We start from the raw sequence: 110,852 nt of genomic DNA on the forward strand, positions 1-110,852 counted from the left end.
GCTGGTGGCCTTTCGTGCCTTCGTACGTCTCGCCGTCGACCGTCAGGCCGGCGCCGTCGGAGACGGTGCCGATGTTGGTCCAGCCCTCCGGCAGTGTCGCCTGTGAGCTGAACGTCGCGACGAGCGCGTAGTCGTCGCCGCCGGTCAGCATGAACGAGAGCGCATCGGTGCCGAGCGCCTCGCTGACGGTCGCGACGGGTTCGGGCACCACGAACCTCGACGAGTCGAGATCGATCGCGACGCCGCTGGACTCGGCGATGTGGCCGAGGTCGGCCAGCAAGCCGTCGCTGACGTCGGTCATGGCGGTCGCCCCGGCACCGGCTGCCTGCGGCCCCGCTGCGTACGGCGGGTGCGGCACACGGTGCGCGTCGACGGCGGCCTTGGGCGACCGGAAGCCACGGCTGAGCGCCGCGAACCCGGCCCCGGCCAGGCCGAGCTGCCCGGCGTACGCCACCACGTCGCCGGGAAGCGCGCCGGAGCGCAGCACGGGTCGTACGGCATCGCCCATGGCGGTGACCGCGATGACGATCTTGTCGGATGCCGTGACGTCGCCACCGACGATGTGCGCGCCGACATGGGCGCACTCGACCTCGAACCCGCGGGTCATCTCCAACACCCACGACACGGGCAGCTCGGCGGGTGCCCCGAACCCGAGCGTCAAGGCGGTGGCGACCCCACCCATCGCGTTGATGTCGGACAGGTTGCACGCCGCAGCCTTGCGGCCGATGTCGTGCGGCGACGACCAGTCGCGGCGGAAATGGCGGCCCTCGACGAGCAGATCGGTCGACACCACGAAGGTGCCGTCCTTGGTCGAGACATGGGCCGCGTCGTCCCCCGGGCCGACCAGGACGTGGTTGTTGGCACCGATCTGGGCGCGCACCTGGTCGATCAGGCCGAACTCGCCGATGTCGCCGATCGTGGGTTCGTCCGGAGCGCTGGTGGCCATACGCGCCATTGTGTCGCAGGTGGCGGCGCACGTGACGAGCCGCATCGGGTAGCGTGGCACAGTCCGGTCAACTGAAGGAGTTCCACGATGGCTGTGCAGGCATACATCCTCGTCCAGACCGAGGTCGGCAAGGCCGCCGAGGTCGCGACCGCGATCGCCGCCATCGACGGCGTGACCCTCGCCGAGGACGTCACCGGACCCTACGACGTGATCGTGCGCGCCGAGGGCCCCAGCGTCGACGAGCTGGGCGCCCTGGTCGTCACGACGATCCAGAACGTCCCCGGCATCACCCGCACGCTCACCTGCCCGATCGTCCGCATCTAGCGGTGACACGGCGCCTTCTCCTCGCCGCTGCATTGTGCGCCGCGCTCCTCACGGCAGGCTGCGGGTCAGACCTGTCGGTCGACGAGTACCCGACGGTGTCCGGCACCGAGGTCAACTGCAAGGGGCTGTTCGCCGACCGCCCGCTGAACGTCGCCGGCCAGAAGAATCGCCTGGTCAAGGACGAGAACGCGTCGGGCTGGGGTGATCCGCCGATCATCCTGCGGTGCGGCGTAGAGAAGCCCGCAGACCTCGGCCCGGCCTCGCGCTGCGACATGGTCGACGGCGTCGGCTGGTTCTCCGAGGAGACGTCCGACGGCTACCTGTTCACGACGATCGGCCGCGACTACTTCGTCAGCGTCGAGGTGCCGCACGACTACGCGCCCGAGGCCGACGCGCTCGCGGACCTCTCCGACTCCGTCGACCGCCACGATCCCGTCAAGAAGCCCTGCGTCTAGGACGGTTGCTAGCGGAGGCCGGTCTCCCGGCTCAGCGCGAGCTGGATCAGCCGCTCGACCAGCTCGGGGTATGACATCCCGCTCGCCTGCCACAAGACGGGGAACATCGAGTAGGGCGTGAATCCCGGCATCGTGTTGATCTCGTTGATGACCAGGCCGTCGTCGGTGAGGAAGAAGTCGACGCGGGCGAGCCCCTCGCAGCCGACCGCCTCGAAGGCCTGCACGGCGTACGTGCGGATGCGCTCGCTCAGCGTCACGGGGATGTCCGCCGGGACGACGTTGAGGCTCGTGCCGTCGAGGTACTTGGCCTCGAAGTCGTAGAACTCGTGCGCCGACTCCTCGTCGACCGTGATCTCGCCGACGAGGCTCGCGACCGGCTTGCCGTCGAGTCCCTGGATGACGGCGCATTCGAGCTCGCGCTTGCCCTTGGCGCCGGCCTCGACAATGACCTTGGGGTCGAAGTCGCGGGCCTTGCTGACCGCGCCGTCGAGCTCCTCCCAGGTGTCGACCATCGTGACGCCGGAGCTCGAGCCGGCGCGGGCGGGCTTGACGAAGACCGGCAGGCCAAGGGCCCGGATGCGGGCCTCCACGCGGTCGCGGTCACCCTTCCACTCCCAGGGCAGCACCGTGACGTAGGGGATCTGCGGCAGGCCGGCGGCGGAGAAGACCGTCTTGGTGAACGGCTTGTCCATGCTGACCGCGCTCGACAGCACCCCGGCGCCGACGTAGCGGACGTCAGCCATCTCGAGCAGGCCCTGGATCGTGCCGTCCTCGCCCCACGGGCCGTGCAGCAGCGGGAACACCGCGTCGAACCCCCGCAGGTCCTCCCACACGAAGGCCGGGCGGTCGGCGCGTACCTCTGGGAGCTGCCCGGGCACCAGCTCGGGCCAGTCGGCAGACTCCTCGACCCAGGTCCCGTCGCGGGTGATGCCGACGGGCTGCACGTCGTAGCGTTCGGTGTCGATCGCCGCGATGACCTCGCGGGCGGTCAGGCACGAAACTCCGTGCTCGCTGGAACGGCCGCCAAAAATGACAGCTAGTCTTGGTCTAGCGACAGGGGTGTTCACCGAGAGGCTCATTGCGGAGCACGATACCGGTCAGGGCATGATGTCCTCATGCCCGGACACGAACTTTCGCCCTCCACCATCGCTGTCGGGGCGGGGCGGCCGAATCGCGTGCCCGGAGGGCCGCTCAACGCGCCGATCACCCTCGCCAGCGCCCTCGTGCCCGGCGGCGCCTCGGAGTACGGCCGGCAGGGCAACCCGACCTGGGACTCGTTCGAGACCGTGCTCGGTGCGCTCGAAGGCGGCCGCGCGCTGGCATTCGCCTCCGGGGCGGCCGCGAGCAGCGCCCTGTTCGACCTGGTGCCTGCCAAGGCCACCGTCGTGGCTCCGCGGCACGCCTACTACGGCACCCTGGCCCAGCTGCACGAGCGCGCCCGCCGCGGCCAGATCGAGCTCAAGCTCGTCGACATCGACAACACCCAGCTGGTCATCAACGCGGCCGACGATGCCGCGCTGGTGTGGATCGAGTCGCCGACCAACCCGTCGCTCGAGATCGCCGACATCGCCGCGATCTCGCAGGCCGCATCCCGGTCCGGCGCGGCCGTGGCGGTCGACAACACGTTCGCCACTCCCCTGCGCCAGAAGCCGCTCGAGCTGGGCGCCGACTTCGTGGTGCACTCGGCGTCCAAGCTGCTGTCGGGCCACAGCGACGTGATCCTGGGCGCCGTGGTGACCAACAGCGACCGCGCCCACGCGGCGATCGAGAAGCGCCGCACGGTGCTCGGCGCGATCCCCGGCGCGATGGAGACGTGGCTCGCCGTCCGCGGCATGCGTACGCTCCACGTGCGGCTCGACCGGGCCGAGGCCAACGCCAAGGAGCTGCACAAGCGGCTGTCGGCGTCCAACCGCATCGTCTACTCCCGTTATCCCGGCTTCGGCACGATCATCGCGTTCGAGGTCGCCGGCGGAGCCGAGGTCGCGCAGAAGATGACCGAGCAGAGCGACGTCATCACGTACGCCACGAGCCTCGGCGGGGTCGAGTCGACGTGGGAGCGCCGGCGACGCCACCCCGGCGAGCCGGAGTCCGTGCCCGAGGGCCTGATCAGGTTCTCGGTGGGCATCGAGGACGTCGAGGACCTCTGGATCGACATCCAGAACGTCCTCGCAGCGTTCAGCTGAACCGGTCCTTGAGCTTGTCGAAAGGACGTACTGGCGTCCCTTCGACAAGCTCAAGGGGCCAAAAACGCGCTAGTCCGTCTCGGGCTTGGCCTGACGCGAGATCAGCCTGGCGACGAGCTCGTCGGGGCTCATCTCGCCGGCGATCAGCGCCGCGACGTGCTCGACGATCGGCATCTCGACGTCATGGAGCTTGGCGAGCTCGCTGACCGACACGCACGACTTCACGCCCTCGGCGACCTGGCTGGTCTGGGCCGTGACCTCTTCGACGCTCATGCCCTGGCCGAGCTTCTCGCCGAACGTACGGTTGCGTGACAGCGGCGACGAGCACGTGGCGACGAGGTCGCCCATGCCGGCGAGGCCCATGAAGGTGACGGGGTCGGCGCCGATCACGGCACCGAGCCGGGCCGTCTCGGCGAGGCCGCGGGTGATGACCGACGCCTTGGTGTTGTCGCCGTAGCCGAGGCCGACGCACACCCCGACCGCGAGGCCGATGATGTTCTTGGCCGTGCCGGCGAGCTCGCAGCCGATGACGTCCGTCATCGAGTAGGGGCGGAACGACGCCGAGTGGCACAGCTTCTGCAGCCGTTCTGCGACGCCCTGGTCCTCGCATGCCACGACGCTGGCGGCGGGCTCGCGGTTGGCGATCTCGCGCGCCAGGTTGGGGCCGGAGACGACCGCGATGCGCTCAGGGCCGGCGCCGGTGATCTCGGCGATGACCTCGCTCATGCGCTTGTGGGTGCCGAGCTCGACGCCCTTCATGAGGCTCACCATGACGGCGCCGGCGGGGACGTGCTCGCTCCAGGACTTGAGGTTGTCGCGCAGCTGCTGCGACGGCACGGCGAGCACGACGATCTCCGCGTCGGCCATCGCCTCGGCAGGATCGTGCGTCGCGGTGATCTCGTGCGGGAGCGCGATCCCGGGCAGGTAGTCGGAGTTCTCGTGCTTGCTGTTGATCGCCTCGCACAGCACAGGCCGCCGCCCCCACAGGCGTACGTCGTTGCCGGCGTCGGCCAGCACCATGGCGAAGGCCGTGCCCCACGACCCTGCGCCCATCACGGCTGTCTGCGCCATTCACGAATCCTGTCTCTTGGGTGGTACTGCGGCTTTGTAGTTGGTCCTCGGCTTGCTCAAGGTATGCACATCGATGCGAGGTGTCGAGGCCAGCTCGCCCCTCACCTCGGCCATCATGGCAGTCAAGGCGTCCATCAGCCGGTCGGTTGCCGCGTGGAGGACCTCTTCGGTGAGGTCCTTGCCCTCGAAGTCGGACAGGTCGACGGGCTTGCCGATGCGGATGTGGATCGTCTTGCGCGGGAACAGGCGAAGCTTCTTGGCGTACGGCCAGAGGATCTCCTGCGGCCCCCACTGCATCAGCGGGACAAGCGGCTTGCCGGTGCTCAGCGCGACGCGTACCGCGCCCGTACGCCCGCTCATGGGCCATGCGGCAGGGTCACGGGTGATCGTGCCCTCGGGATAGATCGTGACGACGTGCCCGGCCTCGACGGCGGCCGATGCGGCACGCAGCGACTCGGCGGCACCCTCGGTGCTGCGGTAGACGGGGATCTGCTCGGCCTTGCGGAGGATCCACCCGTAGCCCTTGGCGCCCACCAGCGTGTCCTTCGCGAGGAACCGCGGGGAGATGTTGTTGTCGAGCATGAAGTGGCCGATCAGGAACGGGTCGGCGTGCGAGATGTGGTTGGGCGCGAGGACGAATCCGCCGTCGGGCAGGTTCTCCATGCCGCGCCAGTCCCGCTTGGTCGTCAGCATCAGGATCGGCCGGATGAAGAACTTGATGACCTTGATCGTGAGCGGAACGGGGCGTTTCACCATGAGGGCGAGCCTAATCGCTCCGGTCCCGACTAGGGTGACTGCCATGCAGGGCACCGTTGCGACCTTCGACCAGTCCACGCGTGGCGGCAGCCTCCTGACCGACGACGGCATGCCACTGGAGTTCCCGGCCGAGGCCCTCGCCGAGCACATCCGTCACCTGAGGATCGGCCAACGCGTGTTCGTCGACACCGACGACTCCGGGCGCATCACGTCCGTCGCCATCTGGCGCTGACGCCCCGCTGACGGGTCAGTTTTGGCCCAGTGACGGGTCGGTTATGGCCCCGTGACGGGTCAGTTTTGGCGCAGCTCGCGTACGAGAAGTGACCCGTCATTGGGCCAAAACTGGCCCCCTACTCGCAGAGCTCGTGGGGGGACCCCCACCGTCAGCGAGGGTGTGTCAGAGGGTGGCGGGCTTGAAGCTGGGGCGCGACTTCTCGTAGGTGACGATGTCGTCCTCGTGGCTCAGCGTGATGCCGACGTCGTCGAGGCCCTCGAGCAGGCGCCAGCGGGTGTAGTCGTCGATCGTGAACGAGTCCTCGATCGCGTCGACTCCGTCGCCGGCCTTGACCGTGCGCGACTCGAGGTCGACCGTGATCGTCGCGCCGGGGTTGGCGTCGAGGTAGTCCCAGAGCCGCTGCACGACCTTGTCGTCGACCTGCGCGGCGAGCAGTCCGGCCTTGCCGGAGTTGCCGCGGAAGATGTCACCGAAGCGCGGCGAGATGACGACCTTGAAACCGTAGTTCTGCAGCGCCCAGACCGCGTGCTCACGCGAAGAGCCGGTGCCGAAGTCGGGTCCGGCCACCAGGACCGTGGCGTTCTTGTAGGCGTCCTGGTTGAGCACGAACGACGGGTCGCTGCGCCAGGCCGAGAACAGGCCCTCCTCGAACCCGTCGCGCGTAACCTTCTTGAGCCACACGGCGGGGATGATCTGGTCGGTGTCGACGTTGCTGCGTCGCAGCGGAGCGCCAACCCCAGTGTGACTCGAGAACTTTTCCATGATCAGCGACCCTTTCTGACGATGTGAACGACGTCGAGCAGCACGGTGTCGCCCTGACGAAGAAGTCGATGAGCAGGCATTCGGAGCGCCATGACTAGGCTCCTGCCTTCTCGAGCTCGGCGAGGTCGGCAGGCCCGGCCAGGTGGCCCAGGATGCCGGTCGCGACAGCGACGTCGGGCGAGACGAGGTGCGTACGCCCGCCCTTGCCCTGCCGGCCCTCGAAGTTGCGGTTGGACGTCGAAGCGCTGCGCTCCCCCGGCGTGAGCTGGTCGGGGTTCATGCCGAGGCACATCGAGCAGCCCGCGCCGCGCCACTCGGCGCCGGCGTCCTTGAAGATCACGTCGAGGCCCTCCTGCTCGGCCTGCAGGCGTACGCGCACCGATCCCGGCACCACCAGGATGCGCGTGTCAGCCGCGACCTTGTGGCCCTCGATGAGGTTGGCGGCGACGCGCAGGTCCTCGATGCGACCGTTGGTGCAGGAGCCGATGAAGACCGTGTCGACCTTGATGTCGCGCATCGGCGTGCCGGCCTCGAGGCCCATGTAGCGCAGGGCGTTCTCGGCGGCGATCCGCTCGTTGTCGTCCTCGAACGACGCGGGATCCGGCACGTTGCCCGACAGGGGCACGCCCTGGCCGGGGTTGGTGCCCCACGTGACGAACGGCGTGATGGTCGACGCGTCGATCGTGATGACCTTGTCGAACTCGGCGTCGTCATCGGTCACGAGGCTGTCCCAGTACGCCACCGCGGCATCCCAGTCGGCACCCTGCGGCGCGTTGGGGCGACCCTGGAGGTAGTCGTACGTCGTCTGGTCCGGCGCGATGAGCCCGGCTTTGGCGCCCCACTCGATCGACATGTTGCAGATCGTCATGCGGGCTTCCATCGACAGCTTGCGGATGGCGTCGCCGCGGTACTCGACGATGTAGCCCTGGCCGCCGCCGGTGGTCTCCTGCGTGATGAGCGACAGGATCAGGTCCTTGGCGGTCGAGCCGACCGGCAGCTCGCCGACGACCTCGACGGCCATCATCTTGGGCTTGGCCTGTGACAGCGACTGCGTCGCGAGCACGTGCTCGACCTCGGACGTGCCGATGCCGAACGCGATCGAGCCGAATGCGCCGTGCGTCGAGGTGTGCGAGTCGCCGCACACGATCGTCATGCCGGGCTGCGTCAGGCCGAGCTGCGGGCCGACGACGTGGACGATGCCCTGGTCGATGTCGCCCATGGGGTGCAGACGGACGCCGAACTCCGCGCAGTTGCGGCGCAGCGTCTCGACCTGCGTGCGCGACACGAGGTCGGCGATCGGCTTGTCGAGGTCGGTCGTCGGGATGTTGTGGTCCTCGGTCGCGAGCGTGAGGTCGGGGCGGCGCACGGTGCGCCCGGCGATGCGGAGTCCGTCGAACGCCTGAGGACTCGTCACCTCGTGGATCAGGTGGAGGTCGATGTAGAGCAGGTCGGGCTCGCCCTCGTGGCTGCGTACGACGTGCTCGTCCCAGATCTTCTCGGCAAGGGTCTTGCCCATGGTGCTCTCCTCAGCTGCGTTCTGTGCCCCTCGGCACACCCAACCAGTATGAACTTGCGTCTCACAATGCGATACGGCAGTATCAAGACATGGACAACTCTAGCGGAGTCGGCGTTCTCGACAAAGCCGCTCTCGTGCTCGCCGCGCTCGAGCCGGGACCCGCCACACTGGCCGGCCTCGTCGCCAGCACGGGGCTTGCCCGGCCGACCGCTCATCGCCTCGCGGTGGCCCTCGAGCATCATCGGCTCGTCGCCCGCGACATGCAAGGACGCTTCATCCTCGGCCCACGCCTCGGCGAGCTCGCCGCAGCAGCCGGTGAGGATCGCCTGCTCGCCGCCGCCGGCCCGGTCCTGGCCCGCCTGCGCGACATCACCGGCGAGTCGGCCCAGCTGTTCCGCCGTCAGGGCGACTTCCGTGTGTGCGTCGCGGCCGCCGACCGGCCCACCGGTCTGCGCGACTCGATCCCCGTCGGTGGTCAGCTGACGATGAGTGCGGGCTCCGCCGCGCAGGTCTTGCTGTCGTGGGAGGATCCCGAGCGCATGAACAAGGGGCTGCTCAAGGCCACGTTCTCGGCCGCCGAGCTGTCAGCCGTACGCCGTCGCGGTTGGGCGCAGAGCGTCGGTGAGCGCGAGACCGGTGTCGGTTCGGTCTCCGCACCGGTCCGCTCCCCTTCTGGCAAGGTCGTTGCCGCCGTGTCGGTGTCAGGACCGCTCGAGCGTCTGACGCGTCAGCCCGGCCGTATGCACGCGCCGGCCGTCGTCGCCGCGGCAGAGCGCCTCTCGCAGAGCCTGCGCCGGTCCAACTGAAGCCTGCGAGCTAGGCGGCGAGGTCGTCCGGCGACATCACCCGCAGGACGGAGTCGTCCGCGGTGTGGATCGGCCACTCGCCGAGCGAGTGCGCCTGCACGACGGCCGTGATCGCGCGTACCCACTGGATGTCGGACGTACGCGTGCCGGCGTGGGTCGGACGCGCCCACAGGAGCGCGAGCGAGCCGTCAGGGTCGGCCTCGTCGAGGACGCCGCGCAGGGAGCGGGCCAGGCTCACCAGCATCTGTCCGTCGGGCGCCGCCGGGCAGTCCGTCACGTTGACGATCGACGGATGGACCCGCCCGTCGCGGTCCAGCATGATCGCGAAGATCTGGCGACTGTCGAACCCCAGGGGCTCGATGAGGAGGCGCCAGACCCGCTCGAGGTCGGCAGGTGCATGGACATCGGGAAGAGGAGAAGAGCTCATGCCCCACGATCTGCGGGAAACCCGCGCACCGTCGAACCGGCCGTCCACAGGTGCCGCCTAGATCAGCTGCGCGAGGAGCTGGTCCTTGCGCATGCGCGAGTAGCCCGGGATGCCCTGATCGCGCGCGGCCTCGCGCAGCTGCGCCACGGTCCAGGTGGGCTCCGGCGCCTTGGGCGCGTCCCTGAGCGCGAGTGGCTCGGCTCGCGGGTGGTCAGCGATCACCTGGCGGGCTCGCGCCTTGGCCTTCTTGCGCTTCGCGTTGGCCTCGGCGATCGCCTGCTCGGCCTTGGCACGCACCTTCTGGACGCGCGATCGCTGCTTCTCGGCCCGTTTCTTCCAGGTCTCGGACTCGACCTCGAGAGTCTTGACCCGGGCTCGGAGCGTCGTGAGCTCCGCGGTCAGCTCCTCGATCGTCGCGGTCGCCGCAGCGAGCTTCTTCTCGGTCTTGCCGGGTCGCGCCTTCTTGCCGGGCTTGGCAGCCATCATCACCTCCGGTTCGGATGACCTGCACGATGGCCGACCGCGGTGAACGGACGGCCAACGTGCAGGTCAGAGCCCAACCGGCTCGCCGGGAATCAGGCCTTGAGTGCCGAGACGAGCTGAGCCTTGGTCATCCGCGAGTAGCCCGCGACCCCCTGCGTACGAGCTGCGGCCTTCAGCTGCGCGACCGTCAGCTCGGACTTCGGCGCATTCTGCACCGGGACGACCTCGACCTTCTCTGCCGCAGCAGGCTTGGCCGCAGCAGGCTTGGGAGCGGCAGGCTTGGCCGCAGCAGGCTTGGCCGCAGCAGGCTTGGCCGCAGCAGGCTTGGCCGCAGCAGGCTTGGGCGCGGCGACGTTGCGTGCGCTCTTGCCGGCGTCCTTGGCCGACTTCGCAGCAGACTTGCCGACGTCCTTGGCTGTCTTGACCGCCGACTTGCCGGCGCGCTCGGCCGAGCTGCGCAGCTTCTTGGCGTCGCGCTGGAGCTCGGCGACCCGCTTCTCCAGCTTGTTCTCGAGCTTGCCGACGCTCTTCTCGAGCTTGGCGACGGTGGCCCGAAGATTCTTGATCGCCTCCTGGGCGGCGGCGAGCTCGGAGTTCGGTGAGCCCGTCTTGCCCTTGCCCGACTTCTTCGACGACTTGGACTGTGCGGCCATGGACTGCTCCTTGTGCTCGAATGACGCTGGCTCGACATCGTGCCATGCCCGGGTGAACAGCCGGCCACATTCTCAAAAGAGGCCAGGCACCTCGAGATCGAGCAGCGTCTTCTTGCGCTCGAGCCCACCGGCATATCCGGTCAACGAGCCGTCAGAGCCGATCACCCGGTGGCACGGCACGATGATCGGGATCGGGTTGGCACCGTTGGCGGCACCCACGGCCCGGGAGATCACCGGCTCGTAGCCCAGCCGCCGCGCGATGTCGCCATAGCTGGCCGTCTCGCCGTAGGGGATGCGCTGCAGCTCGGCCCACACCTTCTTCTGGAACTCCGAGCCCTCGCTCGCAAGCGGCAGCTCGAAGGTGGTGCGCTCCCCCGCGAAGTATTCGGCGAGCTGCTGCTCGGCCCGGTCGAGCAGCGGGTCGCTTGCTCGGGCCTTGCGTGGCTTGGACGCTCCGAAGTCGATCGCGGTGATGAGACCGGCGGAGGCGTGGATCCGGAGTCCACCGATCGGTGACTCCATCCAGCGGGTCAGGTGTGAGGTGCTCATGCGGGGGTCCTTTCAGGTGCGGAAGCGCGCCACAGGTGCATGCCTGCGTAGGAGCGCCAGGGACGCCACCGTTCGGTGGCGTCCACGGTGATGCCACGGCTGTCGAGCTCGCGGCGCAGCACGAGGTCGGTCGTGAGGAGGATGTCTGGATGGGCCAGTGCCCGCATGACGATGTAGTCAGCGGTCCATGGCCCGATGCCACGCATCGCGACGAGCTGCTCGCGCACCGCCTCGCGATCAACACCCGGATCGAGGTCGAGCTTGCCGTCGGCGACGGCCTGCGAGAGGTCGATGATCGTACGCGCCCGGGACTGGGGCATGCCGAGCTCGGTCGGCTCGCTCTCGGCGAGGGACTCGGGCGCGGGGAACGCGTGGGTCAGCCCGAACGCGGCCGCCAGGGAGAAGTCGACCCGCGTGCCGTGAACCGGGACCTGGCGGCCGAGGACCGTGTTGGCCCCTGCGACGGACACCTGCTGCCCGACGATCGTGCGGATCGCCAGCTCGTAGCCGTCGACGTGCGACGGCACGCGCAGGCCCGGCGCCGCCGACACGAGGTCGCGCATCGCCGGATCCGCGCCCAGCACGCCGTCGATGGCAACCGGATCGGCATCGAGGTCGAGCATCCTGCGAGCCCGGCCGATGGCGACGGCGGTGTCGCGGAGGTCTGCCAGCTCCAGCTCGCAGTCCACCCGGTCCTCGAGGAGCGTCAGCGCCACGACTCCCAACCCGTGCGGAAGCCGGACCACCCGGGCGTAGGTGCGGTCGCGTACGGTCTCGACACCCGGGAGCACGTGCGCCGCCAGGAACTCGAGCAACGCCTCGGCGTGGAACGGCTGCCGCACCGCGAGACGCAGCGTGACGCGGCCGGTCGGCGTGCCGCGGCGGCGACCCCGCATCTCAGTCGGTGACAGGGCATAGACGTGGCGCACCGAGTCGTTGAACTGCCGGATCGAGGCGAACCCGGCCGCGAACGCGATGTCGGACATCGGCATGTCGGTGGTCTCGATGAGGACCCGAGCGGCGTGAGCACGGTTGCTGCGAGCCAGCGCCAAGGGACCGGCGCCGAGCTCCTGCGTCAGCATGCGCGTCACATGCCGGTGGCTGTAGCCGAGCCGGCTCGCCAGCCCTTCGACACCTTCGCGCTCGACGACGCCGTCGGCGATCAGCCGCATCGCGCGACCGACCGCGTCGGCTCGGACATTCCACTCCGGTGACCCGGGGGTCGTGTCGGGCCGGCAGCGCCGGCAGGCGCGGAACCCGGCGTCCTGCGCCGCCGCAGCGGACGCGTAGAACAGGACATTCTCTCGCTTGGGGGTCACCGCCGGGCAGGACGGCCGGCAGTAGATGCCGGTCGTCTTGACGCCGACGTAGAAGACGCCGTCGAAGCGCGCGTCGCGCGACGATGCGGCTCGGTAGCAGCGTTCGTGGTCGGTGTGCATACGTCCATCATGACGGCAACGACCGACACTTACCGGCGGGTTTCAGACATGGACGCGGGCGGCCCTCACGGCGTCTGGAAGCCTCCGACGATCGCACCCATCAGGGTGAGTCCGACCACGACGTATCCGGCGTTGATCAGGAAGAACCTGAAGGATCTCGACTCGTACACGTAGTTCTGCGCCAGGATCGCGGCGCCGATTCCGACTCCGACCCCAGCACCGACCTTGAGGCCGTACTCCGTGCCGCACGCGCCGACGAGCTTGGCGAGCGTTCCCGCGATGACGAGCGCCACCAGGATCGACCAGACGAACATCAGCGGGTCGGGGCTCTTGCCGGCGGCCTCTTCCTCGGAGATGCCCATCTCGGCGCGCCATGCCTTGCCGAACAGGACCGTGTACCAGACGCCACCGAGGGCGAAGAACGCCAACGCGGCAATCACGAGGCCGACGATCGAGATGTCATCCATGACGCTGAACGTACTCCCGCAGAGACCCCAGCAGGGCAGATTTCAGCACGAAGGAGAGCGGCGCGCCGCACCACTCCCCTTCGCACGTGCCTGGTTCAGGCGGCGTCCTTGACCTCGTCGAGGGCGTCCTTGAGCGAGTCGAGGTCGCCTCCGGTCGGCGCGTTCTCCACACCGGTCCAGTCGGGCGACGGCAGGACCTGTTCGGTCGCCTCGCCTGACTGCACGGCGCGGATCGCAGCGACGATCTCGTCCAGGTTGTTGGGCACCGCGCGGCCGCACTTCTCCAGCTCAGAGCCGAGCTTCAGCGTGAGCCGCGGCTTGCCCTCCTCGACTGCCTTCGCCGTCGTGCCGGACGTGACGTTGCTGCCCGAGAGGTCCGAGACGGTGCCGCAGACGTGGTAGACCTCGCCGCCGCCGGCCCAGTAGACCTGGTCCTCGCCGAGGAGCTGGATCACGGCCTGCTTCTCCGCCGTGTACTTCTCCACCGAGGCCGGGTTGAAGTCGATGCCCAGAGCGACCGCGGCCAGCGCCACGACAACGCCGACAGCCCCGGCCACGCCCTTCTGCGTCTTGCCCATGTCCTTGTTGAGGAAGATCAACACGATGATCGGCAGGAACGCGATGATCGGGATGAACGCGCCGAGTTGGTTCTGGATGAAGAACCTGAACGGCTCCTTCTCAGATGCGGGGTCGAACTGGTTGGCCTTCTTCCACATCATCGAGCCGATGACGACCGCGATGCCGTCGAGGACCAGCAACACGATCAGCAGCACGAACGCCCAGGTCGGGAATGCGTTGTCGGTGATCAACTCGCCCTTGGCGTTGACGGTGGCCTTCTCCGTGAGGATCGACTTGTTGAGGAGCAGACCGAAGATCGCCCCGATCTCGATCGCAATGCCGAGGACCCACAGCGCCACTGCATAGAGGCGGAGCTTCTTGGCCTTTGACTTCGACTCCGCGGAGGCCTTCCACGTCGAGTCGCTGGCGGAGCTTTCGGTGGCGTCCTTGCCCGAGCTGGTCATGGAATCTCCTGGAGTCGAGGATCGGCGAGTCGAATGCTATCGCCACCGACGCGTCTCCCGCCTCAATCGCAGGTCATGATCTGCGACGGAGTGTCGCCAGGTCACGTGACACCTCGACGGGCCGGCGCCCTCGGACGGTCCGGGTCTCCCCTCCGGAGGATCGCGTCTACCTTGGTAGGCCTGATGACGGAGACGAAGAAGCACCTGACCTGGTCGCCGTGGCGGACGATCGTCGCGTTCGGCGTCGTCAGCCTGCTCGCCGACCTGGTGTACGAGGGCGCCCGCTCGATCACCGGCCCCTTGCTCGCGAGCTTGGGGGCTTCCGCCTTCGTCGTCGGAGTGGTGACCGGCGCCGGCGAAGCCGCAGCCCTGGTGCTGCGACTGTTCTTCGGAACCCTGGCTGACCGCACCGGCCGCTACTGGAGCCTCACCATCATCGGGTACGGGCTCACCGCCGTGTCCGTACCGCTGTTGGCGATCACGCCGTTCATCGGTGCCGCTGGACTGGCTGTCGCGTGCTCCCTGATTCTGGTCGAGCGGACCGGCAAGGCAGTCCGCAGTCCGTCGAAGTCCGCATTGCTGGCTGTCGCGGCTCGAGAGGTGGGGCGCGGCCGCGGGTTCGGCGTGCACAAGGCGTTGGACCAGGTCGGGTCGTTCGCAGGACCCTTGATCGTGGCCGCCGCGGTCGCCGTCACGGCATCGATCTGGCCGGCTTTGGCCATTCTGGCCATCCCCGGCGCCGCAGCGATGGTCGTGCTCGTCATCGTCCGGGCGCACCTCACCCTCCCCTCGGAGGCCACGACGGAACAGACAGCCATCCCCCGACCGGCCACGATCCCGGTCGACCCGTCAGGCCTGCCTCGATCGTTCTACCGGTTCGCGGGCGCCACGGGGCTGGCCACGGCCGGCTTGGTGAGCTTCGGGCTCATCGGCTTTCACCTCGTCGACGACGACCTCACCTCGACCGGCACGGTTCCGGTCATCTACGCGCTCGCGATGGCCTCGGGCGCTGTCGCCGCGCTCGCCACCGGTTGGGTGTATGACCGGTTGGGCGGGCGAGTGCTGCTGGCGCTCCCGGCACTGGTGTCCGTGGTGCCGGCCCTGGTGTTCGCGGTCCACATCTGGATGGTGCTGGTCGGGGTGGCGGTCTGGGGCGTCGCAGTCGGGTTGCAGGACTCCACCGTCAAGGCCCTCGTTGCCGACCTGGTCCCGTCAACCCGGCTGGCTGGAGCCTACGGAACGTTCGCCGCCGTGCAAGGCGGTGCCGCGATCCTCGGCGGCGCCGCGGCCGGCTACCTGTACTCACGATCTCTGCCCTTGCTGGTCGCAGCGGTCGCAGTAGCTCAGGTCGCCTCGCTGGCCCTGCTGCTGTCGGTCCGACGCGACGCGCCAGTGGAGTGAGCCGCGAAGGCCGGCTCTCAACCGTCCCGGCGTGCCTCGAAGGGTCAGCACCTGCGTCTCGCCGTCATCGGCTTATCCCTGCGGGCCGGGCGATTCCTCATCCTTGGGCTCTTGCAGGGCTCGAGGGTGTCGGCGGGCCACGAACACCGCCGCGATCGCGACAGCAATCGTCAGGATGAGCCAGCTGAGCCCGTAAGGCCGGTGCAGCACGGTGTCGTTGTCGGGCTTGCCGCCCTGACCCGACAGCACGTTGGCGACTGCCACCGTCAGGGTCGCCCAGACGAGGAACGCGATCGCCGCCACGGACCGGGTGCCTCCTGGCAGCAGTCGTGCGGCGACGACGCCCAGCAGCACGGTCACGGGGGCGATGATCGCGTCGTGGAGGATCACGCCGCCGGCGAGCCAGGTGCCCATCGAGATCAGCTGCTCGGACGTGAAGTCCCGCATGAGCCACACGCCCCAGAGCCCGAAGCCGACGCCGGTGAGCAGGAGCAGACCCCGTGCCAGCCTCATGTCCTGACCTCGAGCTCTCGGACCCATTTCGTCTGGAGCACCCCGGGTCGGTTCGGTGCGATGATCCGGCACGGGTAGCCGTGGTCGAGGCTCAGCGGCTCGCCGTTGAGCTCAAGAGCCAGCAGCGTTCGCGGGTCGTCCACGAAGTTGCCCGGCAGCTCCGAGGTGCGAAAGGCGCCCCGCGTCTGCATCGACCGTACGGTGACCGTCGACCCGGACGGTGCCCCGACGAGGGCGAGGAGGTCCTGGATGGCGACCCCGGTCCACACCGCGTTGCGGCTCCATCCCTCCACGCACGCGATCGGCAACCGGTGCGTACGTTGTGGCAGCTTCGCGAGTTCATCGCGGGTGAGTGACACGATGCGATCGCCGGCCTTGAGCTGCAGGACGAAGGCAGGATCCGTGGCGGCACGGGTGGCACCGGCCGCTCGCGCGGTCCGGTTGATCGGCAGGTCCTGCGGCCCGTCGCCGTCGCGTACGCCGAACACGGAGATCCTGCGGAGGAACGGCACCGTCTGGCCGACGGTCAGCACCAGGGCCAGGCCTGAAGCGACTGTCACGCCACGCAGCACCGCGCGACGGCTCGGCCCCTCGGACTCGACCGGCGACTCGTGCCCGACCGGCGCGCCCAGACCTTCGCGGATGACGGGCAGCTTGACCGCGATGTGCACGAGCAGTGCCCCGATCGCCACCCACGCGACGGCCTCGTGCGTACGTCGGAAGCTGAACTCCCACGGATACCACTGGACGATGTTGAGCAGGCCGCTGGTGAGCTGGAAGATCGCTGCTGCGACGAGCACGCCGATCGAGGCTCGTTCGAGCACGTCGATGAGCTGGTCGCGGCGCGCCTTGGGCGGACGGATGAAGAATCGTGGATAGACCGACCACAGCTTGACCAGCAGCAGCGGGACCGAGGCGATGCCAGTTGCCACGTGCGTGCCTTGCGTGACTCGGTAGAGCCATGACGGGTTGGGGCCGATCGGCAGCCAGCCCGGCGACGTGTACTGAACGTGGCTCCACAAGCCGGTCAGGAAGCAGATGCCGAACGCGATGCCCAGTGCCGTGCCCACGCGGGCCGTGGTGGCAGGTCCTCGCGACCTCGCGCTGAAGTCCTCAGGCCGCGGGATCCGCTTCTCGATGTCCTCGACGCGGGGAAGTCTCATGCTCGTTCCATGTGTGCAGCGTGCCTGCCACCCGCGGAGTGAGTCGCGACGACTCGCAGGCCGGCCCGCTGCGCGGCCCCCTCGATCGCGTCGATGCCGACGACCGCCCACTCGAAGTGGGCGGACAACCGGCCGTCGACCCGCAGCCGGCGGTGCTCGCGAACGAGTCCCGTCCCCGCGGGAGCGACCTCGGCGATGACCGTCCCGTCGTCGGTCAGCACCTCACGCAGGCGCCGGAGCAGGCGGACAGGGTCTCCGCCGATGCCGAGATTGCCGTCAGCCAGCAGCGCGTACGCCCACCGGCCCTCGCCGGGAATCGAGCCGAAGACGTCGCGCCGCAGTGCGAGGGCACCGCGTACGCGGGTCTGGCGGATCGCTTCGCTGGAGACGTCGATGCCCATCGCCGGGATCCGGTGGGCGGCGAGCTCGGCCACCAGGCGTCCGGGGCCGCACCCGATGTCGATCGTGGCGTCGTCGCACGGGTCGATGAACAGCTCGCGGTCGACCCAGTCGGGAGCCGACGACCACTGTGCGACCTCGAACGGCTGCGTACGCCCGACGTGGTCGACGACGTGCGCAGGCTTGCCTGCGAAGGCCTCGTCGTAGGCCGAGACGGCGTCGAACGTGATGCTCATGCCGTCACGCGAAGGTTCTCGACGACGGCGGCGACGCGGGAGCGCGGGATGCCGTCAGCGATGTCGATGGCGTCGTCCCACGTGTCCATGTCGCGCACGGTTCGCAGCCGCACAACTCCGCCCAAGGCCTGCTCGGTCTTCGCTGCGGTGTCATCGACCGACATCTCGACATCCGTGAGCACGACTGCATCGCCCGGGTCGGGCAGCCCCAGGAGCCACCAGCCTCCGTCGGCTGCCGGACCCATGACGCGCGATCCTTCCCGGACTTCAGCACCGGCATCGAGGTAGTCCCGCACGGACAGCTGGGGGGTGTCCATGCCGACCTGCACGACCCCGTGCCCGCCATCCGCGTCCTCATGCGCGTGAGCCAGCCGCTCCCCGAGGCCGTCGCCACGCTGCGGAACCACTCGCACACCCGAGAGTGCGCGCGTGATCTCGTCGGCGCGAACCGCCACACCGAGGTCACCGGTCATCGCGACGACGACGGGCCATCCCACGGCAACTATGGTCTCGAGCGTGTCGAGCAGCGCCGCAGCGGCCAGCTGGGCCGCTGCGTCGTCGCCGACCGTGGCCGCGACCCGCGTCTTCGCGAGCCCGGGCACAGGCGCCTTGGCCACCAGGAGGACGGTCGGATCGCTCATCGCAGCACCTTGGCGAAGTCCTGCACGACCAGTGCCGTGCCGCGGACAGAACCGGAGACCTTGGACCTCGTGCCGGCAGCCCGCCGGTCGTAGTCGACGTCGATCTCCTGAACCGTCCAGCCAGCCTCAGCGGCGCGCAGCATGAGCTCGAGCGGATAGCCGAAGCGCCGGTCCTGCACGCCCAGGGCCAGCAGGTCGGTCCGACGGCAGACACGCATCGGCGCGAGGTCATGGATCGGGAACGCCGAGCGGCGGCGGATCCAGGTCGCCAGCACCTGCGTGCCCAGACGCGCGTGCCAAGGCCACACCCCGCGGCTGGTGGGTCGACGTCGGCCGACCGCCATCGTCACCGCTCCTGAACGTACGAGCTCCAGCATCGGCTCAAGGTCCGCCAGCCCCATAGAGGCGTCGCCGTCCATGACCGCGACGTACTCGGCCTCAGCGGCGAGCATCCCCGCGTGAACGGCGGCACCGTAGCCCGGTCGAGGCTCGGCGACGACGTACGCACCGAGCGATCGCGCCACGTCCGCGGTGCCGTCGGTCGACCCGTTGTCGACGACGATGACCCGCCACCCGGGCGGGACGTCGGCAAGGGCGATCGGCAGGGCGGCAGCCTCGTCCCGGCAAGGGATCACCACATCGCACACGCTCATGTCCATGATTCGACGCTAGGGGCGCGCGGGCTTGGTCCACCAGACATCGGGCGATGACGGACCCGTGACGTCGGCCCGCTCGAACAGCCCGCGGGGCGGGGTGCGCACCTAGGCTGGCGACGTGCCTCCCACCGTGTCCTCCGCGCGCGCAGCGATCGCGTCCGCGACCGTCGGACTCGTCCTGGTGGCGGCGGCGATCGCGGTCCCGCGCTTGACCGATGAGGACGTCCGCGTGCACTGGCCGCCGCTGCATGCCGACTGGGATCCACGATTCGGGTTGCTGACCCTGCCGGCGATCGCCATCGGCCTGCTCCTGTGGGTTGCGCTCCCCCGGCTGGCCGCCACCGCGTCGTGGCGCGGGCTCCTCGCGTACGCCTTCGCCGGCACATGGCTGTGGACCATGGCGCTCGCGATGACCGAGGGCACCGACGGCCTCGCGCGCGTCTTCGAACGACCGGGTGAGTATGTCCACGACGCGCAGCGGGTCGACTCGATCGGCACGATGCTGAGGACGTTCGTCGACCGCATCCCGATGGACTCGCCGGACCACTGGCACACCCATGTTGCCGGGCACCCACCCGGAGCCCTGCTGTTCTTCGTGCTGCTCGATCGCCTCGGGATCACCGACCCGTTCTGGATCGGCGTCGTCGTCGTCACGGTCGGGAGCACCGCGGTCGTCGCCGTTCTCGTGGCCCTCAAGGCTCTCGGCTCGGCGCACATGGCGCGGCAGGCCATGCCGTGGCTCGTCCTCGCACCGACCGCGGTGTGGATGGGGGTCAATGGCGATGCGTTGTTCACCGCCGTCGCCGCGTGGGGTCTCGCGCTGCTGGCGATCGCCGCCGCCCACCGCCGCCCGGCAGCAGCCCTGGCGGCCGGCCTGCTGCTCGGCGCTTGCGTCTATCTGTCGTACGGTCTGGTGCTCCTCGGCATCCTCGCCGTCGCGGTCATGCTGGTCGGTCGAACCTGGCGGCCGCTGCCTTGGGCTCTTGCCGGCGCGGCCGCCGTCGCCGCGGCGTTCACCGTGGCGGGCTTCGAGTGGTGGAAGGCGTACCCCGTGCTGCACGACCGCTATTACGCCGGGATCGCGTCCGAGCGCCCCTACTCGTACTGGGTCTGGGCCGATGTCGCCGCCTGGACATTCACGGTCGGACTCGTCGTGTGGGCCGCCTTCCCCCGGGCGATCCGGGCCTTCAGGGACGGCGATGTCCTGGCACGGCTCGCGGGAGCCGCGGTGCTGGCGATCCTCGTCGCGACTCTCTCGGGCATGAGCAAGGCCGAGGTCGAACGCATCTGGCTGCCGTTCACGATCTGGGTCGTCGCGCTCCCGGCGCTGCTCCCCGAGCGATGGCATCGCCCTGCCCTGCTGTCCCAGGTCGTCCTCGCCCTGTGTGTCCAACAACTGGTGCTGACAAGGTGGTGACCATGACGAGCATCGACCGGCCTCACATCCTGGTGGTCGAGGACGACCACGCGGTGGGTGACGTGCTCCGGCGCTACCTCGAGCAGTCGTACGAGGTCACCGTCGTCACCGACGGGGTGACCGGGCTGGCGGCCGCGCGTGACCTGACGCCGGACCTGATCGTGCTGGACGTGATGCTGCCGCGGCTCAACGGCCTGGAGATCTGCCGGGAGCTCCGCGAGACCGACGGCTCGGCCGTGCCGATCATCATGCTGACCGCACTCGGCGAGACCGACGACCGCATTGCGGGGCTCACCAACGGTGCCGACGACTACGTGACCAAACCGTTCAGCGTCAAGGAGCTCACGCTGCGGGTGGGTTCCGTCCTGCGGCGCAGCCTGGTGCCCGCCGGGACGCGGCCCGTCGCAGGGCTGCTGATCGACGGCGACCTGACGGTGCACCCGGTGGCCCGCGAGACCCTCCGCTCCGGCACGACCCTGCCGCTGACGACGCGCGAGTTCGACCTCCTCCACTTCTTCCTGCGACACCCGCACGAGGTGTTCAGCCGCGAGGAGCTGCTCAGGCAGGTGTGGGGGTGGGAGTACGGCGACCACTCGACCGTGACGGTGCACGTCAAACGCCTGCGCCACAAGATCGAGGCCGACCCGGCCGATCCGGCCAGGATCGTCACCGTCTACGGACTCGGCTACCGCTGGGACCCGCAATCATGAGCACCGACACGCTGCATGCACTGGTCATCGGGCTGCTGGGCTCCCTCGGCGTCGTCGGGCTCGGCGCCCTCGTGCTCTACCTGCTGCGGGGTCGCGCGCTGACGACGTCGATCGTCCTGCTGACCCTGGTGCCGCTCGTCGCGATCATCGTCGGAGTCGTCGGCACCAGTCAGTTCATGTTCACCGCCGAGCTCCGGCGCACAGCCATCGTCTGGCTCGTTGTCACCGCCGTCAGCGTGCCGAGCGCGATAGTCCTCGGCAGCTCGTTGGCCCGCAAGATCGTGTGGGAGCGCGAGGCCCTCGAGCGCGAGCGCAGTGCTGAGCGGTCACGCAGGGAGCTGCTTGCCTGGCTGAGTCACGACCTGCGGACGCCCATCGCCGGCGTGCAGGCGATGACCGAGGCGCTGGAGGACGGCGTCGTGTCCTCGCCCGAGGACGTCAAGCAGTACGCCCACCTGATCCGGGGCGAGACGCGGCGACTGGCCTCGATGATCGACGACCTGTTCGAGATGTCGCAGATCAACGCCGGCACGCTGGCCCTCGACGTCGGGCCGATCACGGTGGACGATGTCGTGCGCTCTGCCGTCGAGGCCGCCCGGCCCGCCGGTGAGCGGCATGGCGTACGCCTGGACGTTGAAGGCCGCCCGCACGGGACGCTCGCGGTCGGCGCCGCTCCCGAGCTCATGCGGGTGCTCCGCAACCTGCTCGGCAACGCGATCCGACACACCCCCGAGGGCGGCACCGTGACGGTGTCGACCGGCTCGGACCGCTCTGAGGTGTGGCTGCGGGTCGACGACTCGTGCGGCGGCATCCCCGACCACGACCTCGCGAAGGTCTTCGACATGGGCTATCGCGGGTCGGAGGCCCGGGAGTCCGACGGCCAGGGTGCCGGCATGGGTCTGGCAATCGCCCGCGGCCTGCTCGACGCGCAGTCCGGCTCGATCGACGTCCGCAACCACGACACCGGCTGCCAGTTCGAGATCCGCCTGCCGGCCGCCTGAGCCGAGCGAGCTCTGCGAGCGAGCGCTCAGGCGCGCTAGCGAAGCGGGAGCGTTCCGCGGCGAAGCCGCCATCCGGCGAAGCGTGGCGAGGTGACTCCCCAGCCTGCTCACCGCGGGCGCAAGGGGTCGGTCGCCAGCTGGGCCAGCCCGACCTGGGGAGTGATCTCCGCGGTGAAGCCGAGCCCCTCGGTCGCGGCCCTCGGCGAGGCCACCACGTGGCGTACGTCGAACCGGCGGTAGTCGCCGGTCAGCTCCGGCGGCGCACCGTCGGCAGCCGCCGAAAGCGTCGTCGCCATCTCCCCGATGGTGAAGGGGTGCCCCGACGCGATGTTGTAGGCCGTCAGGCCCGACGGATGCGCCCCGACCTGCTCGATCGCCAGCACGTTGGCCCGTGCGACATCTGTGACGTGCACGAAGTCACGGACCTGCCGGCCGTCCTCGAACACCTGCGGAGCCTCGCCGCGCGCGATTGCCGAGCGGAAGATCGCCGCCACACCGGCGTACGGCGTGTCCGCGGGCATGCCCGGACCGTAGACGTTGTGATAGCGCAGCGCGATCGTCCGCGCGTCGTCGAGCGTGCACCATGCGCCGGCGTACTGCTCCTGCGCCACCTTCGAGGCGGCATAGCTGGTGCGCGGCAGGAACGGCGTGTCCTCGCCGATCTCCCGCCACGTGATCTCGCCTCCACACACGGGGCAGCGTGGGTCGAACCGCCCGGCAGCGAGATCATCCTCGCGGCGCACGGCCGGGGGCACGTCACCGTCGACGGGGCACGTGTAGCGGCCGTCGCCGTAGACCACCATCGATGACGCGAGCACCAGGTCACGCAGACCTGCCCGCGACATAGCGGCGAGCAGCCGGGCGGTGCCTGCGTCATTGTGCTCGGCGTAGTCGGGCAGGTCCTGGGCGTCCACGCCGTTGCCGACCATCGCGGCCTGGTGGCACACCACGTCGATCCCCTCGAGCACCTCGTCGAGCGGGTCCCTGCGCAGGTCGATGCGGTGGATGCTCGAGTCGTACGCCACGTCGGGGCCGTGCGCCTGCGGCAGGTACGCGTCGAGCGCCACCACCTCATGCCCTCGCGCGAGCGCTTGGCTCCGGATGTGTCCTCCGATGAAGCCGGCCGCACCCGTCAGCAGGATCCTCACGGCAGCTCGATCGGCAGGTCCATGCCGTCCACCGCGTGCGAGCAGCTGCAGTCGCGGTCCGTCCCCAGGCCAGCGACAACGGACGTGAGCGCCGCCTTGAGGGTCTCGGTGTGGGCCGAGAAGACCGCGAACACCTCGTCCATGCTGACCGCGCTCGCCTCGTCGACACCGGCGTCGTGGTCGGTGACCAGCGCGACCGTGGCGTAGCAGAGTGCCAGCTCGCGGGCCAGGACTGCTTCGGGGTGGCCCGTCATGTTGATGACCGCCCAGCCCTGATCGGCGTACCACCTCGACTCGGCGCGGGTCGAGAACCGGGGACCCTCGATCACGACCATCGCGCCGCCGTCCGCAGGATTCTGGTCGGCAAGCCCGTCGAGCAGGTGGGTCCGCAGTCTCGCGCAGTAGGGGTCCGCGAACGACACGTGGCACGCACCGGAGTCGAAGTACGTCTGGTGGCGCCCCGCCGTAAGGTCCACGAGCTGATCGGGCACGACGAAGGTGCCGGGCCCGTGCTCCACCTGCAACCCACCGACCGCGCACGGCGCGAGCACCTGACGCACCCCGAGGCTGCGCAGGGCCCACATGTTGGCGCGGTACGGGACGCGGTGGGCCGGGAAGTCGTGGTGCGGCCCATGACGCGGGAGGAACGCGACCGACCGACCCTCGACCGTACCGATGGAGATGGGCGCGGACGGCTTCCCGTACGGCGTCTCGACCTCGACCTGCCGTGGCTCGTCGAGGAACGTGTAGAACCCGGATCCGCCGATCACGGCGACGTCTGGGCGCTGGGTCTCAGTCATGTCGTCGAGCATGTCATCCCGCAGGCCAGGACGGGGGGCGAGGCGAGTGACGGTCACCAGGTCGTCACGGGTCAAAGCAGAAGCTTGCGGGCCAGACCAATCATCGCCACCCCACCGTGGCGAACCACGGGTGTCAGCAGATGACCCCAGGACATACACACAAGGATGTGGACCACATGAGCTCCATCAGCTCTCGCAAGAAGAAGATCGCCGGCCTCGCCATCGTCGCCATCGCAGCCCTGCCGCTCGCGGCGTGCGGTTCGTCAGGCTCCGACTCGTCGTCGTCCGACTCCAAGGTCTCGGTCGCCAAGCCCGTCGCCCGCCTCAACGACCTCAGCACCGGCGGCACGACCGCCATCAAGCTCGACCAGGGCTTCGTCGACGCTCTGACGTCGCTCAAGCTCACCCCCGGAGTCGTCGACGGCGCAAAGCTCGAGGACGGGTCGCTGATCTTCCCGATCACCGGCGGCAACGTCACCTACTTCAAGCCCGGCACCGCCAAGCCGTACGTCATCGGACAGATCCAGCACGAGGCCTCAGGCCTCTCGCTGACCGCCGGGGACATCAAGGTCGAGCTGACCAACTTCAACGTCGACCCCGGCATCTCACGGGTCTACGGCGACGTCACGGTCAACGGCAAGGTGGCCGCCACCAGCGCGTTCTTGTTCCAGCTGCGCGGCGCGACCCTGAAGCCGCTGCAGACCGAGGGCGACACCGCGATCCTCGAAGGCACCAAGGTCTTCATCAGCCCGGTCGCAGCCGGACTCTTGAACAAGACCTTCGGCACCGACGCGGTGACCAAGGACCTCCTGGTCGGCGTCGCGAAGATCACCGTCAACACCAAGTAGTCGACGGCACCTCTCTCCCTTGGGTGAGAAGCACAGTGGGCGCGTTTCCTTCGGGACGCGCCCACTGTGCTGTCCAACTGTTGGCCCGGGATGAAGAAGACCCCCTGACCGGCATCTCTGCTGGTCAGGGGGTCTTTTTCCATGGTAGCCCCGACGGGATTCGAACCCGCGCTACCGCCTTGAGAGTTGAAACCAAGCCTGATGGGACAGTGGTGGTCACTGCTGTTTTTCGCTGATTTCTCAGGTGATTCTCTGCTCGCCGTGATTGGACGTTGGGGACAGATATCGGCGGCTTTTGACTCTCGTGTTGCCCCAGTGTTGCCCGACGCGAGTCACGCTGACGTGACCCCAGCGAAGGCGTGATCCGCCGTCGGGTGCGACCAGCTGATCGGAACGTCGGGGAGGCCCAAGGACTTCAGTCCGGCTCCGACAGGACGTTGGCTCCTTCACATTCCCTCAGGGTTAAGGGACGCTGCCACGTGTGAGACTTCGACAACGGCCCGGCGCATGGGTCACGGCCTCGACAGCCACAGACCACCGAGCAGATGGGAATCACCCATGAGTCGGATCTCCTGTCCCGTGCTCACCGAGCGAATCACGGACGCCGCGACAGCAGCCGCGCTCATATGCCACGGCGATCATGTCGGGTTCAGCGGCTTCACCGGCGCCGGCTATCCCAAGGCACTGCCTCGCGCACTCGCGCGACGTATGTCTGACGCCCACGATCGGGGTGACGAGTTCCGCATCGGACTCTGGACCGGCGCGTCGACTGCCCCCGACGCGGACGGCGCGCTGGCCCAGGTCAACGGCATCTCGTCGCGGTTGCCCTACAACTCCGACCCGACGTTGCGACGGCTCATCAACTCCGGCGACGTGGAGTACATCGACGAGCACCTCAGCCACTCGGCCCAGCACATGTGGTTCGGCTTCTACGGCCGCCTCGACATCGCGGTCGTCGAGGTGACGGCGATCCTGCCCGGTGGGGTCCTGGTCCCGAGCACCTCCGTCGGCAACAACAAGACCTGGCTCGACCGCGCGGACCGCGTCATCCTCGAGGTCAACCACTGGCAGCCCCGCGAGCTTGAGGGGTTCCACGACATTTACGAAGGCACCGCACTGCCGCCGCACCGCAGACCGATCCAGCTGACGGAGCCCCTGCAACGGATCGGCGACCCCTATCTGCACGTCGATCCTGACAAGGTCGTCGCTGTCGTCGAGACCGACCATCCGGATCGCAATTCTCCCTTTTCTCCTCCGAACGAGACATCAAGGGCGATCGCGGACCACGTCCTGGACTTTCTGCGCCACGAAGTCTCCGCGGGACGCATGCCACCTGGGTTGCTCCCGCTCCAGTCGGGCGTAGGGAACGTGGCGAACGCCGTGCTGGCCGGCCTCGACGGGAGCGAATTCACCGGCCTCGTGGCGTTCACCGAGGTCATTCAGGACGCCATGCTCGACCTGCTGGACAGCGGGACCCTTCGGGCGGCATCGGCCACGTCGTTCGGCCTCTCGGAGCTCGGCGCGAAGCGGTTCATGGCGAACATCGAGGCATACAAGGGCCGCATCCTGCTGCGCAGCGAGGAGATCTCCAACCACCCCGAGCTCGTACGACGCCTCGGCGTGATGGCCATGAACGGGATGATCGAGGCCGACATCTACGGCAACGTCAACTCCACGCACGTCATGGGCAGCTCGATCATGAACGGCATCGGCGGCAGCGGCGACTTCGCGCGCAACGCGTTCCTCAGCTTCTTCTTGACACCCTCGACCGCCAAGAATGGTGCGATCTCGACGATCGTCCCCATGGTGAGCCACGTCGACCACACCGAGCACGACGTTCACGTCATCGTCACCGAGCACGGGTTGGCGGACCTGCGGGGCAAGTCCCCACGTGCCAGAGCGCAGCAAGTCATCAGGAACTGTGCCCACCCGAGTTTCCGCGACGCCCTTCACAGCTACACCGAACGAGCATGGGCAGCGCACCCACACGGCCGTCACACGCCACACCTCCTCGCTGAGGCGCTGAGCTGGCACGAGCGATACATCGAGAGCGGTGAGATGTGACGGGCTGGCTGGTCACGACACTCGGCGCCGCCGTCGTGCTGGCGGTGCTGCTCGACATCTTCCACACCCTGGCCAACCCGGGACGGCAGGGGCTTGTGAGCCGGTGGGTCCACGTGGGGTTGTGGCGCGTTTCGGGTCGCAGCTCATGGTCTGGACCGGTCGCGATGCTCACCGTGATCGGGGTCTGGGGCCTCGTCGCCGTTCTGGGCTGGGCGCTGATCTATTGGCCACACGTCGATGGCGGCTTCACGTTCCCGGCAGAATCGTCCGCCGACCACGGACCGGCGTTCCTCGACGCGGTCTACATCTCGCTCGTGACGATCTCGACCTTGGGGTTCGGTGACGTCTTCCCCGCCACCGGCTGGCTCCGGATCGTCAATCCCCTCGAGGCCATCTTCGGCTTCGCACTCCTCACCGTCGCGGTCTCGTGGGTCCTGCAGGCCTACCCCGCGGTGTCTCGCCGGCGCGTCCTGTCGCTGCGCCTGAGCGGCTTGGGCCGGGCGGGCGCTGTCGACGCTCTGCCTGGCCTCGCCCCCGCCGCCGCCTCCACCCTGCTCCACGGCCTCGCCGCCGACATCGTCATCGCGCGAGTCGATCTCGGCGACTACGCCGAGACCTACTTCTTCCGCGAGAACGACGAGGAGTCGGCGCTGCCCGCCACCCTCGGCATCGCCGGGCAGCTGGGTGCTGCAGCCGGCGAGTCACCGCACCCGGAAGTCCAGCTCGCCGGCCGTGCCCTGCTGATCGCGGTCAGCGACCTGCTGGATGTCGTGCAGGACAGGTTCCTTCGCGAGTCCGGCACGCCCAACCCGATGGCGGCGTACGTACGGGATCACCGGCATCTCCCGGATTGACTCTGCGCACGAAGACCCGGCGCCGCTCCCTGAGGAGACGGCGCCGGGCCAAGTGCCTGCGGTGCTCCCTCTCACCGCAAGTACGGGTTCTTCCTCACGACAGGCAGCTTCTCCCACACCGAGCCGAGACCGAACGTCCGGCCGGCGTCGCTCAGCGCCAGGACCACGAGAAGCAGTGCGTAGATCAGGTGATCGTCGAGGAAGATGTTGTTCTCCGGAGGCAGGACGGCTGTCCACATCAGAACCAGCAGCAGCGCTCCGGCGGCTGCAGCGACACGCATTGCGACGCCGGCGATGAGAGCCACGCCGATGCCGAGCAGACCCAGCATGAACAACCAGTCGGCCCAGGCCTGTCCCGCCATCCCTTGGTAGAAGTCCGAGAACGGGCCCTTCGTGGCGTGACCGAGGAAGCCGCTCGTGGGACTGCCACCGTTGACCCAGGCATCAGCTGACGCCGTCTCGTGCCCGAGGCCGAAGGTCTTGTCGAGGAACGGCCACAGGAAGGTCCACCCCATCGCGAGGCGGGTGACGCCGAGGACGTACGGGAGAGCGCCCCTTCGTACGGTCGTGCCGGCTGCGGCTGCCGCGTGCGGGGTTCCGAGGATGGCGGTCATGGTGACTCCTTCATGTTGTCTTCGTTGAGTCCAACCTCGCGGAGCCAGCGCTGGGCGGTCAGGGCACACAGTCGCGCCTTCGTAGGTCATAGGTCCCGGACGGCATTGGCTCACCGCGCTCGGGACCAAGGTCCCTTCGGGGCGTGCTGAATGGCCGTGGCTGCACGACCGGCTCAAGCCCGAGAGTGAAGACGCGAGCCGCCGGGTGAACTCCTCTTCGATTCTCCCGATCCCGAACTCCCGGTCCCCGGCGGCTCGCCCTCCACCCGCTGACATCGGACAACAGGACAGACATGGAAGCCCTCGACCTCGCCAGATGGCAGTTCGGCATCACGACCGTCTACCACTTCTTCTTCGTGCCGATCACGATCGGCCTGTCCTTCCTGGTCGCCGGCCTGCAGACGGCTTGGTGGCGCACAGCCAACGAGAAGTACCTGCGACTGACCAAGTTCTTCGGCAAGCTGTTCCTCATCAACTTCGCCCTCGGCGTCGCGACCGGCATCGTGCAGGAGTTCCAGTTCGGGATGAACTGGAGCGACTACTCCCGCTTCGTCGGCGACATCTTCGGCGCACCCCTCGCGATCGAAGGGCTCCTCGCATTCTTCCTCGAGTCGACGTTCCTGGGACTGTGGATCTTCGGCTGGGACAAGCTGAAGCCGGGCGTCCACCTGGCAACCATCTGGATCGCCGCCATCGGGACCTTGCTCTCGTCGTACTTCATCCTCGCAGCCAACTCGTTCATGCAGAACCCGGTCGGCTTCCGCTTCAACTCCGACAAGGGACGGGCAGAGCTCACCGACTTCGGGGCTGTGCTGACCAACAAGGTCGCACTCGTCACGGTCCCGCACACGATCTTCGCGTGCTTCATGGTCGGCGGCGCCTTCATGGCCGGTATCGCCATGTGGCACGTGGTTCGCCATCCTGACCGCGACCGCGATGCATTCCGCACCGCCGTACGCCTCGGGGCCGTGACGCTGTTCGTTGCGGGTCTGGGCGTCGTCGTCACAGGCGACATCCAAGGCAAGATCATGACCGACGTCCAGCCCATGAAGATGGCGGCAGCCGAGGGCCTGTACGAGACACAACAACCGGCCGGATTCTCGTTGTTCGAGGTCGGCACGCTCGACGGCAGCAAGTCCGTCTACAAGCTCGAGGTTCCCAAGCTGCTGTCGTACCTCGGCACGGGTGACGTCAACGGCCAGGTCAAGGGCATCAACGACCTGCAGGCCGAGTATGAGAAGGCGTACGGGCCCGGTGACTACTCCCCCAACATCCCGGTCACCTATTGGACGTTCCGCGCGATGATCACGGTCGGCGGTCTCGCGATGCTCGCCGCTGCGGCCATGCTGTGGGCGACGCGCGGTGGCCGCGTCCCGACATCGCGCTGGATGCTGCGCACCGCGATCGTGCTGCCTTTCCTGCCACTGATCGGCAACTCGTTCGGCTGGATCTTCACCGAGATGGGCCGGCAGCCATGGGTCGTGTTCGGTGTGATGCCGACATCGGCGGGCGTGTCACCGGGTACCACGACCGCAGAGGTCCTCCTCTCCCTGATCGCCTTCACGGTCGTGTACGGCGTGCTCGCGATCGTCGAGTTCAAGCTCCTGCTCACCTACATCCGGGCCGGCCTTCCGGTCATCGAACCCGTCGGTGATGACGCCGACGACGACCGCGATGCGCCGCTGGCGTTCGCCTACTGATCGGACCCCGAAATGGATCTCACGACCTTCTGGTTCATCCTGATCGCCGTCTTGTGGGTCGGCTACCTCGTCCTCGAGGGATTCGACTTCGGTGTCGGGATGCTCGTCGGCGCCCTCGCGCAGGACGACGACGAGCGCCGCGTGCTCATCAACACCATCGGCCCGCTCTGGGACGGCAACGAGGTGTGGCTGCTGGTCGCCGGCGGTGCCACATTCGCCGCGTTCCCCGAGTGGTACGCCACGCTCTTCAGCGGGTTCTACCTGCCGTTGCTCCTGATCCTGATGGCCCTGATCGTGCGCGGAGTGGCGTTCGAGTACCGCGGCAAGCGCAGCGACCCCACGTGGCGTCGCAACTGGGACCTCGCGATCATCTCGGCGTCAGCCGTGCCCGCCCTCCTGTGGGGCGTCGCCCTGGCCAACATCGTCCACGGCGTCCCGATCACCGCCGACAAGGAGTACGCCGGATCGTTCTTCGACCTGCTGAACCCGTACGCCCTGCTGGGCGGACTCGTCACGTTGACTGTCTTCTTCGTCCACGGCGCGATCTTCGTCGCGCTCAAGACGGTCGGTGACATACGGGTCCGCGCCAAGTCGCTCGCTCTGAGGTCAGGTCTGGTCGCCGCGGTCCTGGCAGTCACCTTCATCGTCTGGACCGGCTTCGACCAGGGCGAGCTGCTGGTGTGGCTGCTTGGCCTCGCCGGCGCGGTGACCTTCGTCCTGGCCTTCGGCGCCACGGTGGGCGATCGGGACGGGTGGGCGTTCGCATTCACGTCCGCGACGATCGCTCTCGTCGCGATCATGCTCTTCGTGGGCCTGTTCCCCGACGTCATGCCCTCGTCGTTGAACCCCGCCTGGAACCTCACCACATCCAACGCCTCGTCGACGCACTACACGCTCGTCATCATGTCCTGGGTCGCCGTCGTCTTCACGCCGATCGTCCTGATGTACCAAGCCTGGTCCTACTGGGTGTTCCGCCAGCGAATCGGCGTCCAGCACATCCCAGCCCAGACCTCGGTGCAGTGAAGCCCCTCGACCCGCGACTGGTACGGCGGTCGCGCACCGTCCGGCACTATCTCCTCGCCGGTGTCGCGCTGGGAATCCTGACTGCTCTTCTCGTCGTCACCCAGGCGTACGCCATCGCGGCGACGGTGGCCCGGCTGTTCGACGGCCGTCCCGTCGCCTCGGTGGCCGCGCTGGTCGGCCTGTGCCTCGGGGCCCGCGCCGTCGTCGAGTGGTGCCACTCGATCGTCGCGACGCGGGCGGCGGGCGCCCTCAAGTCCGAGCTGAGATGCGAGATCCTCAACGACCTCGTCGATCCCCGACGGCTGGGTCCCGCTCCCCGGAGCTCGCGAGTCATCGTGCTGCTGGGTCGCGGGCTCGACGCGTTCGACGGGTACGTCGGGCGCTACCTCCCCCAGACGATCCTCGCCACGGTCGTCCCGGTGATCGTGGTCATCGCGGTCATGTCGGTCGATCCGCTGTCGGCCGTCATTATCGGCCTGAGCCTGCCGCTGAGCATCGTGTTCATGGTGCTGGTGGGCCTCGCGACCCGTGACAAGCTCGATCGGCGCTGGGCTGCCTTGCAACGTCTCGGTCAGCACTTTGCCAACGTCCTTGACGGGCTCGTCATCCTCAAGGTGTTCGGCCGCGACCAGACGGCTGGGCTGCGGGCCGTCGGCGAGCGCCACCGCAAGGAGACGATCCGTTCGCTGCGCGTCGCGTTCCTGTCCTCCCTCGTCCTGGAGCTGGTCGCGACGCTCTCGGTCGCCCTCATCGCGGTGAGCGTCGGCCTGCGCGTCGTGGACGACCGCATGAGCCTGCAGGACGCACTGACCGTGCTGCTGCTCGCCCCCGAGGCGTACCTACCGATCCGGCGACTCGGCGCCATGTTCCACGACAGCAAGCAGGGCGTCGAGGCGGCGTCCGAAGCCCTGGACCTGCTCGACCACGACCGCCACACCGGCCACCTGAAGGCACCCGACCCGGGAACCTCGACGATCCGCTTGCATCACGTCACGGTCGAGTTCCCCGGACGTACGACGCCCGCGCTGCACCTGGCCGACGAGACCATCCGGCCCGGGGAGTTCGTCGCCCTGGCCGGTCCCAGCGGGAGCGGCAAGTCGACCCTTCTCGACGTCCTGATGTCGTTCCTCGTGCCCACGTCAGGGCATGTGACCGTCGGCGGCATCGACCTCGCCGAGATCGATCCGGACGACTGGAGGCGCCACATCGCCTGGGTCCCCCAGATCCCCGGCATCATCGACGGCACCGTGGCGGACAACGTCCGCATGTCGAACGTCATTGCCACCGAGCTCGACGTCGCGCGCGCTCTGGCCGACGCAGGCGCAGCCGACCTCTCGCCCACACGCCGGATCAGCGAGACCGCGGACGACATCTCCGCGGGCGAGCGACGGCGCATCGCAATCGCTCGGGCCCTTCTTCGCGTACGCGTCGGAGGCGCGCGGCTCGTGCTGCTCGACGAGCCGACGGCCGGCCTCGACGCAACCCGCGAAGCCACGATCCTCACATCTCTTCGCGCCCTGGAGGTCACCGTCCTGGTTGTGGCGCACCGCCCGGAGACGATCGCCGCCGCTGACCGCGTGATCCAGGTCGAGACCTGCGAGCTGATGCCGGTATGAAGCGCCTTCTCGGTGGCGTGACGCTCGGGATCGCCGCACAGTTGTCGTCGATCGGACTCCTGCTGACGTCCGCCTGGCTCATCGTCCGGGCAGCCGAACACCCGCCCGTGCTCTACCTGATGGTGGCGATCGTGTCGGTCCGGTTCTTCGGCGTCGGCCGCGCCGCCTTCCACTACGGCGAGCGCCTGCTGACGCACGATGTCGCACTGCGCGGCACTGTCCTTGAACGCCTCCGGGTCTATCGGCTGCTCGACCGCGCGGCGCCTTGGGGCCTGGCACGGCACCGTCGCGGCGACCTGGTCGACAGAATCGTCGGCGACGTCGAATCTGCGCAGGACCGGCTGCTCCGTCTCCGGCTCCCATGGCTCTACGCCATCGTGTCGAGCTCAGCGGTGGTCGCGCTCCTCTCCTTCATCGCCCCCGCGATCGCAATGACGCTGGCCGTGCACGTGACCGTGTGCGCCGCGTTCGCCCGCTTGGTCGTAGCGCGCCTGTCGCACGCTGCACGCTCGCGATCGAACTCGCTGCGGGGAGCGATGTCCGCAGACGCATCAGCGCTGGTGCTGACCTCGCGTGACCTGGTGGCGCACGGATTGGCGGTCGACGTCGCCACGCGCGCCACCCGCAGCGCGGACGACCTTGCAGCCACCCAGCGGACCGACGCCCGCGCCGCCGGTGCCGGCACCGCGTTCGTGCTCGCGTCGACCGGAGCCACCATCCTGGTCCTCAGCACGTTGGCAGGCGGCATTGCTCCCGTTCTCGTCGGTGTCGTGCTGCTGGCACCGGTCGCGCTCATCGAACCGTTGCAGTCACTGGTCGACGCTGAGCGCCTCCGCCCGGAGATCGTCGCCGCGCACGAACGGCTGGCCGACCTGGCGAGCCTGCCCGCGCCCATCGAGGATCCGGTCGTGCTGGGCCCCCTTCCGGCGGGTGGCGACCTCGTGGTCGACGAGCTGGTCGTCGGCTGGGATCGACCCGCCGCTGCACCCGTCTCGTTCGCCGTCCGCACCGGTGAGCTCGTCGGGCTCACCGGGCCCAGCGGCGTCGGCAAAAGCACGCTCGCCATGACCCTCCTGCGCCTGATTGCGCCGCAGTCCGGCTCCGTGACGTTGGGAGGCGTCGACTTCTCACACCTCGCGGGCTCAGATGTCCGTACGCGTGTCGGCATGACGGGACAGGACGACATCGTGTTCGACACGACGATTCGCGAGAACCTCAAGGTGGCCGACCCGGAAGCTGCTGTCGGCGCAATGCACGATGCGCTTCGACGAGCCGGCCTGGAGCGCTTCGTCGCAGCCCTGCCGAAGGGACTCGACACCCCCGTCGGCGAGAACGGCAACGAGCTCAGCGGCGGGGAGCGTCAACGGCTGGGCATTGCGCGACTGCTCCTGGCCCGCCACGACATCCTCGTCCTCGACGAGCCGACCGAGCACCTCGACGAAGCCACGGCTACCGACGTCATGCGTGACATCGTGCAGTTGAGCACCGATCACGGCGTGCTGCTGATCTCCCACTCCCCTGCCGCTCTGGCCCGCTGCACCCGGATCGTCCTGCTGCAGCCGCCTGTCGAGACTCGGAGTGCCACGCATGTCGCGGCGTAGCTCAGCTGGGCCGCGTGCCGTCGTCGATGATGATCCGACGGTGCAGCTCAGTCGTCAGTGTGTGGATGGCACGGGTGATCTCCGTGTTGGTCTTGAGCTCGAGCTCCTGCTCGACGAAATCGTGCTCGGCCTTGGCCTTCTGGAACGCGGCCTGCCGGTTCTGACCGATCATGACGAACGTCGACAGGAAGATCGCCTCGAGCGAGACGACCAGCGTCAAGGTCGGCCACGGACTGCCTTCGGCGAACACCATCCATGCCGCGAAGACCACCGCGTGGATGTAGACGAACGGCATCGAACCCGCGAACGCCGTGATCGCGTCAGCGATGCGGAGCTGCGCATCGTCGAGTCTCGTCTGGTGGAAGGCGATCACGGCAGGATGACGAGGTCTGGACACGGTCGGCTCGACTGGTTCACTCATGAGGAAACTCCTGGTTCGCGGGACTACTGGAAGTATGGGCTCAACTCGACACGAGGACGGACAGCGCCATGACCACACCCGATGATCGCTCGCACGGCTCGATCGTCGAGCTGCCTGAAAATGAGTGCCTCGCGCTTCTGGAGACCACGACGGTCGGCCGGATCGCCTTCGTCGACGGCCAGGGCCAGCAGCTCGTTCCAGTGAACTTCGCGGTGATGAACGGCGCCATCTACTTCCGCACGTTGCCAGGCGGCTTCCTCGCGCAGCTCGCTCGCGGCCACGACGATGTCGCGTTCGGCGTCGACCACCAGGACGTGTTCCGACACGGCTGGAACGTCACGGTTCGCGGAAGCGCGCGAGAGGTCGAGGATCGGGCGACGATCAATCAGGTCCTGTCCAACCACAGATTGGAGCCGTGGGCGGGAGGAGTGCGACCTCTGGTGATCAAGGTCAGCCCCACGTCGATCGCCGGCCGGAAGGTGTCTGTTCGCTGAGGCCGACCTACCGCGCGACGGGATCCACCGTCCGGGTCCAGTGGCAGTCCATGCCCTCACGCGAACGCGAGACGGTGGTGCCGGCTCGACCGGCCAGCATGGCGTCGATGTCCTGGAGCGACCCGATGACGGCCGTTCCGGACGTCTCGTGGGCGAACTGCACGGCAGCGCGGACCTTCGGTCCCATCGATCCGGCCGGGAAAGCATCGGGATCGAGCGCATCGGGGTGCGCCCGCACGATCCGACGTTCGTCGTCACCGTGCCAGTCGAGGTAGACGCCGTCGACGTCCGTGGCGATGATCAGCAGGTCGGCGTGGAGGTCACGAGCCAAGACGGCACTGGCGAGGTCCTTGTCGATGACGGCCTCCACTCCCATCAGCACGTCTCCAGGAGCGTTCGGCAGGTCGGGAGGTGTACGCAGAGTCGGCACTCCCCCGCCACCGGCACAGATAACCACAGCCCGTTTCTCCAGCAACCATTGGATCGGCTGCAGCTCGACGATCCGATGTGGACGCGGAGACGGGACCACCCGTCGCATCCACGTGCCGTCGCGCTTCATCGTCCAACCGTTCTGCTCTGCGGCGGCCGCGGCGGCCTCGTCGGCGTATCCGGGGCCCACGAACTTGGTCGGATCATGAAAAGCCGGGTCGCGCGCGTCGACCTCCGTCCTGGTCACCAGCGTTGTCACCACGCGATGGTTGCCGAGCTGGTTGCCGAGCTCCTGCTCGATGAGGTAACCGATCATGCCTTCGGTCGAGGCGCCGAGCACGTCGAACGGGTACTCGCTGACATGGTCGTACGCCGCCGCCTGCAGCGCCAACAACCCGATCTGGGGGCCATTGCCATGCGACACGATCAGCTCGTGCTCCGCCGCGATGCGGGCAAGCGGCCCACAGGCCGCTGCGATCGACGCGCGCTGGTTGGCGACGGTCATCTGCTGATCACGGCGAAGGATCGCGTTTCCCCCCAGTGCGACCACGACGCGCATCAGCTCTCCAACGTGGCGACCAAGATCGCCTTGATCGTGTGCATCCGGTTCTCCGCTTGATCGAAGACGATCGACTGCGGCGACTCGAACACCTCGTCGGTGACCTCGAGCGCCTCACGACCCGTCTCGGTGAAGATCTTGTGGCCGATCTCGGTGCGCCGGTCGTGGAACGCCGGCAGACAGTGCATGAAGGCCGTGTCAGGGCGGCCGGTCAGAGCCATGAGTGACGCGTTGACCTGATAGTCGTTCAGCAGCTCGAGGCGACTGGTCCACACCGACTCGGGCTCGCCCATCGAGACCCACACGTCGGTGTAGACGAAGTCGACACCGGCCAGGGCCTGCGCGGGGTCGCTCGTCTGGAGCAACGATGCGCCCGTCGTCTGGGCGATCGCAGCAGCCGCCGACATGACCTCCGTCGAGTTCCACAGCGACTCCGGACCGACCATCCGCACGTCCATCCCCGACATGGCTCCGGCGATGAGCAACGAGTTGCCCACGTTGTTGCGGGCATCCCCGACGTATGCGAACGAGATCTCATCGGCCGGCTTGCCGCTGTGCTCCAGCATCGTGAAGACGTCGCACAGCGACTGGGTGGGGTGCCACGTGTCGCTCAGCCCGTTCCAGACCGGGACGCCGGACGACCGCGCGAGCTCCTCGATATTGGCGTGCGCGAAGCCGCGGTACTCGATGCCGTCGAACATCCGGCCGAGAACACGTCCGGTGTCCTTGACCGACTCCTTGTGGCCCAGCTGCGAGCCGGTCGGATCCAGATACGTGACGTGGGCACCTTGGTCGTGGGCCGCGACCTCGAACGCGCACCGCGTCCGGGTTGAGTTCTTGGCGAACACGAGGGCGATGTTGCGACCTCGGAGCCGCTGGACCTCGCGGCGGTGCCGCTTGTCTTCCTTGAGCTCCTGCGTCAGCTGCAGCAGACCGGCCCACTGGTCGATCGTGAGGTCCTGTTCCTTGGTGATGCTCTTGCCGGCAAGACCCAGGTGGGCCTTCGGGACCTCGTAGCCGAGGTTGGGATCCAGGAGTGTCATGACGACACCGCCTCTCGTGAGATGGGACAGGTCATGCACCGCGGCCCGCCCCGGCCGCGACCGAGCTCCGAGCCGACGACGGGGATCACCTCGATGCCGTTCTCCGTCAGATAGCGATTCGTGAAGGTGTTGCGCTCGTAGCCCATGACGACGCCAGGAGCGATCGCCAGGAAGTTGTTGCCGTCGTCCCACTGCTCGCGGGCTGCGGTCATCCGGTTGGTTGGCACCTGGAGCACCCTGACCTTGTCGATCTCGAGCGCCTCGCCGATCGCCGCGAACAGCTCGCGGTTCTCGCGGACCTCGTAGTGACCGACTCGTCCGACGGGTGTCAGCGTGAACGACCTGAGCTCGTCGGGCAGGTAGGGATAGACGCAGAAGGCGTCCCTGTCGACCATCGTCATCGCGGTGTCGAGGTGCATGAAGGCACGTTCCTTGGGCAGCTCGACGACGATGACCCGGTCGGCGGTCCCCGTCTCGAACAGGCGTCGGGCCAGGACTTCCACGCCTTGCGGGGTGGTGCGCTCCCCCATCCCGATCATCACGGTCTGGTTGCCCAGCACCGTGATGTCGCCGCCCTCGATCGTCGCCGGTCGATGCGGGATCGAGTCGTTGCCGTAGAGCATCGTCATGCCGGCGTCGCGGAACGTGGGATGGAAGTTGTAGATCACCCGGGAGTTGATGGTCTCTCTCTCCCGGGCCGCCTTGGCCATCGGGTTGATCGAGAGGCCACCGTAGATCCACGCGGAGTTGTCACGCTGGAACAGGTGATTCGGAAGGGGCCGCAGGACGAAGTCCTCGTCGTCGAGGTACTCCATCAGCAGGCTCGACGCGTGCAGGAGCGGTGCCACCTCACGCTTGAGCAATCCTCCGATCAGCATGTCGGCCAGGTCTGCCGCCGGCGTACCGGCGATGAGGGCGTCCAGCGGCGCGTCGAGCGCCGGGCCGAACTGGGTGGCCGTCGTGAGCCGATCCTGCAGGAACTCGCGGGCTCCCGGTTGGTCCAGAGCCTCGGCCAGCAGGGTGGCGAAGTGGTGGACCACGATGCCGCGGCCCTCCATCTGGGCGACGAAGGCATCGTGCTCCTCCCGTGCGCGCTCGGCCCACATGACGTCGTCGAAGAGCAGATCGTCCACGTTGTCCGGTGTCAGTCTGGAGAGCTCACTGCCGGGACGGTGCACGATGACCTCGTGCAGCGTGCCGACTTCTGAGTTGACGCCGAGCATGTCAGGCCACCGATCCGTCGTACGCGGGGACTGCTGCGGGCTCTGTCATGTGCCTGCGCTGAGACAGGTAGACCGGGACGCCGACCAGGAGTGCGCCACCGGTCATCAGGAACGGTCCCCACACGACGTACCAGGAGGCATCGACGTTGCGGGAGTAGTAGATGAACCCGATCGACGCAGCCACGGAGGCAACGGCGACGACCATGTCACGGGTGAAGTGCGCGGCGTTGCCCACCTCGCGATCCTTGAGGCGCCAGACGATCTGCGCCAGGGCGGAGAACCCGAACGGGATCGCTGCGGTGATGCCGGTCATCAGCACCAGCGTCGTGAACACCGTCGAGCCGTTGGTGCCCCAGAAGCTGATGAGCACCGCGATCGACGCGAACAGGGTCGAGGAGACGATGCCGAACACCGGAGCACCGCGCGACGAGAGCTCGGCGAACTGCTTGGGGAAGAGTCCGTCCTTCGCGGCCGCCCTGGGCATCTCCGCGCAGATCATGGTCCAGCCGTTGAGGGCGCCAATGCCCGAGATGATGACGGCGATCGCCACCAGGTCCCCGGACCACGTGCCGCCGAAGATCGAGTTGGTGGCGACGGCGTACGACGCCTTGTTCTCGTCCAGCGCGAGCGCAGCCGTGGGCAGGATGCCGAAGACCGCTATCAGCGACAACATGTAGACCACGGCGCTGGCTAGCGTCCCGAAGACGGTCGCGCGAGGGATGTTGTGCTTCGGGTCGCGTACGTTGGCCGCGGCCACGGCTGCGGTCTCGACGCCGAGGTACGCGAACAGGCAGATCGCCATCGCGCCCCCGATGGCCGACATGTTGGTGTCGCCACTGGTGTTCCAAGGCGTGAAGTTGCCCGCGCTGATGTAGAACAAGCCGATCGTCGCGAGGAACGCCAGGGGAAGGAACTTGAGCACGGTCGTGACGACCTGGAACGCGCCGACGTTACGGAGCCCACTGATGTTGACCGCCGCGGGGATCCAGAGCCCGGCGAACGCGATCAGGATGCTGACCGCGGTGCTGCCGCCCTTGTTGATGAAGTGCTCCACGTAGTAGACCCAGCCGACCGCGATGGCAGCATTGCCCGCCCACGCCGTGATCCAGTACGACCAGGCGTTGCCGAAGCCGACCCCGTTGCCGAATGCGGTACGGCTGTAGGCGTACGGGCCACCGTCAGCGGGGATGCGCCGGCTGAGCGCTGCGAACAGCAGTGCGAAGGCGATGGCGGCAACGCTCGCGATGGCCATGGCCAACAGGCTGATGGGGCCATAGGAGGCGAGCGAGTACGGCAGGCTGAAGATGCCGACGCCGATGATGCTGCCGACGATGAGAGCCGTTGACTGCGACAGTCCCATCTTGTGATCGGTGCCGGCAGCTGAGTCGCTCGCCGGTCGATGGATCAAGCTGACCATGATGTTCTCCTGGGTGTGATGTCTGACCTCCACAGTTGCGTCTGAGGAGGGTGTGGTCTCAGGGCAGTGCGTCCTCGTTCGAGGTGCCTTTGGTCCCGTCGGAAGGAGCCGGCACGACGGACAGCTGCTTGGCGATGTGATGTGCCCAGGCGTCGACCTCGTCCCAGTCGCGGTGGTCTCCAGGGATCGCGTGGACAGCCTTGACCACGGCACGTTCGACCCAGCTCAATCGCGACGTGTCGAGCCTGCCGCCAAAGACCTTGTGCTCGATGGCCTGTCCGGCCTGGACCATCGAGTCGGCAGAGATGATCTGCGCGTTCTCGGTCTCGACCTCCGAGACCGGACCCGTGCTGAACAGCCAGAGATCGAACAGCGGAGCGTCCTTGAGGTAGGCGAGGGCGTGAGCCGCGGCCCGCATCCAGTGTCCGTAGTAGATCGCGCTGCCGAGGACGACGGCGTCGGCGTCGTCGAGAGCCCGGAGGTCCGAGAGCTCGGGCCGGATGACACGCCAGCCCAGCGGGAGGTCGTTGCCCAAGGTCCACGCCAGACGGTCCGCGATCTCGCAGGTCCCGCCATGCCGGCTGGCCGCGGCCACGACCAGCGTCCTGCAGGGGGCGACTGTGTCCATGTCAGGCGCCCCTGTAGTCGTCCGGGATCACAGCCACGGGGCAATGGGCCCGCTTCAGGACCTCGGCGGCCAGCGGGCGCGCCAGCGCGAAGGGCAGACCGTGACGGTGCGGACGGCCGACCACGACGAGCTCAGAGCGCTCGGTCGCCCGGATGCACGCGTCGTCTGCCTCGTCGATCGGGAAGCTCAGCAGCACACGGACATCGGGATACTGCTCTGACCAGCCGGCGAGGATCTCCCCGACGTTGGCGCGTACGGCCTCGGAGTCCTCGCGCGTCGTGGCGGGCGGGATCGCGTGCAACACGTGCAGGACGTTGCCGAACGCGCCTGCCTGCTCGAACGCGAACTGCAACGCGCCCTTGGCCGGGGTGTCGCCGTCGAGCGCGATCACCACGCCGCCGGTCAGTGGGGTGGGATAGGCGCGTTCCGCCACGACCACGACGGGGCAGCTTGCGTGGAGGGCGATGTGCGACGCAATGGCACCTCCGAGAAGACGGTCTGGCCACGAGACATGGTCCGCACCGATGACCAAGACGTTCGCATCGGCCGACGCCGCTTCGAGCGCCTCGATGGGTGCGGTGGTCGTCAGCTCATACGTCACCGGGACCGGCGTGACTTCCTGCTCGACGAAATGCCGCGCGTCGTCCAGCACCTGCTGGCCGACTTCACGGATCTCCGTCTCGAACTCGGGGCTGACGTAGAACGCGTCGGCCGGCAAGCCGGCCGAGTGGAGGACGCGCACACCAGAACCCCGACGGTGTGCCTCCCTCAAGGCAAAGCGGAGGGCGGTCGGCTGCTTGTCGCCGACGCCCACGACGACAGACGTGCCGTTGGTGTCCATGATTCCTCCTGGCTGTTCGCTGTCCTCCCAGCATTCGTCGGCCGCCACCGAAGAGACACGGGCTGCCGTCCCCATGTGCGGGGACCAAGGTCCCCCGGTCTGACCCGGCGCACGTGACGCGCATTCCGGCGTAACCTGTGGCCGGGGAGCACACACGGAGGGAAACCTGCCTGCGATGGCTGAACCTGGATCCACCGGACCGAAGCTGGAGTTCGAGTCAGTCCTGACTCATTTCGTCGAGCGTGCCGAGGAGATGATGAACTCGCAGTCACGCATGCGAGACCTCATCCGCATCAACAACGAGCTCACGAGCAACCTCGACCTCCCCAACGTCCTTCGGAGGATCGTGGAGATCGGCAAGGAGCTGCTCAACGCCCGGTATGCCGCGATGGGTGTGATCGGCGACGAACGCCGACTGGAGCAGTTCATCCACGTCGGAATGGCGCCCGAGGTGTACCAGCAGATCGATCACCTGCCAGAAGGCAAGGGGTTGCTGGGCGCACTCATCGACGATCCTCAGCCGGTTCGGCTCAAGACCATCGCCTCCGACGCGCGCTCCAGTGGCTTCCCGGCGAACCACCCGCCCATGGACAGCTTCCTGGGCGTTCCCATCCGCGTCAGAGACGAGGTCTACGGCAATCTCTACCTGACCGACAGTCTCAAAGGCGCCTTCACCCCCGACGACGAGGAGCTGGCGGAGGCTCTGGCCGCAACGGCCGGTATCGCGATCGAGAACGCACGGCTCTTCGATGACTCCTCGTATCGGGCGAGGTGGTCATCGGCGCTCGCCGAGACCGCCCGAAGGCTCATGAAGGACGATGACGAGGACCAGTTGGGTGTCATCGCGGAAGAGGTGCGCACCCTGGCGGACGCTGACCTGGTCGTGATCGCGCTGATCACGGACGACCGCGACCATATCGTCGTCGAACGCGCGGCCGGTGAGAGCACCGATGAGCTCATCCAACGGTCATTTCCCCTGGCCGACACGTTTGCAGGCCGCGCAATCGCGGAGGGCGCACCCATCCTCGTCGGGGAGGAGAGCAGCTTCGCGCCGTACGGCCTCGCGCACGAGGCCCTGCTCGGCAACTCGATGGTGATCCCCTTCGGTCGGCACGACCACCCCCGCGGCGTGCTCGCCGTGACCCGGGCGAAGGGGCGGGCTCCGTTCAGCTCGCGGGACATCGACCTGGGCGCGTCCTTCGCCAGCCACATCAGCGTGGCGCTGGATCGTGAGGACTCCCAACGTGCCCGTCGTCGGGTTGCGCTGCTCGAGGACCGGAGCCGTATCGCTCGAGACCTTCACGACCACGTGATCCAACGACTCTTCGCCACCGGCCTGAACCTGCAGGGCACCGCAGCGGTCCTGGGTGGCGAAGCGGCCGACCAGATCGCAGCCCAGGTCGACGAGATCGACGGCGCCATTGCTCAGATCAGACAGAGCATCTTCGCGATGCGGCGAGACCCCGAGTCGACGGCCGTGAGCGTTCGCGCACGTATCCTGGAGATTGTCGACCGAATCAGCGACCAGATGCCCAGCAAGCCTCGGGTGACGTTCTCCGGACCCGTCGACCTGATGGCGTCGGGGACGCTGACGGATGACATCGCCGCTGTCGTCACAGAATCGCTCGCGAACGTGGCCCGGCACGCTCAGGCCACCAAGATCGACATCAGCGTGACAGCCGCGGCCGGTCTGGTCACCGTCGAGGTGACCGACAACGGGGTCGGGCCGGGCAGCTCACCACGGCTCAGCGGCCTCGACAACTTGCGTCAACGTGCAGAGTCGCAAGGAGGAACATTCGCGATCCACGAGGCACCTGGTGGCGGCAGCCGACTCGCGTGGTCCGTCCCGACCTGACCTCGGCCTGCGGTCGGAAGGTACGGCGGATCCTTCGGCGGTTCAGGTGTCGTCGAGCAGCCGGCTGGCGAACACCGCTGCCTGGGTGCGCCGCTCGAGCCCGAGCTTAGACAGCACGTTCGACATGTAGTTCTTGATCGTCTTCTCGGCCAGGAACAGCCGCTCGCCGATCTGCCGGTTGGTCAGACCCTCCGCGACGAGCTCGAGGATGCGTCGCTCCTGAGGAGTCAGGCTCTTGAGCTCCTCCGGCTCTCCGGGTGCGCCCTCACGTAAGCGCTCCATGACCTTCGCCGTCACGCTCGGATCGAGCAGCGAACCGCCCTCGGCGACGTGCTTGACCGCCGTGACTAGGTCCTGGCCCTTGACCTGCTTGAGCACGTAGCCCGCCGCGCCGGCCATGATCGCGGAGAAGAGTGCCTCGTCATCGTCGTACGACGTCAGGATGATGGCCTTGGTCTCCGGGCGACTGGACCGGATCTCGCGGCAGACGTCGATGCCACTGCCGTCGGGGAGCCGCGCATCCAGCACTGCGACGTCGGGCATCAGGGCCGGGATGCGGGCCAGTGCTGCCGCGACCGTGCCGGCCTCACCCACGACCTCGATGTCTCCGCTGCTCTCGAGTAGTTGCTTGAGGCCCCCACGTACGATCTCGTGGTCATCGAGCAGGAAGACGCGGATCGTCATGAGGCTCCTTCGGTGGACGGGTGCCGTCCCAGTATCGAGTGTGCACCAGAAGGTGTCAGGATGGTGAGCGCCGGCGCCGCCGGGCGCGTACGAGCTCGTCGACGCCCCACACCACGACGGGGAACGTCAATAGCGGTGCCACGTCCCGGACCGAGAGGGCCGAGGTGCCGAAGGGGCCTTGCAAGGGCGGCGCGTAGATGACAGCCGCTGCTACGGCGAGCTCGAAACCGATCCCCCACAGCAGGGGCCGGTTGCTGAAGACCCCGATGTCTCGCAGCGACGCACGTTCTGTGCGTGCGGCAAAGGCCGTTCCCACCTGGCAGAGCACGATCCCGAGAAACGTGATGGAAGTGGCTTCCAGGTACGTCGTGTGGAGTTCGGAGCCCGGCCCGGTGCCGTCGCCCGGCGACCATCCGCCCAGCTTCAGATGAAGCAAGAAGGCCGAGCTGGTCAGGACCGCTGATACGAGACCAAGGAGCCCCCAGGACCGCAGCAGGAGGCCTCGCGTGATGATGTGCTCGGCCTTCGGCCTGGGCGGGCGCCGCATAGTGCCGGGCTCGGCGTTCTCACGACCCAGCGCCAGAGCCGGGAGAGTTTCGGTGCCGAGGTCGACCGCGAGGATCTGCATGCCGGTGATGCCCAGCGGGATTGCGCCTCCCGCGAGCGCGAACATCAGGAACGGGACGATCTCGGGCACGGCATGCGCAAAGACGTACACGATGAACTTGCGGATGTTCGCGTACACCTGCCGGCCCGACTCGATGGCGCGGACGATCGTGGCGAAGTCGTCGTCTGTCAGCACCATGCTCGCCGCTTCGCGCGCCACGTCGGTACCCCCGCGACCCATGGCGATGCCGATGTCGGCGTACCGGAGAGCGGGGGCGTCGTTGACCCCGTCCCCCGTCATCGCGAACACCTCGCCGACGGCTCGGACGCAGGTCGCGATCCGCAGCTTGTCTCGCGGTGAGGCACGCGCGAACACCACCTCGCCCGCGGCGACGAGCCCAGTGAGCTCGGCGTCGCTCATGCGGGCCAACGCCTCACCGTCGACGACCGTGTGGACCTCGATGCCGACCTCGCGCGCGACTGCCGCAGCGGTGACCGGGCTGTCTCCCGTGATCACGTGGACACGTATGCCGGCCGCGTGGCAACGGGCGACCGCGTCGGCGGCGTTCGGCCGCGGCGGGTCGATCAGGCCCACGAGCCCGACGAACCGCAGCCCGGCCTCGTCCTCGTCACGCGAGCGTCCAATGCTCTGCCCAGCTTTGTCCGCTAGCGCCAGAACACGGTAGCCGAGCCGCTCCATCCGCTCCGCCGCGTCCACGATGGAACGTCGTTCCGCCCCGTCGATGGCCCGACCGGCGTCTCCCGTTGTCGTGCAGAGGCCGAGCAGGGACTCGAGTGCACCCTTGCACAGCACCTCGTACCCGTCTTCCGTGCGAATCGTCACGGACATGCGGCGGAGGGCGGCGTCGAACCGCTGTCTCGCCTCGACGCGTTCAGCCTGCTGCTCGATGTCGAATGGCCCGCCATGGACGCGGACGTGCTCGACCAGCGCCATCTCGGTCGGATCGCCCTCCACATCGCCGCCGTGGACGTGCAGGGAATGGCACCAGATCATGACGTGGAGTGCAGGATCGACGCCGGTGTCGTCGGGCGTCCAGACCTCGCGGACGGTCATGCGGTTCTGGGTCAACGTGCCGGTCTTGTCGGTGCAGATGGTCGATGTCGAGCCCAGAGTCTCCACCGCCGAGAGCCTCTTGACGATCGCGCCGTGGCGGGCGAGTCTGCGCACCCCGCCGGCAAGCGCGAGGGTGATCGTCGGCAGGAGGCCTTCCGGCACGTTGGCGATCAGGAGCCCGATCGCGAAGATCATGGCCGCCTTCCACGAGAGCCCGGCGGCGATCCCGACAGGCAGGAAGATCAGGCCTATCCCGACCGCGATCATCGAGACGACCCAGGCAACACGTTTGACCTGCACCTCCAAGGGACTCGGCTCGGTGCTGACCGAGGCGGTGAGGTCGGCCACGATCCCGATCTGGGTGCGGACACCGGTGGCGAACACCACGGCGCGCACCTCGCCGGCCACGACGGAGGTGCCGCGGAGGATGACCTGCGGTGCGTGCAGCAGAGCTCCGCGCTCGGGCCGGGCCACGGGGATCCGCTCGACGGCGACCGACTCCCCCGTCAGCATCGAAGCGTCGACACTGGCGGAGCCCGCGACGATGCGAGCGTCGGCGGGTGCCTTGTCGCCTTCGCCGACAATGATGACGTCGCCGGGCACCAGCTCGGTGGCAGCCAGGCTGACGAGCGTGCCGTCCCGCAGTGCCTGCGCCATGGGCGGCAGTGCGTCGTTGATGGCCTCGACGGCGTGCTCGGCCTGCCGCTCCTGGGTGAAGGCGAACGCCGCGTTGATCGTGAGGACCACGAGGATGGCACTGCCGAGAGTCAGCGACTCGGTGGCGAACGAGAGCACTGCGGCGCCCCAGAGCAGGATCGCCAAAGGGTGGATGAGCTGCTTGACGAGTGCATTGACCCATGACGGCCGCCGACTGCCCGGCAGGGTGTTGCTGCCGTACGTCGCGCGCGCCGTCGTCACGTCACGACCCGAAAGCCCCGGTTGTGGACCGGCAAGATCCAGCGGCGCGTCGGCCAGTCGCATCGGATCGCCCATCACAACGGTCGCTTCGGACGTCACCGTCTCCTGAGGCATGGACTCGAGCCTGATCGTTGCAAGGCCCCGACCGTAGGGCCCAACGTCCCTACAGCTTGGGAAGCTCGGCCCTCGTTCAGAGCCGACACGCGCGGGACGCTGGACGCCAACGTCGCACCACCCAGGAGACAACATGCTTGCACAACCCATCGTCGTCGGGATCGACGGCGGACCCGCCTCAGTCGCAGCCCTTCAGGTCGCCATCCGGGAGGCCGAGCTCCGCCATTCTGAGGTCCACGCGATCATCTGTTGGCCGGCCGACGCCCGCAACGACGACTCCAGCTCCACGCGGTGCGACAGCCATGAGCGCGCCACCCAGATCCTGGAGCACGTCATCGGCGAGGCCACCCACCACAAGGCCGACCACGTCACGATCGTCCGTGAGGTCAGCCAGAGCTACGCCGGACCGACGCTCGTCGCAGCCGCACGCTCCGCCGACCTTCTCGTCGTGGGCTCGACCGACCGGGGACCGGGCACCCGCCACAGCACCCATCACACGGTCGAGCACTGCCTGCGGTACGCGGTCGCCCCCATCCTCGTCGTGCCGTGGACGCTCGCTGTCCTCGACGAGCGCGACATCGAGATGGACCTGCCGCAGGCTGCCGTCGCGCGTTGACTCCGTACTGACGGAGCCGCGACAGCCAGGGAGTCGTGAATGCCGCGAACTCCTACGTCATCGCCGAGCGAGCACCGGCGGCGATCTCGAGGTCCTCACGAGAGGTGACCACGACAGTGTGCACAGCTGCTCCCTGCTCGGAGACGTCGAGGTCAGGGACCGCGTGCAGGTTGCGTTCGTGGTCCACCGCGACGCCGAGATAGCCGAGGCGATCGGCCGCAAGGGCGCGGACCGTGGCGGAGTTCTCACCCACCCCACCGGTGAAGACCAGCACGTCGAGCCCCGCGGTGGCAGCGGTCATCGCGGCGATGCCGCTGACGAGACTGTGGATGTAGACATCGAGGGCGAGCTGTGCGCGCTCGTCACCAAGGGCGACCTGCTTCTCAATGACCCGCTGATCGGCCGTTCCAGCCAGTCCCAAGAGGCCGGAGCGATGCTCCAGTGCATCGGCGATCTCGCCGGGCGTCAGCCGCTCGTGATCCTCGAGCCAGAGCAAGAGCCCCGGGTCGATGCTTCCCGACCGCGTCGCCATGACCAGACCTTCCAGCGGGGTGAAGCCCATCGTCGTGTCCACACTGCGACCGTTCTTCACGGCGCACAACGATGCACCGGCACCGAGATGACAGGTCACGATCCTGAGCTCGTCGACGGGTTCACCCACGAGCTGGGCCGCGGTGCGGGCGGCATACCCGTGCGACAGCCCGTGGAATCCGTAGCGGCGGATCGCGTACCGCTCCCGCCACGCCAGTGGCACGGCGTAAGTCGCTGCCTCCGCCGGCAGCGTTGCGTGGAACGCAGTGTCGAAGCACGCCACCACGGGGACGCCCGGTAGAGCTCGCGTCACGGCGTCGAGCGCCGCGAGCGACTTGGGCAGGTGCAAGGGCGCGAGCGAGGTCAGGTCGTTGAGTGCTGACCGCACCAGGGGACCCACACGGACGGGTGACGTGAAGTAGGCGCCTCCGTGGACGATTCGGTGGCCCACCACTCCGGGTGCTGGCCAGTCGGAGATCGCGTTGCGCAGCTCGTCGACGTCGATCGCGTGCGTGGCGGCGACCAGATCTGCCGACCGCTCCACCTCGTCGTGATCACCCAGAAGCCGCAGCTTCAGGCTCGACGAGCCTGCATTGACCACGAGCACTCGCACGTTCAGTCCTCCGCCGGCCAGGTCCACCCGGAGATGGCCGGGTCGTCCTCGCCGTGCTCACGTGTGTACGCCCGCGCGGCCAGCCTCGCGTCCGACATCTCCTGCCTCAGTAACGCTGCTCGCGACCCCAGAGACGGGACCCGGTCGATGACATCCATCACGAGATGGAACCGGTCCAGATCGTTCAGCATGACCATGTCGAACGGCGTCGTCGTCGTGCCTTCCTCCTTGTAGCCACGCACGTGGATGTTGTGGTGGTTCGTACGCCGATACGTCAGCCGATGGATCAGCGACGGGTAGCCGTGGAAGGCGAAGATGACGGGCCTGTCGACCGTGAAGAGTGAGTCGAAGTCGTGGTCCGAGAGACCGTGGGGATGCTCAGTGTCCGGCTCGAGCCGCATCAGGTCAACGACGTTGATGACGCGCACCTTGAGGTGGGGCACGTGCCGCCGCAGCAGGTCGGCGGCCGCCAGGGTCTCCAGCGTCGGGATGTCACCGGAGCAGGCAAGCACGACATCGGGCTCGCCGCCGTCGTTGCTGGCCCATGGCCAGATGCCGAGACCGCGCGTGCAGTGCGCGACCGCTTCATCGATCGTCAGGTAGGTCAGTGCCGGTTGCTTGCCGGCGACGATGACGTTGACGTAGTCGCGGCTACGGAGGCAGTGGTCGGCGACGGACAGCAGCGTGTTGGTGTCCGGCGGCAGGTAGACGCGGACGATCTCGGACTTCTTGTCGACGACGTGGTCGAGGAATCCGGGGTCCTGGTGCGAGAAGCCGTTGTTGTCCTGACGCCAGACGTGCGAGGTCAAGAGGTAGTTGAGCGAGGCGATCTCGGCACGCCAGGGAATGCGCCTTGTCGTCTTGAGCCACTTGGCGTGTTGGTTGAACATCGAGTCGACGATGTGGATGAAGGCCTCGTAGCAGTTGAACAGCCCGTGGCGACCGGTCAGCAGATAGCCCTCGAGCCAGCCTTGGCACAGATGCTCCGAAAGCACCTCCATGACGCGGCCGTCCGGCGACAAGGAGTCGTCGCCGGGAACCATGAGCGCGTCCCAGGCCCGGTCGGTCCGCTCGAACACGGCTCCGAGGCGGTTGGATGCGGTCTCGTCGGGCCCCATCAATCGGAAGCGATCGGGATTCTCCTCGATGACGGACGCGAGCATGCTGCCGAGCGCCCGGGTGGCCTCGCTCAGCTCCGTGCCCGGTTGGTCGACGTCGACCGCGAAGGCACGAAAGTCCGGCATCACGAGGTCTCGCAGCAGCAGTCCCCCGTTGGCGTGAGGGTTGGCGCTCATGCGCCGGTCGCCGTGCGGCACGAGCGCTCGCAGAGCCGGCACCAACCGGCCGCTGCCGTCGAACAGCTCCTCCGGACGGTAGCTGCGCATCCATGCCTCGAGAAGCTCGCGGTGCCCAGAATTCGTACGGGTCTCCGCCAGCGGGACCTGATGGGAGCGCCAGGTGCCTTCGACGTCGTGTCCGTCGACCGTGTCGGGGCCGGTCCAGCCCTTTGGCGTGCGCAGCACGATCATGGGCCACCGCGGACGTCGGGTCATAGAGCCCTCGCGGGCGTCTCGCTGAATCGCCGCGATGCCGTCGATCGCCCGGTCGAGCGCGCCCGCGAGCTGTTGATGCACATCAACCGGATCATTGCCGGAAACCAGGATCGGGTCGTGTCCGTATCCGCGCATCAGCTCGAGCAGCTCGGCTTCGGGGATGCGGGCCAGCACGGTCGGGTTCGCGATCTTGTAGCCGTTGAGGTGCAGGACCGGCAGCACCGCCCCGTCGGTGACCGGGTTGAGGAACTTGTTGGAGTGCCAGCTCGCCGCCAGCGGACCCGTCTCGGCCTCGCCGTCACCGACCACGCACATGGCGACCAGGTCAGGGTTGTCGAACACCGCGCCGTACGCGTGGACGAGCGCATAGCCGAGCTCACCACCTTCGTGGATCGAGCCGGGCGTCTCGGGTGCAACGTGGCTCGGGATCCCGCCCGGGAACGAGAACTGCCGGAAGAGGGCGCGCATACCGTCCTCGTCCTCCGAAATCGAGGGATAGACCTCCGAGTACGTGCCATCCAGGTAGGCGTTGGCAACGAGTCCGGGACCACCGTGTCCCGGACCCGTCACGTACAGGACCGAGAGGTCGCGCGCACGGATGACGCGGTTCATGTGCGCGTAGAGGAGGTTCAGGCCCGGCGTCGTGCCCCAGTGCCCCAGCAGGCGCGGTTTCACGTGCTCGGGCAGGAGGGGCTCGCGGAGGAGCGGGTTGTCCATCAGGTAGATCTGGCCGACGGACAGGTAGTTGGCGGCCCGCCAGTAGGCGTCGATCAGCTCGAGCTGCTCCGGGGCCAGGGTCACGGCTGGACCGAGTTTCTGGGCGGTCACGGCTGGTACTCCGCCGGCACGACCACGACCGGGCATTGTGCCCGGCGGACGATCTCCTCAGCGACATGCAGGCCGAACAGCTGTCCGTGATGGGGTTCGTTGGGTCGTCCCACGATCATGACCTGCGCGGACGTCGAGGCGATCACGGCTTCGTCATCGGCGTCACCACACACCATGGAAGGGCTGACCGCGACGTGCGGATACCGGGGGTGCCAGGTCTCGACAAGCTGTGTCAGACGTACACCGTGCTCGACCGGATCGGCGAGATACGCCGTCCGCGGTACGACGTGCATCACCCGGAGCCGGGCCCCTGACCGGGCCGCGGTGTCGAAGGCGAAACGGATGGGTCCGTCGGCGATGTTGTTCTCGTCGATCTCGAGGACGACGTCCCTGATCTCCTTGACCCGGGCGCCGTGGGGCACGACGAACACGGGTGCGAACGAGTGCAGAGCCACGTGGCGCGCGACCCCGGCGCCGACGAGTCGTCGCAGGGTGGTGACGTCATCAGAGCCGACGATCACGGCCGAAGCATGTTTGCTCTCCATCTCTAGCACCGCCGTTGCGGGGCCGTCGTTGATGCTGAACTCCAACGGGACCGACCCAAGCTCCGCCAGATAGTTCCGGGCATCGTCGATGACGTCCTGCGCCCGGTCCCGGACACTGGCGCCGTCGTCCGCGGTCGAGTAGAGCTCGGAAGCGACATCGAGGAAGCTGTTGGAGTGGACCACGCGCAAGGGCGCGTTCCAGCGCTCGGCCCACGAATGGGCATAGCGCAGGAGGGCGGGCTGTTCGTGCTGGATGCCAACGACGATCGGCGGCACCTGGTCGGGCAGGTTCATGAGGGTTCCTTCGATCGGCAACCCCTCCACCGTCCCCGGTGCCCGACCACACCAACACAGTCCAAGGTCCCACGCGCGCGGGACTCTCGCACCTGACGTGCTCCGCGGTCTGTCTCGCACGATCGCGGTATGACGATTCTTGACTCCTCGGCGCCGCACCGGCCCTATCCGGTGCGGGTGACAGCCGAGCTCGACGACAATCTCAGCCGCTGGCTCTGGCTGGTGAAGTGGTTCCTCGCGATCCCTCACTACCTTGTGCTCTGCGTGCTGTGGCTGGCGTTCGTCGTGTCCAGCATCATGGCGTTCTTCGCGATCGTGTTCACGGGTCGGTTCCCGCGAGCGCTGTTCGACTTCAATCTGGGCGTCATGCGGTGGACATGGCGGGTCACCTTCTACGCGTACGGAGCGTTGGGCACGGACCGCTATCCGCCGTTCACGTTGTCGGACGTGGCGGGCTATCCCGCGCATCTCGAGGTCGACTACCCGGAGCGACTGTCCCGGGGGCTCGTCCTGGTGAAGTGGTGGTTGCTGGCGCTGCCGCACTACCTGGTGGTCGCGTTCTTCGTCAGCGGCGGGATCTTCGCTGCCGGGGCTGCCACCGATCATCCTCAGCCGTTCCTCTTCAGCGGCGGCTTGGTGGGCCTGCTCGTGTTCATCGCGAGGCTGGCGCTGCTGTTCACCGGCAGCTATCCCAGGTCGATCTTCGACCTGGTCATCGGGTTGCAGCGTTGGGCGCTGAGAGTCGCCGCGTATGCCGCCCTGATGACCGACGCCTACCCGCCGTTCCGCCTCGACCTGGGCGGCTCGGCGGACGGCACGGGACCCGCCGCGACGCCAAGAGGGCCGGCTCACGACCCGACGTCTCAGGCGCACCTACCGGCGGCACCCAGAGCACTCAGACGCGTCAGCGTCGTGACGGTCGTCGGCATCGTTTCGGGCGCGCTCGGCGCGATGGCACTCGCGGCGGCGGGTGCCCTGTGGGCGGCCAAGAGTACGCTCCCCGATGACGACGGCTTCTTCTCGGCGCCCACCGCGACGTGCCAGGTCGACACCTACGCCATCACGTCCGAACCGATCCGTCTGCACTTCTCTGGTGTCGGCGGGTTGACCCCGTCCGCGCTGCTCGGCGATGGAAAGGTCACCGTCAGGTCACACGACGGCGCCCCGATCTTCGTGGGAATCGCGAACAGCCGATCGGTCGACACGTACCTCGCGGGGGTCGCCCGGAGCACGATGGTCCCGGAACGTCGATTCGGTGACGGGTCGCCCGCGATCTGCGACAGCGTCGACGGCGTGGCACCGGGGCCGGCACCCGCCTCCCTCCCGATCTGGATGAAGTTCGCGCAAGGCAACGGATCCCAGACCATCACCTGGCCGTTCAGGGAGGGCGACTGGACCGTGGTCGTCATGAACCCGGAGCGCTCCCAGGGCCTCGATGTCGAGGTCGACGCCGGGGCGACGCTACCGGGTATCAAGGTCGTCATCTCGGTCCTGATGTTCATGGCCGCGGCGCTCCTGATGCTTGGTCTTGCCGTGGGCCTCGGCTCGGCAGCGGCCTCCCGGTCGGAGCGGCGTTCGGAGTCGACTGCCGACAGCAACACGGCGTGAGGTCGGCGCGTTAAGCGCCCGCGAAGGTCCGACGCTCTCGGAAGGCATCGATGGTCCCGCGACTTGAGGACCTTGGTCACTACAGCCACACGTGTGAATCGGCGAGATTGGAGGTGGAACGAGGGAGCGTTGCACCGGCCGACAGGACACACGGCCACCTCAGTGGCTGGGGCCGGAGAGCGTCACGCACGCCAGCGCCCCTCGCGCCAACGATCGCTCCGCGGTTCGGTCCCCCGCAATCGCGGAGCGGTCGCTTGTCCGCTCGCAAGCACCTCAGCCGGGACTGCTGCCCTCCGACTGCGGGACCTTCGGCCCCGGACATCGGACGAGGCCGTCCCTAGCGTGAGACGTACGCCCCTACCCATCGAGGAGACCCATGTCCACGCATCACGGCCGGCCGGACAGCATCGCCGCGCGCACAGTGGACCTGACGAAGGTCTACGGCATCGGAGACGCAGAAGTGCACGCCCTCGACGGAGTCACCGTCGAGATCCACGCCGGAGAGTTCACGGCCGTGATGGGGCCCTCGGGGTCCGGCAAGTCCACTCTGGTGCACTGCATGGCCGCTCTCGACACACCAACATCGGGATCGGTCTTCCTCGGTGAGACCGAGTTGGCGCACCTGAAGGACAAGGAGCTGACCGAGCTGCGACGCGACCGGATCGGGTTCGTCTTCCAGGCATACAACCTCGTCCCGACGCTGACGGCGGAGGAGAACGTCCTGCTGCCACTCGCCATCGCCGGCCGCAAGCCCGATCCCGACTGGTACGACACCGTCATCGACGCAGTAGGGCTGCGCGATCGCCTGGGTCACCGGCCGAACGAGATGTCGGGTGGCCAGCAACAGCGTGTCGCGTGCGCCCGCGCGCTGATGAGCCGTCCCACGATCGTGTTCGCCGACGAACCGACCGGCAACCTCGACTCGACGGCGAGTGCCGAGATCCTGGCGTTCCTGCGGGACAGCGTCCGCGACTTCGGGCAGACCGTGGTGATGGTGACCCACGACCCCGTGGCGGCGTCGTACACCGACCGGGTCATCTTTCTCGCCGACGGCAAGGTCGTCGACGAGCTGCGCTCTCCCACCTCCGAGACGGTCCTCGCTCACATGAGCGGGGCTCGACGAGGACCCGAAACAGGACAGGGCCATGCTGCGCTTCACACTGCGTAACGTCATGGCGCGCAAGGTCCGCCTGCTGCTCAGCGCGCTCGCGATCGTGCTCGGCGTCGGATTCCTGTCGGGGTCGCTGGTCTTCACCGACACGATGGGCAAGAGCTTCGACAACATCATCGGCGGCTCGATCGCGGACGCATCGGTCCGACTGACAGGGATCGACCGCACCAGCCTCAGCGCGGCACTCAACATCGACCAGCGCACGTTGCCGGCCTCACTGGTCTCCACCGTCGCGTCGGCGCCAGGCGTGGCGCGGGCCGACGGCTCGGTGTACGGCCAGGGCATGTTCGTGGTCAAGGCGAACGGGAAGCTGCTCGGCGGCACAGGCGCGCCGACGATGGCACTCAACTTCAATGACGCGCCGAACGCCAGCGGCGAGCCGACGGTGACGATCGCGCGCGGCCGGGCCCCCGAAAAGACCGGCGAGGTGGTGCTGGACCAGAGATCGGCGGAGAACGCCGGCTACGAAATCGGCGACACCGTCCGCATGGTCACCGCGGGAGATCAGCCGCGCGTCGCTGCGACTCTCGTCGGGTACGCCGATTTCGCCGGCGGCGGACTCGCGGGCGCGACGATGGTCCTCTTCGACACCCGCACCGCGCAGGACCTCTTCATGGACGGCAAGGACGCCTACACGAGCATTGAGCTGACGGCGGACAAAGGAGTCAGCCAGGAGCAGCTCGTCAAGGCCGTCGAGCCCCTGCTTCCGAAGGACGCCGAGGCCGTGACCGGGAAACACCAGGCCGACGAGTTCAAGAGCGTCGTCGACACCGTGCTCGGCTACCTCAACACGTTCCTGCTCGTCTTCGCGGCGATCGCGCTCGTCGTCGGCAGCTTCCTCATCGTCAACACGTTCTCGATCCTGGTCGCGCAACGCAGCAGGGAGCTCGCGATACTCCGCGCCCTAGGCGCGTCCAGGGGCCAGGTGGCGCGCTCGGTGCTCGCCGAGGCCGTTGTCGTCGGGTTGTTGGGCGCCAGTGCGGGCCTGGCACTCGGTTTCGGCCTCGCCACCGGTCTCCGTGCGGTGTTCGCGTCGTTCGGGCTCGACCTCTCGGCCACTTCGCTCGTGTTCTCGGCCCGGACCATCCTCGTGTCGTACGTCGTCGGCGTGACGGTAACGATGTTCGCGGCCTACCTACCGGCCCGCCGGGCCGCCCGCGTCGCGCCGGTGGAGGCCATGCGCGACGGGACCGCACGGCCCGAGCGTTCGCTGCGACGTCGGTGGATCGTGGGCACGGCCATGGCCGTGCTAGGCGGGACCCTGGTGACCACGGGCCTGATGGGCGACGGGGGCTGGGGCGCCGCCCAGGTGGGGCTGGGAATGTTCACGGTGCTCATGGCGATCGCGGTCATGAGTCCGGCCATCGCGGTTCCCGTGCTCGCCCCTTTAGGAGCGCTCTACGCCCGCGTCTTCGGCACGACCGGCCGGTTGGCGACGCAGAACTCCCTCCGGAACCCCGGACGCACAGCCGCGACGGCGTCGGCGTTGATGATCGGCCTGGCGCTCGTGACCACAATCTCGATCCTCGCCGCGTCCGTCAGCGCCTCGATCGACTCAGGCATCGACGAGCAGTTCACGAGCGACTTCCTGATCTCGAACGCCATCGGTCAGTCGTTCTCACCCTCGATCGCTGACGACGTGCGCCATGTAGACGGTGTCGGGGTGATCGCGCCTGCCCAGCTCACGTCCCTCAAGGTCGACGGCGACCAGCTGAACGCCGACGCCACGGACTCACGGGCACTCGAGCAGATCTTCCACATCACGTACGTATCAGGTGACGCAGCCGTCGGAGACCGGGAGATCGCCCTCATGGAAGATCGGGCGAACGCGCTCGGCGTCAAGGTCGGCGACGACGTGACGTTGTCCTTCGCCTCGGGCGATCTGCCGTCCAGGGTCACCGGCATCTACCAGTCGACGTATGTCGTGGCGGACGCCGTCATCCCCTTCTCGACCCTCACTGCGGCCAAGGTGCAGCGAGCTGACACGTCGATCGCGGTCAACGCCGAGCCGGGCGCCGACAAGGCGGCCCTGGCGCGAGACCTCGACGCCGCGACCGCCGACTTCCCGACGGTCACGGTGCAGAACAAGGACGACTTCGCGGAGGCGCAACGTGGTCAGGTCGATCAGCTGCTCTACCTGATCTACGCACTCCTGGGGCTGGCGATCGTCATCGCTGCCCTCGGCATCGTCAACACGCTGGCCCTGAGCATCGTCGAGCGGACCCGCGAGATCGGGGTGCTGCGGGCCGTCGGCCTCAGCCGTCGCCAGTTGAGGCGCATGGTGCGGCTCGAGGCCATTGCCATCTCCCTGCTCGGCGCGGTCCTGGGGATCGGGGCCGGCCTGTTGTTCGGCGTGATCCTGCAACAGATCGTCAAGGACCAGGGCATCACTGACCTTGCCGTGCCATGGGTGCGACTCGTGGTGTTCATCGCCGTGGCCACCGTCGTGGGGGTGCTTGCCGCAGTGCTTCCGGCTCGACGCGCCGCAGGACTCAACGTGCTCCGAGCGATCTCGACCCATTGACCGCGTACCGCGCAATCCCGCGCGATCGCAAGACCGGCACGTGGCCGGACCAGGAAGGGAGCATCATGAAGACAACAATGGAGAAGACGCACGACCAGCATCTCCAGGACGCCGTCGAGAACGCCTTGCGGTGGGCACCTGAGGTCGAGGCGGCAAAGATCGGGGTCGGCGTCCGCGACGGAGTTGTCACGCTGTCGGGTCAGGTCCCGTCCTACTGGCAGAAGCTCATGGCCGGCAAGGCAGCTCTGCGTACACGCGGAGTCACAGCGCTCGCCAATGAGATCCTGGTCCATCACATCACTGATCCGAGGACGGACTCAGACATCGCATTCGCCGCCCACAACGTCCTGAAGTGGAGCTCCGAGATCCCCAAGGACTCGATCACGGCCGCGGTCGAGAACCACGTCGTGACCCTGACTGGCGAGCTCGGGTGGAACTTCCAGCGGGAGACGGCCATGCGACTGATCGAGCACCTCGCCGGCGTCACGGACGTGGTGAACCGGATGACGCTCAAGCCACGCGCTCAGGCCAGTGCCAGCGGGACGGAGACGCGTATTCATGAAGCCCTGGTGAGGAACGCCGCCATCGACGCGTCTCACGTCCACGTGACTGTCGACGGGACTCGGGTCCTCCTCACCGGAGCCGTCTCCTCGTACGCCGAGAGGCGGCAAGCCGAGCTGGCCGCCTGGTCCTCTCCTCACGTCGACGAGGTCGACAACCGAATCCTGGTCCAGCTTCGCTGAGCGTCGCCGACCGGGTCTCGTGTCCCGGACCACCGAGCCGAGCTCCGAGTCGCCACGGTCACGTCGCCGTGCGGGCCGGGGAACGGGCGCGCCCCGCGTCGGCCCCGAGGTCGTGGCGAGCCGCGATCACGAGCCCACCGATCGCCGGGACGGCCCAGAGCCAGACTCCCCAACCGAACGACATCAGCGCCACGTGGAAGCCGATGGCAGCCGCGTATGCGGTACGTGGCCACGGCTTTGGGCCGAGGAATGCCAGCCCGATCGCGACCTCTCCCGCCGCGAGCAAGCCGATCCATGCCCCGGGATGCGCCATGACGATGTCGAGCCATCCCGAGCGGACGAACGACCACAGGCCGTGATCGGCGAAGTGCCGATACGTCGAGGCGTCTGCGACGACGATCCCGATGTTGATGCCGGCCATGACCAGGTAGAACGCACCTATCGCTGTCCCGACGGACCTCCGGCGACTCACGTCAGCCCCGGTATTCGGCGGGAACGACAGCGACCGGGCTGCCCGCCTCCGAGAGGATCTCCTGAGCGAGTGAGTCCATCAGCAGGTTCGACAGGCGGCGGTCGTGGGGCCGGCCCAGGACGAGTATTCCGGCTCCCTCAGCCGCGCGCAGTGCGGCCTCGCGGACGTCGCTGGCAACCTCCTGGCTGCCACCGCGCACCTGCGGATGGTGGTCGAACCAGGAGTCGACGACCCGCCGGATCGCCTCCCACTCGGAGTCGGCGAGCCCATCGGCCGGCGGCGTCACGTGGAGGACGCGCAGCTCGGCTCCTCGGGCCGATGCCGCGTCGAACGCGAACTTCAACGGTCCATGAGCGCTGGTCTCACCATCGACCATGACCACGACCGGCGCAGCATGACTGGTCGGACGCCATGAGTCCGGCACGACGATGACAGGGCACTCCCCGCGCTCGACCAGCTCGTGGGCGACCTTGCCCTCGAACATACGGATGTACCACGGCTTGGACTCGTCCGGTCCGATGATCATCTGGCGCGCAGATCCCGACTCGGCCTCCAGCACGCTGGGTGCGTATCCGCGGGTCAGGACGGTCTCGATCGGCGAGGTGCAGCCCTCGTTCTCGAGGTGGCGGACGGCTTCATCGAGGATCTCCTGCCCGCCAGCCCGAAATGCCTCCGGAATGTCGAGGCTGTAGATCGAGCCCATCGCGGACGGCGGGACCGTGTACGCGTGCACCAGCTTGAGCCCGCAGCCGGCGCGCTCGGCCTCCCGTCGGGCGTAGTCCAGAACGGTCGGCTGCTTGTCGGCGACTCCTGCCACCACCGGTAGGTCACGTGCTGTGGTGTCCATGGCTTCCTCGAATTCCTCGCTGGGCATGATCACCATCATTCGCCTCTCGAGTGCGCGTGGAATCCGGCCAAGGGCCTCATCGTCCGGGTCAGAAGTCCCTAGGTCTGAGACGCCGTGAATACGAGAGTCGAACCATGAACACGACCATGAAGAAGAACGCCGATCACCTCATCCAGCAGGACGTCATCGATGAGCTCGCCTGGTCGCCTGAGCTCAACGACACCCGCATCGGCGTATCGCTGCTCGACGGTGCCGTCACGCTCACCGGCGAGGTCGACAGCCACGCTGAACGGAACGCTGCGGTGAAGGCTGCCATGCGCGTTGCCGGGGTCAGCGTCGTCGCCGACGAGCTTGAGGTACGTCGCAAGGCGACCGCTCGACCGACCGACACCGAGATCGCCGCGGCGATCCGCGAGGCGCTCAAGTGGACGTCCAAGGTCCCAGGAGACTCCGTCAAGGTCGAGGTCCGCGACCACGTCGCGATCCTCACCGGCCAGGTCACCTATCAGTTCCAGCGCCGCGAGGCGGCCGAGCTGGTGGGCAACGTGATCGGTGTCGAGCACGTCCAGAATCGCATCGAGCTCGCTCCGCGAGCCTCCGCCTCCGACACCGGCGAGCACATCCGGCGAGCGCTGATCCGCAACGCAGCCACCGACGCGGACGCGATCCGCGTGACGACGGTCGGCACCGACGTCACCCTTGCCGGCACGGTCCGCACCTGGCTGGAGCGGAGCGAGGCCGCGCGTGCCGCCTGGTCTTCGCCCCACGTCACCTCGGTCCACAACAACATCCAGGTACGCCCGTGACGATCGTGTCCTTGGACTGACTGACCTTTCGGTGCTCAGTCCTCCCGGCCTACCGGGACGACCGCCACGACGCTCGGTGCCGCCCGCAGCAGCGACGAGGCGACGCGCTTGCCGAAGAACGGCCCACGATGCGGCTGATTGGGGTGCCCGACCACGACCATCTGGGCCTCTCCTGCCTCGCGGGCGAGCTCATCGCCCGGATCTCCCAGGATCACCTCGGCGCGACACTCGACACGCGGGAACACCCTGTGCCAGTGCGCCAGGTGTCCCTTGAGGCGGCCCTTGCACCAAGCCAGCTCTTCGGCTTCCACCGTCGGAGCCAGGACGGTCACGGCCCGCAGGCGAGCACCCGTATGGTCGGCGATCTGGAACGCGAAGCCGAGAGCCTCCTCGACGACGTTGTGGACATCGAGAGCGACAAGGATCTCGGTGACCACGGGATGCGAGACGCCAGCTGGAACCACCACCACCGGGCTGTGGCCGTGCAGCGCTGCGCGACGAGCCACGTCGATGCCGGCCACCCGCTCGACGGAGGACACGTCGTCGGCCCCCACCACGACCAGAGCGGCATCCTTGCTCTCCGTCTCGATCGCGAAGACCACCGGCTCGGTCCGCAGCTCGTACTCCACGTCACCGGCAGTGTGACCGGCCAAGCGGTCCCTGGCATGATTCAAGACCAATTGGGCGGCTTCGTGCAGGAGACGACCCATCTCCTGTCCCAGATAGGGATCACCCGAGGGCATCGTGATCGACTCGGCGTGCACCACGCGCAACGGCGCCTCCAACATGTTCGCCATCTCGGCGGCATACGTCAGGAGCTCCGGCTGGTCACCGGAGATCCCGACCACCACGGGCCGTCTTGCGGTCGGCTCCTTCATGACGCCTCCTCGGCTCGCACGCGATTCAGAACTCGAAGACCAGCCGGGCCTGGATCTGTCCGTCCAGCAGCTCCGCGATCGACTCGTTGACCTGCTCGAGCTTGCGCCCCTCCGCGATGACGCGCGTACGTCCGAGGGCATGCAGCTCGAACACCTCGGCAAGGTCCTGGCGAGTCCCCACGATCGAGCCGATGATCTCGATGCCTTTCAGCACCGTCTCGAAGATCGGGATGCTCATCGTGCCCTCGGCCGGGAGCGCGACGCAGACGAGACGCCCACCCCTGCTCAGGGACGAGAACGCCTGCTCGAAGGACTGGGGCGAGACAGCGTAGGCCAGCGCGACATCCGCACCACCCAAGGCCTGGATCGCCGCGACAGGGTCCACCTGCGCGGCGTTGACGACATGATCGGCGCCGAGCGAGGTGGCCAGCTCGAGCTTGTCGCTGTCGATGTCGACGGCGATGACAACCGCGCCGACGAGGCGGGCGTACTGCACCGCGAGGTGACCGAGTCCGCCGATGCCGAAGACCGCGACGGTCTCGCCAGGCTGGACGTGAGCGACCTTGACCGACTTGTAGGACGTCACACCCGCGCAGCTCAACGGTGCGGCGTCGAACGGCTCGACGCCCTCAGGGACCGTGACGGCATAGCGCGCGTCGACGACCGCGTACTCGGCGAATGCCCCGTCGATCGAGTAGCCGCTGTTCTGCTGGCTCTCGCACAACGTCTCGCGACCGTCGACGCAGTAGCGACAGTGGCCGCACGCGTGTCCGAGCCACGGAATGGCGACGCGGTCGCCGAGCTGGTGCGCAGTGACACGTTCTCCAAGCTTTTCCACGATGCCGACACCTTCATGGCCCGGGACAAACGGTGGCGTCGGCTTGACCGGCCAGTCGCCGTGCGCGGCATGGATGTCGGTGTGGCAGAGGCCGGAGGCCTCGATGCGTACGAGGATCTGGTCGATCGACGGTTCAGGGACGGCACGCTCCTGCAGCTCGAGCGGCTGGCCTAGTTGGGTGACGACGGCGGCTTTCATGACAACTCCTGGGTGGACGAATGGTTGACTCCACCGTGCCGGTTCTCCGGCCCGGGGTTCAGGGCCGATTCGCCTTGAGCTGCGGGACCAACGTCCCACGCATCCGGGCGACGGCCGCTGTGTGCCGGGCTGCGATGGCGGCCCGCGCGGGCGCGCCGAGCTCGGTGTTCATGCGCAGCGCCACGTCGCCGTGATCGGCATGCCGTTCGATCCTGAAGCCGGCGTCGGTGAACACCTCAAGCATGGGGTGGTTGACCGCCAATACGTCTGCCACGAACCATTCCACCCCGGCCGCGCGGGCGTCGGTTGCGGCCCGCTCGAGCAGCAGCGTCGCGACGCCCAGACCGTGCGAGTCATCGGCGACCAGGAACGCGATCTCGCTCGTCGATTCGTCGACCCGTTCCACGTCGGCGATCCCGATGAGCCGGCCGGCCTTGACCATCACGTACGTGCGGGTGTCCGGGTTGCGGTCGAAGAGGTGGTCGACGTGTCTCGCCACAGCTCCGTGCCCAACCGAGAAGAATCGTGTGTAGAGGTTCTCCTCGCTGCACGAGTCGAACAGTGCGGTCACGGCCGGTCGGTCTGCGCTCCGAAGTGACCTGATCTCAGCGAGACTGCCGTCTGCGAGGACCACACGGCTGGGGCTCATGATGCCGCGACGAGCGCACCCAGCTCGCGACCCCAGGCCGTCGCCCGCTCGAGCTCCCCCTCGTGGAGCGGGCCGTCAATGTCCTCGACGTAGAAGCTCTCGGGTGAGGAGCCGGTGGTGAAGCCATGCTTGTGCCCGACCTTGGCAGCGCTTCTGGCTGCCGACCCCGGCAGGTGCCGCACCTTGGTGACACGCGTGTCGAACGTGGCGAGGGAGGCCGCGTGGTGGCCGGCTGGAATCCCGTCGAGCCACTCCCGGAGCCCGAAGTCGACCTTCCCGTGGATGGCCCCCTTCGCCATTGCATCGGTCCTGGTGGCCGTGCGACTCATCGAGAACGCATGCGTCGGTCCCCCAGCAACGATCAGGTCGATGTCGTCCGACGGTGCGGTCGGCGCATCCTGCACCTCGTGCAGGTCCACGTTCATGGTCTCGCGGAGTCCGCTGACGATCGCTTTGGCGATCGCGGCGGTGTTGCCGAACATGGATTCGTACACGACAAGTGCCTTCATGGTGTGCCTTCTCTCGGGGAGGTTGTGCGCCCCCTCAGTCGACCATCGAGTGAGGCTGCGCATCACGGGCCAAGGTCGGGTCCGCGCGGGACCAACGGCCCTCTCAACCGGGCCGAGCGACTCTGCGTGCAAGCAGCGAGGAGCACCAGAATCGAGACGTGAGACTGCCCCAGCAAACGGCAAACCGGAGCCGACCCGATCATTTGACCTCGATTTGACGTTCTGATGACCCACCGATGAGCGTGCCGGCAACACGATGTCCGTATGGACAGAGCCGCCCGAAACGTTCGCGCGCGCCTCACCGGACGGGCCCGGTTGCACACCGCGATCATCGTCGGCAGTGGGCTTGTCGCGGGAAGCACCGTGACAGGTGTGCTGGCGGCGGAGGCTGAGTCCGATGCCCCCCAGTCTCCGAGCGCATCGTCACCAACCCCGGTTCCCTCAAGGAGGCCCGTGCTCAAGGCGAGGCGCGTACCCGAGCCTCGTGCGCAGAGCACACGGCGACCGGGGGTGGTCCGTCCCAGCCCGACACGGGCCGCCGCACCAGACGCAACCAGCAGCGCCTCCTGATCCAGCCATCCCAACCCGCGGACTGCATCCGCCCGCCGACCCGAAGGACCTGCCATGCCCAACGACTTCTACGGCCTGCCCCTGCACCCGCTCATCGTCCACGCCACGGTCGTCATGATCCCGCTTGCTGCGTTGACCGTGGTGCTTGCTGCAGTGTGGCCACGGTTCCGCCGTTGGGCTGGGCCACTGCCCGCGGCCATCAGTCTGATCGGGGTGATCCTGGTACCACTGTCGACATCGACCGGCGAGACGCTGGAGAGGCACGTCGAGAGATCGGCATTGCTCGAGAAGCACACCGACATGGCCGAGGGGCTCCTGCCCTGGATGATCGGCCTGCTCGTCTTCGCCGTGGTCGGTTACGCGATCCACCACCGCGCCAACCGCGGGCAATCCGCGAGCACGCTTCTGGCGCGCGGGGTGGCGGTCCTCGCCATCGCTGCGGCCCTGGGCACCACCGTGCAGGTAGCCCGCATCGGGCACAGCGGCGCCAAGGCAGCGTGGCAGGACACTGACATGAGCTCTACCAGCCAGTCCGGCGGGTAGCGGACCCTCATGAGCTCCAATCACGGCGGCGAGCCACACATGGGCGGGATGGCCTCTCGCCTGAACTGGCTGCGCGCAGGCGTGCTCGGCGCCAACGACGGCATCGTCTCCACAGCCGGTCTCGTGGTCGGAGTTGCCGGTGCCACGGCGGACCGGGGAACCATCTTCACGGCCGGTCTCGCCGGTCTCGTCGCCGGTGCGGTGTCAATGGCCCTGGGCGAGTACATCTCGGTCAGCAGCCAGCGGGACAGCGAGCGCTCGCACCTCGCCCTCGAGAGGCGGGAGCTGCGGGACTCGCCTGCAGAAGAACTCCTAGAGCTGGCGGACATGTATGTGCGCAAAGGACTGTCCGTCCAAACCGCGCAAAAGGTCGCCGAAGAGCTGACAGACAACGATGCACTTGCCGCACATGCGGACATCGAGCTGGGCATCGACTCTGGAAGCCTCACCAACCCCCTGCACGCCTCGTTCGCATCAGCCGTGGCCTTCACGCTCGGCGCGCTGCTGCCCTTGCTCGCCATCCTGCTCGCGCCCACCTCGGTCCGCGTCGCGGTCACAGTGGCGATCGTGCTTGTTGCTCTGGCGATCGCCGGGGTGCTCAGCGCGCACCTGGGACACAGCAGCGTACGGCGCGCGGTGACGCGGGTCGTCGTTGGCGGCGCTGCCGGCCTGGCCCTGACGTACGCCATCGGACGGCTGTTCGGCACAGCCGTCGGCTGAACACCACGGCTGCCTCTCAGCCCGATTTGACCTGCATTTGACTCCTCGCTGAGGCAACCATGACGCAGTCACGACAACAGTGGACTCATGAACACGTCAGCATCATCACCGCGATCGCTCCTGGCGTCCCGCGCACGCAAGCACCTGCTGGCCATCGCCGCGACGAGCGTCGTGCTCACCGGTGGCGTGACGGCATATGCGGCCACAGCGGGGAACGCCACTCAGACCACGTCAACCGGTACGGGCTCGCAGGACACGTCGACTTCACACAATTCGTCGACCGGGTCGGGACTGACCGCTCCGGACGCCAGCTCCTCGAGCGATGGCTCGAGCAACGCATCATGAGCGCGTCAGCGGTGTGGCAGGACTGGTCCTGCCACGTCAGACTCACCGTGACGGACGGCGCGACGCTCGATCGCGCCCGACGCCTTCTGACCGACCTGATGTCCGACGTCGAAGACGCAGCCAGCCGCTTCGTCCCGACCTCGGACGTGTCACGGGTCAACCAGGCGGCTGGCCGGCTCGTGCCGGTTGCCCGCCGCATGACCGAGCTGGTCGACGTGGCGATGACCGCGGCAGGAGCGACCGACGGCCTCGTGGATCCGACCGTCGGAGCGCACGTCATACGCGCGGGATACGCCCAGGACATCGAGCTCGTACGAGATCGCCTCGTCCTCACTGGTGAGTCCGCGGCACCGCACCGCGCGAATTGGCACAGCATCCAGGTCGATCATGAGCTGTCGCGAGTTGGTGTCCCTGCCGGCCTTGCCCTGGACCTCGGCGCCACCGCGAAGTCGTGGACTGCCGACAGCGCAGCGCACGCGATCGCCGCGTTGGGGACCGGGGTGCTCGTGGAGATCGGTGGTGACGTCGCAGTGGCGGGTCACAAGCCCACACCATGGCAGATCCGGATCAGCGAGCAGGCCGGCGAACCGGGCGAGCAGGTCGGGCTGACGAGCGGGGGCCTGGCTACGTCGTCCTCGGCAGCACGTCGCTGGAGAACTGCGAACGGGTCCGCTCACCACATCATCGATCCGCGTACGGGCGAGCCCGCGGCCGGACCCTGGCGTACTGCCACGGTCTGGGCCAACAGCGCCCTGGACGCCAACATCGCCAGCACCGCCGCCATCGTCCTCGGTGAGGACGCGGCTGGCTTCCTGGCAGAACGCGGTCATCCGGCGCGCCTCGTCGGACAGGACGGCCATGTGACGACTGTCGGCACGTGGCCGGGCGCGAAGCAGGTGGCCTGATGACTCTCTGGTATCTCGCCCGCGCAGCAGGTGTGGTCGCGCTCGTCGCGTTCACCGCATCGACCGTCCTCGGTGCGCTCTCCCCCGGCCGCAACCGCAGTCTGAAGTCGGCTGACATCGACCGCCGCTACCTCGTCCAGATGGCGCACCGGTCCGCAGCCATCACCGGTCTTGTGGCGCTGGCAGCACACGTTGTCCTCCTCGTGATGGATTCCTACGTCAACGTCAGCATCGGTGGCGCACTGATCCCGTACACAGCTGGCTACCGTCCGCTCGCCCTGGCTCTGGGCACCATCGCGGTGTACCTGTTCACCCTGGTCGCAGTGTCGGGCGCCGCCCGCGGCCGACTGGCCACATCGGTGCGCGCGGCCCGAGCCTGGCGCTCCATCCACGTGATGGCCTACCTCGGGTGGGTGGCGGCCATGGCACACGGTGTGCTCGCCGGCACGGACACCGGCGCGCGGTGGACGACCGCGGTCTACCTCGCGTGTGGCGGAGCGGTCGCGGTGGCCGTCGCCGTACGGCTGCGCTCGCGCGCACGCTCCGCGGCAGACCCACTGACCAGAGCACGCACTCTCGAAAGGAGCCGGTCATGACCATCATCGACAACGCGCACGCGGGTTCCGTGAGCTCGCTGGGGACACCTCGCCTGCTGGCCGGGGTCGACCAGGTGGGTCACGTCGACGCAGCACACCACCGCGCGCTCCACGGGGACCCAGTCCTGCGCAGCCGCGCGTGGCTCCTGGGCGCCATGCGAGAGGTCAATCTCCTGGGCCGTGGTGGGGCCGCCTTCCCCGTGGCCACCAAGCTCGAGGCGATGCCGACCGGATCGTCCACGGCGATCCTCGTCAACGGCAGCGAGGGCGAGCCCGCCAGCCGCAAGGACCGCACCCTGATGACCGCAGTCCCCCACCTGGTGATCGACGGTGCGCTCGTCGCGGCACATGCCCTCGACACGCAGGTCATCACGATCGCCATCCACGACCCTTGGTCGTACGAGTCGCTCGTCCGGGCCGCACGTGAACGTCCAGATGCCGATGCGATCTCGGTCGTCCGTACGCGTGACGGCTTCGTCGGTGGCGAGATCCGGGCCGTCATCAACGGCCTCAACGCAGGTGTAGCGCGACCGGGCGGACGGCGCCACCTCCCCCACACCCACGGGATGTCCGGACGGCCGACATTCGCCTCCAACGTCGAGACGTTCGCGCAGATCGCCCTGCTCACCGGGATGGGCGTCGCGGACTACGCTCGTACGGGCTCACCGGTCGAGCCGGGCAGCAGCCTCGTCACGCTCCTCGGCGACGTCGTGCGACCCGGGGTGCTCGAGGTGCCCAACGGAACTCCGCTCGAGATGCTCCTGCCCGGGCAGGCCGACGCTCCCGTCCTGATCGGTGGCTACCACGGGACCTGGACGCGCGCGGCACACGACCTCCCTCTGACTCGCTCCAGCTTGCGCGCGGCGGGGGCACCTCTGGGTGCCGGAGTCATCGCCCGCCCGTTCCCCGGCACGTGCGTGCTGTCCGAGGTGGCCGCGGTCAGCCGCTGGCTCGCCGCCGAGTCGACCGGTCAGTGTGGTCCGTGCTTCTTCGGCCTACCTGCACTGGCCGACGACATGCAGGCGTTCGCCGACGGGACCGGCTCCGAGGCACAGGCCATCCGACGCTTGGAACAGGTTCGTGGGCGCGGGGCCTGCGCCCACCCCGACGGGGCAGTGCAGTTCATGTCATCGGCGATCACGACGCTCGCCGACGACATCCGGGTCCACCGGCTGCACGGCGCCTGCGGCCGCCCCCCGTCGGCGGTCCTGCCGCTACCGAGGAGTGCACGATGACCAGCATCGCCGTCGACTGGACCCGCTGCGAAGGTCACGGCATCTGCGCCCGCCTGCTGCACGAGAAGATCAGCCTCGACGAGTGGGGATTCCCGCTCATCGATGAGCCAGAGGTCGAGCCGCATCTCGTCAAGGCCGCCCGCCAGGCTGCGATGGCATGCCCCGCACTCGCCCTGCGCGTCGAGTGAGGGTGAATCGCGCGAGGGCGCGTTCGAGACCAGTGCTGCGGACTACGCTCGGCGGCATGACCCGCATCCTCCTCGTCGAGGACGACGACGACATCCGAGAGGCGTTGAGCCGCGCCCTCACGGCGCAGGGTGTGACGGTCGCTGCGGTGGCGCGAGGCTCTGACGCCCTCGGACGGCTCACCGAGTTCGCCCCGGATGCCGTTGTCCTCGACCTCGGACTTCCCGACCTGGAAGGCTCGGATGTCCTCGCCATGATCCGCTCGCTGAGCGACGTGCCCGTCCTGATCGCCACCGCGCGCGACGACGAGGGCGGCGTGATCCGGCTCCTCGACGCCGGTGCGGACGACTACATCGTCAAGCCCTATTCGGCGGGCCAGGTCCTGGCCCGCGTGAGGGCCATCCTGCGACGTCACGGCTCCGGGGCTGAGGCGCAGCCGACCGAGATCCGCATCGCCGACCTGGTCATCGATCCCCAAGGGCGCGAGGTCCATCTCGGCGGCGAACCCCTGACGCTGACCCGCAAGGAATTCGACCTCCTGCTCTACCTGGCCCAACGTCCGGGCCAGGTCGTGTCCAAGGACAACCTGCTTGCTGACGTGTGGAACCTGCCGTGGGGTGGGGGCGACCGGACCGTCGACGTCCATGTCTCCTGGTTGCGGCGCAAGCTCGGCGAGTCGGCCGCCAAGCCGCGTTTCCTGCACAGCATCCGCGGGGTCGGCGTGAAGCTCGTGGATCCTTCATGACCCTGCGCCGCCGGATCCTGATGCTCGCCACCGGGCTGACGGCACTCGTGCTGATCCTCTTCGCCGTGCCCCTGGCGATCGCGTTCAAGCAGTCTGCCTCGGACCGTGTGGTCCGCGAGACCCAGTATCTCGCGCAAGGCGTCGCCGACTACCTGAGCACGGGGTCGTACTCGGCGGCACAGATCACGGAGTATGTCGCCCGCGTCAACTCCCGCACCGACGCCGCGATCACCGTCATGCTGCCGGACGGCTCGGCCATCGGCGCAACCCTGCCCGACGACGCTCCTCGAGCGCCCGACGGGAGCGAGCCCAAGCGGGACCACGACGACGATCACGACGGCGACAACGACGATCTCGGCACGGTCTCCGTGTCCTCGCTCCAGCAGACCAGGCACGGACGGATCATCAACATTCAGTCCAACAGTGCATCGGGCCGCGCACTCGTTCGCGCCTACGTCGACGACAGCACGGTTGATCACGAGGTCTATGAGCGCTGGGCCGTCATCGGTGGTGGCGCCGTCCTCCTCCTGATGCTGTCAGCGGTCGGCGCCGAGATCGTCACGCGACGCCTCACCCGCCCTCTGGTGGCCACCGCGAGAACTGCAGGTGAGCTGGGAGCCGGACGGCTCAACGCTCGTGCCCCCGTCAGCGGTGCCCGGGAGATTGCCGAGGTCTCGACGGCCCTGAACACGCTCGCCGAGAGGATCGAGGAACTCCTCGCCTCCGAGCGAGAGACCATCGCCGACCTGTCCCATCGGCTGCGCACCCCCATGACCGCGATCCGGCTCGACGTCGAGGCGTTGCCCGACTCCGAGCAGTCTCGCGAGTTGGCACGGCACATCGCCGTTCTCGACCGAACCCTGACGGCCGTCATCCGCCACGCTCGTCTGCCTCAGGCCGACCGCGACCACCGGCACTGCGACGCGCACCAGGTGGTCTCGGACCGGGTTGCCTTCTGGACGCCTCTGGCCGAGGACCAGGGTCGTCTGGTGAGCGTCGACAACGACGAGACCGACGCTGTTGATGTCGCCTGCACCGCAGACGAGCTGTCAGCCGCGCTGGATGCACTCATCGAGAACGTCATCGCTCACACACCTGAGGACTCCCCGCTGCACGTCGCGGTGAAGCGCACACCCCAGGGATGCCAGATCGACGTGGTGGACCGTGGGCCGGGCCTGCCCCCGGGTGCGACGCACCGCGGTCGCAGCGACCGCGGCTCGAGTGGCCTAGGGCTCGACATCGCCCGAAGCTGTGCCGAGGCGACCGGAGGACAACTGGATGTGGTGACGAATGACGACGGCTCCAACACCGTGCGCCTCACGCTGCTGGCCCCGACAACGTAACCGTGGCTGCGTCAGTCGAGCTTGAGCTCGCTGGCCAGCGCCTCCTCGATCCTCTCCTGCTCGGCGGAGGGCCGGCTGACATGGCGCGCAGGTTTGTCAACGAGCACGGGGCACTTCGCGTGGCGCACGACCTGCTCGCTGACCGATCCGAGCAGCAGCCCGCTGAACCCACCGTCGCCGCGGCTGCCCACCACGACCAGGTCGGCCTTGCCGGACGCCTCGATAATCTTCTGCGCCGGACTGCCATGCACGACGGTGGCCGTGATCGTCACATCGGGGTACTCCGTCCGGATCGGGGCGATGTCAGCCTCAAGGGCCGCCAGCGTGGCTGCCTCGAAGTCCTCAAACGGGGGCATGTAGCCAGGCGCGGCGGTGCTGGGTCGGGGAGCCGCACTGAGACTCCACGCGCGTACCACCGTGACTGGTCGATTCAGCGCAGCGGCAAATCGCATTCCCGTACGCAATGCGGCTTGAGCACGAGCAGATCCGTCGTGCGCGACCAAGACTCCACCGGCGACGTCAATGGTGGTTCGAACGGTCATGATGCGGGACTGGCAGCTGAAGCGCTGACCGGGACGACCTCGACGGGGCAGGTGGCGTGACGAACGACCGTTCGCGTCGTCGATCCCAGCTGCAGGTCGGGAAGGCCATGACGCGACCGGCGGCCAAGAATGACGAGGGTGGCGTCCTGGGAGTGGTTGAGCACGGCACGCGCTGGCTCAGCGTGCTCAACCACGACGCTGACCTCGACCTCCGGAAAGTCGGATCGCAGTCCGGTGATGGCCGCCCTGATCCCCGCCTCCCCGCGCCGACGAATCTCCTCCCGCTCGACCCTGTCGAAGATGATGTCCTCATATGCGTTGTCGACCATCCAGGCATGGACGATCGCGAGCTGAGCATCCATGGCGTCCGCGCGCCTGAAAGCTTCCTCCAGCGCGCCATCCACCTGCTCGGTGTCGGCGACACCCACCACGATCTTGTCCCGGCTCAGGTCATGCCAAGTCGCCGGAACCGCGATGACGGGACAGGACGAGTGTGCTGCAACGCCCGCGAAGGTCCGGTCAGTGAACATGTGGATCCGGGACCGGTCAGCGTGGCCCAGGACGATCAGGCGCGCGCCTTCAGCCTCGTTGACGATCGCGGACGCTCGATGACCCTCGACGACCGCCGTCGTAACGCGGACGTCAGACCCTCCGACCTTCTCGGCCTCGATACGCGCCGCGTCGACGATCCGCGCTCCCACCTCCGGGAAGGTGTCCGCGCTGCCGAGAGGAAGCATGGGATTCATCGGGATCATGTGGGGCAGCACATGAACCACGTGCACGCCACAGCCCTCCCGCCGCGCGCGGACCGCCGCATAGCGCACGGCAGCGGCGCCTACCTCTGACCCGTCAACTCCTACGACGATGTTGCCCGTCGAATCCTTCGACATGCTCTTCTACCTTCCGCTCAGCGACTCACATCTGCTCCTACCTTCGCCCCGCCCGCCGAGACACGACACGGTCCAAGGTCCCACCTCGGTGGGACTTGAGGTTGGCGGTCTGATCCGGCCACCGATTGGAATCTGGATCAAACCGCGAATGCGACCTCGGATCGTCAGCGCCACTTCATGACACGCTCGCCGAACACTTGATTTGCGACGACGGAAGTCCGCCTCATGAGCGAACACGTCAACTCATGACTAGCGCCAAGAATTCGCCGTACCGAACATCCACACACCTCTTTCATTGAGGGCGCCTCGATTGGCCACTCGCTCCGATTTCCCGGCCTTGGGGAACGTGACCATGACGTTGCACAAGCTCTCGGCCGGCTCCGGGTATGAGTACTTGACCCGGCAGGTCGCTGCGATGGACTCGACTGAGAAGGGGCACCTAGCGCTGGCGGACTACTACTCGGCGAAGGGTGAGGCGCCGGGAGTTTGGATGGGCTCAGGGCTGGGAGGGATCGCTGGCATCGAGACCGGCGACACCGTGACAGCCGAGCAGATGCTTCAGCTGTTTGGCCACGGGCTTGACCCAGTCTCGGGCGAGCGGCTGGGCAGGCCGTACCGGCTGTACGACAGCCGTCTCAGCGATGACTTTCGGGCGGAGGTAGGACTTCGCACCCGGGCCCTGAGTGCCGGGAAGGAACTCGCTCACCCGGCTGCGCCAGCCGATATCCGTGCCCGCGCGCGCACGGAGGTCGCCCGGGAATTCTTCGTCGAGGAGCACGGCCGTGCACCCGCGAACCCTCGCGAGCTGGACGCCGCTCTGAAGCGATACTCGCGACCGCCACGCGCTGCGGTCGCCGGTTTCGACCTGACGTTCTCCCCCGTCAAATCAGTCTCCACGTTGTGGGCGATCGCCCCGCCGGAGGTATCGGCGGTGATCGAGCAAGCTCATCATGCTGCGGTGTCCGACGCGTTGAGGTTCGTGGAGCGTGAGGCGTTGTTCACTCGCGAAGGGTTGAACGGGGCTCGGCAGGTCGAGACGCGTGGGTTGCTAGCGGCAGCATTCCCCCATCGCGACTCCCGTGCCGGTGACCCTGACCTTCACACGCATGTGGCGGTGGCGAACAAGGTGCAGACGACGGGCGGGAAGTGGCTCGCGATCTACGGTCGGGTGCTCTACGAGGCGGCAGTGGCGGCATCGGAGACCTACAACACCGCACTCGAGCGACACCTGTCCGAAAACCTTGGCGTCCGATTCGCGGAGCGGCCCGAGACCGATCGGGGGAAGCGTCCGGTGCGCGAGATCGTGGGCGTCGACCCAGCGTTGAACCAGGAATGGTCGAAGCGGCGCCGCGACATCAACGTACGCCAAGGCGAGCTAGCGGACGCCTTCCAGCAGATGCACGGGCGCCCACCGACACCTTTCGAAGCGATCGGCCTGGCGCAACAGGCGAACCTGGAGACGCGGGATTCCAAGCACGAGCCGCGCTCGTTGACCGAACAGCGGGCCGCGTGGCGCGTCGAGGCTGCCAGCACTCTGGGTTCACGCACCACCGTCGACAGCATGGCGGCCGAGGCCTTAAGCCCGGCCTTGACCCACCGCCAGGAGATATCAGCGACCTGGGTCGCGGCCACCGCAAACCAAGTGGTCGGAGCGCTAGAGGCACACCGGGCGACGTGGAAGAAGAGCCATGTGTACGCCGAAGTGCAGCGCCAGATGCGCGGCGCCGAGATCGCCCCGGTCCACGTCGACGCGGCCGTTGGCTGGGTCATCGACCACGTCCTCGAGCAAATGTCGATCAACCTGACTCCCGACCTCGACGCGATCAGCGACCCCGAACAACTGACTCGCGCGGATGGTTCAAGCGTCTACCGGCATACCGGCCGCGATCTCTTCACCAGCCCCAGGATCCTCGACGCCGAGCAACAGATCATGACCGCCGCAGATCGAGGAGACGGACGCGTAGTTCCCACCGATGCCGTGGAGCTGGCTCTACTGGAGAGCGGCGCGAACGGCACCACCCTCAACCGAGGGCAGGCCGAACTGGTCAGAGAGATGGCCGCCAGTGGGCGCCGAGTGCAAGTTGGCATCGCAGCGGCAGGCTCTGGCAAGACCACCGCAATGCGGGCTCTGGCCAGCGCATGGCACGACGCCGGAGGACACGTGGTTGGCCTCGCGCCGTCTGCTGCGGCCGCGGCCGCCCTCGGAGCCGAGGCTGGGATCAACGCAGACACCCTCGCCAAGCTCGTGCACGACCTCGACACCGGAAACCCCTCCCCGTCCCTGACGATCGGCCCGGAGACGCTCGTCATCATCGACGAAGCGGGCATGGCCGACACGCTGACTTTGGCCCGCGTCATCGACCATGCCATCGAGAACGGCGCGTCCGTGCGACTCATCGGCGACGACCAACAGCTCTCAGCCATCGGTGCCGGTGGGGTGCTGCGCGACATCACGGCCACCCACGGCGCAGCACGCTTGGACGAGCTCATGCGGTTCACCGACGCCGCCGAAGCAGCCGCGTCCATCTCCTTGCGTGACGGCAAGCCCTCGGCTCTCGGGTACTACTTCGACCAGGACCGCGTCCATATCGGCAGCCCCGCAACGACCACCGATGCGGTGTTCACCTCATGGTCGAAGGACCGCTCAGCGGGACTGGACTCGCTGATGCTTGCCCCTACGCGTGACCTCGTGACGGAGCTGAATCAACGAGCCCGAACCGCGCGGCTCGACAACACGGACCCTGACGCCGAGGTCGACCTGGCCGACGGAAACCGCGCCTCGATCGGCGACACCATCCGTACCCGACGCAACGACCGAAGGCTCGCAATCAGTCCTACCGACTGGGTGAAGAATGGCGACCGCTGGACCATCACCGGCGTCCACGGCCAGTCACTCACGGCCCGCAACACGACATCCGGCCTGCAGGTCACCTTGCCTGCCCCGTACGTCGCCCAGCACGTCGAGCTCGGGTACGCATCCACCGTCCACAGCGCCCAAGGCATCACCGCTGACACCGTGCACGGGGTCATCACCGGAACGGAATCTCGCGAGACGCTCTACACGATGGTGACCAGAGGACGCCACGCCAACCACGTACACCTAGCGATGCACCGCGACGGCGACCTTCACCTATTGCTCCACCCAGACACTCGCGAGCCGGCGACCGCGACCGAAATTCTTGAATCCATCCTGGCCCGAACCGGGGCTGCTGCCTCCGCCACGACCACCGCTCGCGAAGCGACGTCACCGGCGGCGCAGCTCCATGCTGCCACCACAAGGTATGCCGATGCACTCATCGCCGCTGCCGCAGACGTGCTCGGTCCGGATCGCATTCTCGGGATCGCGGACCAGGCGGAACAACTGGTGCCCGGGCTCACCGACTCGACGGGATGGCCGACTCTGTCGGCGCAGCTCCTCATGATCGAATCAAACGGACTGAGTGCTCGCGATCTCCTCGAGACCGCCGTCACGTACCGTCCGCTGGACGATGCCGACAACGCAGCACTCGTCCTCGGCTGGCGACTTCACACCCTCGCTCCGACGGGAGGCGGTCCGCTGCCCTGGCTACCCGCCATACCTTCCAAGCACGCTGAAGACCCGAACTGGGGCGCATATCTAGCCAAGCGCGCAGCGCAGGTCAGCACCTTCGCGAGCGACGTACGGACAGAAGCGGATGAGCGTACGCACGAGTGGTTGCCCCCGAACACCACTCTCCCCGCCAGCCTCACGAACGACCTAGAAGTGTGGCGCGCCGCCAACGGCATACCTGAGAGCGACCGGAGGCCGACTGGCTCACCACAGGTCGACTTCGCGGCTCGCGAACACCAACAGCGGCTCGATCAACGCCTCAATCAGCACGTCGACAAGCAAGGCACCGCGTGGATCCGGCCAATCACCGAGCTCGTCGGACGCCGCGACAACCACACGCCTGTCCTTGCTGAACGGCTCGCCGTACTCGCCCAGCAAGGCCACGACCCGCACCGTCTCCTCGAGACTGCGGAAAGCCAGGGACCCCTACCCGATGATCACGCGACAGCGGCCCTCGACTCCCGGGTCATCCGACTCCTCGCGGCCGAAAACCGCATCTCCGACCGTATCCGCCAACAAGACGCCGCCTTGCAACGGCGATCATTCGACCCACCCAGAGGACGCCCCAGCAGGTGAGCAAGTGCGGTCGCTTTCAGAAGAAATTCCACATACAGGACCTTCCGCGCCCTCATCCCGCCACTTCAAAAACAACGTGACGGATCAAGCTGTCCGGCGACGGCTGGCCGTCCTCGACCATGACCCCGAAATCGTGCACCTTCAAGCGCCCGTTGACTGACTAGCCGACACTAGACATCGTGACGATCACCAGCGAGACACGTAAGCGGCTATGGGCGCGCTCCGGGAACCGCTGTGCGATCTGCCGCAAGGAGCTGATCCGCGACGACGTGAACGAGCTGCCCGGAGCGCTCGTCGGGGAGGAAGCCCACATCATCGCCCGCTCCCCCGGAGGCCCGCGCTACGAGCCGCTGGACGAGGCGACTCGGGACGGCTACGCGAATCTGATCTTGTTGTGCGCGAACGACCACACCGAAGTCGATGCTCAGCCCACCCGGTACACCGTTGAGCTGCTGAGGAACCTGAAGAACCGACACGACCTGTGGGTGGCCTCCCGGCTGGGCAACGAAGAGATCTCTTCAGACGACGACGGCACCACCTTGGCTGTGGCGCTGCTGTCCGGGGCCGAGGTCTGGGACCTCATGGGCGGCGCGATGGCGTACCAGTGCGGCTCGCCCGAAGACCTCGCCGATGACGAGGCGGATCTTGTTGATGGAGCTTTGCAGGACTTTAAGGACTGGGGCGAGATTGCGCCGAGCGTGATCGACAACGGCTTCCGGGCCGTGCGCAGCGCAAAGCGGTCCATTCAAGATCACCTCGACAATCTCGCTGCGGCGGGATTCGCCGCTCTCGGCGGCGAGCGCCAGGGCATCTGGGCCGCCGGCCAGGTCAAGGGCAAGATCGCGGTCTTGGAGATCGTTCGCGTTAGCGACCTGGAGAGTAGGGCCGGCCCCGGCCCGAGCCCGTTCTAAAAGGCCAGTCGCCACAGGGCAACCGAACCCGCGACTATCCCCACCGACAACGCTGCACCGATCGCACCGACAAAGATCTGGCCGAGGAGTCCGATGAATCCGGCTGCTGCCCGCTGCGCACCCCGACCGGGTCCGACAGCCTCACGAAGGTTCGACGGCCACCGCAGAAACGCGGCGATCAGTCCGGTGATACCGCGTTCCCTCTGACGAGCTTCGAGTGCCTGCTGGGACGCGTTCGCCACGGCAGCCTCGACGGCGGATAAGACAGATTCCGGCGGGAGCTGCTTCGGGTCCTTCAAGCTCATCTCCCAGTTGGCGACCGGGTCGACACCATTCATGACGACCGCAGCATTGCGGAGTGTCATCACGCCGCCGTACGGGCGATAGGCGCGCGAGGCTGCTCCGGCTGCGGCGGAGACGGCCGAGTATTTCGCCTGCCAGCTCGAGTGGTCGCTGGCCGGACCGAACCGCGGGATAAAGGAATCCTCCGGTTGGAAGAGTTTCGAGCTGTTGATCAGGTCGACGTAAGCGTGACGGAACGCCGTCATCAGATCTGCGTGCTGCTCGTGTCGCTCGCTCGGCTTCATGTGCCAAGTCTGGTGATCTGCTCTGACAGATGGTGGGACAAGGCCCGTGTCGCGCTGCTGCTCGAGAAGGTCGGAACGCCTGACGCCCGCCAACCCGTCGTTTCGGTCTCTAGGCCTTCTTCCGCGCTGCGATTCCATCTCGAATTGTCGGTGGCCTGTGCCACTGTCGGGCGATGAGCAACCGCCGCAAGCCCACCGGCCCCACGCCCGATCCCGGAGCTCGCCGTGCACAGAGTCTTGAATTGATCGACAAGATCCTGCACGGCACGCCTGAAGGGAAGGTCGACCCTGCGATTTCCGAGAATCTCCGCCGGCACATGGCCGCGAATCCCGGCGAGCCGGACCGCGCTTTGTTGAACCACTTCCGGGACCAGGTTCCCGGCTTCGACGGGGTCTTCCCCGAAGACCTGAAGTAGTTGAAGCTACGACGGGCACTTGCCATAGCCGTGGGACTCGCGGGCGTCCTTCTTGGCGAACTCGTTGTCCAGTTGAAGTTCACCCCTGCGCCCACATTTCGGGCAATGCCAGCGGTACCAAGTGCCCATACCGGGGCGACGCTCCATCTCGTACTTGAATGTTGGCATCGTCACTACGCTACTGGTTGAGCTGGTCGAACTCTCGCATCCCAGGCTGCCAGATCTCGACGACCTCGGATGGTGCCACCGAATCGAGTACGTGAATTTCGGCGTCCCAGACTTCGTCGCCAGCGAGCAGCGCGGAGAATAAGGCCATCACAGGCCCCCAGCTACGGAACTCCCGCCCCGTCAGTTGGAGATCGAGAACGACGATCGACGGCGTACCGATGCTTGTCAGAAGTTTCTCGAGATCCTTGGCGCCCTTGAAGACGCCCTCGCCTCCCCAAGTGTCGAGTAACAGGTCCAACCCTCGCCCCTTTAGGGTGTCGATGCCGACAGCTACACAGACCCGGTCTAGTCGGCCCGATAGCGAGTTATGGCTCGGGCTATCCGGCGAGAACACTTGGCGCTGCTGGAGTTGAGTGCGGTCGTCTGACGACAGCACACCTAAGCTCTGCGCAGCGTCGAGTTTCGCCGTTACCAGCTCAACGCTCAACGCGCGGAGTCCATCGCTGCGGATGCTCAGAACCTCGTGCGGCAGGAGCCTCGTTCCGTGATAGGCGCGCAAGGGTCTTCCATCGAGCAGTTCGACCAGTCGGGTGCTTGACGTGACATCGGCAGACTCTCTGTCGTAACGTGCGGCCGCGTCGCGCAACCGGTCCGGCCACGTTCCAACATCGTCTGGATCTACAACGTCCTTACTCGCGGGGGGTGGCACGATCTCACAGAGCAATGACTGTCAGAACGGCACCGACCAGCACGAGCAATGGACCGACCACAGCCGCCAACTCGCGGCGCTTCGCCTTCTGTAGCTCCGCGTCGAAATCGGTCGACGCATTTCCTCCGTCGATCACGTTCGTCGTCGTCCGCCAGCGGTCCAATACGTCCAGCAACACCAGGGCTGCGCCGACCGCCGCGATGATTGCACCAAGTAGGGCCATGAACCAAGCCTAATTCCGGCTCAGCCGATCTAACCGCAGTGTACGAGATGTTGCTCCCGCGACTAACCAACTAGAGGTGCCGATCTGGCAGTCTCCGTGAGATCCCTCAGGTCCACTGTCTGTAGCAGGTTGTCCACGATCAGGTCGGGGGCTCCTACGACCAGCGGCGGGTCTCCGGCGCCCACTCGAGGTCGGCGACTTCGTGAGCCAGCGCCGGCTGCGCGAACGCAATCACATCATCGAGGACAGAACCAAACGATTCGGGGAGATGTTCGTACTGGCTCTTTCGCCTCCATGCGGACCACTTTGCTTGCCCATAGTCGGCGTAACCGTCAAGCACATCGCGCAGTGGTGCAATCTCGGCTTTGCGATGATCTGCAACGTGGTCGATCGCGCTCTCGAGGTCTGACCCGCCGATCGCATGTCGATTCGACAGAGTCCAGATGTCGCCGAAGTCACGCCACCGGGTGTTCACAGTCCCTCGCTGCACCGCCGTGACGATCTTCTCCGCGTGGACCATGTGCAGCGGGTAGCCTGCGAGTCTGATCGGAACACCGCCCCTAAGTCGCGGCACCGAGACCGTCTCGGGATTCGGCCAGATCGGGTCGCCGAAGTTGACGTCGATGTGGAACAGCGGGCGCGCCGTCGCCAATCTCGCCTCCATGCTCACCCGGACTCCCGAGTACTCATCTTCGTCTCTGATGACCTGTGCGCTCGCAGACTCGTGAACGAACACCAATCCGTCGTCCTCGGGGAGCTCGACGGAGAGAATCTCCCGCAGCAGAGCGAGCACCGTCTCGGCGTCGTTTGCCAAGTCGAGTCCGGCGAGGTCAACGTCACGGGTCGGACGACGATCGCCGAAGGCCGCGAGCAATACTCCACCCTTGAGAACGAACTTGTCGGCCACCGTGCTGACGGACAACCGCGCCAGGAATCCCTCCAGCACATACAACTGGATGAACTCATCGGTCGGACGTCCTTGCGAGCGCGCCCGTCGCTGGAGGTCGAGGTAGGCATCACCGGCGGGAGTGCCGCGCGAGACCCGGCTCACAACAGGACCTCGAGAGAAGTCCTCAGCGGTTTCAGCGCCATCGGGAAGTCGCGCGCCATTCTCATGAGCGTGGATGGCTGCCCGCCCTTGCGAAGCCACCGTCGAAGTGCCTCGTTGGCAAGGTCCGAGCCTTCGAGGTGTCGCAGGCGAAACATGTCGATCAGGCATCGCTCCTGGTTGTAGATGCCCAGCTCATGTCCGCCTCCGATCTCGAGGGAATCGCGCCCGATGTCGAACGAGCTTGCCGCGAAGTGATGCCAGTTGACCGCGATCGTGATGGTGGGAGCCCATGCCCCACGGGGAATGGCAAGGTCGATGGCGGCAGGAATGTCGTCGATGAGGTCATGCCTGGCGAGCGCCGTCCGGAGGCAAAGCGTGGCGCGTGGCGACTTCGCTGCGATCTCGATCAGATCGTCGTCACCCGACGAGTCGCTCTTGCGGTACAGGCCACGCGCCAAGGCGGTGATGCGTCCGTGCGCAAGGAGATTGCGCAGCTGACGCTCGCTGGTCCGGTCCAGAGCCTCGGAAAAGCGAAAGGTGTCAGGCAGCTCGGCCATGGCCAGCTCAGCCCGCTTCGACGACATAGGAATCCACCTCTTATGTAGGAAATCCTTTACACACCTGCCACTAGTGTAGAGACTTTCCTACGCAATGACTAGGAGGCCCTGATCACCCCGTGACGGGAAATCTGCTGTCATCTGTCCTCTCGCACGCTACTTCTCGGCCTTCAGGACTATCAATCACCTCACCGAGGAGCACACCATGACCGAGCACATCACCCACGCCGTCAACACCGACGACGAACTGCTGACCATCGAAGAAGCCGCCGCGCTGGTACGCGCGCCTGTGGCGACCCTGCGCTACTGGAGACACCTGGGCACCGGTCCACACAGCTTTCGCGTTGGCCGTGCCGTTCGTTACTGGCGCCGCGACGTACTGGCCTGGCTGAACGAGCAAACAATCCACAGCGGGCCGCCGCGCCTTGAAACCCACTCGTTGACGCCCCGAGACTGAGAGCAGGAGGCATTCCATGGCCAGCATTGAGAAGCGGACGAGGGACGGACGAACCGTATGGCGCGCGCACTACCGCACGCCGGCTGGACACCAGCGGAACAAGACATTCACCCGCAAAGTGGACGCCGAGAGGTTCCTCACCAGCGTCGAGAGCTCCAAGAACACCGGCGACTACATCGACCCGTCGCTCGCCCGGGTGACCGTCGGGGACTGGGCCCAGACCTGGCTCGACGGACAGAACCACGTCAAGCTGACGACGCTCAACCGCTACGAGGGTGCCGTGCGCAAGCACATCCTGCCGACCTGGGGCCACGTCAGACTCTCGGCCGTCTCCCACTCCGACGTGCAAGTGTGGGTGACCAGCCTGTCCAAGACCCAGTCACCAGCGTCGGTGCGCAAGATCCACCGCGTACTCTCGCTGATCCTCGACATGGCGGTCAAGGACGGTCGGCTCACTCGCAACGTCGCCGCCGGGGTCAACCTGCCGCGCCCGGTCAACCACGAGGAGCGTTACCTCACGCATTCTCAGGTCGACGACCTTGCGTACGCCTGCGGCTACCCGGTCGAGGTCAGCAAGCACCGGGCCCTCGACGAGCGCACCAACGAGATATACCGGCTCGTCGTGCTGTTCCTCGCCTACACAGGCGTGCGGTTCGGCGAGATGGCCGCACTGCGTGTGCGCCGGCTCGACCTCACCAAACGCCGCGCGGTCATCGCGGAATCAGTCACCCCGGTCCAGGGCCACGGTCTCGTCTGGGGTACACCGAAGTCCCATCGTCGACGCGAGGTGCCGATCCCCCGGTTCCTCGTCGACGACCTCGCCCGGCACATCGCCGGCAAGGCACCGGAAGACCTCGTCTTCGGAGGAATTCGCGGTGGCGAGGCGCTGCGGGTCAGCGTGTTCCGCAAACCCTTCCGAGTGGCAGCCACGGCCATCGGCATTCCAGATCTGCACCCACACGAGCTCCGCCACACAGCCGCGTCGCTGGCGATCGCGTCGGGCGCTGACGTCAAAGTCGTACAGCAGATGCTCGGCCACGGCTCGGCGACGATGACCCTCGACACGTACGGACATCTCTTCGAGAACCGCCTCGACGAGGTCGCCGACGCCATGGATCTGGCTCGCACGACCGAGCGCGCTCAACCTGCTGTTGCCCGAGTGTTGCCCGAGCGCCTTTTGGCCCTGGATGAGGAAGACCCCCTGACCAGCGTTTCCGCTGGTCAGGGGGTCTTTTTCCATGGTAGCCCCGACGGGATTCGAACCCGCGCTACCGCCTTGAGAGGGCGGCGTGCTAGGCCGCTACACAACGGGGCCATGGGTGGTCTTGCGACCGCACAAAACCCTACCAAAGCGTGCCCGGGAGCTGCTCGGAGGGTTTCGCTGGGATACTAGGACTCGAACCTAGAATGGCGGTACCAGAAACCGCTGTGTTGCCAATTACACCATATCCCAATGGCTGCGGACGGGGTCCGAGCCGAGGTCACACTTTACCCGACCGGACCTCTCGCGCCCAAACCGGGACCACCCCTCACGAGGCGATCACGGCAGAGAGTCGCGCCAGCGTGGTCTCGCGCCCGAGCAGCTCGAGCGACTCGAACAGCGGCGGCGAGATCCGGCTGCCCGTGACCGCAACGCGTACGGGCCCGAATGCCAGCCTCGGCTTGAGCCCGAGGCCCTCGATCAGCGCCGAACGGAGCGCCTCCTCGATCGGCTCGGTCGACCAGTCCTGGAGCGCAGAGAGCGCCTCGTGCGCGGCCCGTACGACGCCGACGCCGGCCTCGTCGAGGTTCTTGGCGCGGTCGGCCTCGTCGATGGCGAAATCGGCCTCGTCGATGAACAGGAAGCGCAGCATGTCGACCGCCTCGGTGAGCAACGTCATGCGCTCGTGCACCAGCGGTGTCGCCGCCTCGAGCGTACGGAGCTGCTCTGCGGTCGGCTCGGCGTCGATCAGGCCGGCGTCCTGGAAGTAGGGCACCAGACGCTCCCGCAGGTCCTCGGGCGACAGCAGGCGTACGTGCGAGCCGTTGATCGCCTCGCACTTCTTGATGTCGAAGCGCGCGGGGTTGGGGTTGACCCGGCCGATCTCGAACGCCTCGACCATCTCGGGGATCGAGAAGATGTCACGGTCCTCGGCGATGGACCAGCCCAGCAGGGCCATGTAGTTGAGCAGGCCCTCGGGCAGGAAGCCCTTGGGCTTGTAGTCGAGCAGGTTGGACTCGGGGTCGCGCTTGGACAGCTTGCGGTTGCCCTCCCCCATCACGAACGGCAGATGGCCGAACTCAGGCGTGAAGCCGCCGCCGATGCCGATCTCCGCGAACGCCTCGTAGAGCGCGATCTGCCGCGGAGTCGAGCTCAGCAGGTCCTCGCCGCGCAGCACGTGGGTGATGCCCATCATGGCGTCGTCGGTCGGGTTGGTCAGCGTGTAGAGCGGCTGGCCGTTGGCGCGTACGAGGACGTAGTCCTGCACGTTGGCGGAGTCGAACGTGATCTCGCCGCGCACCAGGTCGTTGAACGTGTAGGTCCGCTCGGGCATCTTGAAGCGGATGACGGGCTCGCGACCCTCCGCCTCGTACGCCGCGACCTGCTCCGCAGTGAGGTTGCGGTGCAGGCCGTCGTAGCCGCTCGGCTTGCCGGCCGCGCGGGCGGCATTGCGGCGCACCTCGAGCTCCTCGGCGGTGTCGTACGCCTTGTAGGCGAAGCCCGCGTCGAGCAGCTGCTGCGCCACGTCGGCGTAGATGTCCATGCGTTCGGACTGCCGATAGGGGCCGTGGGGGCCACCGACCTCGGGGCCTTCGTCCCAGTCGAGGCCGAGCCAGCGCATGACGTCGATCAGGAGCTGGTAGGACTCCTCGTTGTCACGGGAGGTGTCGGTGTCCTCGATGCGGAAGACGAACTTCCCACCGTGGTGGCGGGCGAACGCCCAGCTGAACAACGCCGTGCGGGCCATGCCCACGTGCGGGTTGCCGGTCGGCGACGGGCAGAAGCGCGCGACGACGGGGCGGGTGGCCTCCCCACCCTTTGAGCTTGTCGAGATGTCACTGCTCACGGGAGACCACGCTGTTCGTCAGGGTGCCGATGCCTTCGATGGTGACGCTGACCTCGTCGCCGACCTCCATCGGGCCGACACCGTCGGGCGTACCGGTCAGGATCACGTCACCGGGCAGCAGCGTCATGAACGACGAGACGTACTCGATGATCGCGGGGACGCTGAAGACCATGTCGGACGTGTTGCCGTCCTGCTTGATGTCATCGCCGAGGCGGGTCGTGACCTGGACCTTGGACGGGTCGAAGTCGGTCTCGATCCACGGTCCGAGGGGGCAGAAGGTGTCGAATCCCTTGGCGCGGGTCCACTGCCCGTCCTTGACCTGCAGGTCGCGGGCGGTGACGTCGTTGCCGATCGTGTAGCCGAAGATCACCTTGGCGGCGTCCTCAGCGGAGATGTCGCGGCAGATGCGGCCGATGACGACGGCGAGCTCGCCCTCGAAGTGCACGTTCTCGCTCTGGTCGGGATAGAAGATCGGCTCCCCCGGCCCGATGACGCTGGTGTTGGGCTTGAGGAAGATCAGCGGCTCCTCGGGCACGTCACCGCCCATCTCGGCCGCGTGCTTGGCGTAGTTCTTGCCGACGCACACGACCTTGCTGCGTGGGATCACCGGCGCCAGCAGGCGTACGTCCGCGAGCGGGATCTTCTGACCGCTGAGGTTGAGCCCCGCGTAGAGGGGATCACCGTTGAGGACCGCGATGGTGGGGACGCCGTTGTCGTCCCCGATGACTCCGAAGCGGGGATCGTCGTCCCCCGCGAACCTGGCGATGCGCATATGCACCAGCCTATCGGTCGAGTCGGTGGCGGAGTCGGTGGCCGATCACGACGCCGCGCTCACGCGCGGAGCCACGCGAGCACGGCGCGTACGCGACGGTTGTCGTCCGACGACGGGGGCAGGTCCAGCTTGGTCATGATCCTGGCGACGTGCGTCTCGACCGTCTTGATCTCGACTGTGAGACGCTGCGCGATCGCCGAGTTGGACAGGCCCTGCGCCATCATGTCGAGAACCTCACGCTCACGGGTGGAGAGCCGGGCGAGCTGGTCGGCCACACCGCGACCACCCAGCAGGTGTGACACCACCTCGGGATCGAGGACGGTACCCCCGGACATGATCGATGCGAGTGCGTCCAGGAGGACGTCCACGTCGACGACGCGGTCCTTCAGCAGGTAGCCGAAGCGTTCCGGCCGGTCCCGGACCAGGTCGGCGACATAGCGGCTCTCGAGCGACTGCGACAGCAGCAAGATGCCCAGATCGGGATGGCGCTCCCGCAGGTCGACCGCCGCACGTGCGCCCTCGTAGGTGTACGTGGGCGGCATCCGGATGTCGAGGATCACGAGGTCCGGCGACTCCAGCTGCACCAGGGCTTCGACACCCTCGCCGTCGGGCGCTGTGCCGACGACCTCGTGGCCGGCTTCGACCAGGAGATTCGACAGGCCGGCCCGCAGAAGACCTGAGTCGTCGGCGATCACGATGCGCATGGCACGCTCGCCTCGATCGTGGTGCCCTCGGCCCCGGACACGATCCGCGCCTGTCCGCCCGCGGCCTCGACGCGGTCGCGCAGGCCACGCAGCCCGCCACTGTCCTGGACGGCACCGCCCCGGCCGTCGTCCCGCACGCGAATCAGCACGGTCTGGCCCTCACGCGCCACCTCGACGCAGATCTGCTGCGCAGCGGCGTGCTTGTGCGCGTTGACCACCGCCTCGGCGATGACGAGCCAACACGTGAACTCGACGGCTGGCGGAAACCTGTCAGGCGGGCAGGTGACCTGCACCGGCGCCGGTGACAGTCGGGCGAGGTCGTCGAGCACAGCCGTCAGCCCGCCCTCGGTCAGCGCTTGCGGGTGGAGTCCGTTGGCGAGGTCACGTAGCTGTCGGGAGGCGTCGCGCGCGGCTGTCGCGCCGGCCCCGAGCGCCGCACGCATACGCTCCGGATCACCGTTGAGATGGGCCGACTGCAGCTCGAAGGCCAGTGCCAGCAGGCTCTGCTGCGCGCCGTCGTGCAGGTCCCGCTCGATCCGTCGCCGCTCGGCCCGCTGCGCGTCCGCGATCCGGGCGCGAGACTCGGCGAGCTCGGCAAGATTGCGTTGCAGATCGGCGCGAAGCCGGGTGTTGTCCAGCTCGGCCGCGGCGACCTGGCCGATCCGGGCGACGGTCGACTCGTCGGACCGTCCCGCGTCGTAGCCGATGCGCGCGACAGTCCGCCCTCCGCGGGTGACCACCACGTGGTGCTCCGGGGTCACTGCCGCCACGCCCCGGCCATCGAGCCAGCCGTCGGCGACCGGATAGGCGATCTGCACCGAGTCGTCCCGCAGGGCCTCGCGCAGCAGCGCCTCCGGGTCGACGCCGGCGCGGTCGACCGTCACGGCGTCCCTCACCATCCGGACCGCCTCGAACGCCCTCCGGTTGAAGCGTCGGTCGACGCGCACCTGTATTCCCGAGCGCAACGGGGCCGCGAGCGTTGCGGCCGTCACGGCGCCCACCGTCGCGGTCGCGGCCGGCGACGGCGATGACGCCGTCGAGACGTGGCTGCCGGTCCAGACGACCGCGGCGTAGACCGCGACGAGACCGAAGGACAGGAACGAGTACGTCGTGGTCGCCGCGACGATGCGATCGACGTCGTACAGGCGGTAGCGGAGCACCGACAGGCCCGCTGCGATCGGGATGAGGGCCAGGAACAGCGCCAACGACGCGAGCAGCAGCCATTCGGTGTCGGTGCTGACGGCGTAGAGGTGGATGGGGACGACTGCGGGCAGAGGGACGACGGCGAGGGCCAGCCAGAGCAGCTGCCGGCGGGCGTCACCGGTCGACCGCCGCCACCGCAGCACCAGGGAGCAGCCGCCGAGCAACAGGCACAGGGCCACCACGCCGAACGCCCAACCAGCCGCCACACTCGCGACGTCGCCGACTCCCTCGACCGCCAGTGGATTGCCGACCCGCTCGTATGGCTCGTTCAGCGGCCGGGTGCTGACCACCGAGCAGACGAGGAACACGAGGGAAGCCACGACGCTCGTCCGCCCCACCAGCCGCCACCGCGGCGATGCGTACGTCCCCGTCGGGGTCAGCAGCAAGATCAGCGTCAGGAGGGGCCACCACGGCAGGAAGGACTTGTCCGCCAGGACGGCAGCGGCGCCCGCCCCGCCGAGCTCAGCAGGCTTGACGACCGCCGCGAGGGTGAACCACTCCTCCAGGAAGCCCGAGACCAGCAGCGACACCGACAGGCCGAGAAAGAGCCAGCCGACGGCGTGGCGCGGCTGGCTGTGCACGATGACGGCGCCCACGATGCCCGGTACCACGATCGCGACGACCCATCCCCACATCCAGGCCTCGTCCAGCCCTTCGAACTGGTCACCGTAGCCACGACGGACCAGGTCTCGATCGATGACTGCCATGACGACGACCAGGGCAGCCTCGCTCGCCATGACTGCGCCGGCAATCGTGGTCGCGAGCCGTCGGGTCATCACCATGCTTCATCATGACCCTCGAAGTGCCTCTGTGCGTTGGGGTTAACCCTGATCGAAGGTCCGGAGCATCCTCCGATGTGCGAACGGTCGCGGCGGACGACGGTGGAGATGTCCACTCCACGCCGATCGAAGGAACCTCCCATGACCACCACATCCGCCGCCCTCGCGGCAGTCTCCAGCAAGGAACGCCCCGCTCGTCGCATGCTCGTCGGCCTCGCTGTCGCGATCCTCGTGCTCTGCGTGGGCATGATCGCCACCAGCCATGACATCTCGACCGACACCAAGACCGCCGACATCAAGGACTTCTACGACGTCAGCGAGGGCGTCAGCCAGGTCACCGCGTACGCCGGCATGGTGCTCGTCGGCCTGGTCCTGTTCTACGCCAGCGCGTTGCGGAACGCGTTGCGAACGACCGGCCGGACCTGGTTCGCCGATGCGGTGTTCCTGGGGTTCGGGGCGCTTGCCGCGACCTTCGCCTCGTGGACCGTCACGGACGCCGCAATGTGGCGAGCCGTCGACGCCGGCAACGACAGTGCGATCCGCACCCTCGCCATCATCACCGACGCCGGCTTCCTGCCGCTGATGGCGAGCATGATCGCGATCTACGTCGGCACCGGGCTGGCGGGACTGGCCACCCACGCGCTGCCGAAATGGCTTGCCATCGCCTCGATCGTCGTCGGCGTGGTCGCTCCGCTGGGACCGCTCGGGTTCATCGGCTTCGTCGTGCTCCCGTTCTGGGTCGTCGCTGTCGCGGCGTGGGTCCGTCTCGACGCGTGATCATCCCTGCCACGGCAGCGCTCGACCGCCAGGTCAGGCGCTGCCGTAACGGCGGTTGCGGGCGGCGTACTCCTCGATCGCGGACCAGAGCGCGCGGCGATCGACGTCGGGCCAGGCGATGTCGGAGAACACCATCTCGGCATAGGCCGACTGCCACAGCAGGAAGTTGCTGGTGCGCTGCTCCCCCGACGTACGCCAGAACAGGTCGACGTCCGCCATGTCGGGCTCGTCGAGGTAGCGGGCGAACGTACGCTCGTTGACCTTGTCGGGGTTGACCTTGCCGGCCGCCACGTCCCGGGCCAGCGCAGCGGCCGCGTCGGCGATCTCGGCCCGGCCGCCGTAGTTGACGCACATCGTGAGGGTCAGGACGTCGTTGTGCTGGGTCATCTCCTCGGCGGTCTCGAGCTCCTTGATGACGCTGCGCCACAGGCGCGGACGACGGCCCGCCCACCGGACGCGCACGCCCAGCTCGTGCATCTCGTCGCGCCGGCGACGGATGACATCGCGGTTGAAGCCCATGAGGAACCGCACCTCGTCGGGCGAGCGCTTCCAGTTCTCGGTCGAGAACGCGTAGGCCGAGATGGCCTTGACGCCGATCTCGATGCCGCCCTCGACGACGTCGAACAGCGCCGCCTCCCCCATCTCGTGGCCGGCGGTGCGGGGCAGGCCCCGCTGCTTGGCCCAGCGCCCGTTGCCGTCCATGACGATCGCGACGTGACGAGGCACCTGCTCGAGTGGGATCGGGGGCGGCTTCGCCCCGGAGGCGTGCGGAACCGGTTGGCGCACGGATCGCTTCATGCCGCTACCTGTCCACGTGGCTCAGGGAGCGCAGGCCGCGCTCGAGGTGCCACGAGAGGTAGGCGCTGACGATGCTGCTGGCCTCGCGGCGGGACCGGTCGTCCGACGTGCCGACGGTGCTCCAGTCGCCGCTGAGCAGCCCGGCCAGCAAGGTCACGGTGAACGGCGACGGTGCCGCGGAGCCGGCCACGCGGCAGTCGTCGCAGAGCATGCCGCCGGAGGCGGCATGGAAGTTGCGGTGCGGGCCCTCGGCGGCGCAGCGCGCACACGCGTCGAACGTCGGCGCGTAGCCGGCGATCGACAGCGCACGCAGCTGGTAGGAGTCGAGGATCAGGCTCGGCGTCATGCGCCCCTCGGTGAGGGCACGCAGTGCCCCGACGAGCAGCTGGAGCTGGGGCACAGCGGGTTCGCCGTCCTCCTGCACGAGCCGCTCGGCGGTCTCGAGCATCGCGGTGCCTGCCGTGTATGCCGCGTAGTCGCCGCCGAGATCCTTGGCGAACGCGTTGATCGTCTCGACCTGCGTGATGATGTCGAGCGAGCGGCCCTCGGCGAGCTGGAGGTCGACGTGCATGAACGGCTCGAGCCGGCCACCGAACCGTGACGTGGTCTTGCGGATGCCCTTGGCGGCGGCGCGCACGATGCCGCGGTCACGCGTGAGGAGCGTGATGATGCGGTCGGCTTCGCCGAGCTTGTGGACGCGCAGCACGATGCCGGCGTCACGGTAGAGGCTCACCTGACCATTGTGCCGTGCGGGACCGACGATTGTGCCCCGGCACGCTTGCGGGTCAGACGGCGCCTTGCGACACCTTGCAGCGGTCCTGGATGCTGCTCAGTACATCTTCGAACGCCTTGTCGTCGGCATCGTTGAGATCTTCGGCATCGTTGTCACCCGTGTAGCGACGCAACGCCTCGTCCGAGAGATCGGAGTCGACCAGCACCTTCGCGACGCAGTCGGCCTTGTCCTCGGAGACGCCGAGCCCGGAGCTGCCGGACTTGATCGCATCGGCGAGCTCACCGCTGGACGGGCGGTCTGAGGACGCCCCGCCGCCGCACGCCGAGAGCAGGAGGACGAGCGCAGCGACACCCACGCCGGGCTTCACGAGATTCATGCGGAGCACCGTATCGGCAGGCGCACGAGCCTTCGCGAGAGGGTGTCCGGCACTACTCTCGTGGCCATGGCGCAGGACAGCGGCTACTCCGGCACCCCTCAGCTCAGGAAGCTCGGCATCAAGCCGGGCCTGCGGCTCGCGGTCGTCGGCGCCGACGACGCGTGGGAGTTCGCCGAGCCACTCGAGGACGTCGAGCGGGTGCCGGACGGCCCGACCAACGTCGCCCTCGTGTTCGTACGGTCGGCAGCCGAGCTCGACGGCCTCCCGGCGTGGAGTGAATGGATCTTCCCGGCCGGGTCGTTGTGGATCGCGTGGCCCCGCAAGGCGGCCGGTCACGTCAGTGACGTCACCGAGAACGCGATCCGTGACGGCGCCCTCGAGCTGGGCCTGGTCGACGTCAAGGTCGCCGCGATCGACACCGACTGGTCGGGCCTCAAGCTCATGTGGCGCAGGGAGAACCGAACCCGCTCCTAGTCGAGGCAGAACTCGTTGCCCTCGGGGTCGTGCATCGTGATGAACCCGTGCTCCATCGGCGGCGCCGGGTCGACCCGATAGGCCCGAGTCGCGCCCAGCTGCTCCAGCCTCGTCGCCTCGGCCCCGAACAGCTCCATCCGTTCGTCACCCGTCTCGCCGGATGCCACGCGTACGTCGAGGTGAACGCGGTTCTTGACCGTCTTGCCCTCGGGCACGCGCTGGAAGAACACCCGCGGACCGCCGCCCTCGACGGGTCTGATCGCGGATCTGGAGTTCCACTGGTCCTCGGGCACGCCGAACGCCTTGAGCGCGTCGGGCCAGGTCTCGAAGCCCTCGGGCGGTGCTTCCACCTGGTAGCCGAGCACCTCGGCCCAGAACGCAGCGAGCGCGGCCGGGTCGGCGCAGTCGAACGTGACTTGGAATTCTCTGCTCATGCGGCCACTCTTCCGCTCGGCACCGACAGTTGCCAGTGCGAGGATCGAGGCATGGCGGTTCTGGGGGTCGACGGTTGCCGGGCCGGGTGGGTCGGCGTGCTGTGGGAGCGGACCACGACGGTCCTCGTGGCACCGACGATCGATGCGCTCGTGGAGCGTGCGGGAGAGGTCGAGGCGATCGCGATCGACATCCCCATCGGGCTGCCCGCCGACCAGCCACGTACGGTCGAGCGGCTCGCGCGTGCGCGACTGCCCGGACGGGCGTCAACCGTGTTCAACGCACCCGCGTCGAGCGTGCTCGACGCCGCGGACTACCACGCGGCCAACGCCGCCAATCGCGGCGCGCTGGGACTGGGGCTCAGCAAGCAGACCTGGTACCTCGTGCCGAAGATCCGGGAGGTACGGGACTGGCTCGCCTCGAGTGACCGACGGGCGGTCGTGGAGGCACACCCGGAGGTGTGCTTCGCGGCCATGAACGGCAGCGTCCTGGTCGACGGCAAGACGACAGCCACCGGCGAGGCGCACCGTCGCCGGTTGCTGGCCGACCACGGGCTCGACGTCGTCACCGACATCGCCCGCGGGTGTGCGGTCGACGACGTCCTGGACGCTGCTGCAACGGCGTGGACCGCGCGGCGGTTCGCCGACGGCGTGGCCGAGCGCCTGCCGCCGGAGCCACGCGATCACGTGGCTCCGGCGATCTGGGTCTAGACGACCTCGCAGCAGGCGGCTACGCCGCGAGACGCTCCCGCTTCGCTGGCATGTCTTCGCGCTCGGCCGCGGGCGGCCTCGGCTCAGACGAACTCGACGCCCTGCGCCAGCGGGAGCTCGGTCGAGTAGTTGACCGTGTTGGTCGACCGGCGCATGTAGGCACGCCACGCGTCGGAGCCGGACTCGCGGCCACCGCCGGTCTCCTTCTCGCCACCGAATGCGCCACCGATCTCAGCGCCTGAAGGGCCGATGTTGACGTTGGCGATGCCGCAGTCCGAGCCGACGACCGACAGGAACTGCTCGGCCTCGCGGACGTTGAGGGTGAAGATCGACGACGACAGGCCCTGGGCGACCTCGTTGTGCAGCGCGAACGCCTCGTCGAGGTCGGAGTAGGTCAGCACGTAGAGCAGCGGCGCGAACGTCTCGGCCTTGACGATGTCGGTCTGCTTGGGCATGTCGATGATCGCCGGGTGGACGTAGTGCCCGTCGCCGTCGACGTCGGCAGCCGTGCCGCCGGTGACGAGGTCGCCACCATCGGCCGTGGCCTGCTCGACAGCAGCGCCGAACGCGTCGAACGCGGGCTTGTCGACGAGCGGGCCGACCAGCGTGGACGCCTCGAGCGGCGATCCGATCGGCAGCGTCTCGTAAGCCGCCTTGAGGCGCGCGACGAGGTCGTCCTTGATCGATTCGTGCACGATGATGCGCCGCAACGAGGTGCAGCGCTGACCGGCGGTGCCGACGGCGGAGAACACGATGCCGCGCACGGCCAGGTCGAGGTCGGCCGAGGGTGCGACGATCGCAGCGTTGTTGCCGCCGAGCTCCAGGAGCGTACGTCCGAGGCGGGCCGCGACGCGCGGGGCGACCTGCTTGCCCATGCGGGTCGAGCCGGTCGCCGACACCAAAGGCACGCGCGGGTCGTCGACCAGCACCTCACCGATGCGGTAGTCGCCCAGCAGCACGGCGGACAGGCCCTCAGGCACACCGGCCCGGCGAGCGGCCTCGGCGGCCAGTGCCTGGCAACCCAGAGCAGTCAGGAGCGTCTTCTCCGACGGCTTCCACACCACGGCGTCGCCACACACGAACGCCAGTGCGGCGTTCCACGACCAGACCGCGACCGGGAAGTTGAACGCCGAGATGACGCCCACGACGCCCAGCGGGTGCCACTGCTCCATCATGCGGTGACCGGGACGCTCGGTGGCGATCGTCAGGCCGTGCAGCTGGCGCGACAGGCCGACGGCCAGGTCGCAGATGTCGATCATCTCCTGGACCTCACCGAGGCCCTCGGACACGATCTTGCCGGCCTCGATCGACACCAAGGCGCCGAGATCGTCCTTGTGCTCACGCAGCAGCTCACCGAGCTCGCGGACGAACTGCCCGCGTACGGGAGCCGGCACGCTGCGCCACTGCTCGAAAGCAGCCTGGGCGCGGCCGATGACGTCGGCGGCATCGTCAGAGGTGTGCGACCGCAGCCGGCCGATCTCGCCGCCGTCGATCGGCGACCGGCAGACCAGGTCGCCGTCGGCGACGAACGGATTGCCCGCACCGAGGCGGTCGAGGATGTCCTGAGTACGTGTGGCGATGTCGGTCATGTCAGACCTCTCCCTGCTCGGCGAAGTGGCGTCCGGCTTGTGTGGAGAACAGCTGCTCGAGCGAGATGTCCTCCTGCTTGATGAATCCAGTGTGCGGCAGCGTGCCATCGGCGACGAGCTCGACGACGCTGACCGCGGAGGCGGCCGTCGTCCACGAGATGGCGCGCCACGTGCGTCCCGAGATGTCGAGCGGCTTGTAGGCGCGTACGTGGTTCTCGCGGAACGGGTGGCCGTTCTTGACGCCCTCGACGGCGGCGTGGATGAAGACCACGTCGTCGTTGACCGGCGGCTTGGAGTCGACCAGCATCTTGCCGACCAGCTCGCGCTGCTCCCGCAGGTTGAGCTCGTCGAACAGGAAGTGCATCTGGTCGAAGTGACCGGGATAGCGCAGCGTCTTGTAGTCGAGACGGTGCACCCGGCCCTCGTACGTCTCACACATCGTGCCGAGACCGCCCGAGGTCAGTGCGGCCTCGAGCTCGATGCCGCCGATGAAGACGCGCTCCTTCTCGGTCATCGCGGGCACCATCTGGCGGTTGCCCGAGCGCAGCACCTCGCAGTCGTTGAGGTACTCGTTGACGACACCCTCCGGCGACCAGTTGATGGCGTAGCCCAGCAAGCCCGTCGGGTTCTGCGGCAGCGCGCCGACCTTGAGCTCGATCGAGCGGATCTCGTCGAAGGTCTTGGCGATCGAGGCACCGATGATGCCGATGAGCCCGGGGGCCAGTCCGCACTGCGGTGCGAACGCCGCACCGGCGCCGCCCGACTCGCTCTGCCCGGCGAGCTCGATGACGCGGTTGGTCGTCGGCACGTCCTCGGTCAGGTCGAAGTAGTGGGTCCCGGCATCGTACGCGGCCTCGGCCACGTCGATGTTGAGGTGATAGGGCAGGCACGACACGACGGCGTCGACCCCACGCAGCGACTCACGCAGCCCGGCGGTGTCCTGCACGTCGAGGGGCTTGACCTCGAACCCGAGATCGTCGCGGGGCGCGGAGTCGTAGCCGATGACCTTGAAGCCCGACTCGCCCAGCATGACGGCGACGAGCTCGCCGACCTTGCCGAGCCCGAACACTGCGACCTGATTGATGATGCGCGCCACGTATCCTCCTCACGACCGGGGTGGATCTCACCGCGGTGCAACACTGCGCCGAGGGTGGTCGGCGCCCCTCGAGCGTATCGCGAACCAAGGCCATTTACTGTACCGGCCGGTGCAGTGACCCGCGGCACGTCGGGAAGTGGTGAGCGGCGCTGCTGGTTGACTTCGGACATGGCACCCCTCAGCGGAGGCCGCGCATTCGCTGCGCTCGCCTTCACCTTCGCCGTCACGATGATGGGCACGACGCTCCCCACCCCGATGTACGTCATCTATCAGGGCGAGTTCGGGTTCTCGATCACGATGTCGACGGTCATCTTCGCGACGTACGCCTTTGGCGTGCTCGCGGCGTTGCTCGCGTTCGGCCGGTGGTCCGACACCCTCGGCCGACGACCGCTCCTGCTCGGCGGCCTCGCGGTGGCCATCATCAGCGACGTCGTGTTCCTGCTCGCCGGCAACACGGAGACGCTGCTCGTCGGCCGCGTGCTCTCGGGTCTGTCGGCAGGAATCTTCGTCGGGACGGCAACCGCGGCCGTCGTGGAGGCTGCTCCGGCGACCTGGCGCCCGAGGGCGGCACTGATCGCGACCGCCGCGAACATCGGCGGGCTGGGCCTCGGCCCGCTCGTGGCCGGCGTGCTGGTCGACTGGCTGCCGTGGCACCTGCACCTCGCGTTCATCGTCCACATCATGCTGTCGCTGGTCGCCGTCGCGCTCGTCTGGGGCGTCGCGGAGACCGTTGACGTCGTGCCCGGGTCGCGGCCCGGCTTCCAGCGCCTGCTCGTCCCGGCGAAGGTACGCACGACGTTCATCGGCGCGGGCATCGCGGCATTCGCCGGCTTCGCGGTGATGGGCCTGTTCGTTGCCGTCTCCCCCAGGTTCGTGGCCAACGCACTCACGAACCCGAGCCCGGCGCTCGAAGGGCTCGTCGTGTTCACGGTCTTCGGCGCGTCGGTCGTCGCCCAGGTCGTCCTCAAGGGAGTCTCGACCACGCACGCGGTCAACGCGGGGTGTGCGCTCCTGGTCGCCGGCATGGGGATCCTCGCGTGGGGCCTGCAGGCCGAGTCGGTCCCCCTGATCGTGCTGGCCGCAGTGGCGGCGGGGGCCGGCCAGGGCATCTCGTTCAGCAAGGGCCTCGCCTCCGTGCTGGCCAAGGTCGACCCGCACCAGCGGGCCGGCGTGACGTCAGCCTTCTTCGTCGTCGCCTACATCGCGATCTCGGTGCCGGTCATCGGCGAGGGCCTGGCGGCGCAGAAGTGGGGCCTGACATCGGCCGGCACGTCGTTCTCGGCGGCGGTCGCCGTGCTTGCGGCGCTGGCCCTCATCACCCTCGTGATCGACCAGCGCCGCGAGGCCCGGGCGGGTTAGACCCGGACCGATACCGGGACGACGTCCGCTGCACCCTTGCGGGCCGCGTCGGCCGTGTCGTCGTCCGGCATGGTCTGGCTCTCCCGCTCGGCCTCGACCCGCCTGACGTAGTGGTCGACCTCGTTGGCGCGCTGCGCGTCGTCCCAGCCCAGGACGCGCCCCATCAGCTCGGCGACGACGGGCGCCGCCGTCACGCCGCGGTCGAACTCCTCGAACGAGATGCGCGTACGCCGGGTGAGCACGTCGTCGAGGTGACGGGCGCCCTCGTGGGTCGCGGCATAGACGACCTCGACGCGCAGGTAGTCCGGCGCCCCCTCGAGGGGCAGTCCCAGATCGGGGTCGTCGGCGACGAGCTCCAGCAGCTCGTGGATCAGGGACCCGTAGCGGCCGAGCAGATGGGTGATCCGCTCGTCGTGCAGGCCGGAGTCGCGCGCCAGGAGCTGGCGCTGGTTGGAGACCGCGTCCCAGCCCTCGGCGCCCAGCAGCGGGATGTGCTCGGTCGCGCACGCCGGCACACGGCGCTCGAGCTGCCCCTCGAGGCCGTGTGCCACCTCGTCGATGACGTCCTTGGCCATGATCCGGTACGTCGTGTACTTCCCGCCCGCGACCACGATCAGGCCCGGCGCCGCATGCCCGACGGCGTGCTCGCGGGAGAGTTTGCTGGTCGCCTCGTCCTCGCCGTGCAGCAACGGACGCAGCCCGGCGTAGACGCCCTCGACGTCATCGTGCGTGAGTGGCTCGACGAGCACCTTGTTGACGTGCTCCAGCAGGTAGTCGATGTCGCTGCGACTGGCCGCCGGGTGATCCTTGGACAGTGACCAGTCGGTGTCGGTCGTGCCGATGATCCAGTGCCGGCCCCACGGGATGACGAACAGCACAGACTTCTCGGTGCGCAGGATCAGGCCCGACTCGCTGCGGATGCGATCGCGCGGCACGACGAGGTGCACGCCCTTGCTGGCGCGTACGTGGAACTGGCCGCGCTCCCCCGCGAACGCCTGGGTCTCGTCGGTCCAGACGCCGGTGGCGTTCACGACCTGCCGCGCCCGCATCGTGATGGTCCGGCCCGACTCGAGATCGCGGACCTCGGCGCCGACCACCCGGCCGCCTTCCTTGACCAGCGACATGACCCTCGCCCGGGTGGCGACGTGCGCCCCGTACGCCGCCGCGGTCCGCGACAGGAACATCGTGTGCCGGGCGTCGTCGACCTGGGCGTCGTAGTACTGCAGGGCACCCACCAGCGCGTCCTTGCGCAGCGACGGTGCGATGGCGCGCGCCCCTCGTCGCGTCAGGTGCCGGTGCAGCGAAACGCCCGCTCCGTACCCTGACGCCTTGCTCATGGCGTCGTACAGGGCGACACCTGCACCGGCGTAGACGCGCTCCCAGGCGCGATGCTGCAGCGGATAGAGGAACGGGACCTCCCGCACCAGGTGGGGTGCGAGCCGCTGCAGGTGGAGACCGCGCTCCTTGAGCGCCTCCGCCACGAGCCGGAAGTCGAGCATCTCGAGATAGCGCAGCCCGCCGTGCATGAGCTTGCTCGACCGGCTCGACGTGCCGGAGGCCAGGTCACGCGCCTCGACCAGGCCGACCGACAGCCCGCGGGTGGCGGCGTCGAGGGCTGCTCCGCCCCCGACGACACCACCCCCGATCACCAGGACATCGAGTGTCGTGGCAGCCATCGCCTCGAGTGCGTCCTCGCGGGATTGCGGGGACAGGGGTGCTGACCTCATGCTCGTACCTCTCGATGTCGTGGTGCTCGGTGTGCGGTTGGGCTAGCTGACGTCGACCCAGTCGAGGGTCCGGGTGACGGCCTTCTTCCACTGGCCGTAGCCGGTCTCCCGCTGCTCGTCGTCCCACTGCGGCTCCCACCGCTTGGACTCGTTCCAGTTCTCCCGCAGCTCGTCGGTCGAGCTCCAGAAGCCGACCGCGAGACCCGCGGCGTACGCCGCACCAAGCGCCGTCGTCTCGGCGACGACCGGACGGCTGACCGTGACGCCGAGGACGTCGGACTGGATCTGCATGCACAGCTCGTTGGCCGTGACACCACCGTCGACCTTGAGCACCTCGAGCACCACGCCGGAGTCCTTCTCCATGGCCTCGGCGACGTCGCGGGACTGGTAGCAGATCGCTTCCAGGGTCGCGCGCGCCAAGTGAGCGTTGGTGTTGAAGCGCGAGAGGCCGACGATCGCCCCGCGTGCGTCCGAACGCCAGTAGGGCGCGAAGAGACCGGAGAACGCCGGCACGAAGTAGACGCCGCCGTTGTCCTCGACCTGGCTGGCGAGCGACTCCGACTGAGCGGCACCGGAGATGATGCCGAGCTGGTCACGCAGCCACTGCACGGCCGAGCCCGTCACCGCGATCGACCCCTCGAGCGCGTACACCGGCTTGTCGTCGCCGAACTGGTAGCAGACCGTCGACAGCAGTCCCGCGTTGCTGCGGACGAGCTCGGTGCCGGTGTTGAGCAGCATGAAGTTGCCCGTGCCGTACGTGTTCTTGGCCTCGCCCGGGGCGAAGCAGACCTGGCCGACGGTCGCGGCCTGCTGGTCGCCGAGGATGCCGGTGATCGCCACCTCGCCGCCGAACGGCCCGTTCTCGAGCGTCAGACCGTACGGCTCCTTGGTCGACGAGGGCTTGATCTCCGGGAGCATCGCCCGCGGGATGTCGAAGAAGCCCAGCAGCTCGTCGTCCCACTCCAGCGTCTCCAGGTCCATCAGCATCGTGCGGCTCGCGTTGGTGGGGTCCGTGACGTGGACTCCGCCGTTGCGGCCACCCGTGAGGTTCCAGATGATCCAGCTGTCGGTGTTGCCGAAGATCGCCTCACCCTTCTCAGCCGCCTCGCGGACGCCGTCGACGTTCTCGAGGATCCACTGGATCTTGCCGCCGGAGAAGTACGTCGCCGGGGGCAGCCCCGCCTTGCGCCGGATGATGTCGCCGCGCTCATCACGATCGAGCGCGCTGGCGATCCGGTCCGTGCGGGTGTCCTGCCACACGATCGCGTTGTAGTAGGGCCGTCCGGTGTTCTTGTTCCACACGACGGTCGTCTCGCGCTGGTTGGTGATGCCCAGAGCGGCGAGATCCTCGGCGCCGAGACCGGCCTTGGTCAGCGCCGTCTGGATGACCGCGGACGTACGCTCCCAGATCTCGGCCGGGTTGTGCTCGACCCAGCCGGCCTGCGGCATGATCTGCTCGTGCTCGAGCTGGTGGCGGGCCACCTCGTTGCCGCTGTGGTCGAAGATCATGAAGCGCGTGCTGGTGGTGCCCTGATCGATGGATCCTACGTATTCAGCCATGGTGGTTCCTCTCGGTGGAGTGACGGTGGATGCGGGTGTGCGGGGCGGTCATACGAGGCTGTCCGCGTCGTCGCGGGCGGCCTGGCGGGCCGGCTCCTGCACGGGCTCGGAGACCGTGATCTCCTCGGGCTCGTCTGGCAGGTGGCTCTCGATGAGGTACTTGAACATCGCGCCACCGATCAGACCACCGAGGATCGGTGCGACGATCGGCAGCCAGAAGTAGAGCGGGTGACTGCCGCTGGTGCTCCACCAGGCGTCACCGTAGCCCGTGATCCACGACGCGAGGCGCGGCCCGAAGTCACGTGCCGGGTTGATGGCATATCCGGCGTTGCCACCGAAGGCCATGCCGAGTGCGACGACCAGAAGGCCCACGACGACCGGGCCGATGTTGGCCATCGGCGGGTTGTTGGTGGCCGTGGTCAGGGCGAAGATCACGAAGACGAGGATCGCCGTGCCGACGACCTGGTCGAGGAACGCCGAGGGGATCGAGACGCCCGCGGTCGGTGAGGTCGAGAAGATGCCCTGCGTCGCGTACGTGTGACCGGGATCGACCTTGCCGATCAGGTCGGCGTACGTCGCCCGGATGATCAGGGCTGCGATGAACGCGCCGGCGACCTGCGCCGCGATGTAGGGCGCGACCTTGCGCCACTCGAATCCCTTGAACGCCGCGAGGGCGATCGTGACGGCCGGGTTGAGGTGCGCCCCCGAGATGCGCGCCGCAACGTAGACGCCGAGCGTCACGCCGATGCCCCAGGCCCACGCGATCGAGTCGTGGTCGCCTGCGGCGCCGTCACCCGTGACGACCTGCGCCACGACACCGGTGCCGAACAGGATGAGGACCATCGTGCCGAGCAGCTCAGCTGAGATCTCACCCCACAGAGTGTTCTTCTTCATGTCGTAAACCTCACTGTCCGGGCGGCTCGTGCCGCCGGGAGCGACGCTAGGACCGGGTATGACGTGCCTCAAGGTCGATCGTTCGACATCGTCGAACGGCCAATCAACACGTGTCACCACTTCCGCGCTAACGTCGGGGATGTGCCGGGGGCGATCCAATCTGTCGAGCGTGCTGCGGCGGTGCTTCGCATCCTCGGCGGCGCCGGCCGTCCGCTCCGACTCTCGGAGATCGCCGACGCGCTGGACCTGCCGAAACCGACGATCTTCGGTCTCGTACGCACGCTCCGCGACGTGGGATTCGTGCACCAGGACCGCGCGACGTCGGACTATTCGCTCGGCGACGGCATCCGCAACCTGCACGAGTCCGGGCTCGATCCCAACGACCTGCGTTCGCACGCCATGAACTGGTCGGACGCCCTCGCGTCACGCACCCGGCTCGAGGTGCACATCGGCTTCCCCGATCCCGACGGCGCCCGCATCGTGCACCACGTCTTCCGGCCCGGCGGCGCCAAGCAGCACCTGCGCATCGGCGAGGTGCTGCCGTTCCACGCCAGTGCCCTGGGCAAGATCATGCTCGGCTTCGTCGCCGGTACGCCGTCGAGTCCTCGCCTGCTCGAGCGCTACACGCAGCGCACCGTGGTCAGCCGCGCAGCCCTCGACGCCGAGATGCACCGCATCCGGGCACGCGGCTGGTCGTCCGAGGGCGGCGAGCTGACGCCCGGGATCGGTGCCGTGGCGGTGCCCCTGCGCGGCTACGGCGGCATCGGCGTCGGTGCGCTGGCGGTCACCGGGCCGGTCGAGAAGGTGTTCCGTCACGCCGGTCCCCCGCTCGAGTCGATCATCCAGGCCACGACCGACACCGCCGTGTCGATCTCCCGTTCACTGGGGCTGCACGCATGAACGACACGGTCATCGCCGCGATCGACCAGGGCACGACGTCGACCCGGTGCATGATCTTCGACCGTCAGGGGCGCACCAGGTCGTTGGCGCAACGCGAGCACCACCAGGTGTTTCCGCAACCGGGCTGGGCCGAGCAGGACGCCGACGAGATCTGGCGCCACGTCCAGCGACTCGTCCCGGAGGCCCTTGCTCAGGCGGGCCTCGACCGCCGGCAGGTGGCCGCGCTCGGGATCGCCAACCAGCGCGAGACCACGGTCGTCTGGGACCGCACCACCGGCAAGTCGGTCGCCCCCGCGATCACCTGGCAGGACACGCGTACGTCGGACCTGGTCGACGACCTCGTCGCCAAGGGTGCGACCGACAAGGTCATGGCGGTGACCGGCCTGCAGCCTCGTACGTACTTCGCCGGCCCACGTCTTCGCTGGTTGCTGGACCATCGACGCGGGCTGCGTCAGCGCGCCAAGGCCGGCGAGCTGTTGTTCGGCACGATGGAGAGCTGGCTGATCTGGAACCTCACCGGCGGTGTCGACGGCGGAGTCCACGTCACCGACGTGACGAACGCCAGCCGCACGATGCTGATGGATCTCTCGACCGGGCAGTGGGACGACTCGATGCTCGACCTGCTCGACATCCCCCGCGTCGGACTGCCCAGCATCCGTTCCAACGCCGAGGTCTACGGCACGTGCGTCGATCCGCTGCAGGGTGTGCCGATCGCCGGCGCTCTCGGAGACCAGCAGGCGGCGCTGTTCGGCCAGACCTGCTTCGAGCCCGGCGACGCCAAGTGCACCTACGGCACCGGCGCGTTCCTGCTGATCAACACCGGCAAGGAGCGGCCGACACCTGGCCCGTCCGTGCTGCCGACCGTCGCGTATGCCCTCGGCGACGACGACCCGGTCTACGCCGTGGAGGGCTCGATCGCGATGGCCGGCTCCCTCGTCCAGTGGCTGCGCGACGCCCTCGAGATCATCCCGACGGCTCCGCAGATCGAGACGTTGGCTCGCTCGGTCGAGCACAACGGCGGGTGCTACATCGTCCCGGCATTCTCCGGGCTGTACGCCCCGCGCTGGGACCAGGACGCCAGAGGCGTGATCGTCGGGCTCACCTCGTTCGTCACGAAGGCGCATCTCGCCCGCGCCGTGCTCGAGGCCACCGCCTGGCAGACCTGGGAAGTCGTGGAGGCGATCCGCAACGACCTCGGCCTGACGCTGGAGACCCTGCGCGTGGACGGCGGCATGACGTCCAACCACCTGCTGATGCAGATGCTCTCCGACGTGCTCGACGTGGCGGTCGAGCGGCCGCTCGTGTCCGAGACCGTGTGCCTGGGCGCGGCCTACGCCGCCGGGCTCACCGTCGGCTACTGGTCCGACCTCGCGACGCTCAGCCACCACCGGCACGTCGCCGCGGTGTGGCGGCCGAAGATGGACGCTGCGGTCCGCAAGCGCGAGTCGACGCAGTGGAACCGCGCGGTCGACCACGCCCTCGGGTGGGTCCTGCCGCCGGACTGACCTCAGCCCGTACGGCAGGACCCCCGCGGCTTGGTCAGCCCGGGATCGTCTGGGCGGCGGCCCGGTTGGCCGCCGACACGACGGCCCGCAACGATGCCGTGACGATGTTGCTGTGGATGCCGACGCCCCACACGGTCTCGCCGGCGACGTTGCACTCGACGTAGGCAGCGGCCTGTGTGGTGGCGCCCTCGGTGCGCGGAGCCAACGCGTGCTCGGAGTAGTCGAGGAGGGCGATGTCGGCCCCGGCCTGCCGCAGGCTGTCGACGAACGCCGCGACCGGACCGTTGCCGGCGCCCTTGAACTCCTTGACCTCCCCGCGTACGCGCAGCTCGACGACCTGCTGGTCGCTGCCGTCCGACGCGGTCACGGAGCTGTAGCTCTCCAGGAGGTAGGGATCCTCGGCCTCGAGGTATTCGCGCTCGAACGCCGACCAGATCGCGCTTGGCTCGATCTCGCCGGCCTCACCCTCGGTGAGCTCCTGCACGACCTGGCTGAACTCGATCTGCAGGCGACGCGGCAGGTCGAGCTGGTGATCGTTCTTGAGGATGTAGGCGACGCCGCCTTTGCCGGACTGGCTGTTGACCCGGATGACGGCCTCGTACGTACGACCGACGTCCTTGGGGTCGATCGGCAGGTATGGCACGGCCCACGCGACGTCGTCGATGTGCCGGCCGGCATCTGCGGCGTCCTTGGCCAGCGCCTCCAGACCCTTCTTGATCGCGTCCTGGTGCGAGCCGCTGAACGCGGTGTAGACCAGGTCGCCACCGTAGGGGTGACGCTCGGGGACCGGCAGCTCGTTGCAGTACTCGACCGTACGACGGATCGAGTCGATGTCGCTGAAGCTGATCTGCGGGTCGATGCCCTGGCTGAACAGGTTGAGCCCCAGCGTGACGAGGCAGACGTTGCCGGTGCGCTCACCGTTGCCGAACAGACAGCCCTCGATGCGGTCGGCACCGGCGAGGTAGCCCAGCTCGGCGGCGGCGACACCCGTGCCGCGGTCGTTGTGCGGGTGCAGCGACAAGACGATGCTGTCGCGGCGTGGCAGGTGCCGGTTCATCCACTCGATCGAGTCTGCGTAGACGTTGGGCGTGGCCATCTCGACGGTTGCCGGCAGGTTGATGATCAACGGCCAGTCGGGCGTCGGGTCGATGACGTCGATGACCCGGCTGCACACCTCGAGCGCGTAGTCGAGCTCGGTGCCGGTGTAGGACTCCGGCGAGTACTCGTAGGAGATCTTGGTGTCCGGGGTGTGGACCTCGGCGTACTTCATGCAGAGGCGGGCACCCTGCGTCGCGATGTCGGTGATGCCGTCCTTGTCGAGACCGAACACGACGCGGCGCTGCAACGTCGACGTCGAGTTGTAGAAGTGCACGATGGCCTGCTTGGCGCCCACCAACGACTCGAAGGTGCGGTCGATCAGCGGCTCCCGGCACTGCGTCAGCACCTGGATCACGACGTCGTCGGGGATGTGGTCGCCCTCGATCAGCTGGCGTACGAAGTCGTAGTCGGTCTGGCTCGCGCTCGGGAAGCCGACCTCGATCTCCTTGTAGCCCATCCCGACGAGCAGCTGGAACATCGCCAGCTTGCGTGCCGGGGTCATGGGGTCGATCAGGGCTTGGTTGCCGTCGCGAAGGTCGACAGCGCACCAGCGCGGCGCCTGCGTGATGGTCTTGCCCGGCCACGTGCGGTCAGGGAGCTCGATGGGCACGAACGGCTGGTAGCGGTGGTGCGGCATGCCGCTGGGCTGTTGCGGGGTGTTGGCGTAGGTCGTCATGGGGATCCTCGGGGTGTTTGTCTGGCTGGGATGCGGCCGGGACGTGACAAACTCCGCGCCGAGGGGTCCGACCTAGAGGACCTCGACGCGGCAGAGAAGGAGCAGGCTCTTGATCCGCATGTTGCTGGGTACTTTATCAGCATGGACACCAGCACGGGGAAGGGTTCGTATGTCGAGCCGGACGGGGAGTTCGACCGCGACATGGACTACATCCCCGATCGCATCGTCCGCGACCCCTCGGCGACCTCCGACCGACCGCTCTGGCCCGTCGAGGCCGCTCGCTACCGCCTGATCGTGGCCCGGGCCTGCCCGTGGGCCAACCGATCGATCATCGTGCGGCGACTGCTCGGGCTCGAGGACGCCATCTCGATCGGCTACTGCGGGCCGACCCACGACGAGCGGAGCTGGCGATTCGACCTCGATCCCGGTGGAGTCGACCCGGTGCTCGGCATCGAACGGCTCCAGCAGGCGTACCTGAAGCGGTTCCCCGACTACTCGCGCGGCATCACCGTCCCGGCGATCGTCGAGATCGCCAGCGGCAAGGTCGTCACCAACGACTTCCCGCAGATCACGCACGACCTCGCGACCGAGTGGACCCGGTTCCACCGGACCGGCGCACCCGACCTGTGGCCAGAGGAGGTGCGCGACGAGATGGAGACGATCATGCGGCGCATCTTCACCGAGGTCAACAACGGGGTCTACCGTTGCGGGTTCGCCGGCACGCAGGAGGCGTACGAAGCGGCGTACGACCGCTTGTTCACGGCGCTCGACTGGCTCGAGGAGCGGCTCGCCACCCGGCGCTTCCTCATGGGCGACTCGATCACGGAGGCCGACGTCCGCCTCTTCACGACGCTGGCGCGGTTCGACGCGGTCTACCACGGCCACTTCAAGTGCAACCGCAACAAGCTCGTCGAGATGCCGGTCCTCTGGGCGTACGCACGTGACCTCTTCCAGACTCCCGGCTTCGGCGAGACGATCGACTTCGTGCAGATCAAGAAGCACTACTACGTGGTCCAGTCGGACATCAATCCGACGGGCATTGTCCCCAAGGGACCCGACACCGACGGCTGGCTGACCCCGCACGGACGCGAAGAGCTAGGCGGCCGGCCGTTCGGCGACGGCGCACCTCCATCACCCGAGCGTTGACGCCGTCCGGAGCGGGCCCGATGGTGCGTACGCCCTGCGGCCCGAGAGCGATCGGGGCAGCGCGAGCGCTCGCCACCGCTCCTGCCGCGATGCGCCTTGCGCCAAGGAGGCGATCACCGCGCGGAGATCGTCGACGCCGTCACCCTCGGCGACACCGGAGCGGGCGAAGCGGGCTCTCTCGACTCGCCTGAGCAACCGGCTCAGCGCCTCGCCATCGATGCCGTCGCGGGTGCGAAGGCGTGCAGCGAAGCCACGAGGCGTGTCGGTCGGCGAGAACGGCAACCCGAAGTCGCGTGCCGTGTCCTCGAGCTCGCGCCACAACGGGTCGACCGACGAGCCGGCCCGACTGATCCGCCAGCGACGCCGCGACCAGCGCAACAGCGCCGGGATGCCGATCATCACCAACAGCACCATGAACGAGATCAGGGCCGTGCGCGGTGCGGTCTTCGTCGTGGTCGAGGTGGGCGTCGCTCCGCTGTCGACGTTGGTGGCCTCGTCACGTGCCGCCCTGCGCGGGCTGCCGGAGAACTCGCCGTCGTCGGAGTTCGAGGCCGGCGCGCCGGGCTCCTTGAACGCCGTGGCTGATCCGACGCCCGGAGTCGGCTCGAACGTGATCCACCCGATGCCCTCGAAGTAGATCTCGGTCCACGCGTGCAGGTCGTCCGACGTCGCCTCGTACTGGTTCTGGCCGTCCTTGACGTTGACCACGCTGCCGGGGGCGTAGCCGACCGCGATACGCGACGGGATGCCGAGCGTCCTGGCCATGACCGCCATCGCCGAGGAGAAGTGCACGCAGTAGCCGGACTTCTTGTCGAGGAACTTCGCGATGACGTCGATGCCGTTGCCGTCGTAGTCGTCCGCGACGGGTGCCGTCTCGGAATAGGTGAACCCGCCGTCGTTGCGCAGGTAGTCCTGCAGCGCGACGACCTGGTCGTACTGGTTGGTGGCGCCCTTGGTGACCCTGCGCGCCGTGTCCTCGATGATCTTCGGCATCTTGTCGGGAAGCCTGACCTCCTCCTGGAGGAGCAGGTCCCTGGGGTTGGTCGAGATCGCGCGCATCTGGGTGGCGGTCGGCTGGATGTCGAGGCTCGTGACGGAGTACTTCTGGCCGCGGGTGTCGTCGTCGGGCGACGTCATGGTGCGACCGAACCCCAGCAGCCACTCGCCCTTGAGTCCCGAGACCTTGTCCAAGGGGTAGGGCACCGGCAGCATCGTGGTGCGGAGCTGCTGGATCGTGATGGTGGTCGACTCCTTCTCGACCTTGATGTCGGGGCTGAACTCGAGCGCCTCGGCACCCTCGGGGGCGGCGAACTGCTGCGTCGTGCCCGGCTTCCAGGTCTTGCCGGTGAAGTCCCGCAACGTCGCGACCTTGAGGTAGGGCGCCTGGGGCAGGCCTGTCGTGTAGGTCAGCGCGGTCGTGGTGCCGTTGCGGCGCAGGTTCTGGCCCAGCTCGAGCATGGGGTTGATGCCGCGGCCGAACACCGCTGGTGGCGGCTTGCCCCACGAGGTCGCCACTGCGCTGACGTCGGGCGAGATGACCGGGAAGGCCACGGCTGCGGCCAGTGCGGCGACGCCCAGCACGACGGCGGGACCGCGCTGGCGACGGGCGAGCGTACCGCCGAGGGCCGTCCGGGACCGCAGGATGACGAGCCAGAGCGCTGCGACCGCGACGAACAGCCATACCGAAGGAGTGTCCCCCGAGATCAGAGCCGGCGTCGCGAACACCGAGAGCAGCAGAAGGCCGATCGCCGATGCCGCCCGACGGCGCTCGAGCAGCAGGTCAGCCACGATGACGAGCAGGCCGAACGAGCTCGCGACCACCAGCACGACGGGCTTGGCGGCGGCCACGGGTGCCTGCTCCTCGATGATGATGTCCTGCGCCGCCGACGCGAGGTTGCCCAGCTCACGGAACGTGTCGAACGTCGGGAGTATGCCGATCAGGGTGCCGGGGACGAAGATCCAGGCGAGGGCGAGGAACTCGACCACGATGGCGATCGGGGCCACCCACCTCACGCCCACGGCGCGCAGGACGGCACACGCGAGACCTGTGAGCGTGGCGACCAGGATCGTGGTGATCCACCAGTCGTTGCCGGCGATGACGCTGCGGAAGCCCGACAGGAGCAGCGCGAACGCCACCGCGATGATGAGGTGATCCACCACCGTGTCGCGGGTCGTGCGGCCGGTGAGCCGCTGCGTCGACGCCTCAGCCCGCAGCATGCGCACGCGCCCCGTCGAACTCGGTCCACAGGTCGCTGATGTCCTGGTTGGGCTGATAGGTCACGATGCGCCAGCGCGCGTCCTCGAGGATTCCGCGCGCCTCGGCCGACGTGTTGGCAGCGACCAAGGCGAGCACGGCTCGCGACGTCGACATCACGTGGGCCCAGTAGTGCGCGCGTTCGACGCTCACGCGCCCCAGCACCATGAACGCCGCTCGCTCGGGTGCCACGAGTCGCTCGTGGTCGTTCCGCTCCGGCTCGACCACGGCGAGGTCGACCATCGCGTCCTCGAGGGTGTCCTGCCCATCAGCGATGAACCGGTCGATGGCGCGGCCGCTGGACTGCAGCACCACGACGTACCCGGCCTTGACCAGGTGCGCCGAGATCGAGGCGGTCGCGACGATGCACCACTCGAAGACGGAGGAGTACTCCCAGACTCCCTGCCGATCCTGTGCCGTGCCCTGGCTGACCGGCTCACAGTCGAGGATGACGGCGGCCCGCGGGGTCAGCTGCTGCTCCTCCTGGCGCACCATCAGCTCACCGCGGTGGGCGGTGGCCTTCCAGTGCAGTCGCTTCATGGCGTCACCGGGCAGATAGCTGCGCGCGATGACGTCGTCCTCGCCCAGCCCGACGTGCTGAGGAGCGGGCCGTGTCGCGCCGTCCTCGCTCGTGCCGCGCGGCGCGATGGGTCGCAGGTCGACGCGACGCGGCAGGACCGTCAGCAGCTCGGGGCTGCCGAACTTGTGCCTGCGGAAGACGAGCCCGAACGGGTCCAGGACGTTGACCCGCAACGGCCCGATCGGGTGGCGACCCCGCCGCAGACCCTGCAAGGCGTACGAGAAGGACACCCGTGAGTCGGTGCCGTGGCTGCCCCCGAGCGCGGGCAGGATGCCGGATGCGTCGCCGGAGATGCCGGGTGGCAGGTCGTCCGACCACTTGGCCTCGAGGCACGGCAGAACCGACAGGTTGGTGATGCGCACCGTCGCGTGGGACATCTGGCCGGGCGGCACGACCTGGGGCGCGAACGAGCGCTCGATGCGTACGCGGGAGTGGCCCGCGAACACGAAGACCGCGGAGAACAGCACCAGCGCAAGCATCAGTCCCGTGACGTAGAGCAGTGCCGGGAGCGACAGGACCGGAGCGGCGATGAAGCTGACGACCGCCGCCAGGAGGAATCCCGCGCCGCGGCGAGTGAGCACGACCGAGCTCGCGGCACTTCGCAGACGGCCGGCGGACGTATCGGTCGGCATGCGTCAGCTCGGCTGGACGGCGCCGGCCGGGACCGGCGTCTCGGCGACGATGCGGTCGACGACGTCCTCGACGCTCGACGCGCCCCGCATCGGGATCAGGCGGTGCGGCAGCACGACGGGGACGAGCACGTCGATGTCGTCAGGCAGGACGAAGTCGCGGCCCTGCACGGCTGCGCGAGCCTTGGCCGCGCGTACGAGCTGGAGCGTGGCACGCGGGCTCGCACCGAGGCGCAGATCGGCGTCGACGCGAGTCGCCTGCGCGATGTCGACGGCATACTGCTCGACCGCTGGGGACACGTAGATCGCTCGCGCCGCAGCGATCATGGCCTGCACGTCCTCGATCGAGGCGACGGACTCGAGGTCGTCGAAGGGGTTCTCGGCGTCGCGGCCGCGCACCATCGCGAGTTCCGCCGCGGAGTCGGGGTAGCCCATCGAGATGCGGGCCATGAAGCGGTCGCGCTGGGCCTCGGGCAGGGCGTACGTGCCCTCCATCTCGTAGGGGTTCTGCGTCGCGACGACCGTGAACGGGCTGGCCAGCACGTACGTCGTGCCGTCAACCGTGACCTGACGCTCCTCCATGGCCTCGAGCAGCGCGGACTGGGTCTTGGGCGAGGCGCGGTTGATCTCGTCGCCGATGACGATGTTGGCGAACACCGCACCGGGCTTGAACTCGAACTCGCGGTCGGCCTGGTTGTAGACCGAGACACCCGTGATGTCGGACGGCAACAGGTCGGGCGTGAACTGGATGCGGCGCACCGAGCAGCTGACCGAACGGCCCAACGCCTTGGCGAGAACGGTCTTGCCGACTCCCGGGACATCCTCGATCAGGAGGTGTCCTTCGGCGAGAAATACCACCAGGGCGGCCTCTGCGGCCTCAGGCTTGCCGTCGATGACCTTCTCGATGTTGGCGAGAATGGCCCGAGCAGCGGTCTCGAAGTCCATACGTGATGGTAGTCACATCAGCCCAAACGCGCACCGAAAAGCGGACGGTCATCGGATGACCACGAGATGTCAGGTCGGCTCGGTCAGGGAAGGTAGGCCGCCTTCAGGCCGACGTCCGCCGTCCTGCCGGGGGCGACCTCGACCAGGACCTCCACGCGATCGGCGGTCTGCGACTGGCTCTTGTTCGCGAACGCCGCGAACGTCGGCGACGACTCACCGGGGCGCAGCCAGAACCGGCGGGACGGCATCGTGATCTCGCCGGGCAGCCAGTCCCATCCGGCGACCTTCTGGTTGCCTGCGTAGGCGCTCACGACGAACCGGGTGACGTCAGCGACGTCGTCGAACTCGATGAGGAGGCGCATCGCCTCCAGGCTCTGGATCGGGAAGCTGATGCCTCCGCGGCCCTCGACGTGGCACGAGACCTTGAACTCGTCCGCAGGCGACGCGGACACGTCGGCCTTGCCTGCAGGCAACATGTCGCCGGCAGCCACGTCGATGAAGTCGCGGTGCTCGGAGAGCGGCACGGACGTACGTACGGCGGGACGGCCGGTGGCCTCCTTCACACGTACCGACGGCTCCGGGCTGCGCGACGCCACCACGAGGCTCCAGGTGTTGGCCAGCGGCTCGACGTGGTGCGCATACAGTCCGGCGTTGTCCAGCATCTGCTTGAGCCGGGCCGCGTCGAAGACCGAGACGTGGCCCCACACGCCCTCCAGCCGGCCGTGAAGAGGCACCGAGAACAACAGCTCCGCGCCCTCCGGCAGCGCCTCGGCGAGCACCTTGAGCGCCTTCTCGGCATCCGGCACGTGCTCGAGAACCTCGCAGCAGATCACGAAGGTAGCGCCGAGCTCGTCGAGACGGTCCTTGGTCAGGTCGTAGAGATCACCGATCTCGAGCGTGGCCGGCGCATCGGCCAGTCCGTTGGCAGCGAGCGTGGCGAGGCTCATCTTCAGCCAGTCGTCGACGATGTCGATGCCGTGATAGCTCTCGACGTCGGCGTCGCGGATGAGGAGCGACGCCAGGTAGCCACGCCCGAAGCCGACGTCGAACAGGCGATCGCCGGCCCGTACGAAGTCCATCGTCCGGCGATAGCGCAGGCGGTTGCTCTTGCCTTCCTCGTGCTTGATCTGGGCCTCGAGGCTCGCAGCGTCCGCCACCTCCGGGTGCTTGAACTTCTCGATCGTGTCGTCGGCGTA

Annotated in this window: 107 protein-coding genes, 2 tRNA genes and 1 pseudogene (2 of these 110 running past the window's edge); 44 read left to right on the forward strand and 66 right to left on the reverse strand. The window is 67.9% G+C overall.

Annotation, left to right across the window (positions count from 1 at the left end; all coding sequences use genetic code 11):
* On the reverse strand, window positions 1-946 hold the 5' portion of the coding sequence (locus BOSE46_RS14495; protein WP_159540912.1) for a thiamine-phosphate kinase. The gene continues 11 nt to the left of window position 1, outside the view; the window shows 946 of its 957 coding nt (coding positions 1-946); the start codon lies at window positions 944-946; its stop codon lies off the left edge, out of view.
* 87 nt (window positions 947-1,033) lie between these two features.
* Between BOSE46_RS14495 and BOSE46_RS14500 the strand changes: the two genes are divergently transcribed.
* Window positions 1,034-1,270: an Lrp/AsnC ligand binding domain-containing protein gene (locus BOSE46_RS14500; RefSeq protein WP_056213083.1), complete on the forward strand. Its 237-nt coding sequence runs from the start codon at window positions 1,034-1,036 to the stop codon at window positions 1,268-1,270.
* A 2-nt stretch (window positions 1,271-1,272) separates the two neighbouring features.
* Entirely contained in the window at window positions 1,273-1,725 is a 453-nt protein-coding gene (locus BOSE46_RS14505) for a DUF3515 domain-containing protein (protein ID WP_236551757.1), read from the forward strand.
* 8 nt (window positions 1,726-1,733) lie between these two features.
* Here BOSE46_RS14505 and BOSE46_RS14510 read toward each other — a convergent pair whose 3' ends face one another.
* The gene (locus tag BOSE46_RS14510) at window positions 1,734-2,804 is read right to left on the reverse strand and encodes a D-alanine--D-alanine ligase family protein (protein WP_159540913.1); all 1,071 of its coding nucleotides are present in this window, start codon (window positions 2,802-2,804) and stop codon (window positions 1,734-1,736) included.
* 36 nt (window positions 2,805-2,840) lie between these two features.
* On the opposite strand from BOSE46_RS14510, the gene BOSE46_RS14515 reads away from it, so the two are divergent.
* Window positions 2,841-3,908, forward strand: coding sequence for a PLP-dependent aspartate aminotransferase family protein (locus BOSE46_RS14515; protein WP_159540914.1), 1,068 nt, complete (start codon window positions 2,841-2,843; stop codon window positions 3,906-3,908).
* A gap of 69 nt (window positions 3,909-3,977) precedes the next feature.
* On the opposite strand, the gene BOSE46_RS14520 is transcribed toward BOSE46_RS14515, so the two are convergent.
* Both BOSE46_RS14520 and BOSE46_RS14525 read right to left on the reverse strand, forming a co-directional pair.
* Window positions 3,978-4,979: an NAD(P)H-dependent glycerol-3-phosphate dehydrogenase gene (locus BOSE46_RS14520; protein WP_159540915.1), complete on the reverse strand. Its 1,002-nt coding sequence runs from the start codon at window positions 4,977-4,979 to the stop codon at window positions 3,978-3,980.
* A complete protein-coding gene (locus BOSE46_RS14525) occupies window positions 4,980-5,735 on the reverse strand; it encodes a 1-acyl-sn-glycerol-3-phosphate acyltransferase (protein WP_159540916.1) in 756 nt (251 codons plus the stop codon).
* 43 nt (window positions 5,736-5,778) lie between these two features.
* On the opposite strand from BOSE46_RS14525, the gene BOSE46_RS14530 reads away from it, so the two are divergent.
* Complete coding sequence (locus tag BOSE46_RS14530) at window positions 5,779-5,967, forward strand: hypothetical protein (protein WP_201299640.1); 189 nt, start codon at window positions 5,779-5,781, stop codon at window positions 5,965-5,967.
* A gap of 165 nt (window positions 5,968-6,132) precedes the next feature.
* On the opposite strand, the gene leuD is transcribed toward BOSE46_RS14530, so the two are convergent.
* On the reverse strand, window positions 6,133-6,732 hold the full coding sequence (gene leuD / locus BOSE46_RS14535) for a 3-isopropylmalate dehydratase small subunit (RefSeq protein ID WP_159540918.1): 600 nt from the start codon (window positions 6,730-6,732) through the stop codon (window positions 6,133-6,135).
* A 94-nt stretch (window positions 6,733-6,826) separates the two neighbouring features.
* On the reverse strand, window positions 6,827-8,248 hold the full coding sequence (gene leuC / locus BOSE46_RS14540; RefSeq protein WP_159540919.1) for a 3-isopropylmalate dehydratase large subunit: 1,422 nt from the start codon (window positions 8,246-8,248) through the stop codon (window positions 6,827-6,829).
* A gap of 89 nt (window positions 8,249-8,337) precedes the next feature.
* On the opposite strand from leuC, the gene BOSE46_RS14545 reads away from it, so the two are divergent.
* Window positions 8,338-9,054, forward strand: a complete 717-nt coding sequence (locus BOSE46_RS14545; RefSeq protein WP_056213070.1) for an IclR family transcriptional regulator — start codon at window positions 8,338-8,340, stop codon at window positions 9,052-9,054.
* Window positions 9,055-9,064: 10 nt separating this feature from the next.
* Here BOSE46_RS14545 and BOSE46_RS14550 read toward each other — a convergent pair whose 3' ends face one another.
* From BOSE46_RS14550 to BOSE46_RS14580, 7 genes are all read right to left on the reverse strand, one after another.
* Window positions 9,065-9,481, reverse strand: coding sequence for a hypothetical protein (locus BOSE46_RS14550; RefSeq protein ID WP_159540920.1), 417 nt, complete (start codon window positions 9,479-9,481; stop codon window positions 9,065-9,067).
* A 57-nt stretch (window positions 9,482-9,538) separates the two neighbouring features.
* Window positions 9,539-9,964: a Rho termination factor N-terminal domain-containing protein gene (locus BOSE46_RS14555; RefSeq protein WP_159540921.1), complete on the reverse strand. Its 426-nt coding sequence runs from the start codon at window positions 9,962-9,964 to the stop codon at window positions 9,539-9,541.
* 92 nt (window positions 9,965-10,056) lie between these two features.
* A complete protein-coding gene (locus tag BOSE46_RS14560) occupies window positions 10,057-10,617 on the reverse strand; it encodes a Rho termination factor N-terminal domain-containing protein (RefSeq protein WP_201299641.1) in 561 nt (186 codons plus the stop codon).
* Between the two features lie 72 nt (window positions 10,618-10,689).
* Window positions 10,690-11,166: a methylated-DNA--[protein]-cysteine S-methyltransferase gene (locus BOSE46_RS14565; protein WP_159540922.1), complete on the reverse strand. Its 477-nt coding sequence runs from the start codon at window positions 11,164-11,166 to the stop codon at window positions 10,690-10,692.
* A complete protein-coding gene (locus tag BOSE46_RS14570) occupies window positions 11,163-12,605 on the reverse strand; it encodes an AlkA N-terminal domain-containing protein (protein ID WP_159540923.1) in 1,443 nt (480 codons plus the stop codon). Before BOSE46_RS14570 ends, BOSE46_RS14565 begins: the two co-directional genes overlap by 4 nt.
* A gap of 65 nt (window positions 12,606-12,670) precedes the next feature.
* Entirely contained in the window at window positions 12,671-13,072 is a 402-nt protein-coding gene (locus BOSE46_RS14575) for a DUF1761 domain-containing protein (protein ID WP_159540924.1), read from the reverse strand.
* 95 nt (window positions 13,073-13,167) lie between these two features.
* Window positions 13,168-14,094 carry a hypothetical protein gene (locus BOSE46_RS14580; RefSeq protein WP_159540925.1) on the reverse strand — a complete coding sequence of 309 codons (927 nt, stop codon included), beginning with the start codon at window positions 14,092-14,094 and terminating at the stop codon, window positions 13,168-13,170.
* Window positions 14,095-14,277: 183 nt separating this feature from the next.
* On the opposite strand from BOSE46_RS14580, the gene BOSE46_RS14585 reads away from it, so the two are divergent.
* Window positions 14,278-15,495 carry an MFS transporter gene (locus BOSE46_RS14585; protein ID WP_159540926.1) on the forward strand — a complete coding sequence of 406 codons (1,218 nt, stop codon included), beginning with the start codon at window positions 14,278-14,280 and terminating at the stop codon, window positions 15,493-15,495.
* Window positions 15,496-15,567: 72 nt separating this feature from the next.
* Here the strand turns inward: BOSE46_RS14585 and BOSE46_RS14590 are convergent, their stop codons facing one another.
* Genes BOSE46_RS14590 through BOSE46_RS14610 form a run of 5 tightly spaced genes read right to left on the reverse strand, consistent with a single transcriptional unit; the run spans window position 15,568 to window position 19,106 of the window.
* Complete coding sequence (locus BOSE46_RS14590; RefSeq protein WP_159540927.1) at window positions 15,568-16,008, reverse strand: hypothetical protein; 441 nt, start codon at window positions 16,006-16,008, stop codon at window positions 15,568-15,570.
* Complete coding sequence (locus tag BOSE46_RS14595) at window positions 16,005-17,171, reverse strand: molybdopterin-dependent oxidoreductase (protein ID WP_159540928.1); 1,167 nt, start codon at window positions 17,169-17,171, stop codon at window positions 16,005-16,007. The genes BOSE46_RS14590 and BOSE46_RS14595 overlap by 4 nt, the downstream gene beginning before the upstream one ends.
* Window positions 17,168-17,806 carry a methyltransferase domain-containing protein gene (locus tag BOSE46_RS14600; protein ID WP_159540929.1) on the reverse strand — a complete coding sequence of 213 codons (639 nt, stop codon included), beginning with the start codon at window positions 17,804-17,806 and terminating at the stop codon, window positions 17,168-17,170. The genes BOSE46_RS14595 and BOSE46_RS14600 overlap by 4 nt, the downstream gene beginning before the upstream one ends.
* A complete protein-coding gene (locus BOSE46_RS14605) occupies window positions 17,803-18,447 on the reverse strand; it encodes a DUF2064 domain-containing protein (RefSeq protein WP_159540930.1) in 645 nt (214 codons plus the stop codon). The genes BOSE46_RS14600 and BOSE46_RS14605 overlap by 4 nt, the downstream gene beginning before the upstream one ends.
* Window positions 18,444-19,106 (reverse strand): glycosyltransferase family 2 protein, encoded by a 663-nt coding sequence (locus tag BOSE46_RS14610; RefSeq protein WP_159540931.1) that lies wholly within the window; start codon window positions 19,104-19,106, stop codon window positions 18,444-18,446. Before BOSE46_RS14610 ends, BOSE46_RS14605 begins: the two co-directional genes overlap by 4 nt.
* A 115-nt stretch (window positions 19,107-19,221) precedes the next feature.
* On the opposite strand from BOSE46_RS14610, the gene BOSE46_RS14615 reads away from it, so the two are divergent.
* Genes BOSE46_RS14615 through BOSE46_RS14625 form a run of 3 tightly spaced genes read left to right on the forward strand, consistent with a single transcriptional unit; the run spans window position 19,222 to window position 22,231 of the window.
* Entirely contained in the window at window positions 19,222-20,520 is a 1,299-nt protein-coding gene (locus BOSE46_RS14615) for a hypothetical protein (protein ID WP_236551758.1), read from the forward strand.
* A 2-nt stretch (window positions 20,521-20,522) separates the two neighbouring features.
* The gene (locus tag BOSE46_RS14620) at window positions 20,523-21,230 is read left to right on the forward strand and encodes a response regulator transcription factor (RefSeq protein ID WP_159540932.1); all 708 of its coding nucleotides are present in this window, start codon (window positions 20,523-20,525) and stop codon (window positions 21,228-21,230) included.
* The gene (locus BOSE46_RS14625; RefSeq protein WP_159540933.1) at window positions 21,227-22,231 is read left to right on the forward strand and encodes a sensor histidine kinase KdpD; all 1,005 of its coding nucleotides are present in this window, start codon (window positions 21,227-21,229) and stop codon (window positions 22,229-22,231) included. The genes BOSE46_RS14620 and BOSE46_RS14625 overlap by 4 nt, the downstream gene beginning before the upstream one ends.
* Before the next feature lie 107 nt (window positions 22,232-22,338).
* Here BOSE46_RS14625 and BOSE46_RS14630 read toward each other — a convergent pair whose 3' ends face one another.
* A complete protein-coding gene (locus BOSE46_RS14630) occupies window positions 22,339-23,379 on the reverse strand; it encodes an NAD(P)-dependent oxidoreductase (RefSeq protein ID WP_159540934.1) in 1,041 nt (346 codons plus the stop codon).
* A complete protein-coding gene (locus BOSE46_RS14635) occupies window positions 23,376-24,179 on the reverse strand; it encodes an S-methyl-5'-thioadenosine phosphorylase (RefSeq protein ID WP_159540935.1) in 804 nt (267 codons plus the stop codon). The genes BOSE46_RS14630 and BOSE46_RS14635 overlap by 4 nt, the downstream gene beginning before the upstream one ends.
* A gap of 176 nt (window positions 24,180-24,355) precedes the next feature.
* On the opposite strand from BOSE46_RS14635, the gene BOSE46_RS14640 reads away from it, so the two are divergent.
* The 3 genes from BOSE46_RS14640 to BOSE46_RS14650 all read left to right on the forward strand — a co-directional run bounded on the left by BOSE46_RS14640 (window position 24,356) and on the right by BOSE46_RS14650 (window position 27,945).
* Window positions 24,356-25,027 (forward strand): hypothetical protein, encoded by a 672-nt coding sequence (locus tag BOSE46_RS14640; RefSeq protein WP_201299642.1) that lies wholly within the window; start codon window positions 24,356-24,358, stop codon window positions 25,025-25,027.
* A gap of 558 nt (window positions 25,028-25,585) precedes the next feature.
* Window positions 25,586-27,091, forward strand: coding sequence for an acetyl-CoA hydrolase/transferase family protein (locus tag BOSE46_RS14645; protein ID WP_159540936.1), 1,506 nt, complete (start codon window positions 25,586-25,588; stop codon window positions 27,089-27,091).
* Window positions 27,088-27,945: a potassium channel family protein gene (locus tag BOSE46_RS14650; protein ID WP_159540937.1), complete on the forward strand. Its 858-nt coding sequence runs from the start codon at window positions 27,088-27,090 to the stop codon at window positions 27,943-27,945. The genes BOSE46_RS14645 and BOSE46_RS14650 overlap by 4 nt, the downstream gene beginning before the upstream one ends.
* 71 nt (window positions 27,946-28,016) lie before the next feature.
* On the opposite strand, the gene BOSE46_RS14655 is transcribed toward BOSE46_RS14650, so the two are convergent.
* Complete coding sequence (locus BOSE46_RS14655) at window positions 28,017-28,559, reverse strand: DoxX family membrane protein (RefSeq protein ID WP_159540938.1); 543 nt, start codon at window positions 28,557-28,559, stop codon at window positions 28,017-28,019.
* Window positions 28,560-28,852: 293 nt separating this feature from the next.
* Here BOSE46_RS14655 and BOSE46_RS14660 point away from each other — a divergent pair, with 293 nt between their 5' ends.
* The 4 genes from BOSE46_RS14660 to cydC are packed head-to-tail and all read left to right on the forward strand — an operon-like array spanning window position 28,853 to window position 34,499.
* A complete protein-coding gene (locus tag BOSE46_RS14660) occupies window positions 28,853-30,259 on the forward strand; it encodes a cytochrome ubiquinol oxidase subunit I (protein WP_159540939.1) in 1,407 nt (468 codons plus the stop codon).
* 12 nt (window positions 30,260-30,271) lie between these two features.
* The gene (gene cydB, locus BOSE46_RS14665) at window positions 30,272-31,282 is read left to right on the forward strand and encodes a cytochrome d ubiquinol oxidase subunit II (protein ID WP_159540940.1); all 1,011 of its coding nucleotides are present in this window, start codon (window positions 30,272-30,274) and stop codon (window positions 31,280-31,282) included.
* Window positions 31,279-32,898 carry a thiol reductant ABC exporter subunit CydD gene (gene cydD, locus BOSE46_RS14670; protein WP_159540941.1) on the forward strand — a complete coding sequence of 540 codons (1,620 nt, stop codon included), beginning with the start codon at window positions 31,279-31,281 and terminating at the stop codon, window positions 32,896-32,898. Before cydB ends, cydD begins: the two co-directional genes overlap by 4 nt.
* Window positions 32,895-34,499 carry a thiol reductant ABC exporter subunit CydC gene (cydC, locus tag BOSE46_RS14675; RefSeq protein WP_159540942.1) on the forward strand — a complete coding sequence of 535 codons (1,605 nt, stop codon included), beginning with the start codon at window positions 32,895-32,897 and terminating at the stop codon, window positions 34,497-34,499. Before cydD ends, cydC begins: the two co-directional genes overlap by 4 nt.
* A 1-nt stretch (window position 34,500) precedes the next feature.
* Here cydC and BOSE46_RS14680 read toward each other — a convergent pair whose 3' ends face one another.
* A complete protein-coding gene (locus BOSE46_RS14680) occupies window positions 34,501-34,920 on the reverse strand; it encodes a DUF1003 domain-containing protein (RefSeq protein ID WP_159540943.1) in 420 nt (139 codons plus the stop codon).
* A 68-nt stretch (window positions 34,921-34,988) separates the two neighbouring features.
* Between BOSE46_RS14680 and BOSE46_RS14685 the strand changes: the two genes are divergently transcribed.
* Window positions 34,989-35,414, forward strand: coding sequence for a pyridoxamine 5'-phosphate oxidase family protein (locus tag BOSE46_RS14685; RefSeq protein WP_159540944.1), 426 nt, complete (start codon window positions 34,989-34,991; stop codon window positions 35,412-35,414).
* A gap of 7 nt (window positions 35,415-35,421) precedes the next feature.
* Here the strand turns inward: BOSE46_RS14685 and arcC are convergent, their stop codons facing one another.
* From arcC to BOSE46_RS14715, 6 genes are read right to left on the reverse strand one after another with little or no spacing between them, the layout of a single operon-like run.
* Window positions 35,422-36,402: a carbamate kinase gene (gene arcC, locus BOSE46_RS14690; protein ID WP_159540945.1), complete on the reverse strand. Its 981-nt coding sequence runs from the start codon at window positions 36,400-36,402 to the stop codon at window positions 35,422-35,424.
* Window positions 36,402-37,445: an ornithine carbamoyltransferase gene (gene argF / locus BOSE46_RS14695; RefSeq protein WP_159540946.1), complete on the reverse strand. Its 1,044-nt coding sequence runs from the start codon at window positions 37,443-37,445 to the stop codon at window positions 36,402-36,404. The genes arcC and argF overlap by 1 nt, the downstream gene beginning before the upstream one ends.
* Entirely contained in the window at window positions 37,442-38,668 is a 1,227-nt protein-coding gene (locus BOSE46_RS14700) for an arginine deiminase (RefSeq protein WP_159540947.1), read from the reverse strand. Before BOSE46_RS14700 ends, argF begins: the two co-directional genes overlap by 4 nt.
* Before the next feature lies 1 nt (window position 38,669).
* The gene (locus BOSE46_RS14705; protein WP_159540948.1) at window positions 38,670-40,085 is read right to left on the reverse strand and encodes an amino acid permease; all 1,416 of its coding nucleotides are present in this window, start codon (window positions 40,083-40,085) and stop codon (window positions 38,670-38,672) included.
* 58 nt (window positions 40,086-40,143) lie between these two features.
* Window positions 40,144-40,713 carry a flavodoxin domain-containing protein gene (locus BOSE46_RS14710; protein ID WP_159540949.1) on the reverse strand — a complete coding sequence of 190 codons (570 nt, stop codon included), beginning with the start codon at window positions 40,711-40,713 and terminating at the stop codon, window positions 40,144-40,146.
* A 1-nt stretch (window position 40,714) separates the two neighbouring features.
* Window positions 40,715-41,554, reverse strand: coding sequence for a universal stress protein (locus BOSE46_RS14715; protein WP_159540950.1), 840 nt, complete (start codon window positions 41,552-41,554; stop codon window positions 40,715-40,717).
* 175 nt (window positions 41,555-41,729) lie between these two features.
* Here BOSE46_RS14715 and BOSE46_RS14720 point away from each other — a divergent pair, with 175 nt between their 5' ends.
* Window positions 41,730-43,409, forward strand: coding sequence for a GAF domain-containing sensor histidine kinase (locus BOSE46_RS14720; protein WP_159540951.1), 1,680 nt, complete (start codon window positions 41,730-41,732; stop codon window positions 43,407-43,409).
* Window positions 43,410-43,451: 42 nt separating this feature from the next.
* Here BOSE46_RS14720 and BOSE46_RS14725 read toward each other — a convergent pair whose 3' ends face one another.
* Window positions 43,452-44,093 (reverse strand): response regulator transcription factor, encoded by a 642-nt coding sequence (locus BOSE46_RS14725; protein ID WP_159540952.1) that lies wholly within the window; start codon window positions 44,091-44,093, stop codon window positions 43,452-43,454.
* A gap of 55 nt (window positions 44,094-44,148) precedes the next feature.
* The gene (locus BOSE46_RS14730) at window positions 44,149-46,806 is read right to left on the reverse strand and encodes a cation-transporting P-type ATPase (protein WP_159540953.1); all 2,658 of its coding nucleotides are present in this window, start codon (window positions 46,804-46,806) and stop codon (window positions 44,149-44,151) included.
* A 133-nt stretch (window positions 46,807-46,939) separates the two neighbouring features.
* Between BOSE46_RS14730 and BOSE46_RS14735 the strand changes: the two genes are divergently transcribed.
* Window positions 46,940-47,422 carry a universal stress protein gene (locus BOSE46_RS14735; protein ID WP_159540954.1) on the forward strand — a complete coding sequence of 161 codons (483 nt, stop codon included), beginning with the start codon at window positions 46,940-46,942 and terminating at the stop codon, window positions 47,420-47,422.
* Between the two features lie 52 nt (window positions 47,423-47,474).
* On the opposite strand, the gene BOSE46_RS14740 is transcribed toward BOSE46_RS14735, so the two are convergent.
* From BOSE46_RS14740 to BOSE46_RS14750, 3 genes are read right to left on the reverse strand one after another with little or no spacing between them, the layout of a single operon-like run.
* Window positions 47,475-48,566 (reverse strand): acetate/propionate family kinase, encoded by a 1,092-nt coding sequence (locus tag BOSE46_RS14740; protein WP_159540955.1) that lies wholly within the window; start codon window positions 48,564-48,566, stop codon window positions 47,475-47,477.
* A 2-nt stretch (window positions 48,567-48,568) separates the two neighbouring features.
* Window positions 48,569-50,947 (reverse strand): phosphoketolase, encoded by a 2,379-nt coding sequence (locus BOSE46_RS14745; protein WP_236551759.1) that lies wholly within the window; start codon window positions 50,945-50,947, stop codon window positions 48,569-48,571.
* Window positions 50,944-51,786, reverse strand: coding sequence for a universal stress protein (locus tag BOSE46_RS14750; RefSeq protein ID WP_159540957.1), 843 nt, complete (start codon window positions 51,784-51,786; stop codon window positions 50,944-50,946). The genes BOSE46_RS14745 and BOSE46_RS14750 overlap by 4 nt, the downstream gene beginning before the upstream one ends.
* A gap of 129 nt (window positions 51,787-51,915) precedes the next feature.
* On the opposite strand from BOSE46_RS14750, the gene BOSE46_RS14755 reads away from it, so the two are divergent.
* The 4 genes from BOSE46_RS14755 to BOSE46_RS14770 all read left to right on the forward strand — a co-directional run bounded on the left by BOSE46_RS14755 (window position 51,916) and on the right by BOSE46_RS14770 (window position 57,832).
* Window positions 51,916-53,394: a DUF4389 domain-containing protein gene (locus tag BOSE46_RS14755; protein WP_159540958.1), complete on the forward strand. Its 1,479-nt coding sequence runs from the start codon at window positions 51,916-51,918 to the stop codon at window positions 53,392-53,394.
* A 376-nt stretch (window positions 53,395-53,770) separates the two neighbouring features.
* Window positions 53,771-54,562 carry an ABC transporter ATP-binding protein gene (locus BOSE46_RS14760; protein WP_159540959.1) on the forward strand — a complete coding sequence of 264 codons (792 nt, stop codon included), beginning with the start codon at window positions 53,771-53,773 and terminating at the stop codon, window positions 54,560-54,562.
* The gene (locus BOSE46_RS14765; protein WP_159540960.1) at window positions 54,540-57,089 is read left to right on the forward strand and encodes an ABC transporter permease; all 2,550 of its coding nucleotides are present in this window, start codon (window positions 54,540-54,542) and stop codon (window positions 57,087-57,089) included. The genes BOSE46_RS14760 and BOSE46_RS14765 overlap by 23 nt, the downstream gene beginning before the upstream one ends.
* A 65-nt stretch (window positions 57,090-57,154) precedes the next feature.
* Window positions 57,155-57,832 (forward strand): BON domain-containing protein, encoded by a 678-nt coding sequence (locus tag BOSE46_RS14770; RefSeq protein ID WP_159540961.1) that lies wholly within the window; start codon window positions 57,155-57,157, stop codon window positions 57,830-57,832.
* Window positions 57,833-57,890: 58 nt separating this feature from the next.
* Here BOSE46_RS14770 and BOSE46_RS14775 read toward each other — a convergent pair whose 3' ends face one another.
* Both BOSE46_RS14775 and BOSE46_RS14780 read right to left on the reverse strand, forming a co-directional pair.
* On the reverse strand, window positions 57,891-58,304 hold the full coding sequence (locus BOSE46_RS14775; RefSeq protein WP_159540962.1) for a hypothetical protein: 414 nt from the start codon (window positions 58,302-58,304) through the stop codon (window positions 57,891-57,893).
* A 1-nt stretch (window position 58,305) separates the two neighbouring features.
* Window positions 58,306-59,178, reverse strand: a complete 873-nt coding sequence (locus BOSE46_RS14780; protein ID WP_159540963.1) for a universal stress protein — start codon at window positions 59,176-59,178, stop codon at window positions 58,306-58,308.
* A 107-nt stretch (window positions 59,179-59,285) separates the two neighbouring features.
* On the opposite strand from BOSE46_RS14780, the gene BOSE46_RS14785 reads away from it, so the two are divergent.
* Window positions 59,286-59,957, forward strand: coding sequence for a BON domain-containing protein (locus BOSE46_RS14785; RefSeq protein WP_159540964.1), 672 nt, complete (start codon window positions 59,286-59,288; stop codon window positions 59,955-59,957).
* Between the two features lie 35 nt (window positions 59,958-59,992).
* On the opposite strand, the gene BOSE46_RS14790 is transcribed toward BOSE46_RS14785, so the two are convergent.
* From BOSE46_RS14790 to BOSE46_RS14805, 4 genes are read right to left on the reverse strand one after another with little or no spacing between them, the layout of a single operon-like run.
* Window positions 59,993-60,835 carry a universal stress protein gene (locus BOSE46_RS14790; protein ID WP_159540965.1) on the reverse strand — a complete coding sequence of 281 codons (843 nt, stop codon included), beginning with the start codon at window positions 60,833-60,835 and terminating at the stop codon, window positions 59,993-59,995.
* Between the two features lie 25 nt (window positions 60,836-60,860).
* Entirely contained in the window at window positions 60,861-61,871 is a 1,011-nt protein-coding gene (adhP, locus tag BOSE46_RS14795) for an alcohol dehydrogenase AdhP (RefSeq protein ID WP_159540966.1), read from the reverse strand.
* 58 nt (window positions 61,872-61,929) lie between these two features.
* The gene (locus BOSE46_RS14800; RefSeq protein WP_256366727.1) at window positions 61,930-62,520 is read right to left on the reverse strand and encodes a GNAT family N-acetyltransferase; all 591 of its coding nucleotides are present in this window, start codon (window positions 62,518-62,520) and stop codon (window positions 61,930-61,932) included.
* A complete protein-coding gene (locus tag BOSE46_RS14805) occupies window positions 62,517-63,029 on the reverse strand; it encodes a flavodoxin/nitric oxide synthase (protein ID WP_159540968.1) in 513 nt (170 codons plus the stop codon). The genes BOSE46_RS14800 and BOSE46_RS14805 overlap by 4 nt, the downstream gene beginning before the upstream one ends.
* Before the next feature lie 624 nt (window positions 63,030-63,653).
* On the opposite strand from BOSE46_RS14805, the gene BOSE46_RS14810 reads away from it, so the two are divergent.
* From BOSE46_RS14810 to BOSE46_RS14845, 8 genes are all read left to right on the forward strand, one after another.
* The gene (locus BOSE46_RS14810) at window positions 63,654-64,142 is read left to right on the forward strand and encodes a DUF2231 domain-containing protein (protein ID WP_159540969.1); all 489 of its coding nucleotides are present in this window, start codon (window positions 63,654-63,656) and stop codon (window positions 64,140-64,142) included.
* A gap of 9 nt (window positions 64,143-64,151) precedes the next feature.
* A complete protein-coding gene (locus tag BOSE46_RS14815) occupies window positions 64,152-64,862 on the forward strand; it encodes a VIT family protein (protein ID WP_159540970.1) in 711 nt (236 codons plus the stop codon).
* Between the two features lie 341 nt (window positions 64,863-65,203).
* Window positions 65,204-66,112, forward strand: a complete 909-nt coding sequence (locus BOSE46_RS14820; protein WP_159540971.1) for an FAD:protein FMN transferase — start codon at window positions 65,204-65,206, stop codon at window positions 66,110-66,112.
* Window positions 66,112-66,708: a ferric reductase gene (locus tag BOSE46_RS14825; protein WP_159540972.1), complete on the forward strand. Its 597-nt coding sequence runs from the start codon at window positions 66,112-66,114 to the stop codon at window positions 66,706-66,708. The genes BOSE46_RS14820 and BOSE46_RS14825 overlap by 1 nt, the downstream gene beginning before the upstream one ends.
* Entirely contained in the window at window positions 66,705-67,943 is a 1,239-nt protein-coding gene (locus BOSE46_RS14830; protein WP_159540973.1) for an NADH-ubiquinone oxidoreductase-F iron-sulfur binding region domain-containing protein, read from the forward strand. The genes BOSE46_RS14825 and BOSE46_RS14830 overlap by 4 nt, the downstream gene beginning before the upstream one ends.
* Window positions 67,940-68,131, forward strand: a complete 192-nt coding sequence (locus BOSE46_RS14835) for a ferredoxin (RefSeq protein WP_159540974.1) — start codon at window positions 67,940-67,942, stop codon at window positions 68,129-68,131. Before BOSE46_RS14830 ends, BOSE46_RS14835 begins: the two co-directional genes overlap by 4 nt.
* Window positions 68,132-68,187: 56 nt before the next feature.
* Window positions 68,188-68,874, forward strand: coding sequence for a response regulator transcription factor (locus tag BOSE46_RS14840; protein WP_159540975.1), 687 nt, complete (start codon window positions 68,188-68,190; stop codon window positions 68,872-68,874).
* Window positions 68,871-70,217 (forward strand): HAMP domain-containing sensor histidine kinase, encoded by a 1,347-nt coding sequence (locus BOSE46_RS14845; RefSeq protein ID WP_159540976.1) that lies wholly within the window; start codon window positions 68,871-68,873, stop codon window positions 70,215-70,217. The genes BOSE46_RS14840 and BOSE46_RS14845 overlap by 4 nt, the downstream gene beginning before the upstream one ends.
* Window positions 70,218-70,228: 11 nt before the next feature.
* Here BOSE46_RS14845 and BOSE46_RS14850 read toward each other — a convergent pair whose 3' ends face one another.
* Both BOSE46_RS14850 and BOSE46_RS14855 read right to left on the reverse strand, forming a co-directional pair.
* Window positions 70,229-70,759, reverse strand: a complete 531-nt coding sequence (locus BOSE46_RS14850; RefSeq protein ID WP_159540977.1) for a universal stress protein — start codon at window positions 70,757-70,759, stop codon at window positions 70,229-70,231.
* Window positions 70,756-71,649 carry a universal stress protein gene (locus BOSE46_RS14855; protein ID WP_159540978.1) on the reverse strand — a complete coding sequence of 298 codons (894 nt, stop codon included), beginning with the start codon at window positions 71,647-71,649 and terminating at the stop codon, window positions 70,756-70,758. The genes BOSE46_RS14850 and BOSE46_RS14855 overlap by 4 nt, the downstream gene beginning before the upstream one ends.
* A 352-nt stretch (window positions 71,650-72,001) precedes the next feature.
* On the opposite strand from BOSE46_RS14855, the gene mobF reads away from it, so the two are divergent.
* Together mobF and BOSE46_RS14865 are read left to right on the forward strand one after the other, a co-directional pair.
* On the forward strand, window positions 72,002-75,814 hold the full coding sequence (mobF, locus tag BOSE46_RS14860; protein WP_159540979.1) for a MobF family relaxase: 3,813 nt from the start codon (window positions 72,002-72,004) through the stop codon (window positions 75,812-75,814).
* Between the two features lie 179 nt (window positions 75,815-75,993).
* The gene (locus BOSE46_RS14865; protein ID WP_159540980.1) at window positions 75,994-76,725 is read left to right on the forward strand and encodes an HNH endonuclease signature motif containing protein; all 732 of its coding nucleotides are present in this window, start codon (window positions 75,994-75,996) and stop codon (window positions 76,723-76,725) included.
* Here the strand turns inward: BOSE46_RS14865 and BOSE46_RS14870 are convergent.
* Complete coding sequence (locus BOSE46_RS14870) at window positions 76,722-77,312, reverse strand: hypothetical protein (protein ID WP_159540981.1); 591 nt, start codon at window positions 77,310-77,312, stop codon at window positions 76,722-76,724. The genes BOSE46_RS14865 and BOSE46_RS14870 overlap by 4 nt on opposite strands.
* 173 nt (window positions 77,313-77,485) lie before the next feature.
* Between BOSE46_RS14870 and BOSE46_RS14875 the strand changes: the two genes are divergently transcribed.
* A complete protein-coding gene (locus BOSE46_RS14875; RefSeq protein ID WP_159540982.1) occupies window positions 77,486-77,728 on the forward strand; it encodes a hypothetical protein in 243 nt (80 codons plus the stop codon).
* 178 nt (window positions 77,729-77,906) lie between these two features.
* Here the strand turns inward: BOSE46_RS14875 and BOSE46_RS14880 are convergent, their stop codons facing one another.
* The 4 genes from BOSE46_RS14880 to BOSE46_RS14895 all read right to left on the reverse strand — a co-directional run bounded on the left by BOSE46_RS14880 (window position 77,907) and on the right by BOSE46_RS14895 (window position 80,463).
* Window positions 77,907-78,383 carry a hypothetical protein gene (locus tag BOSE46_RS14880; protein WP_236551760.1) on the reverse strand — a complete coding sequence of 159 codons (477 nt, stop codon included), beginning with the start codon at window positions 78,381-78,383 and terminating at the stop codon, window positions 77,907-77,909.
* Between the two features lie 226 nt (window positions 78,384-78,609).
* Window positions 78,610-78,828, reverse strand: a complete 219-nt coding sequence (locus BOSE46_RS14885) for a hypothetical protein (protein ID WP_159540984.1) — start codon at window positions 78,826-78,828, stop codon at window positions 78,610-78,612.
* Between the two features lie 154 nt (window positions 78,829-78,982).
* Complete coding sequence (locus BOSE46_RS14890; RefSeq protein ID WP_201299644.1) at window positions 78,983-79,879, reverse strand: nucleotidyl transferase AbiEii/AbiGii toxin family protein; 897 nt, start codon at window positions 79,877-79,879, stop codon at window positions 78,983-78,985.
* Complete coding sequence (locus BOSE46_RS14895; protein ID WP_201299645.1) at window positions 79,876-80,463, reverse strand: hypothetical protein; 588 nt, start codon at window positions 80,461-80,463, stop codon at window positions 79,876-79,878. Before BOSE46_RS14895 ends, BOSE46_RS14890 begins: the two co-directional genes overlap by 4 nt.
* Before the next feature lie 178 nt (window positions 80,464-80,641).
* Between BOSE46_RS14895 and BOSE46_RS14900 the strand changes: the two genes are divergently transcribed.
* Entirely contained in the window at window positions 80,642-80,893 is a 252-nt protein-coding gene (locus BOSE46_RS14900) for an AlpA family transcriptional regulator (protein ID WP_159540985.1), read from the forward strand.
* A gap of 16 nt (window positions 80,894-80,909) precedes the next feature.
* A pseudogene (locus BOSE46_RS21735) lies at window positions 80,910-81,920 on the forward strand (tyrosine-type recombinase/integrase); the annotation flags it as partial.
* A 212-nt stretch (window positions 81,921-82,132) separates the two neighbouring features.
* Here the strand turns inward: BOSE46_RS21735 and BOSE46_RS14915 are convergent.
* From BOSE46_RS14915 to BOSE46_RS14940, 6 genes are all read right to left on the reverse strand, one after another.
* Window positions 82,133-82,208, reverse strand: a tRNA-Glu gene (locus BOSE46_RS14915).
* A gap of 66 nt (window positions 82,209-82,274) precedes the next feature.
* Window positions 82,275-82,346, reverse strand: a tRNA-Gln gene (locus tag BOSE46_RS14920).
* Between the two features lie 76 nt (window positions 82,347-82,422).
* On the reverse strand, window positions 82,423-83,940 hold the full coding sequence (gene gltX / locus BOSE46_RS14925) for a glutamate--tRNA ligase (protein WP_236551763.1): 1,518 nt from the start codon (window positions 83,938-83,940) through the stop codon (window positions 82,423-82,425).
* The gene (locus tag BOSE46_RS14930; protein ID WP_159540986.1) at window positions 83,930-84,712 is read right to left on the reverse strand and encodes a fumarylacetoacetate hydrolase family protein; all 783 of its coding nucleotides are present in this window, start codon (window positions 84,710-84,712) and stop codon (window positions 83,930-83,932) included. The genes gltX and BOSE46_RS14930 overlap by 11 nt, the downstream gene beginning before the upstream one ends.
* A 59-nt stretch (window positions 84,713-84,771) precedes the next feature.
* Window positions 84,772-85,416 carry a response regulator transcription factor gene (locus BOSE46_RS14935; RefSeq protein ID WP_159540987.1) on the reverse strand — a complete coding sequence of 215 codons (645 nt, stop codon included), beginning with the start codon at window positions 85,414-85,416 and terminating at the stop codon, window positions 84,772-84,774.
* Window positions 85,404-87,401 (reverse strand): histidine kinase, encoded by a 1,998-nt coding sequence (locus BOSE46_RS14940; protein ID WP_159540988.1) that lies wholly within the window; start codon window positions 87,399-87,401, stop codon window positions 85,404-85,406. The genes BOSE46_RS14935 and BOSE46_RS14940 overlap by 13 nt, the downstream gene beginning before the upstream one ends.
* A 138-nt stretch (window positions 87,402-87,539) precedes the next feature.
* Between BOSE46_RS14940 and BOSE46_RS14945 the strand changes: the two genes are divergently transcribed.
* Window positions 87,540-88,175, forward strand: a complete 636-nt coding sequence (locus BOSE46_RS14945; RefSeq protein WP_159540989.1) for a hypothetical protein — start codon at window positions 87,540-87,542, stop codon at window positions 88,173-88,175.
* Window positions 88,176-88,208: 33 nt separating this feature from the next.
* Here BOSE46_RS14945 and BOSE46_RS14950 read toward each other — a convergent pair whose 3' ends face one another.
* Genes BOSE46_RS14950 through BOSE46_RS14960 form a run of 3 tightly spaced genes read right to left on the reverse strand, consistent with a single transcriptional unit; the run spans window position 88,209 to window position 90,082 of the window.
* Window positions 88,209-88,973 (reverse strand): isoprenyl transferase, encoded by a 765-nt coding sequence (locus tag BOSE46_RS14950; protein WP_159540990.1) that lies wholly within the window; start codon window positions 88,971-88,973, stop codon window positions 88,209-88,211.
* A gap of 4 nt (window positions 88,974-88,977) precedes the next feature.
* The gene (recO, locus tag BOSE46_RS14955) at window positions 88,978-89,706 is read right to left on the reverse strand and encodes a DNA repair protein RecO (RefSeq protein WP_159540991.1); all 729 of its coding nucleotides are present in this window, start codon (window positions 89,704-89,706) and stop codon (window positions 88,978-88,980) included.
* A gap of 52 nt (window positions 89,707-89,758) precedes the next feature.
* Entirely contained in the window at window positions 89,759-90,082 is a 324-nt protein-coding gene (locus BOSE46_RS14960) for a hypothetical protein (RefSeq protein ID WP_159540992.1), read from the reverse strand.
* Between the two features lie 66 nt (window positions 90,083-90,148).
* Here BOSE46_RS14960 and BOSE46_RS14965 point away from each other — a divergent pair, with 66 nt between their 5' ends.
* Complete coding sequence (locus BOSE46_RS14965) at window positions 90,149-90,556, forward strand: DUF3052 domain-containing protein (RefSeq protein WP_159540993.1); 408 nt, start codon at window positions 90,149-90,151, stop codon at window positions 90,554-90,556.
* On the opposite strand, the gene BOSE46_RS14970 is transcribed toward BOSE46_RS14965, so the two are convergent.
* Window positions 90,553-90,990, reverse strand: a complete 438-nt coding sequence (locus BOSE46_RS14970) for a VOC family protein (protein WP_159540994.1) — start codon at window positions 90,988-90,990, stop codon at window positions 90,553-90,555. The two genes, BOSE46_RS14965 and BOSE46_RS14970, sit on opposite strands and share 4 nt — an antisense overlap.
* 51 nt (window positions 90,991-91,041) lie before the next feature.
* Here BOSE46_RS14970 and BOSE46_RS14975 point away from each other — a divergent pair, with 51 nt between their 5' ends.
* Window positions 91,042-91,698, forward strand: a complete 657-nt coding sequence (locus tag BOSE46_RS14975) for a DUF429 domain-containing protein (RefSeq protein WP_159540995.1) — start codon at window positions 91,042-91,044, stop codon at window positions 91,696-91,698.
* Between the two features lie 83 nt (window positions 91,699-91,781).
* Here the strand turns inward: BOSE46_RS14975 and BOSE46_RS14980 are convergent, their stop codons facing one another.
* Window positions 91,782-93,287, reverse strand: coding sequence for an aldehyde dehydrogenase family protein (locus BOSE46_RS14980; protein WP_159540996.1), 1,506 nt, complete (start codon window positions 93,285-93,287; stop codon window positions 91,782-91,784).
* A gap of 1 nt (window position 93,288) precedes the next feature.
* Window positions 93,289-94,383 (reverse strand): saccharopine dehydrogenase family protein, encoded by a 1,095-nt coding sequence (locus BOSE46_RS14985; protein WP_159540997.1) that lies wholly within the window; start codon window positions 94,381-94,383, stop codon window positions 93,289-93,291.
* A gap of 168 nt (window positions 94,384-94,551) precedes the next feature.
* On the opposite strand from BOSE46_RS14985, the gene BOSE46_RS14990 reads away from it, so the two are divergent.
* Window positions 94,552-95,742 (forward strand): MFS transporter, encoded by a 1,191-nt coding sequence (locus BOSE46_RS14990; RefSeq protein ID WP_159540998.1) that lies wholly within the window; start codon window positions 94,552-94,554, stop codon window positions 95,740-95,742.
* On the opposite strand, the gene BOSE46_RS14995 is transcribed toward BOSE46_RS14990, so the two are convergent.
* Genes BOSE46_RS14995 through BOSE46_RS15005 form a run of 3 tightly spaced genes read right to left on the reverse strand, consistent with a single transcriptional unit; the run spans window position 95,739 to window position 99,923 of the window.
* On the reverse strand, window positions 95,739-97,469 hold the full coding sequence (locus BOSE46_RS14995) for a glycerol-3-phosphate dehydrogenase/oxidase (RefSeq protein WP_159540999.1): 1,731 nt from the start codon (window positions 97,467-97,469) through the stop codon (window positions 95,739-95,741). The genes BOSE46_RS14990 and BOSE46_RS14995 overlap by 4 nt on opposite strands.
* A 42-nt stretch (window positions 97,470-97,511) precedes the next feature.
* Window positions 97,512-99,029 (reverse strand): glycerol kinase GlpK, encoded by a 1,518-nt coding sequence (glpK, locus tag BOSE46_RS15000; RefSeq protein WP_159541000.1) that lies wholly within the window; start codon window positions 99,027-99,029, stop codon window positions 97,512-97,514.
* Between the two features lie 48 nt (window positions 99,030-99,077).
* On the reverse strand, window positions 99,078-99,923 hold the full coding sequence (locus BOSE46_RS15005) for an MIP/aquaporin family protein (RefSeq protein ID WP_159541001.1): 846 nt from the start codon (window positions 99,921-99,923) through the stop codon (window positions 99,078-99,080).
* Window positions 99,924-100,064: 141 nt separating this feature from the next.
* On the opposite strand from BOSE46_RS15005, the gene BOSE46_RS15010 reads away from it, so the two are divergent.
* Together BOSE46_RS15010 and glpK (BOSE46_RS15015) are read left to right on the forward strand one after the other, a co-directional pair.
* Entirely contained in the window at window positions 100,065-100,823 is a 759-nt protein-coding gene (locus BOSE46_RS15010; RefSeq protein WP_159541002.1) for an IclR family transcriptional regulator, read from the forward strand.
* On the forward strand, window positions 100,820-102,328 hold the full coding sequence (gene glpK / locus BOSE46_RS15015; protein WP_159541003.1) for a glycerol kinase GlpK: 1,509 nt from the start codon (window positions 100,820-100,822) through the stop codon (window positions 102,326-102,328). The genes BOSE46_RS15010 and glpK (BOSE46_RS15015) overlap by 4 nt, the downstream gene beginning before the upstream one ends.
* A 34-nt stretch (window positions 102,329-102,362) precedes the next feature.
* Here glpK (BOSE46_RS15015) and leuA read toward each other — a convergent pair whose 3' ends face one another.
* Window positions 102,363-104,102, reverse strand: a complete 1,740-nt coding sequence (leuA, locus tag BOSE46_RS15020) for a 2-isopropylmalate synthase (protein WP_159541004.1) — start codon at window positions 104,100-104,102, stop codon at window positions 102,363-102,365.
* Window positions 104,103-104,243: 141 nt separating this feature from the next.
* Here leuA and BOSE46_RS15025 point away from each other — a divergent pair, with 141 nt between their 5' ends.
* Window positions 104,244-105,248: a glutathione S-transferase family protein gene (locus BOSE46_RS15025; RefSeq protein ID WP_159541005.1), complete on the forward strand. Its 1,005-nt coding sequence runs from the start codon at window positions 104,244-104,246 to the stop codon at window positions 105,246-105,248.
* Here BOSE46_RS15025 and BOSE46_RS15030 read toward each other — a convergent pair.
* The 4 genes from BOSE46_RS15030 to BOSE46_RS15045 form a co-directional block, all read right to left on the reverse strand.
* Window positions 105,234-107,465 (reverse strand): DUF3488 and transglutaminase-like domain-containing protein, encoded by a 2,232-nt coding sequence (locus BOSE46_RS15030; RefSeq protein WP_159541006.1) that lies wholly within the window; start codon window positions 107,463-107,465, stop codon window positions 105,234-105,236. The genes BOSE46_RS15025 and BOSE46_RS15030 overlap by 15 nt on opposite strands.
* On the reverse strand, window positions 107,452-108,714 hold the full coding sequence (locus BOSE46_RS15035) for a DUF58 domain-containing protein (RefSeq protein WP_159541007.1): 1,263 nt from the start codon (window positions 108,712-108,714) through the stop codon (window positions 107,452-107,454). The genes BOSE46_RS15030 and BOSE46_RS15035 overlap by 14 nt, the downstream gene beginning before the upstream one ends.
* Window positions 108,715-108,717: 3 nt before the next feature.
* Entirely contained in the window at window positions 108,718-109,656 is a 939-nt protein-coding gene (locus BOSE46_RS15040; protein WP_159541008.1) for a MoxR family ATPase, read from the reverse strand.
* Window positions 109,657-109,739: 83 nt separating this feature from the next.
* Window positions 109,740-110,852, reverse strand: the 3' portion of a protein-coding gene (locus BOSE46_RS15045; protein ID WP_159541009.1) for a bifunctional 2-polyprenyl-6-hydroxyphenol methylase/3-demethylubiquinol 3-O-methyltransferase UbiG. It continues 345 nt past the right edge of the window; 1,113 of the gene's 1,458 nt are visible here — the last part of the coding sequence; the start codon falls outside the window, past its right edge; the stop codon is at window positions 109,740-109,742.

Source organism: Aeromicrobium sp. 9AM (genome assembly GCF_902506105.1).
In the GTDB taxonomy this organism is placed as follows: Bacteria; Actinomycetota; Actinomycetes; order Propionibacteriales; family Nocardioidaceae; genus Aeromicrobium.

Excerpts from the sequence above, each read along its gene's own strand:
- BOSE46_RS14500 (WP_056213083.1), top strand. The coding sequence starts at position 1,034 with ATGGCTGTGCAGGCATACATCCTCGTCCAGACCGAGGTCGGCAAGGCC.
- BOSE46_RS14510 (WP_159540913.1), bottom strand. The coding sequence starts at position 2,804 with ATGAGCCTCTCGGTGAACACCCCTGTCGCTAGACCAAGACTAGCTGTC.
- BOSE46_RS14515 (WP_159540914.1), top strand. The coding sequence starts at position 2,841 with ATGCCCGGACACGAACTTTCGCCCTCCACCATCGCTGTCGGGGCGGGG.
- BOSE46_RS14520 (WP_159540915.1), bottom strand. The coding sequence starts at position 4,979 with ATGGCGCAGACAGCCGTGATGGGCGCAGGGTCGTGGGGCACGGCCTTC.
- BOSE46_RS14525 (WP_159540916.1), bottom strand. The coding sequence starts at position 5,735 with ATGGTGAAACGCCCCGTTCCGCTCACGATCAAGGTCATCAAGTTCTTC.
- BOSE46_RS14530 (WP_201299640.1), top strand. The coding sequence starts at position 5,779 with ATGCAGGGCACCGTTGCGACCTTCGACCAGTCCACGCGTGGCGGCAGC.
- leuD (WP_159540918.1), bottom strand. The coding sequence starts at position 6,732 with ATGGAAAAGTTCTCGAGTCACACTGGGGTTGGCGCTCCGCTGCGACGC.
- leuC (WP_159540919.1), bottom strand. The coding sequence starts at position 8,248 with ATGGGCAAGACCCTTGCCGAGAAGATCTGGGACGAGCACGTCGTACGC.
- BOSE46_RS14545 (WP_056213070.1), top strand. The coding sequence starts at position 8,338 with ATGGACAACTCTAGCGGAGTCGGCGTTCTCGACAAAGCCGCTCTCGTG.
- BOSE46_RS14550 (WP_159540920.1), bottom strand. The coding sequence starts at position 9,481 with ATGAGCTCTTCTCCTCTTCCCGATGTCCATGCACCTGCCGACCTCGAG.
- BOSE46_RS14555 (WP_159540921.1), bottom strand. The coding sequence starts at position 9,964 with ATGGCTGCCAAGCCCGGCAAGAAGGCGCGACCCGGCAAGACCGAGAAG.
- BOSE46_RS14560 (WP_201299641.1), bottom strand. The coding sequence starts at position 10,617 with ATGGCCGCACAGTCCAAGTCGTCGAAGAAGTCGGGCAAGGGCAAGACG.
- BOSE46_RS14565 (WP_159540922.1), bottom strand. The coding sequence starts at position 11,166 with ATGAGCACCTCACACCTGACCCGCTGGATGGAGTCACCGATCGGTGGA.
- BOSE46_RS14570 (WP_159540923.1), bottom strand. The coding sequence starts at position 12,605 with ATGCACACCGACCACGAACGCTGCTACCGAGCCGCATCGTCGCGCGAC.
- BOSE46_RS14575 (WP_159540924.1), bottom strand. The coding sequence starts at position 13,072 with ATGGATGACATCTCGATCGTCGGCCTCGTGATTGCCGCGTTGGCGTTC.
- BOSE46_RS14580 (WP_159540925.1), bottom strand. The coding sequence starts at position 14,094 with ATGACCAGCTCGGGCAAGGACGCCACCGAAAGCTCCGCCAGCGACTCG.
- BOSE46_RS14585 (WP_159540926.1), top strand. The coding sequence starts at position 14,278 with ATGACGGAGACGAAGAAGCACCTGACCTGGTCGCCGTGGCGGACGATC.
- BOSE46_RS14590 (WP_159540927.1), bottom strand. The coding sequence starts at position 16,008 with ATGAGGCTGGCACGGGGTCTGCTCCTGCTCACCGGCGTCGGCTTCGGG.
- BOSE46_RS14595 (WP_159540928.1), bottom strand. The coding sequence starts at position 17,171 with ATGAGACTTCCCCGCGTCGAGGACATCGAGAAGCGGATCCCGCGGCCT.
- BOSE46_RS14600 (WP_159540929.1), bottom strand. The coding sequence starts at position 17,806 with ATGAGCATCACGTTCGACGCCGTCTCGGCCTACGACGAGGCCTTCGCA.
- BOSE46_RS14605 (WP_159540930.1), bottom strand. The coding sequence starts at position 18,447 with ATGAGCGATCCGACCGTCCTCCTGGTGGCCAAGGCGCCTGTGCCCGGG.
- BOSE46_RS14610 (WP_159540931.1), bottom strand. The coding sequence starts at position 19,106 with ATGGACATGAGCGTGTGCGATGTGGTGATCCCTTGCCGGGACGAGGCT.
- BOSE46_RS14620 (WP_159540932.1), top strand. The coding sequence starts at position 20,523 with ATGACGAGCATCGACCGGCCTCACATCCTGGTGGTCGAGGACGACCAC.
- BOSE46_RS14625 (WP_159540933.1), top strand. The coding sequence starts at position 21,227 with ATGAGCACCGACACGCTGCATGCACTGGTCATCGGGCTGCTGGGCTCC.
- BOSE46_RS14635 (WP_159540935.1), bottom strand. The coding sequence starts at position 24,179 with ATGACTGAGACCCAGCGCCCAGACGTCGCCGTGATCGGCGGATCCGGG.
- BOSE46_RS14640 (WP_201299642.1), top strand. The coding sequence starts at position 24,356 with ATGAGCTCCATCAGCTCTCGCAAGAAGAAGATCGCCGGCCTCGCCATC.
- BOSE46_RS14645 (WP_159540936.1), top strand. The coding sequence starts at position 25,586 with ATGAGTCGGATCTCCTGTCCCGTGCTCACCGAGCGAATCACGGACGCC.
- BOSE46_RS14655 (WP_159540938.1), bottom strand. The coding sequence starts at position 28,559 with ATGACCGCCATCCTCGGAACCCCGCACGCGGCAGCCGCAGCCGGCACG.
- BOSE46_RS14660 (WP_159540939.1), top strand. The coding sequence starts at position 28,853 with ATGGAAGCCCTCGACCTCGCCAGATGGCAGTTCGGCATCACGACCGTC.
- cydB (WP_159540940.1), top strand. The coding sequence starts at position 30,272 with ATGGATCTCACGACCTTCTGGTTCATCCTGATCGCCGTCTTGTGGGTC.
- cydC (WP_159540942.1), top strand. The coding sequence starts at position 32,895 with ATGAAGCGCCTTCTCGGTGGCGTGACGCTCGGGATCGCCGCACAGTTG.
- BOSE46_RS14680 (WP_159540943.1), bottom strand. The coding sequence starts at position 34,920 with ATGAGTGAACCAGTCGAGCCGACCGTGTCCAGACCTCGTCATCCTGCC.
- BOSE46_RS14685 (WP_159540944.1), top strand. The coding sequence starts at position 34,989 with ATGACCACACCCGATGATCGCTCGCACGGCTCGATCGTCGAGCTGCCT.
- arcC (WP_159540945.1), bottom strand. The coding sequence starts at position 36,402 with ATGCGCGTCGTGGTCGCACTGGGGGGAAACGCGATCCTTCGCCGTGAT.
- argF (WP_159540946.1), bottom strand. The coding sequence starts at position 37,445 with ATGACACTCCTGGATCCCAACCTCGGCTACGAGGTCCCGAAGGCCCAC.
- BOSE46_RS14700 (WP_159540947.1), bottom strand. The coding sequence starts at position 38,668 with ATGCTCGGCGTCAACTCAGAAGTCGGCACGCTGCACGAGGTCATCGTG.
- BOSE46_RS14705 (WP_159540948.1), bottom strand. The coding sequence starts at position 40,085 with ATGGTCAGCTTGATCCATCGACCGGCGAGCGACTCAGCTGCCGGCACC.
- BOSE46_RS14710 (WP_159540949.1), bottom strand. The coding sequence starts at position 40,713 with ATGGACACAGTCGCCCCCTGCAGGACGCTGGTCGTGGCCGCGGCCAGC.
- BOSE46_RS14715 (WP_159540950.1), bottom strand. The coding sequence starts at position 41,554 with ATGGACACCAACGGCACGTCTGTCGTCGTGGGCGTCGGCGACAAGCAG.
- BOSE46_RS14720 (WP_159540951.1), top strand. The coding sequence starts at position 41,730 with ATGGCTGAACCTGGATCCACCGGACCGAAGCTGGAGTTCGAGTCAGTC.
- BOSE46_RS14725 (WP_159540952.1), bottom strand. The coding sequence starts at position 44,093 with ATGACGATCCGCGTCTTCCTGCTCGATGACCACGAGATCGTACGTGGG.
- BOSE46_RS14730 (WP_159540953.1), bottom strand. The coding sequence starts at position 46,806 with ATGCCTCAGGAGACGGTGACGTCCGAAGCGACCGTTGTGATGGGCGAT.
- BOSE46_RS14735 (WP_159540954.1), top strand. The coding sequence starts at position 46,940 with ATGCTTGCACAACCCATCGTCGTCGGGATCGACGGCGGACCCGCCTCA.
- BOSE46_RS14750 (WP_159540957.1), bottom strand. The coding sequence starts at position 51,786 with ATGAACCTGCCCGACCAGGTGCCGCCGATCGTCGTTGGCATCCAGCAC.
- BOSE46_RS14755 (WP_159540958.1), top strand. The coding sequence starts at position 51,916 with ATGACGATTCTTGACTCCTCGGCGCCGCACCGGCCCTATCCGGTGCGG.
- BOSE46_RS14760 (WP_159540959.1), top strand. The coding sequence starts at position 53,771 with ATGTCCACGCATCACGGCCGGCCGGACAGCATCGCCGCGCGCACAGTG.
- BOSE46_RS14765 (WP_159540960.1), top strand. The coding sequence starts at position 54,540 with ATGCTGCGCTTCACACTGCGTAACGTCATGGCGCGCAAGGTCCGCCTG.
- BOSE46_RS14770 (WP_159540961.1), top strand. The coding sequence starts at position 57,155 with ATGAAGACAACAATGGAGAAGACGCACGACCAGCATCTCCAGGACGCC.
- BOSE46_RS14780 (WP_159540963.1), bottom strand. The coding sequence starts at position 59,178 with ATGCCCAGCGAGGAATTCGAGGAAGCCATGGACACCACAGCACGTGAC.
- BOSE46_RS14785 (WP_159540964.1), top strand. The coding sequence starts at position 59,286 with ATGAACACGACCATGAAGAAGAACGCCGATCACCTCATCCAGCAGGAC.
- BOSE46_RS14790 (WP_159540965.1), bottom strand. The coding sequence starts at position 60,835 with ATGAAGGAGCCGACCGCAAGACGGCCCGTGGTGGTCGGGATCTCCGGT.
- adhP (WP_159540966.1), bottom strand. The coding sequence starts at position 61,871 with ATGAAAGCCGCCGTCGTCACCCAACTAGGCCAGCCGCTCGAGCTGCAG.
- BOSE46_RS14800 (WP_256366727.1), bottom strand. The coding sequence starts at position 62,520 with ATGAGCCCCAGCCGTGTGGTCCTCGCAGACGGCAGTCTCGCTGAGATC.
- BOSE46_RS14805 (WP_159540968.1), bottom strand. The coding sequence starts at position 63,029 with ATGAAGGCACTTGTCGTGTACGAATCCATGTTCGGCAACACCGCCGCG.
- BOSE46_RS14810 (WP_159540969.1), top strand. The coding sequence starts at position 63,654 with ATGCCCAACGACTTCTACGGCCTGCCCCTGCACCCGCTCATCGTCCAC.
- BOSE46_RS14815 (WP_159540970.1), top strand. The coding sequence starts at position 64,152 with ATGAGCTCCAATCACGGCGGCGAGCCACACATGGGCGGGATGGCCTCT.
- BOSE46_RS14820 (WP_159540971.1), top strand. The coding sequence starts at position 65,204 with ATGAGCGCGTCAGCGGTGTGGCAGGACTGGTCCTGCCACGTCAGACTC.
- BOSE46_RS14825 (WP_159540972.1), top strand. The coding sequence starts at position 66,112 with ATGACTCTCTGGTATCTCGCCCGCGCAGCAGGTGTGGTCGCGCTCGTC.
- BOSE46_RS14830 (WP_159540973.1), top strand. The coding sequence starts at position 66,705 with ATGACCATCATCGACAACGCGCACGCGGGTTCCGTGAGCTCGCTGGGG.
- BOSE46_RS14835 (WP_159540974.1), top strand. The coding sequence starts at position 67,940 with ATGACCAGCATCGCCGTCGACTGGACCCGCTGCGAAGGTCACGGCATC.
- BOSE46_RS14840 (WP_159540975.1), top strand. The coding sequence starts at position 68,188 with ATGACCCGCATCCTCCTCGTCGAGGACGACGACGACATCCGAGAGGCG.
- BOSE46_RS14845 (WP_159540976.1), top strand. The coding sequence starts at position 68,871 with ATGACCCTGCGCCGCCGGATCCTGATGCTCGCCACCGGGCTGACGGCA.
- BOSE46_RS14850 (WP_159540977.1), bottom strand. The coding sequence starts at position 70,759 with ATGACCGTTCGAACCACCATTGACGTCGCCGGTGGAGTCTTGGTCGCG.
- BOSE46_RS14855 (WP_159540978.1), bottom strand. The coding sequence starts at position 71,649 with ATGTCGAAGGATTCGACGGGCAACATCGTCGTAGGAGTTGACGGGTCA.
- mobF (WP_159540979.1), top strand. The coding sequence starts at position 72,002 with ATGACGTTGCACAAGCTCTCGGCCGGCTCCGGGTATGAGTACTTGACC.
- BOSE46_RS14870 (WP_159540981.1), bottom strand. The coding sequence starts at position 77,312 with ATGAAGCCGAGCGAGCGACACGAGCAGCACGCAGATCTGATGACGGCG.
- BOSE46_RS14875 (WP_159540982.1), top strand. The coding sequence starts at position 77,486 with ATGAGCAACCGCCGCAAGCCCACCGGCCCCACGCCCGATCCCGGAGCT.
- BOSE46_RS14885 (WP_159540984.1), bottom strand. The coding sequence starts at position 78,828 with ATGGCCCTACTTGGTGCAATCATCGCGGCGGTCGGCGCAGCCCTGGTG.
- BOSE46_RS14895 (WP_201299645.1), bottom strand. The coding sequence starts at position 80,463 with ATGTCGTCGAAGCGGGCTGAGCTGGCCATGGCCGAGCTGCCTGACACC.
- BOSE46_RS14900 (WP_159540985.1), top strand. The coding sequence starts at position 80,642 with ATGACCGAGCACATCACCCACGCCGTCAACACCGACGACGAACTGCTG.
- BOSE46_RS14930 (WP_159540986.1), bottom strand. The coding sequence starts at position 84,712 with ATGCGCATCGCCAGGTTCGCGGGGGACGACGATCCCCGCTTCGGAGTC.
- BOSE46_RS14935 (WP_159540987.1), bottom strand. The coding sequence starts at position 85,416 with ATGCGCATCGTGATCGCCGACGACTCAGGTCTTCTGCGGGCCGGCCTG.
- BOSE46_RS14940 (WP_159540988.1), bottom strand. The coding sequence starts at position 87,401 with ATGGTGATGACCCGACGGCTCGCGACCACGATTGCCGGCGCAGTCATG.
- BOSE46_RS14945 (WP_159540989.1), top strand. The coding sequence starts at position 87,540 with ATGACCACCACATCCGCCGCCCTCGCGGCAGTCTCCAGCAAGGAACGC.
- BOSE46_RS14950 (WP_159540990.1), bottom strand. The coding sequence starts at position 88,973 with ATGAAGCGATCCGTGCGCCAACCGGTTCCGCACGCCTCCGGGGCGAAG.
- BOSE46_RS14960 (WP_159540992.1), bottom strand. The coding sequence starts at position 90,082 with ATGAATCTCGTGAAGCCCGGCGTGGGTGTCGCTGCGCTCGTCCTCCTG.
- BOSE46_RS14965 (WP_159540993.1), top strand. The coding sequence starts at position 90,149 with ATGGCGCAGGACAGCGGCTACTCCGGCACCCCTCAGCTCAGGAAGCTC.
- BOSE46_RS14970 (WP_159540994.1), bottom strand. The coding sequence starts at position 90,990 with ATGAGCAGAGAATTCCAAGTCACGTTCGACTGCGCCGACCCGGCCGCG.
- BOSE46_RS14975 (WP_159540995.1), top strand. The coding sequence starts at position 91,042 with ATGGCGGTTCTGGGGGTCGACGGTTGCCGGGCCGGGTGGGTCGGCGTG.
- BOSE46_RS14980 (WP_159540996.1), bottom strand. The coding sequence starts at position 93,287 with ATGACCGACATCGCCACACGTACTCAGGACATCCTCGACCGCCTCGGT.
- BOSE46_RS14990 (WP_159540998.1), top strand. The coding sequence starts at position 94,552 with ATGGCACCCCTCAGCGGAGGCCGCGCATTCGCTGCGCTCGCCTTCACC.
- BOSE46_RS14995 (WP_159540999.1), bottom strand. The coding sequence starts at position 97,469 with ATGAGGTCAGCACCCCTGTCCCCGCAATCCCGCGAGGACGCACTCGAG.
- glpK (WP_159541000.1), bottom strand. The coding sequence starts at position 99,029 with ATGGCTGAATACGTAGGATCCATCGATCAGGGCACCACCAGCACGCGC.
- BOSE46_RS15005 (WP_159541001.1), bottom strand. The coding sequence starts at position 99,923 with ATGAAGAAGAACACTCTGTGGGGTGAGATCTCAGCTGAGCTGCTCGGC.
- glpK (WP_159541003.1), top strand. The coding sequence starts at position 100,820 with ATGAACGACACGGTCATCGCCGCGATCGACCAGGGCACGACGTCGACC.
- leuA (WP_159541004.1), bottom strand. The coding sequence starts at position 104,102 with ATGACGACCTACGCCAACACCCCGCAACAGCCCAGCGGCATGCCGCAC.
- BOSE46_RS15025 (WP_159541005.1), top strand. The coding sequence starts at position 104,244 with ATGGACACCAGCACGGGGAAGGGTTCGTATGTCGAGCCGGACGGGGAG.
- BOSE46_RS15030 (WP_159541006.1), bottom strand. The coding sequence starts at position 107,465 with ATGCTGCGGGCTGAGGCGTCGACGCAGCGGCTCACCGGCCGCACGACC.
- BOSE46_RS15035 (WP_159541007.1), bottom strand. The coding sequence starts at position 108,714 with ATGCCGACCGATACGTCCGCCGGCCGTCTGCGAAGTGCCGCGAGCTCG.
- BOSE46_RS15040 (WP_159541008.1), bottom strand. The coding sequence starts at position 109,656 with ATGGACTTCGAGACCGCTGCTCGGGCCATTCTCGCCAACATCGAGAAG.